General features: G+C 73.0%; 110 protein-coding genes, 1 tRNA gene and 1 other RNA gene (1 of these 112 cut by a window edge). 43 read left to right on the plus strand and 69 right to left on the minus strand.

All coding sequences use genetic code 11. The features are described 5' to 3' along the window. Positions 1–65 precede the first annotated feature (65 nt). The 5 genes from Aru02nite_RS10345 to Aru02nite_RS10365 form a co-directional block, all read right to left on the minus strand. Positions 66–806, minus strand: coding sequence for a type 1 glutamine amidotransferase (locus tag Aru02nite_RS10345; protein ID WP_239076591.1), 741 nt, complete (start codon positions 804–806; stop codon positions 66–68). 102 nt (positions 807–908) lie between these two features. Next, positions 909–1,610: a helix-turn-helix transcriptional regulator gene (locus tag Aru02nite_RS10350; protein WP_203657115.1), complete on the minus strand. Its 702-nt coding sequence runs from the start codon at positions 1,608–1,610 to the stop codon at positions 909–911. A gap of 136 nt (positions 1,611–1,746) precedes the next feature. Further along, a complete protein-coding gene (locus Aru02nite_RS10355) occupies positions 1,747–2,064 on the minus strand; it encodes a hypothetical protein (RefSeq protein WP_203657116.1) in 318 nt (105 codons plus the stop codon). A gap of 126 nt (positions 2,065–2,190) precedes the next feature. Continuing rightward, a complete protein-coding gene (locus tag Aru02nite_RS10360) occupies positions 2,191–2,673 on the minus strand; it encodes an ATP/GTP-binding protein (RefSeq protein WP_239076592.1) in 483 nt (160 codons plus the stop codon). Positions 2,674–2,761: 88 nt separating this feature from the next. Next, on the minus strand, positions 2,762–4,438 hold the full coding sequence (locus tag Aru02nite_RS10365) for an LLM class flavin-dependent oxidoreductase (RefSeq protein ID WP_203657117.1): 1,677 nt from the start codon (positions 4,436–4,438) through the stop codon (positions 2,762–2,764). A 117-nt stretch (positions 4,439–4,555) separates the two neighbouring features. Here Aru02nite_RS10365 and Aru02nite_RS10370 point away from each other — a divergent pair, with 117 nt between their 5' ends. Next, entirely contained in the window at positions 4,556–5,095 is a 540-nt protein-coding gene (locus tag Aru02nite_RS10370) for a MarR family winged helix-turn-helix transcriptional regulator (protein WP_203657119.1), read from the plus strand. A gap of 465 nt (positions 5,096–5,560) precedes the next feature. Here Aru02nite_RS10370 and Aru02nite_RS10375 read toward each other — a convergent pair whose 3' ends face one another. Continuing rightward, positions 5,561–6,604, minus strand: coding sequence for an Hsp70 family protein (locus Aru02nite_RS10375; RefSeq protein WP_203657121.1), 1,044 nt, complete (start codon positions 6,602–6,604; stop codon positions 5,561–5,563). Positions 6,605–6,968: 364 nt separating this feature from the next. Here Aru02nite_RS10375 and Aru02nite_RS10380 point away from each other — a divergent pair, with 364 nt between their 5' ends. Further along, entirely contained in the window at positions 6,969–7,235 is a 267-nt protein-coding gene (locus Aru02nite_RS10380) for a hypothetical protein (protein ID WP_203657123.1), read from the plus strand. A gap of 226 nt (positions 7,236–7,461) precedes the next feature. On the opposite strand, the gene Aru02nite_RS10385 is transcribed toward Aru02nite_RS10380, so the two are convergent. The 4 genes from Aru02nite_RS10385 to Aru02nite_RS10400 all read right to left on the minus strand — a co-directional run bounded on the left by Aru02nite_RS10385 (position 7,462) and on the right by Aru02nite_RS10400 (position 12,137). After that, positions 7,462–8,478, minus strand: coding sequence for a S8 family serine peptidase (locus Aru02nite_RS10385; protein WP_203657125.1), 1,017 nt, complete (start codon positions 8,476–8,478; stop codon positions 7,462–7,464). Positions 8,479–8,676: 198 nt separating this feature from the next. Further along, complete coding sequence (locus Aru02nite_RS10390) at positions 8,677–10,032, minus strand: hypothetical protein (protein ID WP_203657127.1); 1,356 nt, start codon at positions 10,030–10,032, stop codon at positions 8,677–8,679. Between the two features lie 2 nt (positions 10,033–10,034). Further along, the gene (locus tag Aru02nite_RS10395) at positions 10,035–10,520 is read right to left on the minus strand and encodes a hypothetical protein (protein ID WP_203657129.1); all 486 of its coding nucleotides are present in this window, start codon (positions 10,518–10,520) and stop codon (positions 10,035–10,037) included. A 264-nt stretch (positions 10,521–10,784) separates the two neighbouring features. After that, positions 10,785–12,137 (minus strand): glutamine synthetase family protein, encoded by a 1,353-nt coding sequence (locus tag Aru02nite_RS10400; protein WP_203657131.1) that lies wholly within the window; start codon positions 12,135–12,137, stop codon positions 10,785–10,787. A gap of 97 nt (positions 12,138–12,234) precedes the next feature. Here Aru02nite_RS10400 and Aru02nite_RS10405 point away from each other — a divergent pair, with 97 nt between their 5' ends. Both Aru02nite_RS10405 and Aru02nite_RS10410 read left to right on the plus strand, forming a co-directional pair. Continuing rightward, a complete protein-coding gene (locus tag Aru02nite_RS10405) occupies positions 12,235–13,005 on the plus strand; it encodes an NAD-dependent epimerase/dehydratase family protein (protein ID WP_203657133.1) in 771 nt (256 codons plus the stop codon). Between the two features lie 88 nt (positions 13,006–13,093). Further along, entirely contained in the window at positions 13,094–14,845 is a 1,752-nt protein-coding gene (locus Aru02nite_RS10410) for an NAD+ synthase (RefSeq protein WP_203657135.1), read from the plus strand. Here Aru02nite_RS10410 and Aru02nite_RS10415 read toward each other — a convergent pair. After that, the gene (locus tag Aru02nite_RS10415) at positions 14,842–15,363 is read right to left on the minus strand and encodes a Uma2 family endonuclease (protein WP_203657137.1); all 522 of its coding nucleotides are present in this window, start codon (positions 15,361–15,363) and stop codon (positions 14,842–14,844) included. The genes Aru02nite_RS10410 and Aru02nite_RS10415 overlap by 4 nt on opposite strands. Before the next feature lie 196 nt (positions 15,364–15,559). On the opposite strand from Aru02nite_RS10415, the gene panB reads away from it, so the two are divergent. After that, a complete protein-coding gene (gene panB, locus Aru02nite_RS10420; protein WP_203657139.1) occupies positions 15,560–16,417 on the plus strand; it encodes a 3-methyl-2-oxobutanoate hydroxymethyltransferase in 858 nt (285 codons plus the stop codon). 52 nt (positions 16,418–16,469) lie between these two features. Here the strand turns inward: panB and Aru02nite_RS10425 are convergent, their stop codons facing one another. Beyond that, complete coding sequence (locus Aru02nite_RS10425) at positions 16,470–16,934, minus strand: MarR family winged helix-turn-helix transcriptional regulator (RefSeq protein WP_203657140.1); 465 nt, start codon at positions 16,932–16,934, stop codon at positions 16,470–16,472. A 62-nt stretch (positions 16,935–16,996) separates the two neighbouring features. Here Aru02nite_RS10425 and Aru02nite_RS10430 point away from each other — a divergent pair, with 62 nt between their 5' ends. Next, the gene (locus Aru02nite_RS10430; RefSeq protein WP_203657141.1) at positions 16,997–17,419 is read left to right on the plus strand and encodes a winged helix DNA-binding protein; all 423 of its coding nucleotides are present in this window, start codon (positions 16,997–16,999) and stop codon (positions 17,417–17,419) included. 23 nt (positions 17,420–17,442) lie between these two features. Here the strand turns inward: Aru02nite_RS10430 and Aru02nite_RS10435 are convergent, their stop codons facing one another. The 6 genes from Aru02nite_RS10435 to Aru02nite_RS10460 all read right to left on the minus strand — a co-directional run bounded on the left by Aru02nite_RS10435 (position 17,443) and on the right by Aru02nite_RS10460 (position 23,273). Beyond that, positions 17,443–18,147: a helical backbone metal receptor gene (locus tag Aru02nite_RS10435; RefSeq protein WP_203657545.1), complete on the minus strand. Its 705-nt coding sequence runs from the start codon at positions 18,145–18,147 to the stop codon at positions 17,443–17,445. A gap of 3 nt (positions 18,148–18,150) precedes the next feature. Further along, complete coding sequence (gene npdG, locus Aru02nite_RS10440; protein ID WP_203657142.1) at positions 18,151–18,855, minus strand: NADPH-dependent F420 reductase; 705 nt, start codon at positions 18,853–18,855, stop codon at positions 18,151–18,153. Between the two features lie 94 nt (positions 18,856–18,949). Beyond that, the gene (locus tag Aru02nite_RS10445) at positions 18,950–20,350 is read right to left on the minus strand and encodes an RNB domain-containing ribonuclease (RefSeq protein ID WP_239076593.1); all 1,401 of its coding nucleotides are present in this window, start codon (positions 20,348–20,350) and stop codon (positions 18,950–18,952) included. 49 nt (positions 20,351–20,399) lie between these two features. Further along, positions 20,400–21,929, minus strand: coding sequence for a histone H1-like repetitive region-containing protein (locus Aru02nite_RS10450; RefSeq protein ID WP_203657143.1), 1,530 nt, complete (start codon positions 21,927–21,929; stop codon positions 20,400–20,402). Between the two features lie 193 nt (positions 21,930–22,122). Beyond that, a complete protein-coding gene (locus Aru02nite_RS10455) occupies positions 22,123–22,326 on the minus strand; it encodes a hypothetical protein (RefSeq protein ID WP_203657144.1) in 204 nt (67 codons plus the stop codon). 149 nt (positions 22,327–22,475) lie between these two features. Beyond that, entirely contained in the window at positions 22,476–23,273 is a 798-nt protein-coding gene (locus tag Aru02nite_RS10460) for an IclR family transcriptional regulator (RefSeq protein WP_203657149.1), read from the minus strand. A 204-nt stretch (positions 23,274–23,477) separates the two neighbouring features. Here Aru02nite_RS10460 and aceB point away from each other — a divergent pair, with 204 nt between their 5' ends. Continuing rightward, positions 23,478–25,073 (plus strand): malate synthase A, encoded by a 1,596-nt coding sequence (gene aceB / locus Aru02nite_RS10465; RefSeq protein ID WP_203657547.1) that lies wholly within the window; start codon positions 23,478–23,480, stop codon positions 25,071–25,073. An 82-nt stretch (positions 25,074–25,155) separates the two neighbouring features. Here the strand turns inward: aceB and Aru02nite_RS10470 are convergent, their stop codons facing one another. Next, positions 25,156–25,470, minus strand: coding sequence for a hypothetical protein (locus Aru02nite_RS10470; protein ID WP_203657151.1), 315 nt, complete (start codon positions 25,468–25,470; stop codon positions 25,156–25,158). 144 nt (positions 25,471–25,614) lie between these two features. On the opposite strand from Aru02nite_RS10470, the gene Aru02nite_RS10475 reads away from it, so the two are divergent. Beyond that, a complete protein-coding gene (locus tag Aru02nite_RS10475; RefSeq protein WP_203657153.1) occupies positions 25,615–26,013 on the plus strand; it encodes an NUDIX hydrolase in 399 nt (132 codons plus the stop codon). Positions 26,014–26,055: 42 nt separating this feature from the next. Here the strand turns inward: Aru02nite_RS10475 and Aru02nite_RS10480 are convergent, their stop codons facing one another. Beyond that, positions 26,056–26,739, minus strand: a complete 684-nt coding sequence (locus tag Aru02nite_RS10480) for a hypothetical protein (RefSeq protein WP_203657155.1) — start codon at positions 26,737–26,739, stop codon at positions 26,056–26,058. Between the two features lie 266 nt (positions 26,740–27,005). Here Aru02nite_RS10480 and Aru02nite_RS10485 point away from each other — a divergent pair, with 266 nt between their 5' ends. Next, entirely contained in the window at positions 27,006–27,542 is a 537-nt protein-coding gene (locus Aru02nite_RS10485; protein ID WP_203657157.1) for a hypothetical protein, read from the plus strand. 183 nt (positions 27,543–27,725) lie between these two features. Next, positions 27,726–28,247, plus strand: a complete 522-nt coding sequence (locus Aru02nite_RS10490; RefSeq protein ID WP_203657159.1) for a hypothetical protein — start codon at positions 27,726–27,728, stop codon at positions 28,245–28,247. 254 nt (positions 28,248–28,501) lie between these two features. Here Aru02nite_RS10490 and rnpB read toward each other — a convergent pair. From rnpB to Aru02nite_RS37440, 3 genes are all read right to left on the minus strand, one after another. Further along, positions 28,502–28,910: RNase P RNA component class A (rnpB, locus tag Aru02nite_RS10495), an RNA gene on the minus strand. Positions 28,911–29,027: 117 nt separating this feature from the next. Then, positions 29,028–30,650: a monocarboxylate uptake permease MctP gene (mctP, locus tag Aru02nite_RS10500; RefSeq protein ID WP_203657160.1), complete on the minus strand. Its 1,623-nt coding sequence runs from the start codon at positions 30,648–30,650 to the stop codon at positions 29,028–29,030. Positions 30,651–30,653: 3 nt separating this feature from the next. Further along, a complete protein-coding gene (locus tag Aru02nite_RS37440) occupies positions 30,654–30,914 on the minus strand; it encodes a DUF3311 domain-containing protein (protein ID WP_203657161.1) in 261 nt (86 codons plus the stop codon). Positions 30,915–31,134: 220 nt separating this feature from the next. On the opposite strand from Aru02nite_RS37440, the gene Aru02nite_RS10510 reads away from it, so the two are divergent. Then, positions 31,135–32,373, plus strand: coding sequence for an SLC13 family permease (locus Aru02nite_RS10510; protein WP_203657162.1), 1,239 nt, complete (start codon positions 31,135–31,137; stop codon positions 32,371–32,373). Between the two features lie 24 nt (positions 32,374–32,397). Continuing rightward, positions 32,398–33,210 carry a metallophosphoesterase gene (locus Aru02nite_RS10515; protein WP_203657163.1) on the plus strand — a complete coding sequence of 271 codons (813 nt, stop codon included), beginning with the start codon at positions 32,398–32,400 and terminating at the stop codon, positions 33,208–33,210. Between the two features lie 36 nt (positions 33,211–33,246). Here Aru02nite_RS10515 and Aru02nite_RS10520 read toward each other — a convergent pair whose 3' ends face one another. Further along, positions 33,247–33,444 (minus strand): DUF397 domain-containing protein, encoded by a 198-nt coding sequence (locus Aru02nite_RS10520; RefSeq protein ID WP_203657164.1) that lies wholly within the window; start codon positions 33,442–33,444, stop codon positions 33,247–33,249. Positions 33,445–33,446: 2 nt separating this feature from the next. Beyond that, the gene (locus Aru02nite_RS10525; RefSeq protein WP_203657165.1) at positions 33,447–34,301 is read right to left on the minus strand and encodes a helix-turn-helix domain-containing protein; all 855 of its coding nucleotides are present in this window, start codon (positions 34,299–34,301) and stop codon (positions 33,447–33,449) included. A gap of 437 nt (positions 34,302–34,738) precedes the next feature. On the opposite strand from Aru02nite_RS10525, the gene Aru02nite_RS10530 reads away from it, so the two are divergent. Both Aru02nite_RS10530 and Aru02nite_RS10535 read left to right on the plus strand, forming a co-directional pair. Beyond that, positions 34,739–34,927, plus strand: a complete 189-nt coding sequence (locus Aru02nite_RS10530; protein WP_203657167.1) for a hypothetical protein — start codon at positions 34,739–34,741, stop codon at positions 34,925–34,927. Beyond that, complete coding sequence (locus tag Aru02nite_RS10535; RefSeq protein WP_203657169.1) at positions 34,915–35,190, plus strand: hypothetical protein; 276 nt, start codon at positions 34,915–34,917, stop codon at positions 35,188–35,190. The genes Aru02nite_RS10530 and Aru02nite_RS10535 overlap by 13 nt, the downstream gene beginning before the upstream one ends. 14 nt (positions 35,191–35,204) lie before the next feature. Here Aru02nite_RS10535 and Aru02nite_RS36570 read toward each other — a convergent pair whose 3' ends face one another. Then, complete coding sequence (locus tag Aru02nite_RS36570; RefSeq protein ID WP_239076594.1) at positions 35,205–35,411, minus strand: TM2 domain-containing protein; 207 nt, start codon at positions 35,409–35,411, stop codon at positions 35,205–35,207. A gap of 78 nt (positions 35,412–35,489) precedes the next feature. Here Aru02nite_RS36570 and Aru02nite_RS36575 point away from each other — a divergent pair, with 78 nt between their 5' ends. Further along, positions 35,490–36,053, plus strand: coding sequence for a hypothetical protein (locus tag Aru02nite_RS36575; RefSeq protein WP_239076595.1), 564 nt, complete (start codon positions 35,490–35,492; stop codon positions 36,051–36,053). Positions 36,054–37,443: 1,390 nt separating this feature from the next. Here Aru02nite_RS36575 and Aru02nite_RS10545 read toward each other — a convergent pair. The 12 genes from Aru02nite_RS10545 to ileS all read right to left on the minus strand — a co-directional run bounded on the left by Aru02nite_RS10545 (position 37,444) and on the right by ileS (position 52,469). Then, positions 37,444–38,580, minus strand: coding sequence for a bifunctional RNase H/acid phosphatase (locus Aru02nite_RS10545; protein ID WP_203657171.1), 1,137 nt, complete (start codon positions 38,578–38,580; stop codon positions 37,444–37,446). Continuing rightward, positions 38,577–39,314, minus strand: coding sequence for a zinc ribbon domain-containing protein (locus tag Aru02nite_RS10550; protein ID WP_203657172.1), 738 nt, complete (start codon positions 39,312–39,314; stop codon positions 38,577–38,579). The genes Aru02nite_RS10545 and Aru02nite_RS10550 overlap by 4 nt, the downstream gene beginning before the upstream one ends. Further along, the gene (locus Aru02nite_RS10555; protein WP_203657176.1) at positions 39,311–40,156 is read right to left on the minus strand and encodes a Nif3-like dinuclear metal center hexameric protein; all 846 of its coding nucleotides are present in this window, start codon (positions 40,154–40,156) and stop codon (positions 39,311–39,313) included. The genes Aru02nite_RS10550 and Aru02nite_RS10555 overlap by 4 nt, the downstream gene beginning before the upstream one ends. A gap of 92 nt (positions 40,157–40,248) precedes the next feature. Beyond that, on the minus strand, positions 40,249–40,803 hold the full coding sequence (locus Aru02nite_RS10560; RefSeq protein WP_239076596.1) for a flavoprotein: 555 nt from the start codon (positions 40,801–40,803) through the stop codon (positions 40,249–40,251). Next, positions 40,800–42,050, minus strand: coding sequence for a helix-turn-helix domain-containing protein (locus Aru02nite_RS10565; RefSeq protein ID WP_203657177.1), 1,251 nt, complete (start codon positions 42,048–42,050; stop codon positions 40,800–40,802). Before Aru02nite_RS10565 ends, Aru02nite_RS10560 begins: the two co-directional genes overlap by 4 nt. Before the next feature lie 302 nt (positions 42,051–42,352). Further along, positions 42,353–43,198, minus strand: a complete 846-nt coding sequence (locus Aru02nite_RS10570; protein WP_239076597.1) for a metallophosphoesterase — start codon at positions 43,196–43,198, stop codon at positions 42,353–42,355. Between the two features lie 124 nt (positions 43,199–43,322). Next, the gene (locus Aru02nite_RS10575) at positions 43,323–43,931 is read right to left on the minus strand and encodes an endonuclease V (protein ID WP_203657549.1); all 609 of its coding nucleotides are present in this window, start codon (positions 43,929–43,931) and stop codon (positions 43,323–43,325) included. A gap of 75 nt (positions 43,932–44,006) precedes the next feature. Continuing rightward, complete coding sequence (locus Aru02nite_RS10580; protein ID WP_239076598.1) at positions 44,007–45,026, minus strand: ABC transporter permease; 1,020 nt, start codon at positions 45,024–45,026, stop codon at positions 44,007–44,009. After that, positions 45,023–46,816, minus strand: a complete 1,794-nt coding sequence (locus tag Aru02nite_RS10585) for a sugar ABC transporter ATP-binding protein (RefSeq protein ID WP_239076599.1) — start codon at positions 46,814–46,816, stop codon at positions 45,023–45,025. Before Aru02nite_RS10585 ends, Aru02nite_RS10580 begins: the two co-directional genes overlap by 4 nt. A gap of 56 nt (positions 46,817–46,872) precedes the next feature. Beyond that, positions 46,873–47,931, minus strand: coding sequence for a sugar ABC transporter substrate-binding protein (locus Aru02nite_RS10590; RefSeq protein ID WP_239076625.1), 1,059 nt, complete (start codon positions 47,929–47,931; stop codon positions 46,873–46,875). Between the two features lie 245 nt (positions 47,932–48,176). Further along, complete coding sequence (locus tag Aru02nite_RS10595) at positions 48,177–49,184, minus strand: LacI family DNA-binding transcriptional regulator (RefSeq protein ID WP_203657188.1); 1,008 nt, start codon at positions 49,182–49,184, stop codon at positions 48,177–48,179. Positions 49,185–49,304: 120 nt separating this feature from the next. Beyond that, a complete protein-coding gene (ileS, locus tag Aru02nite_RS10600; protein WP_203657190.1) occupies positions 49,305–52,469 on the minus strand; it encodes an isoleucine--tRNA ligase in 3,165 nt (1,054 codons plus the stop codon). A 406-nt stretch (positions 52,470–52,875) separates the two neighbouring features. Here ileS and Aru02nite_RS10605 point away from each other — a divergent pair, with 406 nt between their 5' ends. The 3 genes from Aru02nite_RS10605 (at position 52,876) to Aru02nite_RS10615 (ending at position 56,270) form a co-directional block, all read left to right on the plus strand. Beyond that, entirely contained in the window at positions 52,876–53,985 is a 1,110-nt protein-coding gene (locus Aru02nite_RS10605) for a sulfite oxidase (RefSeq protein ID WP_239076600.1), read from the plus strand. Further along, complete coding sequence (locus Aru02nite_RS10610) at positions 53,982–55,346, plus strand: FAD-binding oxidoreductase (RefSeq protein ID WP_203657191.1); 1,365 nt, start codon at positions 53,982–53,984, stop codon at positions 55,344–55,346. Before Aru02nite_RS10605 ends, Aru02nite_RS10610 begins: the two co-directional genes overlap by 4 nt. A 102-nt stretch (positions 55,347–55,448) precedes the next feature. Continuing rightward, on the plus strand, positions 55,449–56,270 hold the full coding sequence (locus Aru02nite_RS10615; protein WP_203657195.1) for a trypsin-like serine peptidase: 822 nt from the start codon (positions 55,449–55,451) through the stop codon (positions 56,268–56,270). A gap of 18 nt (positions 56,271–56,288) precedes the next feature. On the opposite strand, the gene Aru02nite_RS10620 is transcribed toward Aru02nite_RS10615, so the two are convergent. The 6 genes from Aru02nite_RS10620 to Aru02nite_RS10645 form a co-directional block, all read right to left on the minus strand. Then, a complete protein-coding gene (locus Aru02nite_RS10620; protein ID WP_203657196.1) occupies positions 56,289–59,054 on the minus strand; it encodes a hypothetical protein in 2,766 nt (921 codons plus the stop codon). Positions 59,055–59,058: 4 nt separating this feature from the next. After that, positions 59,059–60,255 carry a glycoside hydrolase family 16 protein gene (locus tag Aru02nite_RS10625; RefSeq protein ID WP_203657202.1) on the minus strand — a complete coding sequence of 399 codons (1,197 nt, stop codon included), beginning with the start codon at positions 60,253–60,255 and terminating at the stop codon, positions 59,059–59,061. A 150-nt stretch (positions 60,256–60,405) separates the two neighbouring features. Further along, the gene (locus Aru02nite_RS10630) at positions 60,406–61,707 is read right to left on the minus strand and encodes an extracellular solute-binding protein (RefSeq protein WP_203657204.1); all 1,302 of its coding nucleotides are present in this window, start codon (positions 61,705–61,707) and stop codon (positions 60,406–60,408) included. 17 nt (positions 61,708–61,724) lie between these two features. Continuing rightward, on the minus strand, positions 61,725–62,618 hold the full coding sequence (locus Aru02nite_RS10635) for a carbohydrate ABC transporter permease (RefSeq protein WP_203657206.1): 894 nt from the start codon (positions 62,616–62,618) through the stop codon (positions 61,725–61,727). Then, positions 62,615–63,520, minus strand: a complete 906-nt coding sequence (locus Aru02nite_RS10640; RefSeq protein ID WP_203657208.1) for a carbohydrate ABC transporter permease — start codon at positions 63,518–63,520, stop codon at positions 62,615–62,617. Before Aru02nite_RS10640 ends, Aru02nite_RS10635 begins: the two co-directional genes overlap by 4 nt. After that, the gene (locus Aru02nite_RS10645) at positions 63,517–64,284 is read right to left on the minus strand and encodes an IclR family transcriptional regulator (RefSeq protein ID WP_239076601.1); all 768 of its coding nucleotides are present in this window, start codon (positions 64,282–64,284) and stop codon (positions 63,517–63,519) included. Before Aru02nite_RS10645 ends, Aru02nite_RS10640 begins: the two co-directional genes overlap by 4 nt. Positions 64,285–64,400: 116 nt before the next feature. Between Aru02nite_RS10645 and Aru02nite_RS10650 the strand changes: the two genes are divergently transcribed. The 5 genes from Aru02nite_RS10650 (at position 64,401) to Aru02nite_RS10670 (ending at position 69,035) form a co-directional block, all read left to right on the plus strand. Beyond that, the gene (locus tag Aru02nite_RS10650) at positions 64,401–65,558 is read left to right on the plus strand and encodes a mandelate racemase/muconate lactonizing enzyme family protein (protein ID WP_203657212.1); all 1,158 of its coding nucleotides are present in this window, start codon (positions 64,401–64,403) and stop codon (positions 65,556–65,558) included. Next, the gene (locus Aru02nite_RS10655; protein WP_203657214.1) at positions 65,555–66,472 is read left to right on the plus strand and encodes a dihydrodipicolinate synthase family protein; all 918 of its coding nucleotides are present in this window, start codon (positions 65,555–65,557) and stop codon (positions 66,470–66,472) included. Before Aru02nite_RS10650 ends, Aru02nite_RS10655 begins: the two co-directional genes overlap by 4 nt. Beyond that, positions 66,469–67,197, plus strand: coding sequence for an SDR family NAD(P)-dependent oxidoreductase (locus Aru02nite_RS10660; protein WP_203657217.1), 729 nt, complete (start codon positions 66,469–66,471; stop codon positions 67,195–67,197). The genes Aru02nite_RS10655 and Aru02nite_RS10660 overlap by 4 nt, the downstream gene beginning before the upstream one ends. Positions 67,198–67,329: 132 nt before the next feature. After that, positions 67,330–68,178 carry an SMP-30/gluconolactonase/LRE family protein gene (locus Aru02nite_RS10665; RefSeq protein WP_203657219.1) on the plus strand — a complete coding sequence of 283 codons (849 nt, stop codon included), beginning with the start codon at positions 67,330–67,332 and terminating at the stop codon, positions 68,176–68,178. Between the two features lie 347 nt (positions 68,179–68,525). Continuing rightward, positions 68,526–69,035: a GNAT family N-acetyltransferase gene (locus tag Aru02nite_RS10670; RefSeq protein WP_203657221.1), complete on the plus strand. Its 510-nt coding sequence runs from the start codon at positions 68,526–68,528 to the stop codon at positions 69,033–69,035. Between the two features lie 9 nt (positions 69,036–69,044). Here the strand turns inward: Aru02nite_RS10670 and Aru02nite_RS10675 are convergent, their stop codons facing one another. From Aru02nite_RS10675 to Aru02nite_RS10705, 7 genes are all read right to left on the minus strand, one after another. Further along, positions 69,045–69,977 (minus strand): endonuclease/exonuclease/phosphatase family protein, encoded by a 933-nt coding sequence (locus tag Aru02nite_RS10675; RefSeq protein ID WP_203657224.1) that lies wholly within the window; start codon positions 69,975–69,977, stop codon positions 69,045–69,047. A gap of 40 nt (positions 69,978–70,017) precedes the next feature. After that, complete coding sequence (locus tag Aru02nite_RS10680) at positions 70,018–70,263, minus strand: hypothetical protein (RefSeq protein WP_203657227.1); 246 nt, start codon at positions 70,261–70,263, stop codon at positions 70,018–70,020. 80 nt (positions 70,264–70,343) lie between these two features. Then, positions 70,344–70,415, minus strand: a tRNA-Val gene (locus tag Aru02nite_RS10685). Between the two features lie 38 nt (positions 70,416–70,453). Then, positions 70,454–70,915 (minus strand): peroxiredoxin, encoded by a 462-nt coding sequence (locus Aru02nite_RS10690; RefSeq protein ID WP_203657229.1) that lies wholly within the window; start codon positions 70,913–70,915, stop codon positions 70,454–70,456. A gap of 118 nt (positions 70,916–71,033) precedes the next feature. After that, positions 71,034–71,468, minus strand: a complete 435-nt coding sequence (locus Aru02nite_RS10695) for a DUF3052 domain-containing protein (RefSeq protein WP_203657231.1) — start codon at positions 71,466–71,468, stop codon at positions 71,034–71,036. Positions 71,469–71,678: 210 nt separating this feature from the next. Next, entirely contained in the window at positions 71,679–72,353 is a 675-nt protein-coding gene (locus Aru02nite_RS10700; RefSeq protein ID WP_203657233.1) for a hypothetical protein, read from the minus strand. Between the two features lie 50 nt (positions 72,354–72,403). Continuing rightward, the gene (locus Aru02nite_RS10705) at positions 72,404–72,814 is read right to left on the minus strand and encodes a secondary thiamine-phosphate synthase enzyme YjbQ (RefSeq protein WP_203657234.1); all 411 of its coding nucleotides are present in this window, start codon (positions 72,812–72,814) and stop codon (positions 72,404–72,406) included. A gap of 105 nt (positions 72,815–72,919) precedes the next feature. On the opposite strand from Aru02nite_RS10705, the gene aceE reads away from it, so the two are divergent. Beyond that, positions 72,920–75,649 carry a pyruvate dehydrogenase (acetyl-transferring), homodimeric type gene (gene aceE / locus Aru02nite_RS10710; protein ID WP_203657239.1) on the plus strand — a complete coding sequence of 910 codons (2,730 nt, stop codon included), beginning with the start codon at positions 72,920–72,922 and terminating at the stop codon, positions 75,647–75,649. Positions 75,650–75,751: 102 nt separating this feature from the next. Here the strand turns inward: aceE and Aru02nite_RS10715 are convergent, their stop codons facing one another. The 3 genes from Aru02nite_RS10715 to Aru02nite_RS10725 form a co-directional block, all read right to left on the minus strand. Further along, entirely contained in the window at positions 75,752–76,537 is a 786-nt protein-coding gene (locus Aru02nite_RS10715; protein ID WP_203657552.1) for a class I SAM-dependent methyltransferase, read from the minus strand. A 179-nt stretch (positions 76,538–76,716) separates the two neighbouring features. Continuing rightward, complete coding sequence (locus Aru02nite_RS10720; RefSeq protein ID WP_203657242.1) at positions 76,717–78,606, minus strand: sialidase family protein; 1,890 nt, start codon at positions 78,604–78,606, stop codon at positions 76,717–76,719. Positions 78,607–78,810: 204 nt separating this feature from the next. Beyond that, complete coding sequence (locus tag Aru02nite_RS10725) at positions 78,811–79,290, minus strand: DoxX family protein (protein ID WP_203657246.1); 480 nt, start codon at positions 79,288–79,290, stop codon at positions 78,811–78,813. 100 nt (positions 79,291–79,390) lie between these two features. Here Aru02nite_RS10725 and Aru02nite_RS10730 point away from each other — a divergent pair, with 100 nt between their 5' ends. Continuing rightward, positions 79,391–80,044, plus strand: coding sequence for a response regulator transcription factor (locus Aru02nite_RS10730; protein ID WP_239076602.1), 654 nt, complete (start codon positions 79,391–79,393; stop codon positions 80,042–80,044). Next, on the plus strand, positions 80,041–81,312 hold the full coding sequence (locus Aru02nite_RS10735; RefSeq protein WP_203657249.1) for a sensor histidine kinase: 1,272 nt from the start codon (positions 80,041–80,043) through the stop codon (positions 81,310–81,312). The genes Aru02nite_RS10730 and Aru02nite_RS10735 overlap by 4 nt, the downstream gene beginning before the upstream one ends. Here the strand turns inward: Aru02nite_RS10735 and Aru02nite_RS10740 are convergent. The 7 genes from Aru02nite_RS10740 to Aru02nite_RS10770 form a co-directional block, all read right to left on the minus strand. Then, positions 81,309–82,187, minus strand: coding sequence for an NAD-dependent epimerase/dehydratase family protein (locus Aru02nite_RS10740; RefSeq protein WP_203657553.1), 879 nt, complete (start codon positions 82,185–82,187; stop codon positions 81,309–81,311). The genes Aru02nite_RS10735 and Aru02nite_RS10740 overlap by 4 nt on opposite strands. A 149-nt stretch (positions 82,188–82,336) precedes the next feature. After that, positions 82,337–83,086 carry an SDR family NAD(P)-dependent oxidoreductase gene (locus Aru02nite_RS10745; protein WP_203657250.1) on the minus strand — a complete coding sequence of 250 codons (750 nt, stop codon included), beginning with the start codon at positions 83,084–83,086 and terminating at the stop codon, positions 82,337–82,339. Between the two features lie 5 nt (positions 83,087–83,091). Next, positions 83,092–85,098 (minus strand): aldehyde ferredoxin oxidoreductase C-terminal domain-containing protein, encoded by a 2,007-nt coding sequence (locus tag Aru02nite_RS10750; RefSeq protein ID WP_203657251.1) that lies wholly within the window; start codon positions 85,096–85,098, stop codon positions 83,092–83,094. After that, positions 85,089–86,384: an L-fuconate dehydratase gene (locus tag Aru02nite_RS10755; RefSeq protein ID WP_203657252.1), complete on the minus strand. Its 1,296-nt coding sequence runs from the start codon at positions 86,382–86,384 to the stop codon at positions 85,089–85,091. The genes Aru02nite_RS10750 and Aru02nite_RS10755 overlap by 10 nt, the downstream gene beginning before the upstream one ends. 10 nt (positions 86,385–86,394) lie before the next feature. Beyond that, positions 86,395–87,237, minus strand: a complete 843-nt coding sequence (locus tag Aru02nite_RS10760; RefSeq protein ID WP_308446263.1) for a fumarylacetoacetate hydrolase family protein — start codon at positions 87,235–87,237, stop codon at positions 86,395–86,397. Positions 87,238–87,242: 5 nt separating this feature from the next. Beyond that, positions 87,243–88,100 (minus strand): amidohydrolase family protein, encoded by an 858-nt coding sequence (locus tag Aru02nite_RS10765; RefSeq protein WP_239076603.1) that lies wholly within the window; start codon positions 88,098–88,100, stop codon positions 87,243–87,245. 26 nt (positions 88,101–88,126) lie between these two features. After that, positions 88,127–89,116: an aldo/keto reductase gene (locus tag Aru02nite_RS10770; RefSeq protein WP_203657258.1), complete on the minus strand. Its 990-nt coding sequence runs from the start codon at positions 89,114–89,116 to the stop codon at positions 88,127–88,129. 186 nt (positions 89,117–89,302) lie between these two features. Here Aru02nite_RS10770 and Aru02nite_RS10775 point away from each other — a divergent pair, with 186 nt between their 5' ends. From Aru02nite_RS10775 to Aru02nite_RS10790, 4 genes are read left to right on the plus strand one after another with little or no spacing between them, the layout of a single operon-like run. Next, entirely contained in the window at positions 89,303–90,043 is a 741-nt protein-coding gene (locus Aru02nite_RS10775) for a GntR family transcriptional regulator (RefSeq protein ID WP_203657260.1), read from the plus strand. Positions 90,044–90,047: 4 nt separating this feature from the next. Beyond that, positions 90,048–90,830 carry a (Fe-S)-binding protein gene (locus Aru02nite_RS10780; RefSeq protein WP_203657262.1) on the plus strand — a complete coding sequence of 261 codons (783 nt, stop codon included), beginning with the start codon at positions 90,048–90,050 and terminating at the stop codon, positions 90,828–90,830. Positions 90,831–90,846: 16 nt separating this feature from the next. Further along, on the plus strand, positions 90,847–92,346 hold the full coding sequence (locus Aru02nite_RS10785; protein WP_203657264.1) for a LutB/LldF family L-lactate oxidation iron-sulfur protein: 1,500 nt from the start codon (positions 90,847–90,849) through the stop codon (positions 92,344–92,346). Then, on the plus strand, positions 92,343–92,987 hold the full coding sequence (locus Aru02nite_RS10790; RefSeq protein WP_203657273.1) for a LutC/YkgG family protein: 645 nt from the start codon (positions 92,343–92,345) through the stop codon (positions 92,985–92,987). The genes Aru02nite_RS10785 and Aru02nite_RS10790 overlap by 4 nt, the downstream gene beginning before the upstream one ends. A gap of 2 nt (positions 92,988–92,989) precedes the next feature. Here the strand turns inward: Aru02nite_RS10790 and Aru02nite_RS10795 are convergent, their stop codons facing one another. Then, positions 92,990–93,364, minus strand: a complete 375-nt coding sequence (locus Aru02nite_RS10795) for a MerR family transcriptional regulator (protein ID WP_203657275.1) — start codon at positions 93,362–93,364, stop codon at positions 92,990–92,992. A 161-nt stretch (positions 93,365–93,525) separates the two neighbouring features. On the opposite strand from Aru02nite_RS10795, the gene Aru02nite_RS10800 reads away from it, so the two are divergent. Next, positions 93,526–94,044, plus strand: coding sequence for an RNA polymerase sigma factor (locus Aru02nite_RS10800; RefSeq protein ID WP_239076604.1), 519 nt, complete (start codon positions 93,526–93,528; stop codon positions 94,042–94,044). Continuing rightward, a complete protein-coding gene (locus Aru02nite_RS10805; protein ID WP_203657280.1) occupies positions 94,037–94,888 on the plus strand; it encodes a hypothetical protein in 852 nt (283 codons plus the stop codon). The genes Aru02nite_RS10800 and Aru02nite_RS10805 overlap by 8 nt, the downstream gene beginning before the upstream one ends. 159 nt (positions 94,889–95,047) lie before the next feature. On the opposite strand, the gene Aru02nite_RS10810 is transcribed toward Aru02nite_RS10805, so the two are convergent. Then, complete coding sequence (locus Aru02nite_RS10810) at positions 95,048–95,656, minus strand: alpha/beta hydrolase (RefSeq protein WP_203657281.1); 609 nt, start codon at positions 95,654–95,656, stop codon at positions 95,048–95,050. A 125-nt stretch (positions 95,657–95,781) separates the two neighbouring features. Here Aru02nite_RS10810 and Aru02nite_RS10815 point away from each other — a divergent pair, with 125 nt between their 5' ends. The 7 genes from Aru02nite_RS10815 (at position 95,782) to Aru02nite_RS10845 (ending at position 103,490) form a co-directional block, all read left to right on the plus strand. After that, positions 95,782–97,089 carry a PucR family transcriptional regulator gene (locus Aru02nite_RS10815; protein WP_239076605.1) on the plus strand — a complete coding sequence of 436 codons (1,308 nt, stop codon included), beginning with the start codon at positions 95,782–95,784 and terminating at the stop codon, positions 97,087–97,089. Between the two features lie 122 nt (positions 97,090–97,211). After that, on the plus strand, positions 97,212–98,162 hold the full coding sequence (locus Aru02nite_RS10820) for an ACP S-malonyltransferase (protein WP_203657282.1): 951 nt from the start codon (positions 97,212–97,214) through the stop codon (positions 98,160–98,162). 73 nt (positions 98,163–98,235) lie between these two features. Then, positions 98,236–99,183 carry a beta-ketoacyl-ACP synthase III gene (locus tag Aru02nite_RS10825; RefSeq protein WP_203657283.1) on the plus strand — a complete coding sequence of 316 codons (948 nt, stop codon included), beginning with the start codon at positions 98,236–98,238 and terminating at the stop codon, positions 99,181–99,183. Between the two features lie 90 nt (positions 99,184–99,273). Further along, entirely contained in the window at positions 99,274–99,519 is a 246-nt protein-coding gene (locus Aru02nite_RS10830; RefSeq protein ID WP_203657284.1) for an acyl carrier protein, read from the plus strand. Positions 99,520–99,547: 28 nt separating this feature from the next. Then, the gene (gene fabF / locus Aru02nite_RS10835) at positions 99,548–100,780 is read left to right on the plus strand and encodes a beta-ketoacyl-ACP synthase II (protein WP_203657292.1); all 1,233 of its coding nucleotides are present in this window, start codon (positions 99,548–99,550) and stop codon (positions 100,778–100,780) included. Between the two features lie 224 nt (positions 100,781–101,004). Beyond that, positions 101,005–101,451: a hypothetical protein gene (locus Aru02nite_RS10840; RefSeq protein WP_203657294.1), complete on the plus strand. Its 447-nt coding sequence runs from the start codon at positions 101,005–101,007 to the stop codon at positions 101,449–101,451. Next, positions 101,448–103,490, plus strand: coding sequence for an NACHT domain-containing protein (locus tag Aru02nite_RS10845; protein ID WP_203657296.1), 2,043 nt, complete (start codon positions 101,448–101,450; stop codon positions 103,488–103,490). The genes Aru02nite_RS10840 and Aru02nite_RS10845 overlap by 4 nt, the downstream gene beginning before the upstream one ends. Positions 103,491–103,524: 34 nt before the next feature. Here Aru02nite_RS10845 and Aru02nite_RS10850 read toward each other — a convergent pair whose 3' ends face one another. Together Aru02nite_RS10850 and Aru02nite_RS10855 are read right to left on the minus strand one after the other, a co-directional pair. Further along, positions 103,525–105,237, minus strand: a complete 1,713-nt coding sequence (locus Aru02nite_RS10850; protein ID WP_203657298.1) for a glycoside hydrolase family 3 protein — start codon at positions 105,235–105,237, stop codon at positions 103,525–103,527. 89 nt (positions 105,238–105,326) lie between these two features. Then, positions 105,327–105,818: a DUF3145 domain-containing protein gene (locus tag Aru02nite_RS10855; RefSeq protein ID WP_203657299.1), complete on the minus strand. Its 492-nt coding sequence runs from the start codon at positions 105,816–105,818 to the stop codon at positions 105,327–105,329. Positions 105,819–106,263: 445 nt separating this feature from the next. On the opposite strand from Aru02nite_RS10855, the gene Aru02nite_RS10860 reads away from it, so the two are divergent. Next, positions 106,264–106,587, plus strand: a complete 324-nt coding sequence (locus tag Aru02nite_RS10860) for a hypothetical protein (RefSeq protein WP_203657300.1) — start codon at positions 106,264–106,266, stop codon at positions 106,585–106,587. Between the two features lie 142 nt (positions 106,588–106,729). Here Aru02nite_RS10860 and Aru02nite_RS10865 read toward each other — a convergent pair whose 3' ends face one another. After that, complete coding sequence (locus tag Aru02nite_RS10865) at positions 106,730–107,368, minus strand: carbonic anhydrase (protein WP_203657301.1); 639 nt, start codon at positions 107,366–107,368, stop codon at positions 106,730–106,732. Positions 107,369–107,502: 134 nt separating this feature from the next. Here Aru02nite_RS10865 and Aru02nite_RS10870 point away from each other — a divergent pair, with 134 nt between their 5' ends. Together Aru02nite_RS10870 and Aru02nite_RS10875 are read left to right on the plus strand one after the other, a co-directional pair. Then, positions 107,503–108,057, plus strand: coding sequence for an HIT family protein (locus Aru02nite_RS10870; protein ID WP_203657302.1), 555 nt, complete (start codon positions 107,503–107,505; stop codon positions 108,055–108,057). Between the two features lie 115 nt (positions 108,058–108,172). Next, a complete protein-coding gene (locus Aru02nite_RS10875; protein ID WP_203657303.1) occupies positions 108,173–110,329 on the plus strand; it encodes a HelD family protein in 2,157 nt (718 codons plus the stop codon). Positions 110,330–110,396: 67 nt separating this feature from the next. Here Aru02nite_RS10875 and Aru02nite_RS10880 read toward each other — a convergent pair whose 3' ends face one another. The 3 genes from Aru02nite_RS10880 to Aru02nite_RS10890 all read right to left on the minus strand — a co-directional run bounded on the left by Aru02nite_RS10880 (position 110,397) and on the right by Aru02nite_RS10890 (position 112,870). Continuing rightward, complete coding sequence (locus Aru02nite_RS10880) at positions 110,397–110,918, minus strand: hypothetical protein (protein ID WP_203657304.1); 522 nt, start codon at positions 110,916–110,918, stop codon at positions 110,397–110,399. Between the two features lie 116 nt (positions 110,919–111,034). Beyond that, on the minus strand, positions 111,035–111,676 hold the full coding sequence (locus Aru02nite_RS10885) for a response regulator (RefSeq protein ID WP_203657305.1): 642 nt from the start codon (positions 111,674–111,676) through the stop codon (positions 111,035–111,037). Further along, complete coding sequence (locus Aru02nite_RS10890; protein WP_203657307.1) at positions 111,677–112,870, minus strand: sensor histidine kinase; 1,194 nt, start codon at positions 112,868–112,870, stop codon at positions 111,677–111,679. Between the two features lie 120 nt (positions 112,871–112,990). Here Aru02nite_RS10890 and Aru02nite_RS10895 point away from each other — a divergent pair, with 120 nt between their 5' ends. Next, positions 112,991–113,077, plus strand: partial view of a hypothetical protein gene (locus Aru02nite_RS10895; RefSeq protein ID WP_203657555.1) — the start only. 456 nt of this gene lie beyond the right edge of the window; 87 of the gene's 543 nt are visible here — the first part of the coding sequence; its start codon is at positions 112,991–112,993; its stop codon lies beyond the right edge, outside the window.

A 113,077-nucleotide genomic window follows, 5' to 3' on the forward strand; every position in this document is an offset into this window, starting at 1 on the left:
CCTCCGGTCCTCGCTCATGCCAGCCCTCCGTCTTCGTCTCGGCGTGCCCGTCCGGTCCACGGCGGTCACGAGCCGAGGAGGGGTAACTCGGTGCGCGCCGACGTACGGCCGGACACGAGGTCGGCGAAGCGGTGCGCGAACGGCCGCCAGGTCTCGGCGACGTCGGGCAGCGCCGCGGCGCACCGGGCGGTCAGGTCGGCGGGGTCGGCGCCGGTCGCGGCGACGTCGGCGGATCCGGCGATCCAGCCGGCCAGCATGTCGGCGTCGCACTCGATGTGGAACTGCACCGCCCAGGCGCGGTCGCCGTACCGGAAGGCCTGGTTGGGGTAGCTCGGCGAGGCGGCGAGCAGCACCGCGCCCTCGGGCAGTTCGACGATCTCGTCGTGGTGGAACTGGATCACGTCGGGCATCAGCGGTACGTCGGCGAACAGTACGTCGTTGTTCGCCGCGTCGCGCTTGGCGACGAGCCGCGGCCCCAGCTCCGGCCCGGCCTCGGCGCGCGCCACGTACCCGCCGAGCGCGTTGGCCATGATCTGCGCGCCGAGGCAGATCGCCAGGGTCGGCACCTTCTGCCGTACGGCGGTGCGGAACAGGTTCTCCTCCGCCGCGTACCAGGAGGTGTCGGGGAGGCCGCCGCCCAGCACCACGAGCCCCGCGTACCCGGAGAGGTCGCCGGCGGGCAGCTCCTCCCCGGCGTGCGGCCGGATGACGGAAAGTTCCAGCCCGGCCTCGGTCAGCCACTCACCGAGGACGCGGACGTCGTCGGTCGGATCGTTCTCCACCACGAGCGTGCGTACAGTCGTCACGCTCACGAGGCTATCGATCCCCACCCGCGGCCGGTCCGCGGACCGCGGGTGGAAACCGACACACTCGGCCGTGCACACGGCCGCTCGTTCGACGGAAACGGCTCAGACGGCGGAGAGTCGGCGCACCACTTGCTCCGGAATGTCCAGCGCCGGCAGATCGCGGCGGGCGGGCACGTGCTCGGTGCCCAGCCGCGCGTGCCGGATCCGGTCGATCCGGAACGCGCGGACGTCGTGCCGCAGCCGGCACCACGCCAGCAGCAGCCAGTGCTCGCGGGCGCCGACGAAGCCGATCGGCTCGACGGTGCGGTGGCTGAGCCGGCCGCGGCGGTCCGCGTAGTCGAGGTCGAGGACGCGCTCGGCGGTGAGCGCCTCCTGCAACACCACCGGTACGGCCGGGAACTGGCCGGCGGTCTCGACCTCGATGCCGGCGTGCGCGGCGACCGCCTCGGCGGCGGCACCGGTCACCCCCGGGTACCGCGCGCGCAGCTTGTCCAGTACACCGTCGGCGGCCTGCTGGAACGGGGTGCCCGCCAGCCGGGACAGGGCGACCGCGAGCGCGACGGCCTCCTCCGGCGTGACCGACATCGGGGGCAGGTCGCGGGCGGTCGCGTCCACCGCGAACCCACCCTCCGGTCCAGGTACGGCATAGACCGGGACACCGCTGGCGGCGAGCGCTGCCGTGTCGCGCTCGATGGTGCGCACGCTCACCGCGAAACGCTCGGCGAGCTGGCGCGTGGTGCGCGGCGACGGTGCCGCGGCACGAAGTTCGTCGACGAGTGCATGGAGTCGTTCGGTCCGGTTCATACCCAGACAGTACGACCGGGGTATGACACTTTCGCCGTCCGCGGACCCGCCCGTCCGGTCCCGTACCGGACGGGCCGAACGCGACCGCTTCGCGCACCGGATCCCCGGCACCACACGGGAATCCGGCCTCCGGCTGTTACTCCGGGCGCAGCGCGACGGCGAAGCTGACGTTGCCGTTCTGGTCGACCTCGGCGTCCAGCGCCTTGTCGTCCAGGTACGCCGCGGCGCCGGACTCCAGGAACAGCCGCGCGCCGTCCGCGTCGAGCACCTGGTCGCCCGACTCGGGCGCCTGGGTGACGGCCAACGTCAGCGCGTGCGCGTCGTCGGGTACCGCCTCGGCGGTGTCGTCCGGCACGGTGTCAGCGGCGATCCGCAGGCCGGCGCCGGTCGGGTCGCCGGTCTGCTCGGTCAGGGTGCGGATGACGGCCACCGCGTTCTCGGTCAGGGCGAGCACTCGACTCTCCTCACGTGGGTTCGGCCAATCCACCCACCCTGACTCCACCTGCCGGTATCGGCAACCGGAAGCGTCCGAAACCAGCCCCGCGGCCGAGCCGGAAACCGTTGCGGCGCAAGCGATACCTCAGGCGGCGGCCGAGTTTCGCCGGGCCACCGCGTACCGTACGACGGCGTGCAGGACCTCGCGGGCGGGCCGCGACCGGTCGGATTCGGTCAACAGCACCGGAACCTCCGGGCCCACCGACAGCGCCTCGCGCACCTCACCCAGCTCGTACCGGTCGGCGTTGGCGACGGCGACGAGGTGCGGCAGGCCGCGCGCCGCCGCGTAGTCCAGGGCGGCGAAGCTGTCCCGCAGCCGCCCCGCGTCGGCGAGCACGAGCGCGGCGACCGCGCCCCGGGACAGCGCGTCCCACATGAACCAGTACCGGTGCTGCGCGGGCATTCCGTACAGGTGCACGGAGACGCGGTCGGTCACCGCGCACCGCCCGTACGGCAGGACCGCGGCGCCGCCCTCCCCGTCGGACACCAGCCCGACGAACGACGACCCCACCGCGCGCCCGCCCAACACCACGACCTTCAACGGGTACGCACACCGACCAGCGTCCACCAGGCCCCCCGACCTCGGTTCGTCACACACCCTGCGTACAACGGACGAGCGGGCGGTTCGGTGATGTGCGGGGTCACCCGGTGGGCGGTCACACCGGCAGCCGCAGCCGGGCGAGCGGCTCGACGAGCTCCCGCTCCTCGTACGACAGGTGCGACAGCAACGCGTCGGCGAGCAGGTCGGCCGCGGCGGACAGCGCGTCGATCCGGGCCGGGTCGTGCAGGGTGGCGACGAGCGCGGCGTCGATCCGGTCCAGCAGGCCGGCAATCGCGTGGTGCTCCGACTCCAACCGGTCGAGTACCGGCGCCAGCCGCGGATCGCGCCGCCGCAGGTGCGGGAACAGCGACTCGTCCTCGATCGTGTGGTGCACCGCCAGGACCCGGCAGTAGCTCTCGCAGTACGCCCCGAGCGTCCAGTTGTTCTGCCGCATGGTCAGCGTGTTCAGGTGCGAGCGGGCCGCACCCGCCGACAGCGAACCGTCCGCCACCTGCCGCACCATGCCGAGCAGCTCCGTCAGCTCGCCGCGCAGGTGGTCGTGGATGTCGATCAGGTGCCGGGCGTGCGTCCGGCCGTCCGGCGCGTACCGCACGGTCGGATCCGGCGCCGGCCCGGTCGGCCGCTCCGCCTCGTCCCACAGCGTCTCGGTCGAGCGCCGCGGCACGTCGTCCGCCGTCGGCACCACCCCCGGCACCACGCCGGCCACCTCGCGCACCCCGGAATCCCTTGGTACGCCTGGCTCAGCGGCCCGGTCGGTGGCCCTGCCGGGTGACGTGGCACCGCCGGATGGCATGGCGCTGCCGGATTGCGTGGCGTTGTCGCGTGGCGTGGCACCGTCGGGTGGCGTTGCGGTGCCGGGTGGCGTTGCGGTGCCGGGCTGGGCGGGTGGTGCGGCGCGTTCGGCGGCGACCAGGGCGCGGACGGCGGGCGCCACCTCCTCGGCGTACCGGCGGAGGTCGGTGTCGTTGCCGACGGCGAGGACGAAGCCGCTGACGCCCTCGGACAGGGCCAGCTCGGCGAGCTGCTCGGCCCACACCGCGGGCGGCCCGGCGAACCAGCCGCCGTCGCCGTCGAACGAGCCGGACACGTTGTACAGCCGGCGGATCGCGCCCGGGTCACGGCCGGCGTCGGCGGCGGCCTTGTCGATGACCGCGTTCATCGCGGCCAGCTCCTCGGGCGCGGCGTACCCGTACGACGGGAGCCAGCCGTCGGCGAGCCGCCCCGTCAGCTCCAACATCCGCCTCTTGTACGCCCCGAGCCAGATGCCGATGTCGTGCGCCGGCGTCGGACCGGGTCGCGCGCCGGCCAGCCGGTAGTGCTCGCCGTCTACCGTACGCGCCGGGCCCGGCGTCCACAGCGCGCGAACCACGGCGATCGCTTCGGCAAGCGCCGCAACGGATTCCGCTGCCGTACGCCGCGGTCCGCCCAGGGCCGCCACACCGTCCGGGAACGCGCCGGCGCCGAGCCCCAGCTCGACCCGTCCGCCGGTCAGTACGTCCAGGCTCGCGGCGGCGCGGGCCAGCACGGCGGGCGGCCGCAGCGGCAGGTTCGCCACGTTCGGAAAGACCCGGACCCGCTCGGTACGCGCCGCCACCACCGACAGCAGCGTCCACACGTCCAGGAACGCCGGCTGGTACGGATGGTCCTGCGCGCTCACCAGGTCCAGCCCGAGCCGGTCGGCCAGCCGCGCCAGCTCCACCACCGCGTCGGCGGACTCCGCCGCCGGCGGCACGAAGACCCCGAACTCCAGCTCGTGACCGTAGTCGGGCACCAGCCACCTCCCGCGCCGCGTCGACGCCCGCGTACCTCGGCGGGCCCGGTACAGTATGCCGCGCAGATGTTCTGTCCGACAGAAGGTATGTCGTACCGCACACGCTAGGATGGCGGCATGGTGGCGTCACGTACCGGAAGCGGGGTCGAGGAGGACCTCGGCTGGGCCCTCGGCGTCGTCTTCCGCAGCTACGTCCGGGCCTCCGCGGCGGTCACCGACGGGATCCCCGGCGGGCACCGCGGATACCAGCTGCTCACCGCCGCGTGCGGCACACCACCCGCCACCCAGACCGCCATCGCCAGCCGGCTCGGCATCGACCGCACCGTCATGACGTACCTGCTCGACGACATGGAACACGCCGGCCTCGTCCGCCGCCGGCCCGACCCCGCCGACCGGCGTACCCGGCTCGTCGTCGCCACCCCGTCCGGCCGGCGCCGCCTCGCCCGCCTCGACGACGCCTTCCACACCCTCGAAACGCGCATCCTCGCCGGCCTGCCCGCCGCCGACCGTACCGCGCTGAAGTCGCTGCTGCGCCGGCTCGCCACCGCCCTCGACGCCGCCGACCCCGTCGCCGACACCTGCACCGCCGTCGCCGACATCGCCGCCGCCACCGCGGCCCCCGTCACCCGCCGCACCTCCCCCCGCCCCACCCGCTGACCCGCCGGTACCGTGAGCCGACGCTCCTGCGCGACGCGCACGCCGCCAAGCCGTCGAGCCAGGTGGGCGCCGTGCATCCACGAACCGGGCTGGCGTCCATGCCCTCGCCACTCTTTGCCCCGAACCCGCAGACACCTCACCGCGACCAGCGCACGGCCGGGAAACGCGACGGTTGAGCCAGGTCAACGACACCATGCCCCGTACGCATCCACGAACCGAGGCCCGTACCCATGGCTTCGCCGGCGTTCCCCAGAGGGTGCAGACACATCACCCGCGATCAGCGCACGGCCGAGAACCGCGACGGTTGAGCCAGGTCGGCGCCACGACGCCCCCCGGCGCATCCAGGAACCGAGGCTGGGGTCCATGCCTTCGCCGGCCCTTGCCCCGAGCACCCGTACGCATCAAGCGAACGTGCGCAGAGCCAGCGGTGCGTACCGGGCAGGAAACTCGGGCTGGGCCGGCCGGTCAGGCCGGTAGCGGGAGGGGGTGGGCGGTGAGGGCGCCGTGCGCGACGACGACCTCGGGCTGGTCGGTGACCGTGGCGGCCACGCCCAGTTCGCGGAGGATCCGGTCGGCGACCAGCGGCAGCCGGCTCGACCCACCGACCAGTACGATGCCGGCCAGGTCGGGCGGCGCCACCCGGGCCGCGGCGAGTACCCCGTGGAGGGTGCGCATGGCGCGGTCGAGCAGGGGCCGGCAGAGGTCGTTCAGCTCGTCGCGGGTGAGGTGGACGCCGGGCTCGTACCCGGGGACGGGGAGCGGCGCGAGGCTCGTGCGGGACAGCATCTCCTTGGCCGCGCGGGCGTCGTCCCACAGCAGGCGCCGCGCCCGGAACTCCTCCGCCGTGCCGGGTGCGGTGAGGCGCGCCCACGCCGCCGGCGCCCGCTCGGCCACCGTACGGCCGACGTGCCGGACGACGGCCTCGTCGATGTCGAGCCCGCCCAGGTCCTCGACCCCGTCGTACGCCACGACCTGGTAGCCGCCGTCGGCCGCCCGTACCGCCGCCACGTCCAGCGTGCCCGCGCCGAAGTCGAACACCACCAGCGTGCGCCCCGCCGCGACACCCTCCAACGCCGCGAACCGGTACGCCGCCGCCACCGGCTCACTTACCACCCCCGCCACCGGCAGCCCGGCCCGCCGCGCCGCCGCCACCAGCAGGCCCTGCCGCCGCCGACCCCACGCCGCCGGGTACGTCAGTACCGTCTCCGGCACCCGCCCCACCACCCGCCGCGCCTCGTCCGCGACCCGGCCCAGCACCGCCGCCACCACCTCGACCACCGGGTACTCCCGGCCGCCGAGCAGCACGCTCGTGTCGTCGATGCGGCGCTTCGGGTTCGGCTCGAAGCCGGCCGGGTCCAGCCGCGCCAGGTGCGCCGCGTCCCGCCCGGCCACCAGCGCACCCGAACGGTCCGCGTACACCGCCGACGACAGCAGCGGCATCCCGTCGAACAGCAGCACCCGCTCCCCGTCCGACAGCGCCGCCACCGTGTTGTACGTCCCGAAGTCCACCGCCAACCGCGCCGCTCCGGCCGCCGGTACGGGTGCGGCCGGGGCCGGGCCCGCCGGTGCTGGGGCGGCCGGCGTCGTCGCTGCCGGGGCAGGCCCACCCGGGAACACCGACGCCGATCCTGACGCTCCGGGGGCCGTCGCTGCCGGGGCAGGCCCAGCCGGGAACGCTGACGCGGGTCCTAGTGCTTCGGGGGCCGTCGGTGCCGGGGCAGGCTCCGGCGGGAACACTGACGCGGGTCCTGGTGCCCCGGGAGTCGTCGGTGCCGGGGCAGGCCCAGCCGGGAACGCCGGTGCGGGCGCGGGTCCTGGTGCCGCCGACGCTGGCTCCACCGGGTCGGGTCCGGGCGGGAACGCCGATGCCGTGGTGGGTTGCGACGACGTGGGTGCCGGGGCGAGCGGCCCCGCGTGGTACCCGGGCGGTGCCGGCCAGTCGGACGGTGGCGGGACGGCCGGTCCGGTCGGCCGCCGGTACGCCTCGTCCGGTAGCTGGGGCGCCGCGTCGCGCATCGGCACCGGGGCACCGGTGCCGGAGCTGGTCGCCGCACGCCGTTCCCGCCGCGACCGCTCGATGCGCCAGGTCACGACGATCGCGGCGAGCGCGAGCACCACCAGCGCCGCGGCCGCGACGTAACTCGCCACCGTCGCCCGCAGGTCGGCACCCGTCGCGGTCGGCGTCGTCGTGGCCACCAGCAGACCCGCGACCACCAGCAACACGACCGCCACGAACCGGACGACACGCACGCTGCACACAGCCCTTCGCTACACGCTTCGACGGGTCCGGCGGCGTCTCGGCTCCGCCGGCCCGCACATCGTGCCATCCCCCGTCATCCGGACAATCAGTCCGCGAACGCGGCGGGTCAGGCGCGGGGAGGTGGGGCGCCGAGGGACGGGCGGTCGACGGTACGCGAGCGGGCCGCGGCACCGCGGCGGCGTACGACGGCGATCAGCACACCCGCCAGCACCGCCACGACGAGTACGGCGGCGCCGGCCAGGACCCACGGCACCGGTGACCCGGTCGTACCCGCCGCCGCGGCTGGACTGTCCGATGTGGACGGTGACGGCTCCGCCGCCGGCAGCAACGGATTACGGTCCACCTTCGGTACGTCCGCGGTCAGCGCCCGCACCGGGTCCACGATCCCGAAGCCGTACTTCTCGTTGCGCCCAGCACCGTCCGGGTTCCGCGCCGTACGGATCAGCCGGTTGATGACGTTCGCCGCGCTCATCCCCGGGTACCTGCTCCGCACCAGCGCCGCCACCCCCGACACGATCGCCGCCGCATCACTCGTCCCGTCGGCGGTGACGTAGTCGCCCTGCTGATGTGCCTGCCGGCTCGTCACCGAGACGATGTTCGTCGCGGGCGCGGCCAGCACCGTCTCCGGGCCATGCGCCGAGCCGGACCAGAACCGCATCGACTCGGTCACCCCGGAGACGGCGACGACGCCAGGAACATTCGCCGGCACGCTGACCGTCGAGTTGCCGGAACTCGTGTTGCCAGCGGCAGCAACGACGACAACGTCATGGTCGAACGCATACTTCAGCGCGGCCGAATCCGACGCGAGCGCCTTGCCGGATCCGCCCTGCGAGATGTTGATGACGCCCGCGCCGTGGTCCACGGCGTACCTGATCGCACGGTCCTGATCGCTGATGCTCTTGACGTCCACTCTGATCGGCATGATGCCGACACGGGGCGCGACACCCAACGGACGACCGTCACCACCGGAAGAACCGATGTCGCTCGCCATTCCCGTGCCGTGGCCGTCCCGGTCGATGCCGCGGTCGGCGTCACCGATCAGCAGACTGGTGCCGCCACGGACGCGGCCGCCGAAGACGGGATTGCCCGAGTCGACGCCGGAGTCGATGACAGCGACCGTCACTCCCCGACCGGTTGCGATCCGCTGAGCAGCCGGTATGTGCAGCGCATCCACCCACCACTGCTGGTCCCGCGGCGTCTCAGCAACTGCCACTCCGGGCAGAAGAACGGGTGCCGCAAGGAGAAACGCCAGGATCACGCCTGCGCGGGCCAGAACCGGCCGCGTGCGTAGCCGAGCCGATCGCACTCTCATCAACCCCCGCTACTCGATCAACCCGGTGTGACTCGGCCGTTCCTTCGGCTGCCAGATACCGTCGTCGTCCTCGATCAGCCACGTCTGCCGCTCGTCGCGCTCCTGTGTCTTGCCGGCGCCCGGCTGCACCATCCCAGCGGCGCCGTTCGCGCCCCGGCCCATGGCCGACGCGGCCCGCTGGCCTGGTAGCTGATCTCGGATGTCGCTGCGCGGCCCGACCGGCTCGGCCGCGCTCGGTCTGGCGCCCACGCCCGCCGCGGTGCCTGCTCCGACACCGACCGCGCCGGCCCCGGCTCCGTAGCCGCCGATGCCGGCACCGCCCGCCGTCCCCGCTCCTGCAACCGGACCAGCGGACGCCGCGCCCGAGCCCGTCCCGTACCCGGCGCCGGTGCCGACGACTCCATCGGACACCGACGGGACCGAACCTTGCCCGCCGCCGGCCAGGGACGAGCCGACGCCACCGGCCGCGGAGACCGGCATCCGACCGGAGCCGAAATGCAACTGGTACCGACCGGGTGGCGACGATCCAGCAGCGCCCAGCGACATACCGCCGCCGAGCCCGGCCGCTCCGCCGGCCATTCCGTTCGCGCTGACGTCACTGCCTCCGGCCTGGTGAGCGTGGCGGTCGTCCGGGTGCTCCCCATCCCGGCTCCGCACCGGACCGGTCGGGGTGGGCATGTGGTGGGCTTCGCGGTCCCAGTCCGTACGGAGGGTGTCGAAGGCGGCGTGCGCGACCTCCTTGTTCATGCCGTACCAGGTGCGGGCGACGTCGCGGAAGTACTTCTTCGCGGCGGCGTCGCGGCTGGCCTGTTCGGACAGCGGGCCGTGCCGGGAGCCCATGTCCACGGACCACTCGTCGGTACTGGCGCCGCGGCCGGATCCGCGGGTGCCGAGGGTGGCGTCGGCTTCGGCGGCGGCGTACCGCTGCCAGAGGTAGTCGACGGCGAGCGCCTCGAAGTCGGTGTACCGCCCGCGGTCGTCGCCGTAGTCGTCGTAGAGCCGGCCGCCGGTGCCGTCGTCGTCGCGGCCGGCGGGCAGCTGGCCGCCGAACGTCGGCACGGGAATGGCGCGTACGGCGTCGGAGAGGGCGGTGGCCTGGGTGTCGAGCCGGTCGAGGACCGCCGAGTATTCCTGGTTGAGCTGGTCGATGCGGTCGACGATCTGCTTGGCCTTGCGGGCGAACTCGGTGGCCGCGGGCCCCTTCCACTGCGTGGTCATGTTGGTCTGGAGCTCGGTGGCGCGGTCGCGGACCACGTCGAGTTCGCCGAAGAGGGTGTGCCAGGGGCGTTTCATGGCCTGGATGTCGTCGACGCGGCCGGGCAGGGTGACCTGCCGTACGGCGGCCTCCCAGGTGCCGTCGCCCATCGTCACGCCTTCCCGGCCGGGTCGGCGCCGAGGCCGAGCGCGGCGTCGAGGGTACGGCGGTCGGCGGCGCTCAGCCGGTGGTGCGGGTCGTACGTGCCGAAGGAGCGGTGCGCGGCGTCCTCGGTCTCCAGATAGTTCTGTTGGCTCAACCGCAACGCTTTCGCGATCTGGTCGAAGTCGGCGGCGAGCGCCCGGAGGTCGTCGGCCATCCGCGCCCGCAGCTCGCCGTGCCGCTCGACGAGCCGGTCCGCCTCGGCGAACCGACCGAACGGCGTGTGCGTGTGGCCGGCTCCCGCCTTCATCGCCGCCACCTCCAGCGAACTCGTGAAGTTGCGCCTGACGCGGCCGCGGAGATCGGTGGCGATCAGCGCGGCGAAGTCGGCGGCCCGGGTGAAGATCGCGTCGTCGCCCACCTCGTACCGGTCGCCGCTGGCCCGCGGCTCCACCCGCAGGTGGTGCCTCAGCTCGTCCGGCTGCCGCTCCGACATCAGGTCCCCTCCCCCGCGCACCCCACGCAATCCGAGACCGTATCGGATCCCCACCAACGCCGCCGCCACCCCCGAACCGCTCGGCGCACCCCACAACCAACCATCACGGTACGTCCCGGGCGAGCAGGCTCGGCCCAGCCCACAGCACCGCGGAGCCCACCCACCGGAGCGCCGGGCGGAGGCACGGCCGAGCGCGGAGGGGTGGTGCGGCACGCGGGCGACCGGTACCGGGGAAAGGCGGGAGCGCCGACGCCGGTACGGGGGCTAGAGGACGTTCAGGTAGCGCCGCCGCTCGTACGGGGTGACGCGGCTGGCGTACGCGTCCCACTCGGAGCGCTTGTTCTTGCAGAAGAAGTCGAACACGCCCTCGCCGAGGGTTTCGGCGACGAACTCGGAGCGGGCGAGGACGTCGAGCGCCTCGGACAGGTCGTGCGGCAGCGGCTCGTACCCCATGGCGCGCCGCTCGGCGTCGGTGAGCGCCCAGATGTCGTCCTCGGCGCCGGGCGGCAGCTCGTACCCTTCCTCGATGCCCTTCATGCCGGCCGCGAGGAGCACCGCGTACGCGAGGTAGGGGTTGCAGGCGGTGTCGATGGAGCGGACCTCGACGCGGGCGGAGTTGGGCTTGCCGTACGCGGGGACGCGGACGAGCGCGGACCGGTTGAGGTGGCCCCACGAGACGAACGCCGGCACCTCGTTGGTGGTGTCCGGCAGCGGCGCCGGGAACAGCCGCTTGTACGAGTTGACCCACTGGTTCGTGATCGCCGTGTACTCCCGCGCGTGGTGCAGCAGCCCGGCGATGAACGAGCGCGCGACCTTGGACAGCTTCATCGGGTCGGTCGGGTCGTGGAACGCGTTGCGTTCGCCCTCGAACAGCGACAGGTGGGTGTGCATGCCGCTGCCGGGCTGTTCGGTGAACGGCTTCGGCATGAACGTGGCGCGCACCCCCTGCGACACCGCCACCTCCTTCACCACGTGCCGGAACGTCATGATGTTGTCGGCGGTGGTCAGCGCGTCGGCGTACCGCAGGTCGATCTCCTGCTGGCCGGGAGCCACCTCGTGGTGGCTGAACTCGACGGAGATGCCGATGCGTTCCAGGGCGAGGACGGCCTGCCGGCGGAAGTCGCGGGCCGCGGCGTGCGTGGTGTTGTCGAAGTAGCCGCCGGAGTCGACGGGGGTCGGCTCGGAGCCGTCCTCCGGCATGTCGGTGACCAGGAAGAACTCGATCTCCGGGTGGGTGTAGAAGGTGAAGCCCTTCTCCGCCGCCTTCGCCAGGGTGCGGCGCAGCACGTGCCGCGGGTCGGCCCAGGACGGCGCCCCGTCGGGCATCGCGATGTCGCAGAACATCCGGGCGCTCTCGCCGTTCGCCCCGCCCTCGAACGGGAACACCTGGAACGTCGCCGGGTCCGGTATGGCGATCATGTCCGACTCGTGTACCCGGGCGAAGCCCTCGATCGCCGAGCCGTCGAAGCCGATGCCCTCCTCGAAGGCGGCCTCCAGCTCGGCCGGCGCCACCGACACGCTCTTCAACGTGCCCAGCACGTCGGTGAACCAGAGCCGGAGGAACCGGATGTCGCGCTCCTCCAGGGTACGTAGCACGAACTCCTGCTGACGGTCCATGCCCGCAGTCTGCCTCTTCCCCGCGCCGGGCGGGTAACCGGCACGCCAACTCCGCCGTGTGCCAGGCTGTCGGCACCCGTACGGAGGAGGAACGCGGATGCGGTTGCTGGTCATCGGTGGTGCCGGCTACGTCGGCCGGCTGGTTCTGCCCGGTCTCGCCGCCCGGCACCAGGTCCGGGTGCTCGACCTGCGTCGACCCGACACCGACTGCGAGTACGTGGCGGGCTCGGCGACCGATCCGGACGTCCTGGCGGAGGCGTGCGCCGGGATGGCGGCGGTCGTGCACATGGCGATGGCGCCGACCAACGCGCGCGGCGAGACCGACCTGGGCACGGCCTTCGACGTGCACGTGAAGTCGCCGTACCTGACGGTCCGGGCGGCCCGGGACGCCGGCCACCTGGTGTTCGTGTCGAGCCTGTCGGTGCACCGCGACCTACGCGTACGGACGCTGGCGGCGGACGAGCCGGCCGACGCGACCGACCCGTACGGGCTGACGAAACGGCTGGGCGAGCAGGCCGCGACGGCCGCCGCCGGCGAGACGGGGAAGGCGCTGACCATCCTGCGGCTCGCCTGGCCGACCCCGGACGCGTCCTGGCCGGCGTGGCAGGTGGGCCTCGACGACGGCCCCGGCCCGGGCCGCACGTACGCGACGGCGGAGCCGGACGACCCGCGCCCGCCGGTACGGATGCGGGACGGTCGGCCGCTCGCCGCGCTCGCCGCGTCCGACCTGACCGCGGCGCTGCTGGCCGCGCTCGACCGCCCGGACGGCGTCCGTACGCTGCCGCTCACCGGCGACACCACCGACACCGTGATCGACATGGCGCCCACCCGGGCCGCGCTCGGCTGGTCCCCCACCCGCCGGCTCTGAACCCCACCCGCCGGTACGTGAGGGAACTCGCCGCTTCGGTCGGCGGGGGACGCTCGGCCGCGCCGGGCGGGTGCGCGAGGATGGGGACATGCCGACGTTGCGCATCGCCCTCGCCCAGGTGGATCCCACGGTCGGCGACCTCGCCGGCAACGCCGAGCTGGTCCGCCGGACCGCCCGCCGTGCCGCCGACGAGGGCGCCCAGCTGGTCGCGTTCCCGGAGATGATGCTGACCGGGTACCCGGTGGAGGATCTGGTCTTCCGGGCCTCGTTCGTGGCGGCCAGCCGGTCCGCGGTGGAGCGGCTCGCCGCCGACCTCGCCGCCGACGACCTCGCCGACCTCCCGGTACTCGTGGGCTACCTGGACGCCGACGGCCCGCCGCGGATGAGCGCCGAGGCCGAACCGGACCGCGGCCCCCGCAACGCGCTCGCCGTCCTGCACGGCGGCACCGTCGCCGCCCGGTACTTCAAGCACCACCTGCCGAACTACGGCGTCTTCGACGAGGACCGGTACTTCGTCTCCGGCGACACGCTCACCCTCGTCCGGGTCGGCGGGGTCGACGTGGCGCTGACCGTCTGCGAGGACCTGTGGCAGGCGGGCGGGCCGTTCGCCGCGGCCCGCGGTGCGGGCGCCGGGCTCGTCGTCAACGTCAACGGCTCGCCGTACGAGCTGGCGAAGGACGACCTCCGGCTGGAACTGTGCAGGCGGCGCGCGGCCGAGGCGGGCGCCACGCTGGCGTACGTGAACATGGTCGGCGCGCAGGACGAGCTGGTGTACGACGGGGACTCGCTGGTCGTCACCGCCGACGGGGAGCTGCTGGCGCGGGCGCCGCAGTTCGCCGAGGACCTGGTGGTACTGGATCTCGACCTGCCGGCCGCGTCGGACGGGCCGGCGCCCGCGGAGGCGGCCGGGATGCGGATCGACCGGGTGACGCTCGGGGCGACGCCCGCGGCGCCGACCGGGCCGCGGCGTACCGGGGAGTTGACGGAGCGGATCGCCGACGAGGCCGAGGTGTGGGCGGCGCTCGTCACCGGGCTGCGCGACTACGTCCGGAAGAACGGGTTCCGGTCGGTCGTGCTCGGCCTGTCCGGCGGCATCGACTCGTCCGTCGTCGCCGCGGTCGCCTGCGACGCGCTCGGGCCGGAGCGCGTGTTCGGCGTCTCCATGCCCAGCGAGTACTCGTCGGAGCACTCCCGGTCGGACGCCGCCGACCTCGCCGACCGTACCGGGCTGCACTACCGCACCGAGCCGATCGCGCCGATGGTCGACTCGTACCTGGCGCAGCTGACGCTGTCCGGGATGGCCGTGGAGAACCTGCAGGCGCGGGTGCGCGGCGTGCTGCTGATGGCGCTGTCCAACCAGGAGGGCCACCTGGTCCTCACCACCGGCAACAAGAGCGAGCTGGCCGTCGGCTACTCCACGCTCTACGGCGACTCGGTCGGCGGCTTCAACCCGCTCAAGGACGTACCGAAGACGTGGGTGTTCCGGCTGGCGCGGTGGCGCAACGCGGACGCCGAGAAGCGCGGCACCACCCCGCCCATCCCGGAGAACTCCATCACCAAGCCGCCCAGCGCGGAGCTGCGGCCCGGCCAGCTCGACACCGACTCGCTCCCGCCGTACGACGAGCTGGACACCATCCTCGCCGGGTACGTGGACGGCGACGCCGGACGCGCCGACCTGGTCGCCGCCGGGCACGACCCGGCCGTGGTGGACCGGGTGATCCGGCTCGTCGACCTCGCCGAGTACAAGCGGCGGCAGTCGGCGCCCGGCCCGAAGATCAGCCCGAAGGCGTTCGGCCGGGACCGGCGGCTGCCCATCACCAACCGCTTCCGCGACAGCTAACCGTCCAGCTCGTCCAGCGGGACCACCCCGGCCGGCACGTACACCCGGCGGTCGGGGTCGAGGCGGAACTGCGCCACGTGCACGGTTCCGCTCCCGTCGCGGTCCGCCCGCCAGAACTCGGCGATCCCCAGCCTCGCGTACAGCGCGGGCTTGTCGATGTAGTCGTCGTCCCGGCTGCTCGGCGACACGACCTCGACGGCCAGCTCGATCTCGCCTGGCTGGAAGTACGCGCTGTCCTCGTCCGGCTCGTCGACGAACGCGGCCACGTCGAGGACGCGGGTCTCACCCGGCGCGATCGCCAAACCGACCTCGATCCGGCCGATACGGCCTTGTCGGATCAACAGGTTCGCGATCCGACGCTGCGCCTCGGTGTGCCAAACCCGAGCCGGGCTCATCACGACGATCCGTCCCCCATGCAGCTCGAACCGTGCGTGCTCGGGCAGCAGGTGCTCCGCCATCTCGACCGTGAAGCCATCGAACGGCGGCACGTGACTCGGCAGCGCTCCCACCAGGCTCACCTCCCCGTCACCGCTGTCCCCGCCCACTCTACCTACGCGACGGTATGTGACATTCCGCATCGGGTACTGCCGTCGCGGCGCATTCTGGTGTGAGGATCGGCCTGGAGGAGCACGCCAGCGTCGGCGAGCATCGTCGGCGTACCGGCGTCTCCCCGCCCGGGGACCCGAACGGGCCCCGAGGGAAGGGAGCACACAGATGTCCGACAAGTACGCCGACGGGACGGCCGAGGCCAGCCTGTACGGCGGGCCGAGCATCAAGCGGGTCCGCATCGCCCACCTCCGCGAGGCCAAGGAGCGCGGCGAACGCTGGCCGATGCTGACCAGCTACGACCAGTACTCGGCGGCGGTCTTCGACGAGATCGGCATTCCGGTGCTGCTCGTCGGCGACTCCGCCGCCAACAACGTGTACGGCTACGACACCACCCTGCGGGTCGACCTCGACGAGATGCTGCCGCTGGTGAAGGCCGTCACCCGGGCCACGTCGCGGGCGCTGGTGGTGGCCGATCTGCCGTTCGGCACGTACGAGGCGGGCCCCGCGCAGGCCCTGGAGTCCTCGGTACGGCTGATGAAGGAGGGCGGCGCGCAGGCCGTCAAACTGGAGGGCGGCCAACGGATGCGGCCGCAGATCGAGGCGCTCACCCACGCCGGCATCCCGGTCATGGCGCACATCGGGTTCACTCCGCAGTCCGAGCACATGCTCGGCGGGTACCGGGTGCAGGGACGCGGCGAGGCGGCCGACTCGCTCGTCGCGGACGCCCGCGCGGTGTGCGAGGCCGGCGCGTTCGCGGTGGTGCTGGAGATGGTGCCGGGTCAGGTCGCCAAGCGGATTACGCACGAGCTGGCGATCCCGACCGTCGGCATCGGCGCCGGCCCGGACTGCGACGCGCAGGTCCTGGTATGGCAGGACATGGCGGGCCTGCGCCCGGGGCGTACGCCGCGCTTCGTGAAGCGGTACGCGGACCTCAACACCGTCCTCGGCAAGGCCGCGCGCGCCTTCGCCGACGAGGTCACGTCCGGCGCGTTCCCCGCCGCCGAGCACACCTTCCAGCAGTAGTACGCCCGTCCCGCGGCCCGCCGGTGTTCTGTACCGGCGGGCCGCGGGACGGTCACGGATCCCTTGTCAGGGCGGCGAAGTCGGTGACGAAGCGGGTGAGGAGCCGGCCGAGGGCGGCGCGGTCGGCGGCGGACCAGCCGGCGGTCGCCTCGGCCACCACGTCGCGGCGGAACGCGCGGACCCGGTCGAGGAGGCGGCGGCCGGCGGCGGCGAGGGTCAGCGGCGAACGCCGGCCGTCGGCGGGGTCGGCGCCGCGGCGGAGCAGCCCGGCGTCGAGGGCCTGCGCGGCGAGCCGGCTGGCGCGCGGCTGGTCGACGCCGAGCGCCGCGGCGGCCTCGGTGACGGTCAGCGGGCCGGCGCCGTCGACGGCGTCGAGCAGGTCCACGACCGCGTCCGGTACGTCGGAGCGGCCGGCACGCCGGCGGGACAGCCGGGCCAGGCTGCGACGCGCCTGACTGCGGCGGATCGCGACCAGGGCGCGCTCGATCTCGGTGACGCTCGTCGACTTGTCGACCATCGGGTACCTGATCCATAGTGGGAGGCAATTACATGTCATCCTACATGAACATGGAGCGGGTCATGGACACTCCGGAGCGCCCGATCGGGTACTGGCTGCGGCACCTCGACACCCTGATCGAACGCCGGTTCGCCGCCACCCTCGGCGATATCGGCCTCGTCCGGCGCGACTGGCAGGTGCTCAACACCGTCGCCCGGCAGCCGCGCGACCGGGCCGGGGTCGCCGCCGCGCTCGCGCCGTTCTGGACCGACGACGAGCGCGACGCCGACGGCGTACTCAGCGACCTCGCCGCGCGCGGCTGGCTCGACCTCGGCGACCCGGTCACCCTGACCGCCACCGGCCGCACCGCGTACGACGGGGTGGCGGAACGGATCGGGCGCGACCGGGAGACGCTGACCGCGGGCCTCGCGCCCGGGGAGTACGCGGAGGTGGTGCGGGTGCTGGCGGTCATGGCGGGCAACGCCGAGCGGTCCCTCGCCTGCTGACTTCCCTTGTCCCGCAAGGGAAGTCAGGTACGCAGCGCGGCGCCCAGCACGGCGGGCGCCGCCGCGAGCGACGGGCCGTACCAGGTGAGGTGCCGGCCGGAGACCAGCGCGCACGGCAGGCCGGGGAACGACTCGGGCCCGTCGTCGGCGGTGAACCGGTACGGCTCGTCGGGCAGGACGACGAGGTCGGGCGCGGTGGCCAGCGCGGTCGGCACGTCGACCCGCGGGTACCGGTCGTCGCCGGCCAGCGGCGGCACGACGACGCCGAGGCGGCGCAGCACGTCCGCGGCGAACGTGTCGGAGCCCAGCCACACCCACGGCCGCCGCCACACCGGTACGACGGCGCGCCGGTCCGGCCCCGCCGGTGGCGCCGACCAGGCGCGGGCCGCGTCATCCAGCCACCCCGGCCGCGCGATCCCGAGTACGCCGAACATCTCGTCCAATGTGGACAGAGCCGTGTCGACGGTACGTGGAAAGCTGACCCAGACGTCGATCCCGGCCGCGCGCAGCGCCTCGACGTCCTCGCGGCGGTTCTCCTCCTGGTTGGCCAGCACCAGATCCGGCTCCAGCGCCAACACGTCCGCCACCCGCGGGTACTTGCTGCCGCCGATCCGCGCGACCGCCAGCCCGGCCGGTTCGGTGCACCAGTCCGTCGCGCCGACCAGCAGCTCGGGCGCCGTGACCGCCACCGACTCGGTCAGCGACGGCACAAGCGACACCACCCGCAGCATCTACACGTCCGTGATCCGGATGCCGGCGTGCGCCTTGTACCGCTTGTTGATCGCGATCAGGTTCGCGGTCAGCGCCTCGATCTGACCGGCGTTGCGCAACCGCCCCGCGTACACCCCGCGCATGCCGGTGATGCGGGCGGCGAGCGCCTGCACCGCGTCCGTCGCGGCGCGGTCGTCCCCGAGTACCAGCACGTCGGTCTCGATCTCGGCGACCCCGGGATCGGTCAGCAGCACCGCGCTGACGTGGTGGAACGCGGCCGTCACCCGGGTGTCCGGCAGCAGCGCGGCCGCCTGCTCCGCCGCACTCCCCTCCGGTACGGCGAGGGCGTGCGGGCCGCGCTGGTCGAACCCCAGCGGGTTGACGCAGTCGACCAGGATCCGCCCGGCCAGCTCGGCGCGCAGCGTGCTCAGCGTCTCCGCATGCCCCTCGTACGGCAGCGCGGCGATCACGACGTCCGTGGCGGCGGCGAGCGCGTTGTCCCCGCCCGTCACCGTGCCGGGCACCGGCCCGCCGTCGGCGCCGGGCAGCGCGGCCAGCTCGGCCGCGGCGGCCGCGCCCCGCTCCGGGCTGCGCGAACCGAGCACGACGGACTGGCCGGCCCGCGCCAACCGGTACGCCAGGCCGCGGCCCTGCGGCCCGGTGCCACCGAGGACACCGACGGTCAGGGTGGACACGTCCGGCAGGATGCTGGAGTCGTACGGCATGGGCCCATTCAACCGCACCGGCCGCGCCGTGGCAGCGCATCACCCCGCGACCACTGTCACACCGCCGCTCCCTGCGCGTACGCGGCGGCGCGGCTCAGCGGCGGAAGAGTACGCGGCGGGTGGCGGGGTCGGCCTCGACCAGGCGTACCCGGATGCGCTGGCCGACGGGCAGGTCGGTGCCCTCGCAGCGGGCGCGGACCGGCGGGTCGTCGACCGCGACCGTGCCCTCGTCGACCACGGCCACCTCGAACGTCTCGCCGACCCGCCCGGCGAGCAGGACCGCCTCGGTCAGGTCGACCACGGCACGTTCGGCCGCGGCCGCGCGCTGATCGCCCGCGGACATCACCGGGGGCAGCCGGGCGAGCCCCTGCCGCGCCCAGTCCGGCACCTCCCGGCCCGCCGACAGCGCCAGGCACACCTCCAGCGCGTACCGGTCGACGAGGCGCCGCAGCGGCGCCGTGACGTGCGCGTACGAGGAGCCGACGCCGGCGTGGCCGGTCCGTTTCGGCGCCGTACCGTCGAAGGGGGTGTACCCGGCGCCGCGCAGCAGGCTCGCCGCCAGGTCCAGGAACGCGGCGCCGCGCGGGGTGCCCGCGTCGACGCCGGCGAGTACCTCGGCGGGGGTGGCGTCGGGCGGCCAGTCGATGCCGAGCGCGTGCGCGCCGGCGCGGACCCGGGAGACGTCCGCCGGCTGCGCCGCCGGCAGCGTACGCAGCACGCCGACGCCGCCGGCCAGCATGATCTCCGCCGCGCACATCCCCGTCAACAGCGACACCTGCGCGTTGTACTCCTCGATCGGCGCCGCGGAGCGCAGCACCAGGCGCCAGCCCGTACCGTCCGGCTCGACCTCGGCCTCCGGCGCGTTCAGCTCGATGGCGCCGCGGCCGATCGCCGCCGCCCGGCGCAGCCGCCCCACCTCGGGCAGCAGCGCGATCTCCGCGGGCAGCCCGCCGTCCGCCACCGCCCGCGCCATCGCCGGGTAGTCGAGCTGCGCGCGCGAGCGCACCACCACCCGCTCCAGGCGTACGTCGGTGGGTTCGGCGGCGTCGTCCAGGTCGATCGTCCACAGCAGCGCCGGACGGTCCACGCCGGGCAGCAGGCTCGCCGCACCCTCGCTGAGTACCGCGGGATGCAGCGGCACCCGGGCGTCCGGGAAGTAGATCGTCTGCGACCGGCGCCACGCCTCGCCGTCCAGCGCGCCGCCCGGCGCGACGAACGAGGCCACGTCCGCGATCGCGTAGTGCAGCCGGTACCCGCCGCGCCGCCGGACCAGCCCCATCGCCTGGTCCAGGTCCCGCGAGCCGACCGGATCGAGCGTCACCAGCGGTACGTCCGTGCGGTCCCGCGCGGGCGGCCGGCCCGCGGTCGCCGCCTCCTCGGCGGCGCGCCGCACCTCGGGCGGGAACTCGTCGGGCAGTTCCAGCTCGCGGCGCAGCGCGCCGAAGTCGATCCGCGGCGCGTGGATCCTGGCTCTCTGTACCCCTCGGGTCACCACCCGAGTAGTCTCCACCCGCCGCGGCGACCCTGCCAGGATCCGTGCCCCGTCACCGGGTTCGCGACGCCCCGGTACGACGCGCCGTCGCCCGCTTCGTGGCGGTCTTGCGCGGTGTGGCGGACTTCTTCGCCACCGTACGGCCCGTGCGCCGCGCGGTGGTCCGCGTACTCCGCCGCGCCACCGTCCGCCTCGCCGCCGGCCGCGCCGCCGCCCGCTTCACCGCCGGCCGCCGCGACGCCGTCGTCCGCGCCGCCCCCGCAGCCTTCCGTACGCCAGCCTTCCGCGCCGGCGTACGCGCCGCGGTCGTCCTGGCCCCGGTCGTCCTGGCCCCGGTCGCCGCCTTCCGCGCCGGCGCGCGCTTGGCGGTACCGGTCCGGCCGGCCGGTGCCCGTTTCGTGGCGCGGGCCGCGGATTTCCGTACGGTCGCGGTCTTCTTCGCCGCGGACTTCCGCGCGGTCGCCGTCTTCCGCGCCGCGGTCGTCTTCCGCGCGGCCGTCGTCTTCCGCGCCGCGGTCGACTTGCGGGCCGGCGCCCGCTTCGCGGTCGTCTTGCGTGCGGCCGTCTTGCGGGCCGGCGCCCGCTTCGCCGGCGCCCGCTTGGCCGCCGTGTTCCGCGCCGGCGCCGTCTTCCGCGTGGCCGTCTTCCGCGCGGAGGCCGTCTTGCGGGCCGCGGTGGTGCGTTTGGCCGCCGTCCCGCGTGCCGCGGTCTTCTTGGCGGCCGTCTTCCTGGCCGCGGTCTTACGCGCGGCCGTCGTCTTACGTGCGGCCGTCGTCTTGCGCGCGGTCGTCTTCTTGGCGGCGGTCTTGCGCGCGGTCGTCTTGCGCGGCCGCGCCGCCGCGGTCGTACGCGACGTGGCCGTCTTACGGGCCGGCGCCTTCTTCGCCGCCGTGCGCGTGGCCGGCGCCTTCTTCGCGGTGGTGCGCTTCGCCGCAGTGGTGCGCTTCGCCGCGGTCTTCTTCGCCGCGGTGGTGCGCTTCGCCGCGGTCTTCTTCGCGGTGGCCTTGCGCGCCCCGGTCGCCTTCGTGGCGGCGGTCTTCCGCGCCGTCGTCTTGCGCGCGGTCGTCTTGCGTGCCGGCGCCTTCTTCGCCGCCGTACTCTTCCGCGCCGTCGTCTTGCGCGCGGCGGTACTGCGGACCGCGGTCGCCTTCTTGGCCGGTGCCCGCTTCGCGGTGGTCTTGCGCGCCGGTGCCGTCTTCCGCGCGGTGGTCGTCTTACGAGCCGCCGTCGTCTTGCGGGCTGCCGTCGTCTTGCGCGCCGGCGCCTTCTTCGCGGTCGTCTTCCGCGCCGTGGTGGCCTTCCGCGCGGTCGTCGTCTTGCGGGCCGCGGTCGTCTTGCGGGCCGCGGTGGCGCGGGTGGCCGTCTTGCGGGCCGGCGCCTTCTTCGCGGTGGTCTTCCGCGCCGGCGCGGTCTTCCGTGCCGCCGTCGCGCGCTTCGCGGGCGCGCGCTTCGCCGTCGTCGTACGCGAGGTCGTGGTCTTCTTCGCCGTCTTGCGCGCGGGTGTCGCCTTTCGCGCGGCGGTCTTGCGTGCGGGCGCGGCCTTACGGGTCGCGGAACCGGTGGTCTTCGTCGCTGTCGCCATGTTTCCCGTCTCCCCCTTGTCGGGCCCCGGGCAGTGTCCGGCGAATCCGTTTCGCCGGTGCCCGTGGTCCGTGACGAGTTGCCTTTACGGCTACTGGTGACCGTCTGAAGTTGTGGTTATGTCGTCGGGCGCCGACGCGTCGCGTCGTTCATGGTTACCGGTGTCCGCGGCGCGTCCGTGATGCCATCGGCGGCTACTCCGCCGATCCCCTCCAGCGGGCATCTTCGGCGTCCCACTCGTCGTTTCGTTGCTGGACCTGCTCCAGAGCGTCGGTGGCTGCTTCCCGTGTCGGGTACGGCCCGAGCAGGAAACGCACCGGGCACTTCGAGTCGTCCGACTCGACCCGCTGATGCCGCAGGCACCAGTAGTAGCGCGGCGGTTCACCACTGTCACTCATGTGTCCACTGTGCACCCTGCACCCGCATCGCGCTACTGCTTCGGGATATTCGTTCTTCCCACGGTCCACTGTGGCCGATAGGCGTCCCGGGGCTGGCGCGTGCATTTCCTTGCGCCGAAAGGGAATTCGCCCGCGTCGATGCCGAACGGTCATTCCCGGTTCGCGGACAACGCCGCGCCCATGCGGGACGCGACGCGTGTCAACTGCGGTACGAACCGTTCGATCGCGGTGTCGGTGATGCGGCCCGACGGACCGGAAACGGAGACCGCCATCGCGCGCGGTGCGGCCGGAATCGCGACGGCGAGGCACCGTACGCCGGTTTCCTGCTCCTCGTCGTCCACCGCGTACCCGCGCAGCCGTACCTGTGCGAGGTGGGTGAGCATCGCGGCCGGATCGGTGAGCGTCGCCGCCGTACGCGCGGGCATTCCGGTGCGGGACAACAGATCCCGTACGTCGGCGTCGGGCAGGTTGGCGAGCAGCGCCTTGCCGACCGCGGTCGCGTGCGGCGGTACCCGGCGGCCCGGTTCGGTGAACATGCGCATCTGGTGCCGGCCGGCCGCCTGCGTCACGTACACCATCTCGTCGCCGTCGAGCAGTGCGAGGTTCGTCGTCTCACCGGTGGCGTCGCGCAGTTCCGCGAGGTACGGCTCGGCCCAGCCGCCGAGGAGTGTCGCGGCGCGTTCGCCGAGGAACACGAGCCGCGGACCGAGCGTGTACCGCCGGGACGGTTCCTGCCGCACGTACCCGTAGCGCACGAGGCTGCGGATGAGCCGGTGCGCGGTGGGTGCGGCGAGTCCGGTGGCGGCGGCGAGGTCGGACAACGTACGCGGGGTGTCGGCGTCGCCGAGCGCGTCGAGCAGCCGCAGCGTGCGGTCGACCGACTGCACGCCGCCGCGCTCGGTCTCCGCACCGGACCGTGTGCGGTCGGCCGCCGGTTCCGCGCTCATCCGGGCCACCTCGCTTCGCTCGTCGCCGTTCCCGTTGCCGTGACTCCCGTTTCGCGGGTTCCCGTTGCACGGGTTCCCGTTGTCGTGGGCCGGGTTGGGCCCGTTCCGGTTGTCCGTGGCCACCGCCCCGGGTATGTTGCGGGAAGTATTCCACATCAGGGAAGCACATTCCACATCACGAAATTGGAGCGGGCCATGACGACGATGGCGACGCCCGACGGGGTCGAGGTCACCGGACCGATCGGCGATCGGTACGACGAGGTGCTCACCGCGGAGGCGCTGGGCCTGCTGGCCGACCTGCACCGCCGCTTCGACGCGCGCCGGCGCGAACTGCTCGCCGCCCGCGCCGACCAGCAACGCCGGCTGCACGCGGGCGAACTGCTCGACTTCGCCGCCGACACCGCCGACGTGCGTACCGGGGAGTGGACCGTCGCGCCGCCCGCGCCCGGCCTCGTCGACCGGCGGGTCGAGATCACCGGCCCCACCGACCGCAAGATGACCGTCAACGCGCTCAACTCGGGCGCGAAGGTGTGGCTCGCCGACTTCGAGGACGCGAACACGCCGCTGTGGCCGAACATGGTCGAGGGCCAGCTCAACCTGCGCGACGCGCTCGACCGCACCATCGACTTCACCAGCCCCGAGGGCAAGCGGTACGAGCTGGGTGACGACCTGGCGACCATCGTGGTCCGGCCGCGCGGCTGGCACCTGCCCGAGAAGCACGTCCTGGTCGACGGCGAGCGCGTCTCCGGCAGCCTCTTCGACTTCACCCTGTACCTGGTGGGCTGCGCGCGGCGGCAGCTCGACCACGGCCGCGGCCCGTACTACTACCTGCCGAAGATGGAGAGCCACCTGGAGGCGCGGCTCTGGAACGACGTGTTCTCGCACGCCGAGGACGCGCTCGGGTTCCCCCGCGGCACGGTGCGCGCCACGGTGCTCATCGAGACGATCCCGGCCGCGTTCCGCATGGAGGAGATCCTGTACGAGCTGCGCGAGCACTCCGCGGGCCTCAACGCCGGCCGCTGGGACTACCTGTTCAGCATCATCAAGAAGTTCCGCAGCCGCGGCGCCGACTTCCTGCTCCCGGACCGGAACGCGGTGACGATGACCGCGCCGTTCATGCGGGCGTACACGGAGCTGCTGGTGCGGACGTGCCACAAGCGCGGGGCGCACGCGATCGGCGGGATGGCCGCGTTCATCCCGAGCCGCCGCGACCCAGAGGTGAACGCGACCGCCCTGGCCAAGGTGCGCGCCGACAAGGAACGCGAGGCCGGCGACGGGTTCGACGGCTCGTGGGTCGCCCACCCCGACCTGGTACCGGTGTGCCGCGAGGTGTTCGACGGCGTGCTCGGCGACCGGCCCAACCAGCTCGCCCGTACCCGGGACGAGGTGACGGTCACCGGCGCCCAGCTGCTCGACGTCGCCGCCACGCCCGGCGCGAAGACGCTCGACGGGCTGCGCAACGCGGTCAGCGTCGCCCTCCGGTACCTGGCGGCGTGGCTCGGCGGGTCCGGCGCCGTCGCCATCTTCAACCTGATGGAGGACGCCGCCACCGCGGAGATCTCGCGGTCGCAGATCTGGCAGTGGCTGCACAACGACGTCACGCTGGACGGCGGCGAGAAGGTCACCCGCGAGCTGGTCGAGCGGGTCGTCGAGGAGGCGCTGGCCGAGATCCGCGCCGAGGCCGGCCCCCGCTACGACGAGCCCGGGTACGCCGCGGCCCGCGACCTGTTCGTCGAGGTGGCGCTCGCCGACGACTTCGTCGACTTCCTCACCCTCCCCGCGTACGAGCGGATGCCCTGAGGCGCAACGCTTCCGCGCGCGGGACGCCCGTCGGCGCAAAGGGGTCGGGCGGACCGCACCGGTCGGCGCCGGTACGAACCGGTCACGGGTTCCAGCCGGGCGTGTCCGCCACGGGATCGGTCGGCGGCGCGGCGTTCGGCGGCGGACCGGCGGCGGGCGGCGGTGCCGGCTGGCCCGGCGGGAGCGGCCAACCGCCGGCCGGCCGCGGCGACTCCCGGTACAGCACGGCGTGCACCTCCCGCAGGTGCTCGACGCTCAGCATGGTGACGAGCCGCCACCCGAACCGCTGCAGGTACTCGGCCGCCATCAGCGCCCACGCCACGTGCGGATCCCGGTCCCCCACGACCGACAGGTAGTTGTGCGGGTAGCCGTCGAGCAGGGCGGTACGGTCCAGCACGCCGGACGCCAGTACGGCGCGGTTGAGCCCGATCCACTGCGGGGCCTGACGCCGGGCACGGTAGGCGACAACCGCCAGAACACCACCCCCGCCGGTACGACGGGGCCGGCTCGGTACGGTGACGCGGGCGCAAGGGAGGACACGGTGAAGGTCATCGACAAGGTCGCGTGGATCCGGGTGGAGGACGGGCGGATCCTGAGCACCCGGTCGCACGGCAAGGACGTCTACTACCTGCCCGGCGGGAAGCGCGAGCCGGGTGAGAGCGACGTCGAGACGCTGTGCCGCGAGATCACCGAGGAGCTGGCGGTGACCGTCGCGCCGGAGACCGCCGCGCACGCCGGGACGTACGAGGCGCAGGCGCACGGCCACGCGGACGGCGTCACCGTACGGATGACGTGCTACACGGCGGAGTACACCGGGAAGTTGCGGGCGAGCAGCGAGATCGCCGAGGTCGTCTGGCTGACGTACGCGGACAGGAGCCGGGTGTCGCCGGTGGACCAGATCATCTTCGACGAGCTGCACGCCGCCGGCCGGCTCGGTTGACCGCCGAGGGCGCGCCACCCGGGCGGGTGGCGCGCCGACGGATCACCGGCGGAACAACCGCGTGATGCGGGTACGCAGCAGGATGCCGACCGCGATGAGCGTGGCGGCCGCACCGGCGAGGATGCCGAGCGGGGCGCCGGTCACCGGCAGTTCGCTGCCGGCCTGGCTGGGCGACGGCGTGGGCACACCGCCACCCGCACCACCGGTCGGGCTGCTGCTCGGCGCCGTGCTGTCGCTGGGCGCCGTACTAGGCGAGCCGCTCGGGCCCGAACTCGGCCCCGTACTGGGCGACGTGCTCGGGCTGGGCGACGCGGAACTCTCCGCGCAGTCCACCCAGAACACCTTCTGCTTCGCCTTGCCGTGCTCACCGGCGAAGGTCCAGAACAGCTTGTAGTGGCCGTCCGGCAACCGCATGTCCTTGGTACGCCCGGAACCGTCGGGCAGCGTGATCGTGCCGCTGCCGACCTCCGTACGTCCCGTCGGCGGGTGCTGGTCGATCTCCCACGTCACCGACTGCCCGGCGTCGAACCCGAACGCGTCCAGGTAGAACACGCAGACGTGCGGCTCGTTCCGCCGGTCGTCGACCGGAGTACCGACCGCGTGGATCTTCACCGTGCCGTTGTCACCGGGCGGGGCGGCCAGGGCCGCCGCCGGTGCGCCGACGGCGATCGTCGCCGCCGAAAGTGCGAGTACCGCGCGCGGTACCCACCGGATCGTGCTTCTCATCAGCCCTCTCGCGGGGGGTGGGCGAGCGCTCCCCAGGTGACGCTCGCACGAGGCGGGTGGTGTCCGGTCACCCGGGTGGGCACCGATCGGCGCACCGGCGCCATCCTCGCGGCCCGCGCGGTACGGCGTCAATCGGCCACCCGGCCGACCCCTGCGCAGAATCCGTTGCGGCGTCTCGGGTGCGCGCGCCGGCTACGCTGCCGGGCCAGTACCTGCCGACCGGCGTACGCGGGGCGGCCGGTCGTACGTCGGGACCGGGAGGACAGTTGGAGACCGTCGGCCAGGTGGCGGAGCGGGCCGTGGAACTGGGCATCGTCGCGCCCGGGGCGTTGACCGCGCTCGACGCCGACGACCTGCGCGAACCCCTGTCGTACTACGACGACGACCCCGCCGCGGCGCTCGTCGACCTGCTGGCGGAGCTGGGCGTCGCCGTCCGCGTCGACGCCAAGTCGGGCGGCGACCTGCTCGACGGCTACCGGAGCCTCTTCGACTCGTTCGCCGCGTGCACGGGCGGCGCCGTCACCATCACCGACATCGAGCTGTACGAGGGCAACGCCGGCGAACGCATCCGGATGCTCGTCGACGGCGACGTACTCGACTGGCACGTCGAACACGGCGACAGCCGCCGCTACCTCGACACGCTCATGGTCTTCGAGATCGCCGACTCGCTCACGCCCCGCGCCGACACCGATCCCCGGGTGTTCACCTGCGTACTGGACGCCGACGGCGACTCCGGCCACGTCTTCGCCGACCCGACCGCGTTCGCCGTACTCGCCGCCGAACTCGGCGTCACCCTCGACTGACCACCCCACCGCCCACCCGGGATCACCTCAGGCCGGTCTCCCCCGCTCGGTACCACGGGCTACCGACGCGCCCGCCCGCGTTGGCGTGCGGCGTCCTCTCCTTGCTGCCAAAGCCATCGAGGGCGAGGAACAGCGCCGCGCCGGGCGGTTGACGACCGGGGCCACGTGGACAAAGGTTGCAGCGTGCCAGACCTCGACGAGTTGGCAGCAGCCCGCCTCCGGTTCCCGACCGGCGAACGAGTACGGGGACGCATCGTCGCCAAACCGTGGGGAGACGGGATCACGGGCCTCTTCGTGGACCTGGGCGCTCGCCCGACGGGGTTCGTCGACGTGCTGAACCTGCCGGAGGAACCGCGGCCGTGGCCGGAGATCGGCCAGGAAGGACTGTTCGAGGTGCTACAGCACCGCCCTGGACAGGTCCGCCTCTACCCTCTGGACGCCAGCATGCGCACACGGCGGAACACCCGCTTCCGGCTGTCGGGGCCAGACTGGGCAGCTGTCAGCGCCAGGTACCCGGTCGGCTCGACCGTGACGGCGACCGTCACTCACGTCTTCCCCAGCAACCGTGAGTACGTGGTGGAGTTCGACAGCCATCACGCGGTACTGGAGTACGAGGATCCAGCTCCGACCGTAGGCACCGTCGGCCGGTACCACGTGGTCCGTCTCCTCGAATGGACACAGCGCATCCAGGCCGTGAAGGCTTAGCTTTCCGCGCTGACAAGCGCCGCCGAACGAGGTCGCCAGTTCGCAGTCACGGTCTACGGCTGGCACACCGACGGGTCGACACCAGTGACGCCCCGGCGGGTGTTCCACCGGGGACTGTTCGATGGGGCGAGGCTGGGCCGTCGCGGGGCCGTCTGGGCGGTGGTTGGGCCGTCAAACGACGCCCGTCAGTGCCCGCTCAGACCAGCGATGCTCAATGTTCATGGCGGTCAGGGGCTTGACCACGCAATGGGCGGCGGACGAGTCGGCCGGTACGCCGGGTTCTGTGGCCGGGGCGCCTTGCGGCACTGCCCCGGCCGGCGGCCATCCATCTACGCCCGCCGTCGCCGACGGGCTCTAGCGGTCTACCCGCAGGCATCGGGCGGGCCGCCCTCGAACGCCTGCGCGGACGGTCCGGAGACCGTCCTTCTCGACCTTGCTCCGGGTGGGGTTTACCGAGCCGCCCCGGTCACCCGGGGCGCTGGTGGTCTCTTACACCACCGTTTCACCCTTACCCGGCCGCCGGAGCGGTCGGGCGGTCTGTTTTCTGTGGCACTGTCCCGCGGGTCACCCCGGGTTGCCGTTAGCAACCACCCTGCCCTGTGGAGCCCGGACGTTCCTCGGCGCCGGGGTTTCCCCCGGCGACGCGACCGCCTGGCCGGCTCGTCCGCCGTGCCCCCATCGTACGTCGGGGGCCGGGTCGGAAGATCACCGGTGGCCCCGTGCCGGGGCAGTACGGCGCGAGGGGCCGGGCCGGCCCACAGCCGGCCCGGCCCGTACCGGTCAGCCTTCGACGAGGTGCGGGGTGGCGGTGACCCGGGGGTCGTTCTCGTCGGCGGTGTAGTCGTCCTTGGCCGTGGCGTCCGTACCGTCGGGTGCCTTCAGCGCCTTGAACAGCAGGGTGAAGAGGACCGCGACGACGAGGTTGACGACGACGGCGACGAACCCGGTGTAGATCGTCCACGTGGTGTCGAAGCCGAGCTTGGACAGCGCGAACGCGGAGCCGCCGAAGTGCAGGTGCTGCGTCTTCGGGTTGGGGATGGTGTAGAGCATCCACATGCCGGCGGCCATGCCGGCGATCCAGCCGGCGACGAGCGCCCACCGGTGGAACCAGCGGGTGAGCAGGCCGAGGGCGACCGACGGCAGGGTCTGGAGGATGATCACGCCGCCGATGAGCTGGAGGTCGATGGAGAACTGCGGGTTCAGGAAGATGATGAACAGCAGCGCACCGAACTTCACGACGAGCGAGACGATCTTCGAGGTCCACGCCTCCTGCCGCGGGGTGGCGTCCCGCTTCAGGTACTCCTTGAAGATGTTGCGGGTGAACAGGTTGGCGGCGGCGATGGACATGATGGCGGCCGGTACGAGGGCGCCGATGCCGATGGCGGCGAACGCGATGCCGGCGAACCAGCTCGGGAACTCCTGGTCGAACAGCCGCGGCACGATGGTGTTGCCGTCGGTGCCGATGGGGGTGGTGCCGGCGGCGATGGCCATGAAGCCGAGCAGCGCGATGAGCCCGAGCAGGAACGAGTACGCGGGCAGGGCGGACATGTTGCGCTTGACCACGTTGCGGCCCTTGGAGGCGAGTACGCCGGTGACGCTGTGCGGGTAGAGGAACAGGGCGAGCGCGGAGCCGAACGCGAGCGTGGCGTAGTTGAGCTGGTTGGCGGGGCCGAGGATGGTGGAGCCGACGGGCGGCTTCCCGGCCTTGGCGGCGGCCGCGTTGAGCTTGTCGAAGTGCGCGGTTGCGCTGTCGAAGATGTGGCCGAACCCGCCGAGCTTGTACGGGATGTAGATGACGGTGACGAGGATGACGGCGTAGATCAGCAGGTCCTTGACGAACGCGATGAGCGCGGGCGCCCGCAGGCCGGACTGGTAGGTGTACGCGGCGAGGATCAGGAAGGCGATGATCAGCGGCCAGTGCGAGCCGAGGCCCATGGTCTTGAGGACGGCCTGGATGCCGACGAGCTGGAGCGCGATGTACGGCATGGTCGCGACGATGCCGGTGATCGCGACGAGCAGCGCGAGGGTCGGTGAGCCGAACCGGGCGCGGACGAAGTCGGCGGGGGTGACGAACCCGTGCCGGTGCGACACCGACCAGAGCCGGATCAGGACCAGGAACACCAACGGATACACCACGACCGTGTACGGCACGGCGTAGAAGCCGAGGGCGCCGGAGGCGAACACGAGCGCGGGCACGGCGACGAACGTGTACGCGGTGTAGAGGTCGCCGCCGACGAGGAACCAGGTGATCCAGGTGCCGAAGCTGCGGCCGCCGAGGCCCCACTCGTCGAGGTGCAGCATGTCGGTGGGCCGGCGCCAGCGGGCGGCGACGAAGCCGATCGCGGACACCGCGAGGAACAGCACGATGAAGATCGTCAGTTCGACGGTCTGGCTGGTCGTCATGGCTCAGCGCCTCCTCTTCGCGACCTGGTAGACGAGGGTGGTCGCGCCGACGCCGAGCACGATGAACAGCATCTGGAGCCAGTAGAACAGCGGTATGCCGATGAATGTCGGCTTGGCGTAGTTGTAGAGCGGGGTGAGCAGCGGGACGACGACGGGGATGACGAGCAGCCAGTTCCAGGGGCTGCGGTCGGTGCGGCGGGGCCGCCCTCCCTCGGTGTCGTTCCCGGCGGCGTCGTGCGCGCCGCCCGGGTCTGGTCCGGTCACGGGGACCGCCTCCTCTTCCGGGGTGCCGGCGCGGCGGTCGGGGTGTCCGTCGCGGCGGGTGGGGCGCACCGCCCGACGACTCGCGACCCCGGCGTACCGAACCGGTTCACATGACCACCATCACACGTGGGCAGGCCGAATAGTAGGCCCAAGATCCCGGCAGTGCGAGGCGTGCCACGGGACGGGGCTGGAACCGGTCGACCTCGCGTAGCCTGCCGGCATGCGGACGGTGGTCGCGGTGGCCGTACTGCTGGCCGTGCTGGCGTTCGCGATCGCCAGGCCGCGCCGGCTGCCCGAGGCCGTCGCCGCGGTGCCGGCCGCGGCGCTGGTCGTACTGATCGGGCTCGTCCCGTTGCGGGACGCCTGGCACGAGATCGCCTTCCTCGCGCCGACCGTCGGGTTCCTCGCGGCGGTGCTGGTGCTGGCCCGGCTGTGCGCCGACGAGGGCGTCTTCGCGTACGCGGGGGCGCTGGCGGGTGCGGCGGGCCGGGGCTCGCCGCGCCGGCTGCTGGCGGTGGTGTTCGGGGTGGCCGCGGTGGTCACGGCGGTCCTCAGCCTGGACGCCACGGTCGTACTCCTGACGCCGGTGGTGTTCCACACGGCGGCGCTGGCGAAGGTACGGGCGCGGCCGTACGCGTACGCGTGCACGCATCTGGCGAACTCGGCATCGCTGCTGCTGCCGGTGTCGAACCTGACGAACCTGCTGGCGTTCTCGGCGACGGGGCTGTCGTTCGGGGCGTTCGCGGGGCTGATGGCGTTGCCGTGGCTGGTGGTGGTGGCCGTGGAGTACGTGGTGTTCCGGCGGTTCTTCGCCGCGGACCTGGCGACCCCTGCGGTGCCGTACGAGGCGGAGGTGCCGCGGCCGCCGGTGTTCGCGCTGACGGTGCTGGCGGCGACGCTGGTCGGGTTCGGGGTGGCGGAGCCGTTCGGGATCGCGCCGGGCTGGGTGGCGGCGGCGGGTGCGGCGGTCCTCGCGGTACGCCGCACCCGGCGCCCGGGGCTGGCCCGGGAGCTGGCGCGGGCGGCGCATCCGTCGTTCCTGGTGTTCGTGTTCGCGCTGGGCGTGGTGGTGCTTGCGGTGCGCGACAACGGGCTGTCGACGCTGGTGAACGCGGTCCTGCCGGACGGTACGGGGCTGGCCGCGCTGCTCGCCGTCGCCGTCCTCGCCGCCGTACTGGCGAACCTGCTCAACAACCTGCCGGCCACGCTCGCCCTGGTACCGGCGGTGGCGGACCGGCCGGGTCTGGTGCTGGCGGTGCTGCTCGGCGTCAACATCGGCCCGAACCTCACGTACGCGGGGTCGTTGGCGACGCTGCTGTGGCGGCGGGTGGTGCACGCGCACGACATCCGGCCGCGGGGCGGCGAGTTCCTGCGGCTGGGCCTGCTGACCGTCCCCGCCTGCCTGGTACTCGGCGCGGTCGCGTTGTGGTGCGGCCTGCTCGTCGCCGGCCTCGCCTGAGCCGAGCCGCGTACCCTGCCGGCCATGACGAGGATCGCGGTCGTCGGCGACGTCGGCGGGCACCGGGACGAGCTGGCGTCGGCGCTGCGCGCACTCGGCGCCGCCGACGGCGACGACGGTCCCGTACTCCCGCCGGACCTGGTGGTGGTGCAGGTCGGCGACCTGATCGACCGCGGCCCGGACAGCGCGGGCGTGCTCCGCCTGGTCGACGGCGTACTGACCCGGCAGCCCGCGCAGTGGGTGCAGCTCGTCGGCAACCACGAGCAGCGGTACGTGCACCGGGCGGTGTTCCGCTGGCCGGAGACGCTCGACCCGGACTCGGCGGCGACGCTGGTCCGCTGGTGGCGTACCGGGACGATGCGGGCGGCGGTGGCGTTCACCGACGCGTCCGGGCTCGGCTGGCTGGCCTGCCACGGCGGGCTGACCGCGGAGTACCGGCGGGACGTGTTGGGGCGGCCGGGCACGGCGCGGGAGGCGGCCGAGGCGATCGACGCGCTGCGTTTCGACGAACGCCTCTGGCGGCCCGGCGCCAAGCTCACCGGCAGTCCCGACCGCTGGGCCGGACCCGTGTGGGCCGACGCCGCCAGCGAACTGCACCCCTCCTGGCTGGACCGGTACGCCGAGCGCGGTGCGCCGCCGCCGTTCGCGCAGGTGTACGGGCACAGCCAGGCCGCCCGCTGGGACGCCGACGTGCCCGGCCTGGCCATCGACCGGCACGCCCGGCACCAGACCCGTACGGTGGCGGGGATCCCGCTCGTCGGCGTGGATCCGCGGCACGGCCGGCACGCCGCGCCCGAGTGGTCCCCGCTGGTGTTCGCGGACGCGACCCTGGCGTGAGCCGGACCCCGCACTGTCCACTGTGGACCGTGCGGGTCAGCCGTCCAGCCGGCCGGCCTTCACCAGCTCCGTGAACGCCGCGAACGCCGCCGCACCCACCACCAGCGTCCCGCCGTCCCGATCCTTGCTGTCCCGCACCCCGACGACCGTCGCCCCGCCCGCAACCTCGACACAGGCAGCGCCACTTCCACTACTACGACTGCTCTTTCGCCACGTCGTGTGGGTCGGTCTCACGCTCACAACTCCTTAGCCGCTCTCGCCAGGAAGTCCCGGGATTCGCGGGCGCTCAACGCTCGCTCCTCCAGGTCGCGCATGGCGAAGTTGTACGCGGTGACCTCCCGCGGCTTGTCAAGGTACAAGCCGCCAGTCTTCGGTTCAAGGTAGACAATGGGTGACTCCCGGTTCTCCGGGAACTCCAAGATGATGAAGTTCGTGTCCAGCGAAGCGTGTGCGCCGGCGGCGAAGGGCAGGACCCGCACGTCGACGTTGGGCAGATCGGTCGCCTCGATCAGCGCGTGGATCTGCTTCTCCATCACCCTTGTTCCGCCGATGGGGCGGCGAATCGCGGGCTCGTCGAGGATGACGCTCAGCCGCGGCGCGGGCGGGTCCTCCCGCGTGAGGATGGCCTGTCGCTTCATCCGGAACGAAACGCGTTCCTCGATCGTCTCGCGGCTCGCGGTCGACGCGACCCGCGATATCGCCCAGCAGTAGTCCTTCGTCTGCAAGAGGCCGCAGACGAGGTTCGCGGAGTATTCGCGGATCGACCCGGCGACCCTTTCCAGGTCCACGTAGAGATGTTTGAAGGTCGGCGCACCTTCCAGTGTTGAGTGCCACCAACCTTTTGCGCGCGACTCGGCGGCGAGCGCGATCAGAAGTTCCGTGGTTTCGGCATCGGCGCGGTAGAGGCTCGCCATGGCGATCATGTCGCTCTTCGTGGCGGAGACCTTTCCTTTCTCGATGCGCCAGATCTTGTGGCGGGACCAGCCGAGTTCGTCGGCGGCGATCTCCGCGGTGTAGCCGGCGGCGCGGCGCAGCGCCCTGGCCTGCCGGCCGAGCTGACGGCGCGGAACGGTGGAACCGGTGTCGGGCATCGTTGCACTCCCGGTGGGCGATGTTGCACGGCGTCCGCACCGTGTCGCACGGTGCGTCATCCGCCTCTGGAATCAACACAAAACCTGCCTATGTGCTGCGGAAACACTGCCGGGGCAGATTGCCGCAGTAGTCGGGGCAATGATCTCATCGAGGGCGTCGGAGGTGACGGTACCGAGTCAGCGCGAGTCGGAGCGTCACCACCGACCGGTACGGGCCTCCGAGCCGTCGCCCGTACCGGCGCGGACCCGTCCGCGCCACACAGCGGTACCGGACGATCGCGGGCGGACTCCGCCTGCGGGCAGGTGGCCCCCCGCCTGCGAAGGATCCGGCACCGGCCGGCGACCCCGCCGTACCCGGGGCCGCCGCCTCCCCGCGGCGTCAGGGGCCAGACACGTGACGCCGCGGGGAGCTTCCCCCGCCACGCGAGGAGGACGCGATGCGACGTGCGCTGCGCGCGCTGTCGGCCTGGTTGAGCCGGATCCGCGACGACGACCGGCCACCGACCGACCCGTTCGACGCGGCGGTCGAACTCGCCCGGCGGCAGCGGCTGGCACACGAGGCGATCCGGCGCCGGCTGCGGCGTACCGACACAGGCGACCTGGAGGTCGTGGAATGGTGGCGCTGAGCCGATCCGGCCCACCCGACCGGCGGGCGCTCGTCGGCGCGGTCGTGCGGATCGGTCCACCGTGCGGCGAGCTGCCGTGCGGGCCCGAGTACACGGTGTGGTTCGGGTTCCGGGTGGTCGCGGCGCGGGGACTGCTGAACCGGCCCGGCTGGCTGCGGCTGCGCGGCTGGCGGCTCCCCGCCGACGACCTGCGCGAGGTCACCCTCGTCGTACGCGCCGCCGCGCTGCGCGCCCGCTCCCCCGGCTGGCCGCTGCCGCCGTGATGTCCACAATGGACTCAGAGGCCGACGCGCCGCTCCGCGTTCACCCGGCGGGTCTGCGACGGCAACGTGAACAGGTCGACGAGCCACCCGATGCCCAGCACGCCGCCCGTCAACAGGTACAGCAGGCCGCGCCCGACCTTCCCCAGGTAGAACTGATGGATCCCCAACAACCCGAAGAAGAACCACAACACGTACGCCAGGCCCAGCGACTTGTCCCGCACCCGTACCCCCTCGCTCCACAGTGGACGCCCATGGTACGTGAGACCGTCCCGTGTCCTCCCCCCTCGATACTCCCACCCGTGACCACCACCATGTCGCCGCTCCGCCGCATCCGCGACGCCCGCCGCATCACCCTCCACACCCGCCTCGACCGCCACGCCGCGATCCGTACCATCGCCCGCGGCGTCACCGGCCGACGCCCCACGTACCCCGCCGAGGCGTTCACCCTCGGCGGCGAACTTCCGCCCGGCATACCGCCCACACCGGTCACCATCGTCGGCACCGTACGAACCGACCGCCTCGAACTCACCGTCAACCGCCCCGACCGACGCAGCGTGTGGCGCTGCGTCCTCACCGCCCGGATCACCTCCGAGCCCGGCGGCGCCGAACTCACCGGACGGTTCCACTGGCACCCCGCCAGCATCCTCGCCACCGTCGCCATGCTCGCCATACCCGGATTCGCGACACTCGTCGTCGCCAGCCGCATCGCGCACGGCACCCTCACGTACCGGCCGCCCATGCTCATCCTGCCCGGCATGCTCCTCGCCGCACTCGGCATGATCGCCGTCGGCGTGCGCTGGATGCGCGACGACGAACAGTACCTCCGCACCTGGCTCGCAACCCGCCTCCGACCGCGCCGCTAGTCGGGCGGGGTACTTCCGGTCTTGTTGCATCTGCCTGGCTCCACGTAGGCGAGGCGTGGGCGCGGCGCACTTCTGTACACAATGGACGGTGGGCGGGCATGGCCTCCCGGGCGCTGAGTCATGCGCGGGTTCGAGCGCGTACTTCGTGCCGGCTTTGTGCGCCGGCCCCGGCATTCGCGGGTGTCTGTTCGTCTCCGCGTTCCCGGGGTTGTGGCTTCCGGGGTTCGGGGTTGCGGTCTGCTTCCGGGATCCGGGTGGTTGCAATCAGGTTCCGCGTTCCGGGGAGGTTGCGGTCCAAGTTCCGGTGGTGTGGTTGGCTTCCGAGTCCCGGGGAGGTTGCGGGCCTCCTGGCTCGGGGTTGCGGTTCTACTTCCGGGATCCGGAGTTGCGGTCTGCTTCCCGAGTTCCGGGGGTGCGGCCCGAGTTCCGGGGGTGCGGCCCGAGTTCCGGGGGTGCGGCCCGAGTTCCGGGGGTGCGGTTCGCCTCCGAGGCCGGAGACTGCGGCTGGCTTCCGAGTTCGGGGATGGCTGTCGCTTGGGAGTTCGGGGATGCGTTCCACGCAGTGAGGACGTTGGGGCTCAGCTCGGCGCTCCGGATGCCAATCGCTTTCGAGTGCGGCGGCTGTGGTCCACGCCTGAGCCGGGCGTGCTGCGCCTGGAAAGCGCCGCGCCTCCAGGGGAACAGCGCAAATCCGTTGCGGCAAAGGCGGTGGTAACTCACGCGGGGTAAGGCAGTCCTCGTGCCCCGTGACGGGCGGGCTCCATGACACGCGGGCTCCGCGACGTGCGGGTGGGCAGGCTCCGTGATACGCGGCTGAACAGCCTCCGTGACGCGCGCGAAAGGCGACTCTGGTGACACGCGCGAAAGGCAGTATCTGCGACGCGCTCAAGGCAGCCCCCGCCCACCCTGGGGGGCGAACCCCGACACGATCCTACCGTCGCGCACCCCCGCCCGCCTCTCCCTGTGGACAGCCCGGTACTCCTGTGGACAGCGCCACCACCCAGGCGTACCAACGTGGTAGGCGGTCCAGATCCGGGGCGCTACCCGCCCTGGCGCGGCACCGGCCGGGATCCGGCGCTGCACGCCCGCCCCGCTACGCGGCTCAGCCGGTAGAACCCAGTGCGTCCGGTGCTCAGAGCAAAGGCACGCCAACGCACGCCCCACCCGTCCAACGCGCCGACCGCTGATCCCAAGCCCGACCCCGATCCCGGCCCGGCGCACGCCATCCGCCGCACTGCCACCACCCACACGCAAGCAACCCCGTGACGGCCAACATCCCGCCACCGCACACGACGCCCGGCCACACGCTCACACCCGGGCCACCGACGCGAACGGCAACAAGCGCCACCAGCAACCAGCACGCCCCACCTACGACATCACCAGCGGCGCCTCAGAGATGCGTGGTTTCGTTCACGGTACGCACCGCGGCGGTGCCGTCCGGCCAGGTGTCCACGATGGACAGTCCGGCGGGGCTGGTCTGGATGCTGTCCAGGAACCGCTTTCCCGCGCCCAGTACGTCGCGCAGCGCGAGCTTCACCATGGTGCCGTGGCCGACGACGATGACGGTGCCGCCGGCGTACCGGGTGCGGGCGGCGTCGAGGACCGGCGTGAACCGGGCGGCGGCGTCGTCGATGCTCTCGCCGCCGGGCGGCGCGACCGCGGTGGAGGCGAGCCAGCCGGCCAGTTCGTCCGGCCATTCCTGCTGGATCTCGGCGAACGTCCGGCCGTCCCACGCGCCGAAGGAGCATTCGGCGAGGTCCGGTTCCACGACCACGGTCGTACCGGAGCGGGAGGCGACGACGGCGGCGGTGTCGCGGGCGCGGGTCAGCGGCGAAGTGAGGACGGCGGCGCCGGGTGCGAGGACGGCGAGCCGGTCGGCAAGCGCGACGGCCTGCATCCGGCCGATGTCGCTGAGTTCGGGATCGCAGTCGCGGCCGCAGAACACGCCCTGCCGGGTCTGCTCGGTCGCCGCGTGCCGCACCAGGATCATCCTGGTACGCAACGGATCCGGCGCCGCGGTCCCGGCGGGCGGCGTCGACGCCACCGCGACCTCGGGCGTACCGGGACTGTCGAGGGCGACCGTCTCGACGGTGTCGAGGCTGACCGGCACCCCGCGTACGCCGGCGTCCATGGCCGCGTTCGCCAGCGCGTCCGCGTGCTTGTTGCGCGCCCGCGGGATCCACGTGAAGGTCACCTCGGCGAAGCCGGCGACCAGCCTGGTGGCCTCCTCGTACCGGGGGCGCAGGCCGGGGTGCTTGACCTTCCACCGGCCGGCCATCTGCTCCACGACCAGCTTCGAGTCCATCCGGACGTCCACCCGCCGGGCGCCCAGTTCGGCCGCCGCGCGCAGCCCGGCCACGAGCCCCGCGTACTCGGCGACGTTGTTGGTGGTGACGCCCAGGAACTCGGCGCGCTCGGCGAGTACCGTGCCGGTGGCGGGATCGCGCACCAGCGCGCCGAATCCGGCCGGGCCCGGGTTGCCCCGCGACCCGCCGTCCGCTTCGACGACGACGCGCTCGACGGTCACAGCCCCGACTCGTTCGTCCGGACGAGGATGACGCCGCACTCCTCGTGCCGGATCACCTCGTTCGGCGGGGCGGACCGCACCGCGGACAGCTCCGAACCGGACAGTTCGAGGCGGCAGCCCTCGCAGCGCCGGCCCCGCAGCAGTGCCGCGCCGATGCCGGTGTTGGCGCGGATCCGCTCGTACAGGGCGAGCAGATCCGCCGGCAGTACCGACGCCAGCGGGTCACGCTCGCTGCGGCGGCGCTCCTCCTCCGTCGAGATCTCCAGTACTGCGGCGTCCCGGCGCTGTTCGACGCCCTCGCGCTCGCCGCGTACCTGGGACTGCCGGCTGGTCGCGGCGGCCAACGTACGCTCGGCGCCCTCGCGTTCCTCCATCAGTTCCAGCTCGCCGTCCTCCAGCTCGCTCTGCCGGCGGCCCAACGAGGTCAGCTCGTGCTGCAGCGACTCCAGCTCCTTCGCCCCGCCCGAGCCGGACTCCAGCCGCTGCCGGTCCCGCGCGGCGCGCTGGCGTACCTGGTCGATGTCGCGTTCCAGGCGGGCGATGTCGCGGTCCAGGTCCTGCACCGCGGTCTCCGCGCGGACCTGCTCGTCGGTCGCGTCGCGCAGCTCGGCGTCGAGCCGCTCCAGTTCGGCCAGCTCCGGCAGGTGCCCCCGGCGGTGCGCGAGCTGGGTCAGTGCGGTGTCGGTCGCCTGCAGGTCCAGCAGTCGGCGTTGCGCAGCCGGGTCGGCCTTCACGGGCGGTACTCCTCGTCGTCGCGCGGCATCCCGGGGCGGGCGTGGACAGTCCACGGATCCGTCACCCGGGACGAGATTATGCCTTCCACCGGCAGCTCCGCCGTCAGCCGTGCGGACACCTGCCCCAGCCACGGCCACTCCGTCGCCCAGTGCGCCGCGTCCAGCAGCGCCGGACCACCCTCCGCCAGGTACTCGCTGGCCGGGTGGTGCCGCAGGTCCGCCGTCACGTACGCGTCGGCACCGGCGGCCCGCGCGTCGGCCAGGAACTCGTCACCCGACCCGCCGCACACCGCCACCGTACGCAGCAGGCGGTCCGGGTCGCCGGCCCCGCGTACGCCCCAGGCGGTGGCGGGCAGGGCATCCGCGACGGTCCGGGCGAACCGGGCCAGCGGCACCGGAACGGGCAGCGAACCGACCCGCCCGATCCCCCGGCCGCCGCCCTCCGCCGCGCCGGACGCGGCCCGCAGCGGCCGCAGTCCGGTCAACCCCAACGTCTCCGCCAGCGCGTCGGACACCCCGGGGGCGGCCACGTCGGCGTTCGTGTGCGCCACGTACAGGGCGACGCCGGCGCGGATCAGCCCGTGCACCACCCGCCCCTTGTACGTCGTGGTCGCCACGCTCGACACCCCGCGCAGCAGCAGCGGGTGGTGCGCGACGACCAGCTCGGCGCCCGCGTCGACCGCCTGCTCGACCGTCTCCGGCAGGCAGTCCACCGTGAACAGCACGCGCCGCACCGGCGCCGTCGGCTCGCCCACGACCAGGCCCACCCGGTCCCACGGCTCGGCCCATTCCTCCGGGTACCACCGGCACAGCGCCCCGGCCACGTCCGCCACTGTCACCATCCCGGGCAGGCTACCCGCTGCGCCGCGCCCGCCCGGTGCGTACCCGGGGCGGGGCAGCTCGGCGGCACGTGCGGAGCACGACGCGCGGGTGGTCAGTTCCGTTGCGGGACAACGGGAACCGCGTCCAGCGCGAGCCGCCACGGCAGGTCCGCGGTGGCCGCGCCGCCGGGCGCGGGCAGCGGGCACACGTCGTCACCGAACAGCACCCGTACGCCCCAGGACCGCAGCCGCGCCACGTTCGCCACGAACGCCGGGTGCGCCGCATGGAAACGGTTCGAGTACGGCACGGCCACGATCGGCACGCCCCGGCCGTACGCCTCAGTCAGGATGCCGAGCGGCAGCGTGTCGCTGATCCCCGCCACCCACTTGTTGACGGTGTTGCAGGTGGCCGGAGCGACCACGATCGCGTCCGCGTCCGGCAGCAGGTCCGGCGTCCCCGGCAGCTTGTACTCGCTGCGCACCGGAAACCCGGTACGCGCCGCCAACCCCGGTACGTCCACGAACCGGGTCGCGGTCGGCGACGCCACCACGCACACCCGCCACCCGTCCCGCTGCGCCGCCTCGACGAGGGTGCCGACGTTGCGGGCCACCGGCGAGCCGCACACGATCGCGTACAGCACCGGCCCGCCGGTGCCGGCCAGGGTCACACCGCCACGCCGAGGTGGTCGGCCAGTTCGGCCAGCGGGCCGGTCGGCGAACCGTGCCGGCGCCGCAGTACGCCGGTCATGACCTCGTGCGCGTGCGGCCGGCAGCGGATCTCCGACGGGGCCAGCCGGTCCGCCTCGACCAGCAGCTCCGACGCCGTGTCCAGGTCACCCGTCTGCGTGTACGCCCGGCACACGTCGACCAGGTGGTGCGCGCGCCGCTCGGGCAGCAGCGCCGCGAACGCCTCCGGGTCCAGGCCCTCGTGCGTACCGATCGCGGTGCCGTGCTCGCCCAGCTCGACCGCGGCGCACGCCCGGTGCAGCGCGACGTTCGTCGGGCCGAAGACCGTCCAGTAGTGGTTGGCGTCGCGGCCCAGCCGCTCCGCCGCCTCGTCCGCGGCACGCAGCAGGTCCCGGCTCGTCGCCAGGTCACCGCCGCGCGCGGCCGCCATCGCCCCCTGCAACAGCAGCTGCCCGTACACGCTGAGCCGGGCCGGCGTCGCCTCCTTGTCGCTCGACGGCGCGAGCCGGTGCGCGACCTGCACGTTCAGGTCCAGCGCGGGCCGGGTACGACCGAGCGCGAGCATCGCGTTCGCCACCCGGGTCGTCGCCACCCCGGCGAGCAGCGGGTCACCCGCCCGGTGCGACACGCCGATCGCCCGGTCCGCGGCGAGCCACCCCAGCTCGTGCTCGCCCAGCTTGCGCATCACCGACGCCGCGATCTGGTACGTCTGCGCCAGCAGGTGCGCCGCGTTCACCCGGGCGCCGGTGTCCGTCACCGTCACCATGCCCTCGTCGTACGCCGCGTCGGCGCTCTGCGCGTCCCGCAGCAGCTTCGGCAACGACCGGGCCACCATCCCGTACTTGGCGTGCTGGAAGGACGCCCAGGCGTGCCACACCGCCTTGCGCAGCTCGTCCAGCTCCACCTCGTCGACGTGCGGCGGCTCGAAGAACGCGACGACCTGGTCGTAGTTCTCCAGGGCGGCGCGGATCTCCTCCACCTCGACCTGGTCGACGCAGTTCACGCTGTCCGGCTGGCGGTGCATCTCGCCGCACAGCAGCTGCACGTCGATGCGCAGCACGTCCGCGATCTCGTACAGGACGGAGAACTTGTCCAGTCGCCGGACGCCGCGCTCGACCTTGTCGACCCAGCTCTTGGACTTGCCGATCTGATCGGCGAACAACTGCTGCGACATCTTCCGCCGCGCCCGCCAGTAGGCGACCCGGCGCCCGATTGGCAGCTCGTCCATCCTGACCCCCTGTGCGTCGCTACCGGCTCAGCGGGTCACGTGCGGCGGTCCGTTCGCGGTGTCGCCGACCGTGCCCCTCTGGTACCGACCTCACGTGCCCGAGTCGCTCTGCGATCGCGGTGCGCAAACAACTCGTAGTGGTCATTTCCCCTAAGTTGTACCACTGCGGTTGACCACTTCATATGGCGCAACGACCGGAAAGTGGGGCAGTAACGAGAAAGATTCGGGAGCTGTCACCCGCGGCGGTGATTGACCGACCGCCCCGGGTGACCAACGCGCAGGTCAGCCGGTACGAAGCCCGGTCAGCCCGGGTACGGCAGCCGGGTGACCAGGCACGGCCCGCCGGCGAACAGCCCACCGTCGACGGAGAGTGCGCGACCCCCCGCGTACGAGAGCGGCTCGGTGACCTCCGCCGGATCCACCGCGAGCTGCTCCGGGATCGGACTGTGCCCGTGCACGAGCCGGCTGCCGCCCAGGATGTCGAGCAGCCGCCCGACCCGCTCCTCGCCGCCCTCGCCGCGGAAGTCGTGCCGCCGGGTCAGCTGCCGGAAGCAGTCCCACCAGCGGGTCGCGTCGTCGCCGTCCAGCTCCGCGCGCAGCGCCCGGTTCACCGACCCCACCGTGTCCCCGTACTCCAGGTACGCGAGGGTGTCGGAGTGCGCGAGCAGGTGGTTGTCGGCGAGCGCCAGCGCCGGCCGCGACCGCAGCCAGTCGGCCTGCTCGTCGGTGAGCGCCGCCAGGTCGGAGTCCCGCCCGCCGTTGAGCTGCCAGGTCGTCAGGAAGCTGCGCGCGCCGGCCGGCATGTCGATCAGCTCGTCGCCGAACTTGCGGCTGCCCAGCAGCAGGATCTCGTGGTTGCCGAGCAGCGTGTCGACCATGCCGCCCACCTCGCGGGCCTCCACGCCGAGCCGGCGCACCAGCTCGACCACGCCGACACCGTCCGGGCCGCGGTCGGTCAGGTCGCCCAGGAACCACAACCGGGTACGCCCGGCCGCCCAGTGCCCGTCGTCGTCGACCAGCGCCGCCTCCGTCAGCGCCGCCACCAGCGGCCCGGCCTGCCCGTGTACGTCACCCACCACGTACAGCGGAGGGACGTCCTGCTCGGTGGTCGCGTCGGAGTCGGCACGCGCGGAAGTGGAGATCGACACGCCGCACATGCTAGATGCACCGCCTCGGCCGCCGTCATCATCCGACGGGTTCGGCCCGGGTTGGCCCCCGGACCGGGCGGCGTTGCACCCGAAATGCCCGATTGCGCCGCGGCCGGGCCCGCGCTCAGACGCCGGCGAGTACGTCCCGGGACAGCCGGTCGGCGCGCCGCGTCGTCTCCGGCAACCGGTACGCCGGGGTCAGCCGCAACGCCAGCGCGCACGCCGCGTCCAGGCCCAGCCGGTGCCCGACCGACACGTACACCGGGCGTACGCCGTCGCGGGTGCGCAGCACCCGGCCCACCACCTCGCCGCCGTCGGTCAGCGGCGCCCAGTCACCCCGCCGCCGCCCGGGCTCCTCGTACCGGCCGACGAAGGGGGTCTTGGCGATCCCGATCGTCGGCAGCCCGGTGAGTACGCCGAGGTGGCAGGCCAGGCCGAAGCGGCGCGGGTGCGCGAGCCCGTACCCGTCGCAGAGCAGGACGTCGGGCGTGGTGCGCAGGTCGGCCAGTGCGCCGAGCAGCGCCGGCAGCTCCCGGAACGCGAACAGCCCCGGCACGTACCCGAACGCGGCGCGCCCAACGCGCGTCGCCCGGTCCACCGGTGCCAGCGTGTCGGCGTCCAGGACGACCACCGCGGCGGCCAGCCGGTCGTCCGGACCGTACGACACGTCCAGGCCGGCGACCGTACGCAGCGGCGCGGGCAGCTCGCCCTCCCGTACCACCAGCGGGCGCAGCCGGTCCTGTACCGCCTCGGCCTCGGCGACCGTCGACGGCCACGTACCGGGGTCCGGGATGTCCACGCGGGCAGGCTACTCGGTGCTGCGCTCGCCCCCGACCACCCGGGACAGCGCCAGCGCGACGAGGATGACCGCGCCGTCCACCGCGTCGATCCAGTAGCTCTGCACCTGGGCCAGCGCGAGGATGTTCTGCACCAGACCGAGCAGTACGACACCGGTCGCGGCGCCGAGCATGTTGCCGCGCCCGCCGTTCAGGCTGACGCCGCCGATGACCGCGGCGGCGAACACCGTGAAGATCAGGTTCGTACCCTGGTTGGCGGTGACCGCGACGACCCGGCCCGCCTCCATCAGGCCGCCGAGCGCGGCGAGCGCGCCGCCCACCACGAACACGCCGATCCGGATCCGGTCCACCTTGATGCCGGCGGCCCGCGCCGCCTCCCGGTTGCCGCCGATCGCGTACAGGGCGCGGCCGGTGCGGGTGTACCGCAGGTACAGGCCGGCGGCGACGAAGACGGCGGCGGCGACCCACACCGACACCGGCAGGTCCGCGAAGTAGAACGCGCCGAGCGCGATGAACGCCTTCGGCAGGTGGTAGATCGTGTGCCCCGAGACGATCCCCGTCTGTACGCCCGCCAGCAGGATGTACATGGCCAGCGTCAGGATGAAGCCGTTGATCTTCGCCTTGACGATCAGGGTGCCGTTGAACGCGCCGATCAGGCCGCCCACCACGATCCCGGCGGCGAGCCCGAGCAGCGGGTTCAGCTCCACCCCCAGCCCGAACTGCGCGACCGGCGCGACCAGCCACGCGGCCACCATCGCCGACAGCCCGTAGTTCGACTGGAGCGACAGGTCCATGCTGCCGGTGACCAGGATCAGCGTCTCCGCCACCACGACCACGCCGAGCGCGGACACCTGCTGACCGACGTTCGTGAAGTTGGCCAGCGTCAGGAACGAGTCGCTGACGAACGCGCCGACCACGCACAGCACCACGATCACCGGGATCAGCGCGAACTGCTGCACCAGGCTCACCGCCGCGCCCCGCCGGCGGGTCCACCCCGCGGCGACGACCGGTTCCAGGCTCGTGTTCGTCACTGCGCCGCCCCTCCCTCATCGGTACCGCCGCGCGCGGCGCTGTCGCCCGTTGTGCCGCCCGCGGCACTGTCGCCCGTTGTGCCGCCCGCGGCACTGGCGCCCGTTGTGCCGCCCGCGGCACTGGCGCCGGTGGTGCCGCCCATCCCGCCGCCGCTCGCGGTACTGCCGCTCGTGGTGTCGCCGGCTGCGGTGTCGCCGCCCGTGATGCCGGTACCCGGCGGGTCGTCGTCTCGGGCGCCGAGGCCCTCGGACGCGGCGATGAGCGCCTCCCGGTCCCAGGGCGGCTCGACGAACTCGGCGAACGTACGGCCGCGGACGAGGACGACGATGCGGTTGGCGATGGCCAGGTCGGCGAGGTCGTCGGAGACGAGCAGGACGCCGGCGCCGGCCCCGCGTACCTCGTCGAGTGCGCCGAGCAGCGCGCGTTTGGAGGCGACGTCGACGCCCTGGGTGGGTGCGACGGCGACGACGACGCGCGGGTCGCGGGCGAGCGCCCGGCCGACGACGACCTTCTGCTGGTTGCCGCCGGACAGTTCGACGACGGGCTGTGCGGTACCGGCGGACACCACGCCGAGGCGTTCGGCGAGCCGGCGTGCCGCGGCCAGGTGCCGGCGCGGCGACAGCACCCCGTACCGGGTGAGGCGGTCGGTGATCGTCATGGTGATGTTGTCGCCGACCCCGAGCATCGGCACGTACCCGCGGGCGTGCCGGTCCTCGGGCACGTACCCGATGCCGTGTCGCAGCGCCACGTCCGGCCGCCCCGCCGGCAGCGGTACGCCCGCGACCAGTACCGCGCCGGCGGTGGGCCGGACGAGCCCGGCGACCGCGTCCGCGAGCGTCGTCGTACCGGAGCCGGCGAGGCCGAGGACGCCGACGCACTCGCCGGGGCGTACGACGAGGGAGACGTCGGTGAGGCTGCCGCGGGCGTCGGCGGCGGTCAGGTGCCGGACGGCGAGCACCGGGGCGGCGTCCGGGTCCGGGGTGGGTGCCGCGTCGATGGTGGTGGTGCCGGCGAGCGGGTCCTCCGGGCCGACCATCGCGGTCACCAGCTCGTCCTGCCCGATGCCGCCGACCGCCCCGGTACGGACGTGCCGGCCGTCGCGCAGCACCGTCACCCGGTCGCAGATCTCGTACACCTCCTCCAGGTGGTGGGAGATGTAGAGGATGCCGACGCCCTGCGCGAGCAGCGGGCGCAGCCGGCCGAACAGCCGCCGTACGCCGGCGCGTTCCAGGGCGGCGGTCGGTTCGTCGAGGATCAGGCAGCGGGTGCCGGTGGACAGCGCGCGGGCGATCTCCACGATCTGCCGCTGCTCCACCGAGATCGCCCCGGCCGGCGCGGTCACGTCGACGTCGACGCCCCACTCCCGCAGCACCTCCGCCGCCCCGGTACGCATCGCCGACCAGTGCAGCGGTCCCGGCAGCACCCGGCCGAGCCCGGTACGGCGCGGCTGCCGGTCGAGGTACATGTTCTCGGCGACCGTCAGCGTCGGTACCAGCATCGAGTGCTGGTGGACGGTGGCCACCCGGCGGCGCCACGCGGCCGGGTCGCCGACCGGGGGCGCCGGTTCGCCGCCGAGGCGTACGACGCCGGTGTCGGGGCGGCGCAGGCCGGACAGGATCGACACGACGGTCGACTTGCCGGCGCCGTTGCGCCCGACCAGGCCCAGGCACTCGCCGGGCTGGATCGCGAGGCTCACGTCGGTCAGCGCGCGGGTGTGCCCGAAGCTCTGCGACAGCCCCACACCCTCGATCACGTACGGCGGCGCCGGCCGCCCCGGGTCACCACTCACCGCGCCTCCCGCTCAGGACAGGTCGTGGATCCGTTGCGCGGCAACGGATCCCGGTGTCAGCTGCCGGCCTGGTTGCCCCACAGGTGCGGGTCGTCGACGTTGTCCTTCGTGACCAGCGGCGCCTTGATCGGGTCCTCCAGGTTCTTCGCCACCGTCACCAGCGGGCCGGCGCCGGACGCCGCCTGCTGCCCCTTCGCGTACGTCTTCCCGCTCAGCGCGTCCCGCGCGTACTTCACCGCGAACTGCGCGTACAGGTTGGCGGGTTGGGAGATCGTGGCGTCGAGCGTGCCGTCCTTGACGTCCTTCATCTCGAACGGGACACCGTCGTTGCTGACCAGGATGACGTGCTTCGCCGACCCGACCGTGGTGAACTTCCCGGCGCTGCGCTCCGCCTGGATGATGCCCGACACCGGGCCTGACCACTGCGTGTAGATCCCGACCAGATCCTTGTACGTGGACATCGCGGTGGACGCGGCCGTCGTCGCCGTCGGCGTGTCCCACTTCGTCGGGTACTTGACCACCTTCAGCTTCGGGTACTTCCGCTTCATGCACCCCTCGAACGCGGTCGACCGGTCGCGGCCGTTCAGCGACGACAGGTCACCCTGGAGTTCGGCGACGGTACCGGACTTCGCGTGGCCGCCGATGTAGTCGCACGCCTCCCGGCCGTACAGCTCGTTGTCGGCGCGCACGATCATGTACACGTCGCCCGCGCTCGGCGCCACGTCCACCGAGACGACCGGGATCCCCTTGCTCTTGGCGTAGTCCAGCGCCGGCGCGATCGCCGCCGAGTCGACCGGGTTCACCACCAGCGCCTGCGCGCCCTGCGCGATCAACGTACGGATGTCGCTGATCTGCTTGCCCGAGTCGTTGTTCGCCACCAGCGGCCCGATCAGCTTCGCGTGGTACTTCCCCGCGAACTGCTTCTCGTAGGAGATGTACGACGTCCAGAAGTCCGTGTTGTTGAAGGTGAGCGAGACACCCAGCTTGAACGTCTCGCCCGCACCCAGCTTCGCGGCCTTGCCGCCGGCCGAGCCGCCCGGCCCGGACTCCGAGCACGCCGCCGCCCCGGCCACGAGTACCACCGCCACGACCGCCCCGGCGATCCGCCGCGCCATGCTCACGCGAATCAACCCCTTCGACCCGATCGGTGTCGAAGCAGGACCCTAACCACGCATTCATCCGATGACAAGACCCGATCGGTCCGCTCCGCCCCGGCCTGTCCCCCGATCCGACCACCGCAGATCCGATGTCACCCGGTACTCCCCGGCCAACGTCGCGGGCGCGGCGGCGCGGCCCGGATCCGCGGGCGCGGCGGAAACGTCGGCGGTCCGGTCCGGTTGCGTAGTAAGGAGATCCGGGGTCAGCGTTCGCCGGAGCCGCGGGGTACGAGCTTGGTCGGCAGCACCACCGTACGGGCCGGCGTGTGGTCGCCGGCGAGCCGCGCCACGACCATCTCGGCGGCGATCCGGCCCATCTCCTCGGGTTCGTTGCCGACGACGGTGATGCCGAGGACGTCGGCGAGGTCGAAGTCGTCGAAGCCGACGAGTGCCGGCGGGTCGGCCCGGTCGGCGAGCGCCCGCAGCGCGCCAGCCGTGTTGACGTTGTTGGTGGTGAACAGCGCCGTCGGCGGCGGGTCCACCGCCAGCAGCTCCGCCGTACTCCGGGTCGCGGTGGCGGCGTCGTGCGAGTCGGCCCGGACGTACCGCTGCCAGAAGGTGATGCCCGCGTCGCTCATGGCGTCGGCGAAGCCGGCCATCCGTTCGCGGTGGGTGGACAGCCGGGACAGGTCGCCGACGAGGCCGATGCGCCGGTGCCCGCCGGCCAGCAGGTGCGCGACGGCGGCGCGGGCGCCGGCCCGGTTGTCGACCAGTACGGTGTCGGCGTCCAGGTTCACGGGCGGTCGGTCGAGGAACACCACCGGGGTACGGCCGCGCTCCGCCGCCAGGTATCCGTGGTCGGCGGCGCTCGGTACCAGCAGCAGCGCGCGGACCCGGCGTTCCAGCAGTTCCTCGACCAGGGAGCGTTCCTGCTCGGCGTCCTCGTCCGTACTCGCGGTCACCAGTTGCAGCCCACCGGCGCGCAGTACGCGTTCCGCGCCGCGGGCGATGCGCGAGTAGAACGGGTTGGCCAGGTCGGAGATGATCAGGCCGACCGAGGTGGAGGTGGCGCCGGACCGCAGCTCGCGGGCGATGCGGTTGAGCCGGAAGCCGAGCCGGTCCGCGGCCTGGCGTACCCGGGCGGCGGTGGCCTCGGTGACGTGCGGGTGGCCGTTGAGCACCCGGGACGCGGTCTTGAGGCTCACCCCGGCCTCGGCCGCGACCTGGCGCAGCGTCGGCCGCCCGGCTGCCACGTCCCGTGCACCGTCCATCGTCCACCCTTCGCCCGGCGCGTCCTCGTACGAGCAAGCAGCGTAACGGCCGGTGCGTTTCGGGCGGATCACCCGCCGGCGCCGCACCGGTACCCGGCCGGGTACCGGTGCGGCGGCGGGTCAGGCGCGGCGGAGGGCGAAGCGGAGGCCGAGACCCTCGTCCGTGACGGTGTCGCCGGCCGGCTCGCCGCGGGCGAAGTCGACGGCGAGCACCTCGTCGGCGACCAGCGCCGCGTGCTCGGACAGCGCCGCCGCGGTGTCGGGATCCGTTGCCTCCCAACGCAACGCGATCCGGTCGGCGACGTCCAGGCCGGCCGACTTGCGGGCCTCCTGGATCAGCCGGATGGCCTCGCGGGCGAGCCCGGCGCGGCGCAGTTCGGGGGTGATGGCGAGGTCGAGCGCGACGGTGGCGCCGCCCTCGGACGCGACGGCCCAGCCCTCCCGCGGCGTCTCGGTGACGATCACCTCGTCCGCGGACAGCGACACGGTCTCGCCGTCCACCTCGACCGTGGCCTCCCCGGTACGCAGCGCCGCGGACAGCGCCGCCGCGTCCGCCGCGGCGATGGCCTTCGCGACCGGCTGCGTACCCTTGCCGAACCGCTTGCCGAGGGCCCGGAAGTTCGCCTTGGCGGTGGTGTCCACGAGCGAGCCGCCGACCTCGGCGAGCGCGCCCAGCTCGGTGACGTTCAGCTCGGCGCAGACCTCGGCGCGCAGTTCGGCGGGCAGGTCCGCGAAGCCGGCCGCGGCGACGAGCGCGCGGGACAGCGGCTGCCGGGTCTTGACCTTCGAGTCGGCGCGGGCCGAGCGGCCCAGCTCGACGAGCCGGCGGGCCAGGTCCATCTGGGCGGACAGCGCCGGGTCGATCAGCGACTCGTCGGCGACCGGCCAGGACGCCAGGTGCACCGACTCCGGCGCGCCCGGGGTGACCGGCCGGACGAGGTCCTGCCAGACCCGTTCGGTGATGAACGGAACGATCGGCGCCAGCAGCCGCGTCACCGTCTCGATCGCCTCGTGCAGGGTGGCGAGCGCGGCGGCGTCACCGCGCCAGGCGCGCCGCCGCGAGCGCCGCACGTACCAGTTGGAGAGGTCGTCGACGAAGGCGGACAGCAGCCGGCCGGCGCGCTGGGTGTCGAACGCCTCCAGCGCCGCGTCGACCTCGCGTACCAGGACGTTCAGTTCGGACAGCAGCCAGCGGTCGAGCGCGGACCGCTGCGCCGGGGCGGGGTCGCCGGCCGACGCACTCTCCGCCGCGGAGGCCGTAGAGGTCGCGGCGGAGGGGGACCAGTCGGCGAGCCGCGCGTACAGGGACTGGAAGGAGACGGTGTTCCAGTACGTCATCAGCGTCTTGCGGACGACCTCCTGGATGGTGCCGTGCCCGACGCGCCGCGCCGCCCACGGCGACCCGCCGGCCGCCATGAACCAGCGGACCGCGTCGGCGCCGTGCCGCTCCATCAGGTCGATCGGGTCGAGGATGTTGCCCAGGTGCTTCGACATCTTCCGGCCGTCCTCGGCCAGGATGTGCCCGAGACACACCACGTTCTCGTACGAGGAGCGGTCGAAGACGAGCGTGCCGACCGCCATCAGGGTGTAGAACCAGCCGCGGGTCTGGTCGATCGCCTCGCAGATGAACTGCGCCGGGTACGTGCGCTCGAACACCTCCGCGTTGCGGTGCGGGTAGCCCCACTGCGCGAACGGCATCGAGCCCGAGTCGTACCAGGCGTCGATGACCTCGGGTACGCGCCGGGCCTCGCCGCCGCACTGCGGGCAGGCGAGCGTCACCTCGTCGATGTACGGCCGGTGCGGGTCGAGGCCGGACAGGTCGCGGCCGGCCAGCTCCGCCAGTTCGGTCAGCGAGCCGACACAGGTCAGGTGCGCCTCGTCGGCGGTACAGCGCCAGATCGGCAGCGGCGTGCCCCAGTACCGGTTGCGGGACAGCGCCCAGTCGACGTTGTTGTTCAGCCAGTCGCCGTACCGGCCGTGCTTGACGGTCTCCGGGTGCCAGGTGGTGCGCTCGTTCTCGCGCAGCAGCGCGTCCTTGACCGCGGTGGTCCGGATGTACCAGGACGGCTGCGCGTAGTACAGCAGGGCGGTGTGGCAGCGCCAGCAGTGCGGGTACGAGTGCTCGTACGGCAGGTGCCGGAACAGCAGGCCGCGCGTTTCGAGGTCGGCGACGAGCGCGTCGTCGGCGGTCTTGAAGAACACGCCGCCGACCAGCGGCAGGTCCGCGTCGAACGTGCCGTCCGGGCGCACCGGGTTCACCACCGGCAGCCCGTACGCCCGGCAGGTGGCGAGGTCGTCCTCACCGAACGCCGGCGACTGGTGCACCAGGCCGGTGCCGTCCTCGGTCGTCACGTACTCCGCGTTCACGACGAAGTGCGCGTCCGGGATGTCCACCAGAGCGAACGGCCGGGAGTACGTCCAGCGCTCCATCTCGGCGCCGGTGAACCGCTCGCCGGTGAGCGTCCAGCCCTCCCCCAGCACCGCCGACACCAGCGGCTCGGCGACCACCAGCCGCTCGCTGCCGTCCGTGGCCACCACGTACTCGACGGTCGGGTGGGCGGCGACCGCGGTGTTCGACACCAACGTCCACGGCGTCGTCGTCCACACCAGCAGGCTCGCGGTGCCGGCCAGCGGGCCGGACGTGAGCGGGAACCGCACGTACACCGACGGGTCGACGACCGTCTCGTACCCCTGGGCAAGCTCGTGGTCGGACAGCCCGGTGCCGCACCGCGGGCACCACGGCGCCACCCGGAACGACTGCGTCAGCAGGCCCCTGTCGAAGATCTGCTTCAGCGACCACCACACCGACTCGATGTACTCCGGGTCCATCGTCCGGTACGGATCGGACATGTCCGTCCAGTAGCCCATCCGGTCGGTGAGGGTCTGGAACGCGTCCACGTGCCGCAGTACCGACTCGCGGCAGCGCGCGTTGAACTCGGCGACCCCGTACGCCTCGATGTCGGGCTTGCCGCGGAACCCCAGCTCCTTCTCCACGGCCAGCTCCACCGGCAGGCCGTGGCAGTCCCAGCCGGCCTTGCGCCCGACGTGGAACCCCTTCATGGTCTTGAACCGCGGGAACACGTCCTTGAAGACGCGGGCCTCGATGTGGTGCGCGCCGGGCATGCCGTTCGCGGTCGGCGGGCCCTCGTAGAAGACCCATTCGGGGCGGCCGGCGGTCTGCTCCAGCGAGCGGGCGAAGATCTTGTCGGCCCGCCAGCGGTCGAGCACCTCGTGCTCCAGGGCGGGCAGGTCGACCTGCGCGGGTACCGCGTTGTACGACGTCATCGGGTGTCCTCCGGCGGAGTGTGCGTTCCGTCGGAGGGACGAGAGCTCGCGCCCCCGCGGTACCACCCTCCTTGGCCGCCGGCTGGCGACCCTCTCGTTGTGGTGCGTGCCGGGTCTACTCACCGGTGACCGGTTTTCTTCCGACGGCTCCGGGGTGATCTCGCGACGCGCGCATCCGCCGGGCTCCCACCGCCCCCGGCTCGCTGGGCGACCGCCGACGCCGCTACCTGTCCCCATCACGGCCGCGACAAGTCTAGCCACGTCGCGAACGCGGCGGCGAACCGGACGACCCCGAAGTACTGCCGGCCGGCGGTGCCCGGCCGGACGGGCCGATCGGGTGGACGTTCGGGCGCAACGGTGCCCGCGTACGGTCCGCGACCGGGCGGGACGGCGCACCCTGGCGCTGGTGGACACGGGACTCGGCGCACCGGCGCGGGTGGCCCGGCCCGGCGAACCGATCGGCCCGGACGAGCTGCGCCTGGCCACACGGAACCACGGGATGCCCCTGGAGGCCCTCCGGTACGACGTGACCCCGCCGGGGCTGCACTACGTGCTGGTCCACTACGACATCCCGTACGTGGAGCCGGGCGGGTGGCGGCTGACCGTCGACGGCGCCGTACGCCGGCCCGTCGCGCTGACCGCCGCCGAACTCCGCGCCCGCCCGCGCCGTACGCTGCGGGTGACGCTGGAGTGCGCGGGCAACGGCCGGGCCCGGCTCGAACCGCGGCCGGTCAGCCAGCCGTGGCTGGACGAGGCGGTCGGCACCGCCGACTGGACCGGTACGCCGCTGGCGGCGCTGCTGCGCGACGTGGGCCTGCCGGACGGCGCGCACACGGTGGTGTTCACCGGCGCCGACCACGGCACCGAGCGCGGCGTCGAGCAGGACTACCAGCGGGCCCTGCCGCTGGTCGAGGCGATGCGCCCGGAAGTGCTGCTGGCCGACACCATGAACGGCGCGCCGCTGCCGCCGCAGCACGGCTTCCCGCTGCGCCTCGTCGTCCCCGGCTGGTACGGGATGGCGCACGTGAAGTGGCTCCGCGAGATCACCGTACTGACGGGCGAGTTCGACGGGTTCCAGAACGCGGTGGCGTACCGGCTGAAAGATCGGGCGGAGGACGCGGGCGAGCCGGTGACGCGGATCCGGCCGCGGGCGCTGCTGGCGCCACCCGGGTACCCGGACTTCATGTCCCGGATCCGGGTCGTGGCACCGGGTTCGCACCTGCTGTCCGGGCGCGCCTGGTCCGGTACGGGTCCGGTGGTGCGGGTGCTGTTCTCCGCCGGCGGCGACTGGACCGACGCGGAACTCGGTCCGGTGGCGGGGCACTGGGCGTGGCGGGAGTTCCGGGTGCCGTGGTGGGCGGAGCCGGGCAGCTACCAGCTGAGCGTCCGGGCGATCGACGCGACGGGTCGGGCCCAACCGGTCGAGCCGCCGTGGAACGTGCAGGGCATGGCGAACAACATGGCCCAGCGGGTACCGGTCGTGGTGCCGCCGGGCGGAGGGCACGGTGCACCATGAGCACGCTGGACGACCTGCGCGAGCAGGTCCGCGGAACGGTACTGACCTCGCAGGACGACGGGTACGAGCAGGCCAGGCGGGTCTACAACGGGATGATCGACCGGCACCCCCAGGTGGTGGTGCGCTGCGTCGACGACGCCGACGTCCTCGCCACCCTGGCGTACGCCCGGGACACCGGGCTGGACCTCGCCGTCCGCGGCGGGAGCCACAGCGTCCCCGGCTTCGGTACGAACGACGGCGGCGTGGTCTGCGACCTGTCGCCGATGACCGGCGTCCAGGTCGACCCGGACAACCGGATCGCGCGGGCGCAGGGCGGCAACACGTGGGGCAGCTTCAACCACGCCACCTACCCGTACGGGCTGGCGACCACCGGCGGGATCATCGGCAGCACCGGTATCGGCGGGCTGACGCTCGGCGGCGGGATCGGCTACCTCGCCCGCGGCTGCGGCCTGACGATCGACAACCTGCTGGCCGCGACGGTGGTCACCGCGGACGGCCGGATCGTCCGCGCCAGCGCCGACTCCGAACCCGACCTGTACTGGGCGCTGCGCGGCGGCGGCGGCAACTTCGGCGTCGTCACGTCGTTCGAGTACCGGATGCACCCGGTGAAGGACGTGCTGGCCGGGATCTTCTTCTTCCCGCTGGACCGGGTACCGGACGTGTTCGCCACGTACGACGCGTACATCGCGGACGCGCCGGAGCAGCTGGGCGCGTTCCCGGCGTTCCAGATCGCGCCGCCGCTGCCGTTCATCCCGGAGAGCGAGCACGGCAAGCCGTTCGCGGCGATCGTGTCGTGCTGGTCCGGCCCGATCGACCAGGGCGAGAAGGTACTCGCACCGCTGCGGGACGCCGCGCCGCTGGTCGCCGAGATGGTCGCGCCGATGCCGTACCCGGTGCTCAACACGCTGTTCGACGAGCTGCTGCCGGCCGGGCTCCAGCACTACTGGAAGACGGTGTTCTCGCCACCGCTGACGCCCGAGGTGATCGCGGTGCACGCCGAGCACGGCCCGAAGGTACCGGCGCTGCAGTCGACGATGCACGTGTACCCGATCAACGGCGCGTGCCACCGGGTGGCGGCGGACGCGACGGCGTTCGGGCACCGGGACGCCAGGTACGCGACGGTGGTGGCGGGGATGTGGCCGGACCCGGCGGCGAACGACGCGAACATCCAGTGGGTCCGGGACTACTACGCGGCGCTGCGCCCGCTGTCCGACCCGGGCGGGTACACGAACTTCATGGCGGGCGACGACCAGGACGCGCTGCGCGACGCGTTCGGCGCGAACTACCAGCGGCTGGTCGACACCAAGAAAAAGTACGATCCGGACAACTTCTTCCACGACAACCAGAACATCGCGCCGTAGTACCGGCACTGGTGCCCGCTTCGGCTGGGCGGGGGCTGTGAATGCGGCCGGCGTTCGAGGGAAAGGTGTGAACCGCCGGCCGCGGTCGCTAGGGTTCGGTGCGTGCGGGTCAGGGTCGTGGTGCTGGGAGCGGTACTCGTCGCGTTGCTGGGCGGTTGCGGGGTGGCGGCGTCCGGGCCGTCGACCCGGTCGTCCCCGCAGGTCACCTACTGGGACCGGAAGCGCATGGAGCAGGCGTCCCCGTTCGGTACGCCGGGGGTCGGGCACACGGCGCCGCCGACCGTGGGCAACGCGCGGGTCGGCGCGCTGTTCTCGGGCAGCGGCAGCGGCAACCACTTCTGCACCGCGAGCGTGGTCGACAGCCCGAAGAAGTCGGTACTGATCACCGCCGCGCACTGCGTGTACGGCGACGGTCAGGCCCGCAGCGACCTCGCGTTCGTCCCCGCGTACCGGGACGGCGACGCGCCGTACGGGACGTGGCCGGTGCGGCACGTGATCGTCGACCCGCACTGGGCCAGCAACAACGACCCGGACTACGACGTGGCGTTCGTGGACCTGGGCACGGTCAAGGGCAAGCGGATCGCCGACGTGCTCGGCGCGAACCGGCTCGGCTGGAACGAGTCGTACACCAAGCGGGTCAAGATCACCGGGTACCCGTCGGCGAAGGAGTCGCCGATCTCCTGCGTCAACACCACGAGGAAGTACTCGACGACGCAGTTGACGATCGACTGCACGGACTTCACCGGCGGGACGAGCGGCAGCCCGTGGCTGACCGACCTGGACCCGATCACCCGCACCGGCACCGTGATCGGCGTGATCGGCGGGTACGAGGCGGGCGGCAGCACCGCCGACACCTCGTACTCCGTCTACTTCGACAAGGACGTCAAGAAGCTGTACGACCAGGCGGTCGGCGAGGAGGGCTGAGGCCCGTCGCCGAGCGGATCAGAGCGGGACGGTCGGGCCGTACGCGACGGTGCCGTCGTCGGCGCGGGTGACCGTGCCGATCTCGACGGTCCCGGTCACCCCGGAGAGGTCCAGCTGCTGGCGGAACGAGTACCCGGTGGTCGGGTCGGTGGCGTGCCAGTCTCCCCCAGCGGGACGCCAGCGCAGCCACGACGTCGTCGCCGCCCGGTACGACCAGGTGACGGTCGGCCGGGCCGCGTCGCCGGTGACCGTACGGGTGCGCAGGGCCGGGCCGTCCGGGTCGGTGCGCAGCGCCACGTCGACCGAGAGTACGGCGATGCCGTTGCCGCCCAGGGTGACCGACACCGCGGCACCGTCGCGTACGGCGTCGCCGGTGTGCACGGTGGTGGCGCCCCACTCGGCGCGGCTGCCCGGTGCCAGGGCACGCGGGTCGAGCGTCGCGGTGGTGGTCACCGTGCGCGGCGATCCGTTCAGCAGTACCAGATGCAGCGTGCCGCCGTCGGGTGAGCGGGCGGCCAGCCAGTCCACGTCGCTGTCGGCGACGGACACCAGCCCGTGCGGCCGGCACAGCCGCGCGTCCCGCCCGTACAGGCGGCCGGTGGCGAAGCCGGTCGGCTTGCTGGCGCCCACCTTCGCGGTCATGAACCCGCGCGGGAACGCGATCGCGCCGCCGGACCGCAGTTCCGCCTCCGCCACGAGGTAGTCCACCAGCCAGCCGAGGTGCCACCACCCGTGCCAGGGGTACGTGTGAGCGCCGCCGCTGCCGGCGAACCAGTAGTACGAGGGGATGCCGCTGGCGGGGTCGACGAACGCGTCCCGGCCGCGCGCCGCGGCACGGGCCAGGTCGAGGAAGACCCGTTCGCCGGTGAGGCGGTGGAACCGGACGAACGCGCCGGTGTGGCAGGCGAGCAGGATCGGGCCGCGGTCGTTGGCGGTGCCGCGGTAGCCGGCGTGCTCGTAGTTCAGGCCGGCCTGGCTGACCTGCCACTGCTCGACCGGCCGCCCCTCGAACGTACGGGGACCGTCGGTGGCCGCCGGGTGCGTCACCACGTGCGTGACGTACGTGCGGGCGACCTCGACGGCGGCCGTCCGGTACGCGGCGACGCCGGTCTCCTCGGCCAGGTCCAGCAGCGCCTGCGCGCCGAACACCAGGTGGAAGTCCGGGATCAGCCGCGCGTCGTCGCACACCCCCAGGTACTGTCCACTGTGGACAGCGTGGGCCAGGTACCAGTCCGCGCCGCGGCGCGCCGCCGCCAGGTACCGCCGGTCCCCGAGCACCCGGTACGCCACGAACAGGCCGTACCAGGTGGCGCGCAGGTCGGTCAGTTCCGGGTACATCAGGGTGGTCGGGTCGTCGCGCAGGTAGCCGACGTCGAAGCCGCCGTCGGCGCGCTGCCAGGCGAGCAGCCGGTCCGCGGCCAGCCGTACCCGGTCGCGGAGTTCGTCGTCGTCCGGGTCGAACAGCAGGATGTTGCCCATGTCGGCGAGCGCGTAGAACGTGGTGAACATCGGCGACACGTAGTTCGCGGACTGGCCGGAGCGGAAGTTCTCGCTGATCCAGTCGCCCTGCCCGTGGTACTGCCCGAAGTACTCGCCGAGCGCCGCGCCCTGGAACGGTCCGCCGTCGCTCTGCTGCTGCGCCAGTTTGAAGTTCCGCGCGTACGGCAGGCGCTCGTGCTCGATCACCGGGTCGCCCGACAGCCGCGCCAGCATCCACATCGCGCCCACGTCGGACAGCTTCGCGCTCTCCGCGCCGAGCGTGCGCCCCCGGTACTCCCAGGTGTGCCACTGCGAGTCCGGGCCGGCGAGGAAGTCCTGCGAGGTGTCGACCCGCCAGGACAGCGACCGGGTGTTGCGCGCCAGGTCGAGGTACCGGCCGACCGGGTAGACGTCGTCCACCGCGTACCGCAGGGCGGCGAACCAGTCGGGCGCGGTCAGCACGTACCGGAAGGCGAAGCGGATCCGCTCGCCCGCGGCCAGCCTCGACCCGTCCTGCCCGAGCACCGGATGGTACGCCGTCGGGCAGTACGCGCCGCCCGCGTCGGTGCTCGACAACCCCAGCAGCCAGCGGGTCTGCGCGGACGTACCGGCCGGCCACGGGTCGCGGCCGGTGCCGGGTTCGGCGATCACCGCCACGGTCGGCCCGGACCGTACGGACAGCAGCGACATCGGTGTGGTGGCGCTGCGTTCCCTTGCCACCAAAGGCATCGCGGGGATGCCCAGCCCGTACCGCTCGGCGAGGGTCGGGTCGTGCTGCGGCGCCGTGCCCGTCCAGTACCCGGGGATGACGCCGCGGGTGAGGTCGCCGGCGTCGAGGCGGGCGAGGGTCGGGGTGGCCACCGAGTACCAGCCGTCGGCGGTGGCGGTGAACTCGACCGACACCGCGACGTCCGCGCCGCGCAGGGTCCAGTCCGCGACGAGCGTGCCGCGGCCGGTCGGGACCGTGCAGCGGACCCCGGTCGCGGTGCGCCGCACCGACTCCGGCAGCGCGCGCAGCGCCGTCCCGGCCGTACCGTGCACGACCGCGTCCTGGGTGGGTGCCGCCTCCGCGACGAGCACCGCGTACTCCCCGGACGGGTTCGGCAGGTCCAGCCAGGCGCCCCCGACCCGGGCCCGGATCCGTTGCAGCGCACCGGAACCGGCCCACTCCAGGTGTACCGAGTCGTTGGCCAGGGCGACGCCGGCGGCCGGCGCCGCACCCGACGTACCGGCGAGCAGCGCCGGCGCGGTCAGGCCCGCCGCGCCCGCGCCGGCCAGCTTCAGGAGGTCCCGTCTCTCCACCATGTCCTCACCCCACCCGTACGAACTTGACGGCGTCGGCGCGCGCGTTGCCGTTGCCCCGGGTCAGCGTCACCGACCCGGCGGTGCCGGCGGGGAAGTCCCAGGTGCCGAGCGAGACCCAGCCGGTCGGGCCGGTCGCGTAGTCCAGGTGCGTGGTGCTGGTGACCCCGCCGTGCACGACGTCGAGCCGGGAATCGGTGTCGCTGCCCGGATACCCGATGCGGTGCACGTACACCTGGTAGGTGCCGGCGGCGCGCAGCGTCGGCCGCCACGTCGCGGTCGCGCCGGGCGACGCCGACCACCGGCTCGTCGTACCGACGGTGTAGCCGGGGAGGGTGCTGTCGGCCCAGGTGCCGGTCTCGCTGTAGCCGTAGTTCGCGGGGGTGTCGTTGTCGACGTAGTAGTCGCGCTGGTAGTAGCGGACGTAGTCGAACTGCGCGGTGGCCGGCAGCTTGGTCTCGTCGACCGTCTCGTACCCGATGGAGGTGAGCCAGATGTTGACGTAGTCGTGCGTGTCGGCGCTCGGCGGGTACGTCGCGGTGTTGGTGAGCGTGCCGTCGACGTAGAAGTCGACGCGGTCCTCGCGCCAGTCGAAGCCGTACGTGTGCCAGCCGGCGGAGGTGTCGAACCCGGGCTGCGTGGTCCTGCGGCCGATGCTGGTCGACGCGCCGCCCGGCTGCCAGGCGATCACGCCCTGGCTGACGTCCGCCGGGTGACTGGAGTTGATCTCGAACTGGTCGATCTCGGTACGCCGCGCCGGCGTGTACGTGTCGCTGCCGTCGCCGGACATCGCCCAGAACGACGTGTGCCAGCCGGCGCCGGCCGGCGTCTTCGCCCGCGTTTCGTAGTAGCCGTAACGGAAGGAGCGCCGGCTGACGACGCCGCCCGCGGTGTACGCGTAGCCGTCGTAGGCTTCCTTCTTCAGCGCGACGGACAGCACGCCGCCGCCCTCGGACACGTTGCGCGCCAGCTGCGCGCTCTTCGCCTTCTCGTCGGTACGGAAGTTCCACACCGTACTGTCCACTGTGGACCCATTGAACTCGTCGTCGAACACCAGCGCGTACCCGGACCCGGCCGGGGTCGTGACCGTACCGTCGGCCGGTGCGGCGGACGGGTGTGGTGCGGCGGTGCCGGGGAGGGCGACCGCCGCGGCGAGCAGGGCCGCGAAACCGGCCACCGCGAACGTTCGTGCGTACCTGGACATGGGACGAACCTCCTGGGGAGAAGTCTTGCCACGTCACCGGATCGCGGGGCGGCGGCCGTCGGCGCCCCGCCCGTGCCCGGGTACCGGCGGCACGTCCACCGGCCCCGCGTGCCCAGGTACCGGCGGCGCTCGCCACCGGTACCCGTGGGTTCAGCTCGTCACGAGCTTCTGCATCGCCGTGCGGGCGTCGGCCATCGCCTGCTTCGGCGACGACTTCCCCGTGAGTACGGCCTGGACCTGGGTGGCGAGCGCCTGCTCGATCTGCGCGTACTGCGGGAAGGCCCAGAACGGGTCGGTCCGGGCAGTGGTCGTCACCCGCTTGGTGAACTCGGTGACGAACCGGTCGGCGGTCAGCGCCGGGTCGGCCAGCGCCTTCGTGGTGGTCGGCGGGTTGCCGGTCTTGGCGAAGTACCCGGTGGTGGTCCTCAGGTCGCTCGTCACGTACTTCGCGAACTTCGCCGCGGCGCCGGATCCCTTGCCCTGCAACACGACCAGCACGCCACCCCAGGCGAACGCCACCGGCTTGTCCCCCGCCGACCGCACCGGCCGCGCGAACGGGGTCAGCACCTTCTCGATCGACTTGTCCTTGGCCGCGGTGACCACGGCACCCCGGCCCACCGGCGCGTCCTCGTACACGCCGACCTTGCCCTGGCCGAACAGCGCGCGGGCGTCGAACCGGTCCAGCGCCGGCGCGATCAGCTTCTTGTCGTACAGCTTCTTGTACCAGGTGACGGCCTCGACGCTGCCGTCGTCGCCGACGGTCACCTTGCCGTTCTCCACGACCGGGCTGCCGAACGTCCACATCCACGGGATGATGTCCTTGAGCTGGTCGACCTTCGTCATCGCCGCGTACGGCACGATCCCGTTGCCCAGCGCCTTCAACGACTCCAGCATCGCCTCGAAGTCGTCCACCGTGGTCGGCAGCGCCTTCACGCCGGCCTTGTCGAGCAGCCGCTGGTTGCCGACCATGCCGATCGCGCCGGACGTCCACGGCAGCCCGTACTGGGTGCCCTTCACCCGGCCCAGCGCCAGGCTCGCGTCGGTGTACCCGGCGCCCGCCGCCACCTTCCCGAGGTCGGTGAGCTTGCCGGTCGCCGCGAGCGTCGCCAGCCACGCGCCGTCGCACTGCGCGACACCGCTCGCGTTGCCCCCGCGTACCTGGAGGAGCAGCTGGTTCAGGTAGTCGTTGTACGGGTACGACACGGTCTTGACGTGCGCGCCGGACGACTTCTCGTACCCGGCGACGATCGCGGCCACCGCGTCCTTCGTGGCCGCCTCGTTCAACGACCACCCGTTGAACGTGAAGTCCTTGACGCCGTCGTCGCTGACGCCCTTCGCGGCGCCGGTACCGCCGGCGGAGGGTGCGCAGGCAGCGGCACCGGTCAGGGCCAGCGCGCCCGCGCCGACCAGGCCGAGCATGCCGCGCCGGGACAGGGAGTTGGTCTGGGACATGGCTCTTCTCTTTCGGTTCAGCCCTTCACCGCGCCGCTGGCCAGCCCCGCGACGAGGTGGCGCTGCAGCACGATGAAGGCGACGACGACGGGAAGCGAGGAGACGAGCGAGGCGGCCATCAGGTCCGGCCACGCGGTCTGGAACTCGCCGACGTACGTGTTGACGAGGCCGGGCGGCAGCGTCTGCCGGTCGGGACCGGCGAGCGTGAGCGCGAAGATGAAGTCGTTCCAGCCCCGGATGAACGCGAACAGTCCGGCCGCGATCAGTCCGGGCGTGGCGATCGGCATCATGATCCGGTGGATGACGACGCGGTGCGCCGCGCCGTCCACCCGCGCCGCCTCGATCAGCTCGTCCGGGATGGTGTCGAAGAAGCCCTTCAACATCCAGATACACAGGGGCAGGGTGAACGTGGTGAACGACAGGACGAGCGCGCCGTAGCTGTTGAGCAGCCCGGTCGCGCTGAACACCAGGTAGATCGTGATGAGCAGCAGCGCCTGCGGGAACATCTGCGAGGCGAGCACCAGGTACATCAGGGAACGCCGGCCGCGGTACCGGAACTTCGAGAACGAGTACGCGCAGTAGGCCGAGACGACGACGCTGAGGACGGCGGTGACCAGCGAGACGACCACGCTGTTCACCAGGTACCGCACCAGTTTCGGGGTGTGCAGGAGGCTGTCGAAGTGCGCCAGGGTGAGGTGCGCCGGCACCAGCCGCGGCGGGAACGCGAACACGTCGCCGGTCGGGCTGAACGCGGTCACGACCAACCAGTACACGGGGAGCAGGCCGAAGCAGCCGATCACCACGACCGCGGCCACCGCGCCGATCCGCCCGCCCCGGCCGCGCCGCCGGGCCGCGCGCCGCGCGATCCCGGCCGCCGCCGTACGTTCCGGTGCCGCCGTCGCCGTGGTCATGCCGACCGCCTCTCCGAGAGCCACACGTACCCGACGACGAAGACGCTGAGGATGAGCATCCACAGGGCGCCGATCGCGCCCGCGCCGCCGAGGTCGAAGCCCTTGAACGCGGTGTCGTACACGGAGACCGCGAAGGTGGTGGTGGCGCCGGCCGGGCCGCCGCCGGTCATCACGTAGATGGTGTCGAAGTGCTGGAAGTTCCAGATCATCTCCAGCAGCAGCACCATGCCGATCATCGGCCGCAGGTGCGGCAGCGTGACCGAACGGAACCGGCGCAGCGCGCCCGCACCATCGAGCGCGGCCACCTCGTGCAGGTCCCGCGGTACGGTCTGCAGGCCGGCGAGCAGCATCACCATCATCCACGGGAAGCTGTTCCAGGTCTTCGCGACGATCACCGCGAGCATCGCCGTACCGGGCTGGCCGAGCCACGCGACCGGTTCGCCGATCAGGTGCAGCCGCATCAGCAGCCCGTTCAGTACGCCGTAGTTGGCGTTGAAGATCCACAGCCACAGGAACGACACCACGACGCTGGGCAGTACCCAGGGGAACAGGAACAGGCCGCGCAGCACGGCCCGGCCGCGGATCCCCACGTTCAACGCCAGCGCCAGCCCGAACCCCAGCACGAACGACAGCGCCGTGGTGGCCACCGTGAACACCATCGTGTGCCCGAGCGCCGGCAGGAAGTCGCCGGACAGCTCGTCGCCGAAGTTCGACAGACCGACGAAACTGCGGCCCGGCAGTACCAGGCTCTGCTTGAACAGGCTGCTGACCAGCCCGGCGATCAGCGGGTAGCAGACCACCGCGGCCAGCAGTACCAGCGCCGGCACGGTCAGCAGGATCCCGACGACACCGTCGGGCAGGCTCCGCGGCCGCACCCCGCGGGACGCGTCCGGCGCGGTCATGTCCCCTCCGGGTGGCGGTGCGGCCCCGCGTACCCGAGGGCGACGCTGATCTGGTCGGCGGCCTCGATGACGGCGCGGGACAGTTCGGCTTCGCGGGCGGGCAGGTCGATCGCGGACAGCGGGCCGGAGACGCTGAGCGCCGCGACCACCGCGCCCGCCTGGTCCCGTACGGGCGCGGCGACGCACGCCCGGCTCAGCGCCAGTTCCTCGATCTCCGTCGCGTACCCGTCGTGCGCCAACGCGTCGAGCTGCTTGTCGAGCTGCTCGTGGTCGGTGACCGTGCGCGGCGTGTACCCGAGGAGCGAGGCGGCGGGCAGCAGCTCGCGCCGCGCCGCACCGTCCAGCTCGGACAGCAGGCACTTGCCGAGACCGGTGGCGTGCAAGGGATTCCGCTGCCCCGCGAGTACGAACGAGCGCGGCGCGAGCCGGCCCTCGAAGTTCAGGAGGTAGAAGAGGGTGTCGCCGCGGCGGACCGCGACGTTGGCGCCGAGGCCGAGGCGGGCGGCCAGCTCCTGCGCCACCTGCCGGGCGGCCCGGTGCACCCGGTCCTGGTTGAGCGCGACGCCCGCGAACGTGATCAGCTCCGGCCCCAGCCGGTACAGCCCGCTGACCGGGTCGCGTTCGACGGCGCCGGCCGCCTCCAGCGTGGTGAGCAGCCGGGACGTGGTGGACAGGCCCAGGCCGGCGGCCTTCGCCACGTCGGAGACGCGCTGCTCCGGCTGCCCCGCCGTGAACGCCCGGAGCACGGTGAACGCGCGCTCCACCGACTGATTGCTTCCAACTTCGGCCACTGACCGGACCCCTCTTGTAACTGGCTTGCAATATGTGGAAACCTAATGCCCATGTTGAAGACAGTCAACCGCTCAGCGGTGGTCGGCGCATGACGATCACCGCGGTCCGCGCCTACCCGCTCCGGCTCGCCGGCCCCGAGTCGTACCTCGGGGCGCCGCCGGCCGGCGCCGGTGACGGCTACTTCGTCCGCCCGCCCTGGCGCAGCCTGTACTCGCCGGCCTTCGAGACGGTGCTGGTGCGCGTCGACACCGCCGACGGGTACACGGGGTGGGGTGAGGCGCTCGCCCCGGTCGGCCCGGAGATCGTCGCCGCGGTCGTCGACCGGCTGCTCGCGCCGGCGCTGGTCGGCGCGGACGAGACCCAGATCCGTCCACTGTGGACGATGCTGTCCGGGCTGATGCGCGAGCGCGGGCACCTGGTCGGGCACCAGGCCGATGCGCTCGCCGCCGTCGACATCGCGCTGTGGGACCTGCGCGGCCGGACGACCGGGCGCCCGGTCGCCGAACTGCTCGGCGGCGCGTACCGGACGCACGTGCCGACGTACGTGTCGGGGCTGCCGCGGCCGACCGACGCCGAGCGGGTCGAGCTGGCACGCGAGTGGGTGGCGAAGGGCGTACGGCACGTCAAGCTGGCGCTCGGGCACGGCGTCGACGCCGACCTCGCCACGTACGACGCGGTCGCCGCGGTGCACCCGGACCTGCGGGTCGCGATCGACGCGCACTGGGCGTACGACCTGGCCGACGCGTTGCGGCTGGGCCGGGCGCTGGACGAGCGGCGCGCCTGGTTCCTGGAGGCGCCGCTGGTACCGGAGGACGTCACCGCGCACACCGAGCTGGCCGCCGCGCTCGTCACGCCCGTCGCGATCGGCGAGTCCCTCCGCAACCGGTACGAGTTCCGCGAGTGGCTGGCGCGCCGCGCGCTGGACCTGTGCCAACCGGACGTGGCCCGTACCGGGTTGACGGAGGCGATGTCGGTGGTGGAGCTGGCCGCCGCGCACCACGTACCGGTGGCGCCGCACCACTCGGTCGGGCTCGGGGTCGCGCTCGCCGCCGGGATCCACCTGGCCGCGGCCGTCGAGTCGTTGCCCGCCTTCGAGTACCAGCCGGGCACGCTGCCGGTCGCCAACCGGATCCTGACCGCGCCGATCTCGGGCGGCCCGGACGGCTTCGACGTACCGGCCGGGCCGGGGCTCGGGATCACCGTCGACGTGGACGCGGTCGAGGCCGCCGGAAAGGACCAGCGATGAGGAGCGGGGACACCCGGGGGCTGATCCCGGTGCTGGCCACGCCGTTCGCGGCGAACGGCGACCTGGACGCCGACGGGTTGCGCCGGCTGGTCGAGTTCCAGCAGTGGTGCGGGGTGGACGGGGTGGCCGTGTTCGGCTTCGCGAGCGAGGGGTTCACGCTCACCGCCGGCGAGCGGGACACCATCCTGCGCGTCACCGACAAGGAACTCGCGCCGGACGCGCCGCTGGTCGCCGGCGTCAACGCGACCGCCACCCGGCCGGCCGTGGAGCAGGCGCTGGCGTGCGCGGACGCCGGCGCGAGCGCGCTGATGGTGATCCCGCCGTACCAGGTGAAGCCGAGCGCGGCGCAGATCGTCGACTTCTACGGCAGCGTGGCCGCGGAGAGCGGGCTGCCGGTGATGGTGCAGGACGCGCCCGGCTCGACCGGCGTCACCATGCCCGTCGACCTGATCACCGAGCTGTCCACATTGGACGGTGTGACCGCGGTCAAGATCGAACCGCAGCCGACGGTGCCGAAGATCGGCGCGGTCGTCGACGCCACCGACCCCGACTTCCTCGTACTCGGTGGCCAGAACGCGCTGTTCGCCCTCGACGAGTACGAGCGGGGCGCGGTCGGCACGATGCCGGCGTGCGAGTTCGCGGACGCGCTGGCCGCGGTGCTGCGCGACGCCGACCGGGCCGGGTTCGACCGGCTGCTGCCGCTCATCCGGTTCGGCCTCCAGCCCGGCCTCGCCTGGTCCGTTCACAAGCACGTCCTGGTACGCCGCGGGGTGCTCGACTCCCCCGCCGTACGCTCGCCCGCGCGCGACGCCGACCCCGGCACGCTCGCCGCCCTGGACCGGATCCTCGCCGACCTTCGGCTCCCGGCCTGGACGCCCGGGCAGGCCGCGCCCGACCGGACGCTGCCGCAATGACCGCGCGCGGCGTACTCGTGGTCGGCGCCACCTCGCCGATCGGCGTGGCCATCGCGGCGGAGTTCGCCGCGACCGGGCACCGGGTCGCGGGCGTGGCGCTCGACCGACCACCCACCCCGCCGCACGAGGTGGGCGTGGTGGCCGACTGCGCCACCGCGGACGGCGCCGGTACCGCGGTCGAGGCGGCGCGGTCCGCGTTCGGCCGGCTCGACGTGGTGGTGCTCGCCGCGGCCGTCATGCCGGTCGCCCCCGTCACCGCCACCACCGACGAGCAGTGGCGGGCCGGCGTCGACGCCACGCTCGGAAGCGCGTTCGCGGTCAGCCGCGCCGCGCTGCCGTACCTGGGGCGCGGCTCCGCGATCGTCGCCGTCACCTCCGTCAACGCCACGCTCGCCGCCCCCGGCCTCCCCGCGTACGCGGCGGCCAAGGCGGGCGTGGAGGGACTCGTCCGGCAGCTCGCGCTGGAGTACGGGCCGGTCGGGGTGCGGGTCAACGCCGTCGCGCCCGGCATGATCGGCAACGCCGACCTGCCGCACGTCACCGACGGCTACCCGCTCGGCCGCGTCGGTACGCCGGCGGACGTCGCCTCGGCCGTCGCGTACCTGGCGTCCGACGCGGCGGGCTTCGTCACCGGTGCCGTACTGCCGGTCGACGGCGGGTTGTCGATCGCCTCGCCCGCCGCGTACCTGCGACCCGACCTGCGCGCCCGCTTCCTCGCCGACTGACCGCGCCGACCCGCTTTCCTTGGTACGACAAGGAAGTACGATACGCACCGGCGGCCCGCGGCGCCGCATCCGGACGGCGGCGACACGAGCGAACGACAACGGCGGCGTGGCGTACCGGAAGGGGAAAGTCGGATGGTGGAGCAGGTGGACGCGCCGGCGGCCGAGCACGGCGAGGGGCCGTGCTGGGACGCGACCGCCGGGGTGCTGCGCTGGGTGGACATGCTCCGCGGCGACCTCCTCGCCGTCGCGCCCGGCGGCGGCCCCGTGACCCGGCACCACGTCGGTACGGTCGCCGCCGCGCTGCGCCCCCGTACCGGTGGCGGGCTCGTCGTCGCCACCGAACGCGGCTTCGCGCTCCTCGACGACCCCGACGGCCCGGTGCGCCAGCTGCCCGAGGTCTGGACCGACCCGGCCGTCCGGATGAACGACGGCGGCTGCGACCCGCACGGCCGCTTCTACTGCGGCTCCATGGCGTACGACGCGACACCCGGCGCCGCCGCCCTGTACCGCCTCGACCCCGACGGCACCGTGCACACCGTCCTCACCGGCGTCACCGTCTCCAACGGCCTCGCGTTCACCCCCGACGGCACCACCGCGTACTACGCCGACACCGAGACCGGCCGCGTCGACGCCTTCTCCGTACTCGACGGCGAACTCCTCGACCGGCGCCCCGTCGTCGTCGTACCGGCCGCGGACGGTGCGCCGGACGGCCTCACCCTCGACGCCGACGGGCACCTGTGGGTCGCGCTGTGGGGCGGCGGCGCCGTCCGCCGCTACTCCCCCGACGGCGAGCTCGAACAGCACCTGCCGGTACCGGTCCGGCACGTCACCGCCTGCACGTTCGGCGGCCCCGGCCTCGACACCCTGTACGTCACCACGTCCACGGTGGACGCCACGCCCGACGAGTACGGCCGCGCCGGCGCGCTCTTCGCGCACCACCCGACCGTCGGCGGCCTGCCGCCCCTCCCGTACGCCGGCTGACCCGAGGCTTCTACTCCCCGCCATCCGCCTCAACAGAGCCGATCCGGGGATCGTCCGACGGCGCGGGCGAGCACACCGGAGACCTGCCGGTACCCGCGCCGTCAGCGCGGGGTGGACCTCTCCGCGCGTCCCGGATCGGCACAACAGAGCCGATCCGGGCTCACCGGATGCCCCACCCACCGTGTCGCCACCCCGACGGTACGCATGGTCGACAGCCTCGCCGCGCCCGGTCACGCCCCGGCCACACCCCGATCCCGGAACGGCACACCACCCGCCGGAAACCCTGTCGTACCAACACACCCCGGAACGGTGTGGCGGCGCGGCGGCCGGCGTGCTGGGATGCGGGCATGGAGATCCGGGAGGCGCGCGCCGCCGACGTCGTACGGCTCGGCGCGATCCAGCTCGCCGCGGGCGCGGCGTTCCGTACGGTCGGGCTCGCGTGGGCGGCGGACAACCCGGTGCCCACCGACGACGTGTACGCGGAGTACGTGCGGGAAGGCCGCGCCTGGGTGGCGGACGACCCCGGCCCGGTGGCGTTCGTACTCGTCGACGTGGTCGACGGGTGCGCGCACGTCGAGCAGGTCAGCGTGCACCCGGACCACGCCGGGCAGGGCATCGGCCGGCGGCTGATCGACCGGGTCGACCGGTGGGCGGCGGACCGCGGCCTGCCCGCCCTCACCCTGTGTACGTTCCGCGCCGTGCCGTGGAACGCCCCGTACTACGCGCGCCTCGGGTTCCGCGAGATCACCGCACCGCCCGGCCCCGAACTCGCCTGGCTGCTGCGCGCCGAACGGAGGTTCGGCATCGACCCCGCCACCCGCGTACCGATGCGCCGCCCCGTCACCGCGACCCGGTGACGCGGCGGATCAGGGAACGGTGAGGGCGGCGACGACGGCGCGGTGGTCGGTGCCCGGCACCTGACGCACCGCGTACGAGTGGATGGCGATGCGGCGGTCGGCGAGCACGTGGTCCAGCGTGGTCACCGGGAACCGGTCGGCCGGCCAGGTGAAGCGCAGCCCCGAGCCGGTCACGTCCGCCGCGTCGCGGTAGCCGGTGCCGAGCAGGTGGCGCAGCGGCGGGTGGTCCAGCGTCGCGTTGAAGTCGCCGAGCAGCACCCGCGGCGTGCCGCGCGTGGTCGCGACCGGTTCGGCGGCGATCCCGCGCGCCCAGCAGCCCTGGTGCTCCCGCGTGTACGGCGAGCACGGGTGCACCGAACGCACCGCGAGCGTCCGGCCACCGGGCAGGTCGACGGTCGCGGACGCCTGCGTGAACCCGCCCTCGCCCGTCGGGGTCGCCGCGTCCCGCAACGGGAAACGCGACCACAGAGCCGAACCCGCCGCGTACGGCTCCGGATCGGCCACGTGGTGCCGCAGCAGCCGCCCCAGCCCCGCCCGGGTCAACCGCTCCGCCGCCGGCCCCGTGTACTCCTGCACCGCCAGCACGTCGATCCGCTCGTCACGTACCAGCCGGACCACGGCGGCCGGGTCCGCGCCGCCGACCCGCAGGTTCACCGTCATCACCCGTACGGTGCGGCCGGTGCGCTCCTCGCCCGCACCCCACACCCGCGGCACCACCACCGCCGCCAGCGCCACCACCGCGACCGCGGCGACCAGCCCGCCCCACGTCGCCCGCGCCAGCAACGCCAGCACCGCGACCAGCGCGCCGAACAGCACCGCCCACGGCGTCAGCGCCAGCACCACCAGCCCCGGCCACGGCGGCAGCACCCCCGTCACCCGTACGGCCGCCCAGGCCAGCACGACGAGCACCAGCACCCACAGCACACCCCGTACGACACGCATCCGCGCCACCGTACCGGGCGGCGTCGACCCGCGCCGGACCTCAGCGCTTCGCCTCCTGCCGCGCCACCCACCCGAGTACCTGCCGGCGCCAGTCCCAGCGCTCGCCCGGGTCCGTGCCCTGCTGGTACCCGGCGACGGCGGCGACCGCGGCCGACTCCGACGTGAGCAGGCAGTCCTCCTCGTCACGGCGGCAGGGCACGTGCCGACCGTGCCGCAGGCACACCGTCGCCGGCACGTACCCCATGTCCGCCGACGCGTCGAGGTACTCCTGGAACGCGTCACCCATCGCCACTCCTCGCCGCCCGGACCGCGCAGAACGGACAAAGCCCCGACCCTCGCAACCGAGGATCGGGGCTCCGTGTGTCGTGGGCGCGGCAGGGATCGAACCTGCGACCCTCCGCTTGTAAGGCGGATGCTCTCCCGCTGAGCTACGCGCCCGGACTGGCGACGAGGCTACCCGGTCGCCAGCGGCCGGGTCAGGCCAGGTCGGCCAACGCCTTGCGCCAGACCGTCTGGTCGCGTGCCTCGCCGGGCATGTTCATCTCGGCGAAGCGGACCACGCCCGCCTTGTCGATCAGGAACGTGCCGCGGTTGGCGATGCCCGCCGCGTCGTTGAACACCCCGTACGCCTGGGCCACGGCGCCGTGCGGCCAGAAGTCGGCGAGGATAGGGAAGTCGTACCCCTCGCGCTCGGCCCACACCTTGTGCGCGTACGGCGAGTCGACGCTGACGGCCAGCACCTGGGCGTCGTCCGACTGGTACTGCGTGAGGTTCTCCTGGACCTCGCACAGCTCGCCCTGGCAGACCCCGGTGAACGTGAGCGGGTAGAAGACGACCAGCACGTTCTTCGTACCCTGGAAGTCGGCGAGCCGTACTTCCTGGTTGTTCTGGTCCTTGAGGGTGAAATCGGGCGCCTGCGCACCTACCTCGATCGGCATGGACTCCGACTCCTTACGTCAGATACTCGACAGCGCGGATCACGGCAAGCATGTCACCGCCCACCGGTACCGGCGCACGGGGCACCCGCCCGCGGCCGGCGACGGCGCGCGGACGGGCTCACTTCTTGCCGCGGCCCGCCTTCGGCGTGACCAGGCGTGCGCCGGACCAGTCCCGGGCGGCGTTGATGCTGCTGGTCTGCTGGAAGCCGACGGTGAGCACGGCCTCTGAGATCTCGCTGGGCTCGGTGTGGCCGTCGCGGCCGGGCTTCGGAGTCAGCAGCCAGATGGTCCCCGTGTCCGCCAGCGGACTCCGCGCGTCCATCAGGGTCTCGACCAGGTCGCCGTCCTCCTCCCGCCACCACAGCAGGACGATGTCGACCACCTCGTCGGTGTCCTCGTCGACGATCTCGCCGCAGCGGTCGATGACCGCGTCGCGGAGCTCCTCGTCGACGTCCTCGTCATAACCGATCTCCATCACGATGGAGCTCGGTTCGATCCCCAGCCGATCCACCATGCTCGTCACGCCGTCGGCCTGACCAGCCGTCGCGCTCACAGTCGAGTGCCTCCTCGTCGTCGCCCCCGCGGCACCCGGTCGGGCGCCGCAGCGGATGTTCCCACACGCCACCACCGCTGGTGGCGCACCGACCAAGTTACGTTCCCCGGGCCCGTCAGGTCCGGCGAATCCCCGGCACCGATCCGGATGGAACGCGCCGGCTGGCGGGAGAGTAACCCGTACCACGCGGTGAGCGGGAGACCCACCCCCTCAGGTACGCGGGTACCCACCGGGCTGTTGCGGGTAACCAGGAGGCGGGTATCCCCCTTGTGGTGGCTGACCCTGCGGCGGGTACGCGGGCGGCCCGTACTGCGGCGCGCCGTACTGCGGCGGCCCCGGCTGCGGGCGTCCCTGCGGGGGTCCCTGGTACGGCTGGCCGTACTGCTGGGGGTACGCGGGCGGCGGCGGCCCGTACTGCGTGGGCGGCCGGTAGCCGGGCGGCGGGCCGGCGTACGCGGGGGCGGCGCGCATCTCGCGGGACCGCCGGCGGGCGCTGCGCACGGCGAACGCGGCGCCGATGGTGAGCAGCACGCCGATACCGGACACGATGAACGGCCACAGCGCGCCGACCGCGTTGTCCTCGACGACGCTGTCGCCGAGGGCCCGCAGCTGCACGTCGTGCCCCTCGTCGGAGAAGTCGGTGCCGGGGATGTCGCCCTCGTGCTTCGACCCGTCCTTGGTGGTCCAGGTGCCGGAGCAGTCCGTCTCGTTGTGGCTGCCGTGCCGCGAGTAGACGCGATGGGTCTCGCAGTGGTCCACGTGGGCGCTGACCGTCTCGCCCCCGAAGTACGTGCGCGCCTGGTAGACGCCGATGCCACCGAAGATGACCGTGACCAGCAGCGCGATGATCAGCCAGCCGACGGTACGGACGGGATTCATGAACACGCCGCCCACCGTAGGGCACCCGGGCACGTACCCGACGGCGGGCGGTGGCCTCAGCCGTGCAGCAGGCTGAACCGTACGGTCCGGGTGTGGTTGTCGACGTTCGTGTCGACCAGGCAGATCGACTGCCAGGTGCCGAGCGCGATGCGCCCGTCCACGACCGGGAGCGTCGCGTACGGCGGGATGAGTGCGGGCAGGACGTGGTCGCGGCCGTGGCCGGGGCTGCCGTGCCGGTGCCGCCAGCGGTCGTCGGCGGGCAGCAGGTCGGCGAGCGCGGCGAGCAGGTCCTCGTCGCTGCCGGCCCCGGTCTCCAGGATCGCCACCCCGGCCGTCGCGTGCGGTACGAACACGTGGAGCAGGCCGGACACCCGGCCGCTGGCGGTGACGAAACTGCGGGCCCGGTCGGTGATGTCCCGGACTGTGGGAACCGAGCCGGTACGAATCGTGATCTCCTGCGAGTACATGTGTCGATCGTCGCCCACCTGCCGGACCCGCGTGACGCTCACCGGAGATCGGGGGCAGGATGGTGGTCGAGAAACCACTCCACAAGAGACGACGAGGGACGGCCCGTGGCCACGGAACGTAAGCGCCCGGTCATCAGCGACGGGCTCCCGAGCCAGATTCCGGACATCGACCCGGACGAGACCAACGAATGGGTCGAGTCGCTGGACGCGGTCGTGGACAACCGCGGCCGGCAGCGCGCGCGCTATGTCATGCTGCGCATGTTGGAACGGGCCCGGGAGCGTCAGGTCGGGGTGCCCGCTCTGACGAGTACCGACTACATCAACACCATTCCGCCGGAGCAGGAGCCGTGGTTCCCCGGCGACGAGTACATCGAGCGACGCATCCGGGCGTACATCCGGTGGAACGCCGCGATCCAGGTGCACCGGGCGCAGCGCCCCGGCGTCGAGGTCGGCGGCCACATCTCCACGTACGCCAGCGCCGCCTCGCTGTACGAGGTGGGCTTCAACCACTTCTTCCGCGGCAAGAACCACCCCGGCGGCGGCGACCAGGTCTACTTCCAGGGCCACGCCTCCCCCGGCATGTACGCGCGGGCGTTCCTGGAGGGGCGGCTGACCGAGCAGCAGCTCGACGGCTTCCGGCAGGAGTTCTCGCATCCCGGCGGTGGACTGCCGAGCTACCCGCACCCGCGGCTGCTGCCCGACTTCTGGGAGTTCCCGACCGTCTCGATGGGCCTCGGCCCGCTCGGCGCGATCTACCAGGCCCGGTTCAACCGCTACCTGCACAACCGCGGGCTCAAGGACACCAGCCAGCAGCACGTCTGGGCGTACCTGGGCGACGGTGAGATGGACGAGCCGGAGACGCTCGGCGCGATCACCCTCGCCGCCCGCGAGGAGCTGGACAACCTGACCTTCGTGGTCAACTGCAACCTGCAGCGGCTCGACGGCCCGGTGCGCGGCAACGGCAAGATCATCCAGGAACTGGAGGGTCTGTTCCGCGGCGCCGGCTGGAACGTCATCAAGGTGATCTGGGGCCGCGAGTGGGATCCGCTGCTCGCCGCCGACGCCGACGGCGCGCTCGTCAACCTGATGAACGTGACGCCCGACGGCGACTACCAGACCTACAAGGCCGAGTCCGGGGCGTACGTCCGGGAGCACTTCTTCGGGCGCGACCCGCGTACCCGTCGGATGGTGGAGAACTACACCGACGACGAGATCTGGAACCTCAAGCGCGGCGGCCACGACTACCGCAAGCTGTACGCGGCGTACAAGGCGGCGACGGAGCACACCGGGCAGCCGACGGTCATCCTGGCCAAGACCATCAAGGGCTGGACGCTGGGCAGCCACTTCGAGGCCCGGAACGCCACGCACCAGATGAAGAAGCTCAAGGCCGACGACCTGAAGATGTTCCGGGACCGGCTGTACCTGGACATCCCCGACTCGGCGCTCGACCCGGTGCTCCCGCCGTACTTCCACCCCGGCGAGAAGTCCGACGAGTGGCAGTACATGATGGAGCGCCGCAAGCAGCTCGGCGGGTTCCTGCCCGAGCGGCGGCACACGGTCATCCCGATGCCGCAACCGAAACCCGAGCGGTACGACATGTTCGCCGCCGGCTCCGGCAAGCAGAAGGTCGCCACCACGATGGCGATCGTCCGGCTGTTCAAGGAGCTGATGAAGGACAAGGACTTCGGCAAGCACGTCGTGCCGGTCATCCCGGACGAGGCGCGGACGTTCGGGATGGACTCGCTGTTCCCGACGGCGAAGATCTACTCGCCGCACGGCCAGACGTACACGCCGGTCGACCGGGAGCTGTTCCTGGCGTACAAGGAGGCGACGAACGGGCAGATCCTGCACGAGGGGATCAACGAGTCCGGCTCGGTCGCGTCCTTCACCGCCGTCGGCACCTCGTACGCCACGCACGGCGTGCCGATGATCCCGATCTACATCTTCTACTCGATGTTCGGGTTCCAGCGCACCGGTGACGGGTTCTGGGCGGCGTCCGACCAGATGGCGCGCGGCTTCGTGCTCGGCGCCACCGCAGGCCGCACCACGCTGAACGGTGAGGGCCTCCAGCACCAGGACGGGCACTCGCCGCTGCTGGCGTACACGAACCCGGCGGTCGTCGGCTACGACCCGGCGTACGCGTACGAGATCGCGCACCTGGTGAAGGACGGCCTGCGCCGGATGTACGGGGACGACCCCGAGAACATCTACTACTACTTCACCATCTACAACGAGCCGATCATCCAGCCCCCGCAGCCCGCGGGCCTGGACGTCGACGGCCTGCTCCGCGGCATCTACCGGTACTCGCAGGGTGCCGGCGACGGGCCGAAGGTGCAGCTGATGGCGTCCGGTGTGGCGATGCCGTGGGCGGTCAAGGCGCAGCAGCTGCTCGCCGACGACTGGGGCGTGTCGGCCGACGTGTGGTCGGTGACGTCGTGGACGGAGCTGCGCCGCGACGCCGACCGGGTCGAGGAGCACAACCTCATGCACCCGGAGGCCGAGGCGCAGGTGCCGTACGTGACGACCGCGCTGACCGGTGCGCCCGGTCCGGCCGTCGCGGTCAGCGACTACATGCGGGCGGTGCCGGACCTGATCGCCCGCTGGGTGCCGACCGACTACACCTCGCTGGGTACCGACGGCTTCGGCCACTCGGACACCCGCGGCGCGCTGCGCCGGCACTACCACGTCGACGCGGAGACGGTCGTCGTGGCGGCGCTGCGGCAGCTCGCCCGACGTGGCGAGGTGCCGGCGGACGTCCCGGCGCAGGCGTTCAAGAAGTACCAGGTGGACGATGTGAACGCGGCACCGCAGGCGGAGGCCGGCGGCGACAGCTAGGCACTCTCCACAGTAGACAGTGAACGGCCCCGGCACCGTGCCGGGGCCGTTCGCCGTTTCCCGTCGCCGCTTCGTCCACTGTGGAGGGACGGGCGCGGATCGTCAGGCGCGGCAGACGATCTCGCCGTGTACGAGGGAGATCCAGCCGTCCTCGTCGGCGGCCCAGGCGCGCCACGCCGCCGAGATGCGTTCCAGGTCGGCGCGGGTGGCGTGGCCGCCGTCGACGGCCTGCCGGGCGATGGCGGAGTCGAGGATGCGGTCCGCCCACATGCCGCCCCACCAGGCCCGGTCCGCCGGCGTGGCGAAGCACCACGTACTCGACGTGGCGGTGACGTCGGTGAACCCGGCCTGCCGGGCCCAGGACAGCAGCCGGCGCCCGGCGTCCGGTTCGCCGCCGTTGGCGCGGGCCAGGATCCGGTACAGCGCCAGCCATTCGGTCAGTTCCGGCACCTCCGGGTACCAGACGAAGCCGGCGTAGTCGCTGTCGCGGGCGGCGACGACCCCGCCGGGCGCGCACACCCGGCGCATCTCGCGCAGCGCGCGCACCGGGTCGGCGACGTGCTGGAGTACCTGGTGGGCGTGGACGACGTCGAACGCGCCGTCCGGTACGTCGAGGGCGTGCACGTCGCCGACCGCGAACGAGACGTTGTCGACGCCGCGGGCCGCGATCTCCTGCCGCGCCGGGGCGAGCGCGTCCTCGGACGTCTCGACCGCGGTCACCGCGCGTACCCGGGTGGCGAGGTCGGCGGTGATGGTGCCGGGACCGCAGCCCACGTCGAGGAGCGACTGCCCGGGGTCGAGGTGCGGCAGCAGGTGGGCCGCCGAGTTCTCCGCGGTACGCCAGCGGTGCGACCGCAGCACCGACTCGTGGTGGCCGTGCGTGTACACGGTCTGCTTGCTGGACAAGGGATCACGCTCCTTCCGGTACGGTTCGACCGTAGCAGCTGTTCCCAAGATCTAGGAGAGTCGTCCTGCTCAGTGAGACTCGCGAGAAGTGTGAGTCCACAGTGGACGGACAGGGCGGCGGCCCGGCACCTGGGGATGCCGGGCCGCCTTCGGGGAGGTGGTCAGTGCAGGGTGGTGAAGGGCAGGTCGAGCACCAGACCGTCGCGTACCGGGGCGTCGGCGCGGACCGCGGCGAGGTCGGCGGCGCCGAGCGCCCGGTGGTACAGGCGGACCTCGTCGAGGGTGCCGGCGAACCGGAACCCGTTGTCCAGCCGCTGACCTAGCTGCAGCTGGAACGACACGGTCTGGCTCACCGAGCCGGCGACGTCCGGGCCGGACGCGACGAGCTGGCCGTCCACGTACATCCGCAACGTGCCGGCGGTACGTTCCAGCGCGACGTGGTGCCACTGCTGGTCGTCGTACGCGGAGGTGCTGGCGATCGAGGCGCTGCCGGCGGACGTGGTCATCATCGCGATGAGCCGGTGGTTGCCCGGTTCGCCGCGCAGCCAGAGCTGCGGCGCGGTGCCGCCCATCCCGCCCAGCCAGAACAGCGCCTGGTTGCCCGAACTCGACCCGTACCGGAACCAGGTGGTGAAGGTCAGGTCACCGGCGCCCGGCGGCTGCGCCGGGGAGTACGGCACGCGCACGTAGTTGTCGGTGCCGTTGAGCGCGATGCCGGTGCCGTACCGGCCGGGGACGAGGCCGCCGGGGGTGCCGAGCAGGTGCGCGTCGGCGTGGTTGCCCGAGGTGTCCGGCGTACTCGGCCCCGCCGGGTTGTGGAACCCCAGGTACTCGGTGTTGAAGCGGGCGAAGCGGATCTCGTCGCGGGCGTCGACCGTGCCGCCCTCGTACAGCAGGCCGATGCTGTCGTCGGCGATCTGCACCAGGTCGGAGTAGCCGGCCCAGTCGCTGGTGACGAGCCGGCCCTGGTCGGCGTTCTCCCACGTGCGGCCCTCGTCGTACGAGGAGCGGACCATCATCCAGCGCCGCCGGTCGGTGTCGGCCGGGGACGAGAACAGCATCCGGTGCGAGCCGGCGAGCCGGAGTACGGCGCCCTCGACCATCGGCGTCACCAGGTCCGGGATCGTGGTGAACCGCGTCGAGAACGTCGCACCGCCGTCGCTGCTGACCGCGTAGTCCCGGTTGCCGATGTCGGTGCCGCCCTGCTCGCGGCCCGCCACGTAGATCGACCCGTCGGTACGTTCCGCCACGCTCAGCTCGGACGGCTTCTGCGTGGCGTTCCCACCCGCCGGGAACCGGTACGTGTCGGTCGCGCCGATGTGCCACGTGTCGCCGTCGTCGTCGGAGTACACGAGGGCGGCGTGGTTGGCGATCGGGTGCCCCTGCCCGTCGCTCGTCTCGGCGTTGACGCCGAACACGAGCCGACCGGCGTGCGCCCCGTACGCCAGCTGGATGCCGTGGTTGGGGCCGGACGCGTACCAGGAGTCCCAGTCGGGGCGCTGCACCTGGTCGCTGATGTCGCGCGGCGCGGACCACGTGCGCCCGTCGTCGTCGGAGTACTGGAGGTGCGGGGTGCGCGGGCACGGTACGGCGCACCCGGCGCTGTCGCTGCGGCCCGCGTTGTACGTGGTGACGAGCAGGATCCGGCCGGTCCGGCTGTCCACGATCGGCACCGGGTTGCCATGCGTGTCACCGTTTCCCGGGTTGACGACCTGCTCGGGCCCCCACGTACGGCCGCCGTCGGTGGAGCGCCTGACGACGAGGTCGATGTCGCCGGCGTCGCCGCAGTTGTCGAGCCGGTGCTCGGCGAACGCCAGCAGCGTGCCGTGCGTACTGCGGACGATCGCGGGGATGCGGTAGCAGCCGTGCGCGAGATCGGTCGGCGCCCGGAACAGTACCTGCTGGTCGAACTCCGGCGCGGTGGTGGCGGGCGTCCGCGCACCGGTGGCGCCGGGCTGCGCGGCGACCGGTGCGGAGGTGACGGCGAGCGCGCCGGCCGCCACCACCGCGATCAGACCGGCCAGGACCGACCGGCGCTGCGGATGTCTCATGATGCGCGGTCCCTTCCGACGGGGGGCACTGGGCGGTCCGATGAACGCCCCGCGCCATCCCGACGACATGGGATGTCCTCGAACCGGAAGGACCGTAGGCCCACGCCGGCATCGCTGTCAACAGCCCCGGTGTACGCCAACCCGGCGACCGCGCCCGCTGAGCTGGCCGTTCGTCACGATGCGTCGAGATGGGATGTCATCGGCTCACCCCGTGACCGGCGCCGGAGTACGTCGGCGGAACCGGGAGACGAGCGAGTCGAGGGCGAGCGGACCGCCCGCGAACCCGACGTACAGGCTGGCGACGCCGAGCGCGAGGACCAGCTCGAAGCCGCCCTGCCCGGCGAACACCCCGTGCGTCACGTGTACGAACACGAACGCCCCGGCCATGTCCAGGAACAGCAGCACGCCGACGACCGGCAGCGCCAGGCCGACGATCAGCGCGATGCCGCCGGCCAGTTCGATCAGCCCGGCGTACCAGGCGGAGAGGGTGGGGGCGGGGACGCCCATCGCGGTGAAACCCTTGGCGGTGGCCGGAATCCCGTCGGTGACCAGCTTCTGCCAGCCGTGCGCGACGAACACCACGCCGAGGCCGACCCGGGCGACCAACGCCACCACGGCTCGGGCGTGCCGGGTCACGGTCGATCCGGTCGGTCCGCCGGCGGTCCCACTCCGGTCGCTGTTCATGCTGCTCCGTTCTCTCGTCGATGAGACATCACCACTTTCCGGACGGAATCTCAGAATCCATTCAGAACCGGGGCGCCCCCGGCCGGTTACGGTCGTACGCGTGACGCGACTGCTGCTGGTGGAGGACGACCCGGAACTCGGGCCGATGCTGTCCGACCTGCTCGGCGACGAGGGGTACGAGGTGGCCCTGGCGCCGGACGGCCAGCGCGGGCTGCACCTCGGCCTGACCGCCACGTACGACGGGATGATCATCGACCGGGGGCTGCCCGCGATCGACGGACTCGACCTGCTCGTACGGTTGCGGCGGCAGGGCGTGCAGTCCGCCGTGCTGTTCCTCACCGCGTACGGGACGGTCGCGGACCGGGTGGCCGGGCTGGACGCCGGCGCCGAGGACTACCTGGTGAAACCGTTCGAGCTGGCCGAACTGCTGGCCCGGGTGCGCGCCCTGGTCCGCCGGCACCACGACACCGCCGAACGCCTTCCGCTCGGCGCCGGGCTGCTCGACACCGGGCGCCGGGTCGCGGTACTCGGCGACCGGGAGGTGGCGCTGTCCGGGCGGGAGTTCGAGCTGCTGCACGTGCTCGCCGCCCGGCCGCGCATGGTGTTCGGCCGGGAGGAACTGCGCCGCCGCGTCTTCGAGGACGCGCCCGCCGAGTCCATCGTCGACACGTACGTCTACTACCTGCGCCGCAAGCTCGGCCGCGACGCGGTCCGCACCGTACGCGGGATCGGGTACCAGGCGGGCGCGCTGTGAGGCGGCGGCCGGTCGCGGACGGCCCCGAGGAACGGCTGATCCGCCGCGGCCGCTGGGTACTCACCGGCCAGATCGCGGCGATCATCACCGTCGTCGTCCTGCTCGTCGGCGCGATCGCCTGGGGCCTGATGGTCCGCGGCCAGTACGTGGACGGCCGGCGCGAACTCGCCGGATCGCTGTCCACCGCGTCGGTCACGCACCCCTGGCCGTGCGTGTGGATGTTCGAACGCCGCGGCACCACGACCCTGCGTACGCCGGCGGCACCGGACGCGCTGCCCGTCACCACCGACCTGACCGCCGTCTCCCGCCAGCACCCCGTACTCGTGGCCCGGCACCGGGTCGGCGGCATCGACTACCTGGTGCGTACCGAGTGGCATCCGGGGCGGGTCGCGCAGGCCACGCTCGACCTGCGGTACCAGGCGACCGAACGGGACCGGCTCTACCTGGCGCTCGCGCTGGCCGAGGTGGCCGGGCTGCTCGGCGCGCTCGCCGGCGGCCGGCTGCTGTCGGGGCGGGCGATCCGGCCGCTCGCCGAGGCGCTGCGCCGGCAGCGGTCGTTCGTCGCCGACGCCAGCCACGAGCTGCGCACCCCGCTCACCCAGATCCACACCCGCGCCCAGCTCCTCGAACGGCGCCTGCACTCCGGCGCCGACCCGGCCGTACTCGCCGAGGACACGGCCCGCGTCGTCGCCGGCACCCGCCAGTTCGGCGAGGTACTCGACGATCTGCTGCTGGCCGCGCAGCTCGGCCCGGACGGTGCCCATCCGGTACCGGTGGACCTGGCCGGGCTGGTGCGCGAGGTGGCCGCGGCCGAGTCGGCGCGCACCGACCGGCGCGGCCTGACGTTGACCGTCGACGTACCGGAGAGCTGCCCGGTCACGGGTGTCGCCGCGTCGCTGCGCCGGGTCGTGAACGCCCTGGTGGACAACGCGATCGGGCACACCCCGGCGGGCGGCACCGTCACCCTCACCCTCGCGTACGACTCCGGCGAGGTCGTGCTGCGCGTCGCGGACGACGGCGTCGGGCTGGACCCCGGCGAGGCGGAACGGATCTTCGCCCGGTTCGCCCGCGGCGAGCACGGGGCCGGGCGCCGCTTCGGGCTGGGGCTCGCGCTGGTCCGGGAGGTGGTCACCAGCCACGGCGGCACGATCGCCGCGGCGGGCACGCCGGGCCGCGGCGCGACCTTCACCGTACGGCTGCCGGCGGCGCCCGTCGTGGCCGGCGCGGGCCGGAGGTCCCCCGCGCTGGCCCAGCACCGCGACGGTTAGCGCAGGTCGCGCTTGACCTGCTCGATGTAGTCGGGCAGGTCGATGGTCGGCCGCCAGCCGAGGGCGCGCGCCTTGTCGGTGTCGGCCTGCCCCCGGGTACGCTCCCCGCGCCGCGCCGGCACCAGCACGTACGGCGCGCCGAACATCTCGGCGACCTCGACGAGGCTGCGCTCCTTGCCGTACCCGAGGAGGTAGCCGTCGCCGGAACCGGAACGGTGGCAGGTGAGGATGCCGGCGACGATGTCGTCGATGTGCGTGAAGTCGCGGGTCTGGGTGCCCGGCTCCACGACGGTCAGCGGCTCACCCTTGGCGTACTGCGTCTCGAAGATGCCGATGACCGTGGCGTACGGCCCGTCGGTGATCTGCCCCGGCCCGTACACGTTGTAGAAGTACGTGATGACGTGGTCCAGGCCGTACCACGTCGAGAAGTTGCGGATGTACTCGACGTTCTTCGCCTTGGTCCACGCGTACGGGTTCAGGTGCTCGTCCTGGCCGCCGTTGCCGAACTTGGAGCTGGAGCCCGCGTACACGAGCTTCGCCCCGTGCTCGTGGGCGAGGCTCACGACCTCCTTCGTCCCGTGCAGGTTGTACTCCCACACCCGGTCCGGCTCGTCGAACGACTGCGGGATCCGCGAGTACTCACCGAGGTGGAAGACGGCGTCGAGGTCGCCGAAACCGTGGTTGGCCCACAGCTTGCGGATGTTGACCGTGCTGTCGTGCAGGTAGGTCACCCGCTCGTCGGCGACGTGGTTCGCCTCGGTGCCGGTGAAGTAGTTGTCCACCGAGATGATCCGGATGTCCCCGTACTCCCCGAGGAGACCCCGGACGAGCCGGCTTCCGACGAATCCGGCGCCGCCGGTCACCAACACCTGCATCGTCACTGCTCTCCCTGCTGCCCTGGTCGCCGAAGACGCTAGCACGCCGCGGACATCACTCTTCGACGTCGTACCCCTACCGGACGGGTGGTGTGGTCCGGCGTCGACCCGGTACCACACCACCGTACGGACCGCGGGTCAGCGGCGGGTCAGGCGCGGGGCAGCCGGAGCCCAAACATGCCGCCGTCGACGGGCAGCGCGGTCGCCGTGGTCGAACCCGACGCCGGGGACGCCAGGTACAGCACCGCCCGCGCCACCTCGTCCGCGGCGACGAGCCGGCCGATCGGCTGCCGCGCCTCCAACCGTGCGCGCTCCCCCGCCGGATCCTCGGTACGCGCCAGCAACCGGCCCACCCACGGGGTGTCCACCGTGCCCGGCTCGATGCAGTTGACCCGGATGCCCTCACCGACGAAGTCCGCGGCCATCGCCAGCGTCATCGCGTGCACCGCGCCCTTGGTCGCGGAGTACAGGACGCGCTGCGGGAGGCCGGCGGTCGCGGCGATCGACGACGTGTTGACGACCGCCGCGTGCGAGCTGCGCCGCAGGTACGGCAGGGCGGCCTTGGTGGTGCGCGCGATGCCGACCACGTTCACGTCGAGGTTGCGGTGCCACTCGGCGTCGTCGTTGTCCGCGACCGTGCCCACCGAGCTGATGCCGGCGTTGTTGACCACGATGTCGATCCCGCCGAACCGCTCCGCCACCGCGGCCATCGCCCGGTCCAGCGACGCCTGGTCGGTCACGTCGGCGGGCACCGGGAGTACCGCGTCGGTGCCGTCGCCCGGGTCGATGTCGAGCACGCCGACCCGCGCACCCGCCCCCACGAACGCCTCCGCGCACGCCCGGCCGATGCCCGAGCCGCCGCCGGTCACGACCGCGACCAGACCGTCCAGTTCCGCCATGTCTGCTACTCCTCGTTCGTCGTGGTGAGTCCGAGCCGCCCGGCGAGTACGCCGAGCGCCGCGGTGAACGCGTCCCGGTCCAGCACCGCACCGGCGTACCGGCCGGTCGCGACCGGCTCGGTGTGCATCCGGTCCGGCAACGCCGCCGCGGTACCGATGCCGAGCGACACGTTGATCCCGTGCTGGGCGCGCAGTCGCGCCGCACCCAGCGCCAGCAGTTCGTCGGTGCCGACCGTACGGCCGGTCACGGCGCGGACCAGTTCGCCGATCCGCGCGACCGTCAACGGCCGGGTCGGCGTGCTCGCGTACGGGCAGACCACCAGCGCGTCCAGCGCCGACCACAGGCACATCAACGTCGCGGTCCGCTCGGCCCGCGCGGTGTCCAGCCGCCGCGCCGGCTCCGGTACGGACAGCCCCAGCCGCCGCAACTCCGGGTAGCTGTGCGGGGCGCCCTCGTCCGGGTCGAAGTCCAGGTCGTGCTCGACCGCGTCGTAGCGCGGGCCGGTCGGCGCCATCGCGTACGCCAGCGCCAGCCCCGGCTGGATCCGCGGCTCGAACGGCGGCAACTCCACCCCGCGTACGGTCATCGCCAGGTGCGGCGCGCCCAACCGTACGGCCAGGCGGGCGGCGCCGTCGCGCAGCGCCTCGGCCAGCTCGCCCGTACCGGTGGCGATCTCCGCCAGGTACGGCACCGGATCCGCGCCGAACCCCCGAACGCGCCACTCCGGCGGGGTCAGGCCGGCCTCGGCCGCCTCGTACAGGCAGGCGAGGGTGCCGCCGGCGGACACCGGGTCGAGGCCGAGATCCTGACAGCGCGCGTTCGCGGCGAGAACCGTGTCGGCGTCGTCGATCCCGAGGTTCGGGCCGAGCGCCGCCACCGCCTCCTGATGCAACCCCGCCGCTCCCGCGCCGGAATGCGTTGCGGCGCCGTCGGTCCCAGCCGCCGCAATGTCCACAGTAGACGACACGTCGGCGGTGGCGACAGGCGTTGCGGTGCCACGCATCCCGGGCTGGCCGGTGTCCGGGGCGGAATCCGTTGCGGGGGCGTGCATCCCGGACCCGGTGGAACGTGCGGCCGGTTCGCGGTCGACCTCCGCGGCGGTGGCGTGAATGCCGGGCTGGTCGACATCCGCGGCGGGATGCGGTGCGGCGACTCGGATTCCGGGGTCGGCGGGGGTGAAGATCTTGATGCAGTCGGTGGGGCAGCCGGGGCAGGCGCCGACGTCGGTCAGCCGGCGGGAGAAGCGGTTCGGGGCGAGCCCGGGGCCGGGCAGCGAGCGGGTGTCGCCGTAGTTGCGGACCGCGCCGTACCCGGGATCGGTGACCGCGCCGGCCCACACGCCGAACCCGGGCGGGTCGTGCTGCCAGGCGGTCAGCGGGTTGTCGACCTGCGCCACGGCGTACCCGGTGGCGAGGGCGGCGAGCGCGGCCGGGTCGGCGACGGGCGGGGCGGCGGCGCCGACGCACACGATCGCCTTGACGTTGCGGGCGCCGAGGATCGCGCCGAAACCCAGGCGCGGCAAGGGAAAGTGGCGCGCGGTGACGACCGAGGCGTACCGGGCGCGACGCTCGCCGGCGGGCCCGATCACCGCGATCCCCGCAACGCCACCGTACTCGGCGGCCAGCGCGTCGGTGGCCGCCCCGGTGCCGAGGCCCCACAGGTGCCGGGCGTCGTGCACGGTCGCCACGCCGTCCCGAACCAGCACGTACGACGGGTGCTCGGCGCGGCCGGTGAGGGTGAGCACGGGTGCGCCGGCCGCGACCAGCGCCGGGCCGAACGGGCCCTCGGCGCGCGTCTCCGCGACGCAGCCGGACAGCGGGGACAGCCCGACCGCGGCGACCCGGGCCGTACCCGGTGCGCCGGAGCCGGTCAGCGGCCCCGCCGTGAACACCACCGGTACGGCCGGGTCGTCCGGGTCGCGGTGCCCGGCGTCGACGGCGCCGCGCAGTACGCGCAGCGCCGTCAGCGGACCGGGTTCCGCACCGCGACCGGTGTCGACCGTCAGCGCCACGCCGGCCCGTCCGGGTAGCGGTACGTCGCGATCGATGCGGGCAGCAGCTCCGCCGAGTACCCGGGTGCGGTGGGCGCCACGTACGAGCCGCGCTCGATGCGGGCCGGGTCGACGAAGTGCTCGTGCAGGTGGTCGACGTACTCGATGACCCGGCCGGACAGCGACCCGGACACCGCGACGTAGTCGAACATCGACAGGTGGCACACCAGCTCGCACAGGCCGACGCCGCCCGCGTGCGGGCACACCGGTACGCCGAACTTGGCCGCCAGCAACAGGATCGCCACGTTCTCGGTGACGCCGCCGACCCGGGCAGCGTCGATCTGCACGATGTCCACGGCCTGCGCCTGGAGCAGCTGCTTGAAGACCACCCGGTTCTGCACGTGCTCGCCGGTGGCGACCTTGACCGGCGCGACGCCCCGCCGGATCGCCGCGTGCCCGAGGATGTCGTCCGGGCTGGTCGGCTCCTCGATCCAGTACGGCTTGTACGGTGCGAGCGCCGCCATCCACTCGATCGCGTCCGGTACGTCCCAGCGCTGGTTGGCGTCGACGGCGATCGGCACGTCCGGCCCGACCGCCTCCCGCGCCACCTTGAACCGGCGTACGTCGTCGGCCAGGTCCGCGCCGACCTTCAGCTTGATCTGCGTGAAGCCGTCGGCGACCGCCTGCTTCGCCAGCCGCACCACCTTCTCGTCGTCGTACCCGAGCCAGCCGGGCGACGTCGTGTACGCCGGGTACCCGCCGGCGAGCAGCCGCTCGATCCGCTCCGGGCGACCGGACACCTTGTCCCGCAACATGTCCAGCGCCTCGGCCGGGGTGAGCGCGTCGGTCAGGTACCGCCAGTCGACGAGGTCGACGATCTGCTCCGGGCTCATGTCCGACAGCAGCCGCCACACCGGCTTGCCGGCGAGCTTCCCGGCGAGATCCCAGGCGGCGTTGACGATCGCCGCGGCGGCGAGGTGCATGACGCCCTTCTCCGGGCCCAGCCACCGGAACTGCGAGTCGTGCGTCAACCGCCGGCCGAACTCGCCGAGGTCGGCGACCAGACCGTCCACATCGGACCCGACGACCAGCGGTGCGAGCGCGCGGATCGCCGCGCACACCACGTCGTTGCCGCGCCCGATGGTGAACGTGAACCCGTGCCCGTCCGGTACGGCCGGGTCGTCGGTGCGCAGCACCACGTACGCGGCGGAGTAGTCGGGGTCGGGGTTCATCGCGTCCGAGCCGTCCAGCTCGCGCGAGGTGGGGAACCGGATGTCCTCGGTGTCCACCGCGATGATCGTCGCCATGAGGGGTTCCTTACGCGTTCTTGAGGGACTGGCGCTGGTCGCCGAGACCGTCGATGGACAGCTCCATCACGTCACCGGCCACCAGGTACGGGAAGCGGCCGGACAGCGCGACGCCCTGCGGCGTACCGGTGTTGATGACGTCGCCCGGCTCCAGCACCAGGTACTGGGAGAGGTGGTGCACCAGGTACGCCACGGAGAAGATCATGTCGGCGGTGCTGGAGTCCTGGCGCGGCTCGCCGTTGACGGTCGAGCGCAGGCCGAGCTGCTGCGGGTCGCCGACCTCGTCCGCGGTCACCAGCCACGGCCCCAGCGGGTTGAACGTGGCGCAGCTCTTGCCCTTCGACCACTGCCCGCCGGACTCGCCGATCTGGAACGTCCGCTCCGACACGTCGTTCGAGACCGCGTAGCCCGCCACGTACTCCAGGGCCGACTCCGGCGAGTCCACATAGGACGCCCGCTTGCCGATGACGACCGCCAGCTCCACCTCCCAGTCGGTCTGCACGCTGCGCCGCGGGATCAGCACGTCGTCGTACGGACCGACCACGGTGTTGCTGCCCTTGTAGAACAGGATCGGCACGGTCGGCGGCTCGGCACCGGACTCGGCGGCGTGCGCCGCGTAGTTCTGCCCGATGCACAGCACGGCACCGGGCCGGGCGACGGGCGCACCGATCCGCTGCCCGGCAATGTCCACTTCGGACAGTTCGCCGGCGGCGTACGCGGCGCGCACCCGCTCGACGCCGCCGCCGGCGAGGAACGCGCCGTCGATGTCGGCGGTGACCGGCGTCAGGTCGAGGTACGTGCCCTCGTCCGTGCGCAGTACCGGTCGCTCCGAGCCCTCCGGGCCCACCCGCATCAGCTTCACGTGCTTCCAACCTCCAGTCGGTACGTACGGATCGCGGTACCGCCGAACACGTCCGCGCGTTCGGCGTCGGTCAACGGGGGCAGGGCCTCGCGCAACGCGGCGAGTACCCGGCCGTAGCTGGCGACGGTGGTGCACACCGGCCAGTCCGACCCGAACATCAGCCGGTCCGGCCCGAACAGCTCGACCGCGGTGGCCACGAACGGCCGCAGGTCGTCGACCGTCCACGTACTCCAGTCGGCCTCGGTGACGAGACCGGACAGCTTCGCCGTGACGTTCCGGCACGCCGCCAGCGGCGCCACCGCCGTACGCCACTCGGCGAGGCCACGGCTCCCGGCCGCGATCCGCGGCTTGCCCAGGTGGTCCAGCACGAACCGCACGTCCGGCGCGGCCGCGGCGGCCAGCGCGGCGGCCGGCACCTGGTCCACCCGTACCACCAGGTCGAAGGCGAGACCGGCGGCGCCGACCGTGGCCAGGCCCTTCGCGGCGACCGGCTCGGCAAGGAAGCCCGGCGCCGGCCGGCCCTGCACCTGGTCCCGGATGCCGACCAGCTTCCGCGCCCCCGGCAGCCGCCGGTACGCCGAGATCGTGTCGGCCAGCCGCGGATCGGTGAGGTCCGCCCAGGCGACCACGCCGGCGATCTGCGGCGTACTGTCCGCGATCGCCAGGTGCTCGGCCACCTCGTCGGCGTGGCACCGGCCGCCCTCGACCAGTACGGTCCGGTGCACCCCGTGCGCGGCCAGCTCGACCCGCAGCTCGTCCGCCGTGAACACCCGCCGGATCGGCGCCAGCTCCGGCGCCTCCAGCCACTCGTACCCCCGGGCGGGATCCCACAGGTGGTGATGCGCGTCGACCACCAGATGATCGGATGTCTTACGCGGCATCACGGGGTCGGCACCTCTTCCGCGAGCAGTTTCTCCGACTTCAGCTCGGACCATAGCTGCTCAGGGATCGGATGGGTGAACATGGCCACGTTCTCCTCGATCTCGGCCACACTCCGCGCACCGATCACCACCGACGCCACCGCCGGATGCCCCAACGGGAACTGGATCGCCGCCGCCTTCAGCGGTACGCCGTGGCGCTGACACACCGCGCGCACCGCCAGCGCCCGGTCCACCAGCTCCGCCGGCGCCGGCGCGTAGTCGAACATCGCGCCCGGCCGCGGATCCGCCAGCAAGCCCGAGTTGTACACACCGCCCGCGACCACCGAGATCCGCCGCTCCGCCGCCACCGGCAACAGATCCGCCAGCCCCGACGTGTCCAGCAGCGTGTACCGCCCCGCCAGCAGGAAACAGTCGAAGTCCGCCTCCCGCGCGAACCGCGTCAACATCGCCGACTGGTTCATCCCCGCGCTCACCGCGCCGATCACGCCCTGCGACCGCAACTCCGCCAACGCCCGGTACGACCCGGCCAGCGCCTCCGCGAAGTGCTCGTCCGGGTCGTGGATGTGCGCCACGTCGATCCGGTCCACCCCGAGCCGGCTCAGGCTGTCGTCGATGCTGCGCAGCGTCGCGTCGTACGAGTAGTCGAAGACCGGCTCCAGCCCGGACTCCTCCACGTACACGTCCTGGCCCGCCGACTCGCCCGCACTGCCCGCCGGTACGAGCATGCGGCCCACCTTCGTCGCCAGGACGTAGTCGGCACGGGGGCGGCCCGCGAGGCCGGCGCCCAGGCGGCGTTCCGCCAGACCGTAGCCGTACAGGGGGGCCGTGTCGTACAGGCGGAGGCCCAGGTCCCAGGCGCGGCGGACCGTCGCCTCCGCCGCCTCGTCACCCACCCGGTCGAACAGGCCGCCCAGCGGTGCGGTGCCGAGGCCGAGCCGCGTCACCGACAGCTCGGTACGACCGAGCCGGGCCGTACTCGTGGGGTCCATGGCCACTCCTCGCTCCTCGGGTGCGGCCCAGATCCTATAGGATCCTGGAGCGAGCGCCGATTGTGCACTTGTTCAACAAGTCAACAATTGGACAATGACACTGTTGAACAATGAGACAATTGAACAATCCGCGAAAGCGGACCCCAGCCGACACACCGCCCAAATCACCCAACCCCGGTGGAGACGATGCCCGACCGACCCACGCCCCGGTCCAGCCTGGCCGACGACGTGTACGAGTCGGTCAAGGCCCAGGTGATGGATCTGGCGATCGCCCCGGGCGAGCGGGTCAACATCGACGCCCTGGCGCGCGAGCTGACCGTCTCCCCCACTCCGGTACGGGAGGCGTTGGCGCGCCTGGAGTCCGACGGTCTGGTACGCAAGCGGCCGATGTCGGGGTACAGCACGACGCCGTTGTTGACGGCGGCGGAGTTCGCGCACCTGTTCGAGATGCGTCTGCTGTTGGAGGTTCCGGCGGCGCGGCTGGCGGCGGCGCGCGCGCCGGCGGCGGCGTTCCCGGGGTTGCGGGCGGCGGCGGTTCCACCGGACGAGGCGGGTGACGAGCCGCCGGCGTGGACGGATCCGGGTGGCGCGCGGCCGAGCTACCGGCGGTACGCGGCGTTCACGGCGCACGACGCGCGGTTCCACGAGCTGGTGGCGGACCTGTCGGGGAACCCGATGCTGGCGGAGGCGATCCGCCGGCTGCACGCCCATCTGCACCTGCACCGGTTGTACCTGCCGGGTCGGCCGGTGGCGGACACGGGCGCGGAGCACCACCGGGTGGCGGAGGCGGTCGCGGCGGGTGATCCGGATGCGGCGGCGGCGGCGATGACCGACCACCTGACGGCCGCGCGTACCCGCCATATCGTCGTGTTCACCGGCGGGAGCGGGCAGGATGTTGTCACCGGCCGAAACTCGACGGAGGAGTGAGGCGTTGCGGATCGGACTGTTCGTCACGTGCGTGAACGACCTGATGTACCCGGGGACCGGGCAGGCGGTCGTGACGATCCTGGAGCGTCTCGGCCACACGGTGGAGTTCCCGGCCGCGCAGACGTGCTGCGGTCAGATGCACGCGAACTCGGGGTACCGCGCGGAGGCGTTGCCGCTGGTGCGGCGCTTCGTCGACGTCTTCGAGGGGTACGAGGCGGTCGTGGCGCCGTCGGGTTCGTGCGTGGCGATGGTGCGCGACTCGTACCCGAGGTTGGCGGAGGGGGACGCGGCGCTGTCGGCGCGGGTCGCCGAGCTGGCCCCGCGGGTGTACGAGCTGTCCGAGCTGCTGGTGGACGTGCTCGGGGTGACGGAGCTGGGCGCGGTGTTCCCGCACCGGGTCACGTACCACACGACGTGTCACGGGTTGCGGATGCTGCGGCTCGGCGACCGGCCGGAACGGTTGCTGCGCAACGTGTCCGGCATCGATCTGGTGGAGTTGCCGGCGGCGGACGAGTGTTGCGGCTTCGGCGGCACGTTCGCGGTGAAGAACCCGGACGTGTCGACGGCGATGCTGGCCGACAAGGTGCGGCACGTGCTGGACACCGACGCCGAGGTACTGGCCGCGGCGGACAACTCGTGCCTCGCGCACATCTCCGGCGGCCTGGGCCGGCTCCGTACGGGGGTGCGGTCGGTGCACTACGCGGAGATCCTCGCGGCCACCGACGGCACGCTGCCGCCGCGTACGGAGCCGGCGCCGGCGGCACCGACCGCGACGCCCACCGACTGACGACCGCGGAGGCGACATGACCGAACGCAGGATGCTTCCGTTGCTACCGCACGGATCCGGCCACCTGGCGCCGCCGCAGGCGTTCCCGCGGCGGGCGAAGGTCGCGGTGGGCGACACGCAGTTGCGCGCGAACATCCGCCGCGCCACGCACACCATCCGGGACAAGCGCGCGCACGTGGTCGACGAGGTCGACGACTGGGAGGAGCTGCGCGAGGCCGGCCGGGCGCTGAAGGAACGCGTCGCGCGGCACCTGCCCGAGCTGCTGGAACGGTTCGAGCAGGCGGCGACCGCGGCGGGCGCGACGGTGCACTGGGCGCGGGACGCCGCGGAGGCGAACCGGATCGTCACGGAGCTGGTCCGGGCCACCGGCAGCGACGAGGTGGTCAAGGTCAAGTCGATGGTCACCCAGGAGATCGAGCTCAACGACGCGCTCGAACGCGCCGGCATCACCGCGTACGAAACGGATCTGGCGGAGCTGATCGTCCAGCTGGACCGCGGCGAGCAGTCGCACATCCTGGTACCGGCGATCCACTACAACCGTACGGAGATCCGGGAGATCTTCCGCCGCGAGATGCCGGACACGGACGACGCGCTCACCAGCGACCCGGCCGTACTCGCGGAGGCGGCGCGCCGGCACCTGCGCCGCAAGTTCCTGTCGACGAAGGTCGCGGTGTCGGGGGCGAACTTCGCCGTCGCCGACACCGGCACCCTGGTCGTACTGGAGTCCGAGGGCAACGGGCGGATGTGCCTGACGTTGCCGGAGACGCTGATCAGCGTGGTCGGCATCGAGAAGATCGTGCCGACGTTCGCCGACCTGGAGGTGTTCCTGCAGCTGCTGCCGCGGTCGTCGACGGCGGAGCGGATGAACCCCTACACCTCCACCTGGACCGGCGTACGCGAGGGCGACGGTCCGCAGGACGTGCACATCGTGCTGCTCGACAACGGACGTTCGGCGACGCTCGCGGACACCGTCGGCCGGCAGGCCCTCGCCTGCATCCGCTGCTCCGCCTGTCTCAACGTCTGCCCCGTGTACGAGCGCACCGGCGGTATCGCGTACGGCTCGGTGTATCCGGGGCCGATCGGCGCGATCATCTCGCCGCAGCTCACCGGCGTCGAGCGCAACAAGTCCCTGCCGTACGCGTCGTCGTTGTGCGGCGCCTGCTACGACGTGTGCCCCGTCAAGATCAACATCCCGGAGGTACTCGTCCACCTGCGGCAGACCGGCGTGGACGGCGCCCGCGAACGCCCGTCCGCCGAACGCACCGCCATGCGTACGCTCGCCTGGGTCATGTCCGACCAGCGCCGGTACGAGAACGCGTTGCGCGCCGCGCGTACCGCGACCGGGCCGATCGCCGGACTGCTCGCCGGGAAGCGCACACCTCCGGGCGGTCCCGCCGGTACTCTCGGCCACCTGCCGTGGCCGCTGTCCGCGTGGACGGTGTCCCGGGACGCGCCGCTGCCGGCCCGCCAGTCGTTCCGCGACTGGTGGCGCAAGACCCACGGGGAGGCGCGATGAGCACCGCGCGCGAGGAGATCATGACGCGGCTGGCGATCGCGCTGCGGGACGTACCGGCCGACGAGACCGCCGACCAGGTACCGGTGGCCCGCGACTACCGGCACGCCGGCGAGAGCGACCCGGCCCGGCTGCTCGACCTGCTCGACGAGCGGGTCTCCGACTACCGCGCCGCCGTGCACCGCTGCACGCTGGACGACCTGGGCGCCACCGTCACCCGGCTGCTCACCGAGCGCGGCAGCGGCACCCTGCTCGTCCCGCACGACGTACCCGAGGACTGGCACGCCGGGTACACCGGCACCGTCTACCGCGACTCCGCGAACTTCCCGTACCCGCTGGCCACGCTCGACGAGACCGACTCCGTACTCACCGGCTGCGCGGTGGCGATCGCCGAGACCGGCACCCTGGTCCTCGACTCCGGGCTGACGCAGGGCCGGCGCGCGATCACCCTCGTACCGGACCACCACATCTGCGTGGTGGAGTCCGAGCAGGTGGCGGCGACCGTACCGGAGGCGTTGGCCCGGCTGGACGGCACCCGGCCGCTGACGTTCATCTCGGGCCCGTCGGCGACCTCGGACATCGAGTTCAACCGGGTCGAGGGCGTGCACGGCCCCCGCCACCTCGACGTGATCCTGCTCCCCTGACGTCAGTCGTCGCCGGCCAGCACCGACCGGTACCAGTCGATCTTGTGGCGGATGTGGCGCTGGCGTTCCTGGAGCAGGTCGATGTGGGCGGCGAGCTGGGCGTCGTGGTCGGCGAGCAGGTCGATGCGGTCCGGGATCGTGGTGTCCCCGCCGCGTACCAGGTCGGCGAACGCGCGCATGGCGGCCACCGGCATCCCGGTGTCGCGCAGGCACCGGACGAGGTCGAGCAGTTCGACGTCGGCCGCGGCGTACCGCCGGTGTCCGCTGGACGAGCGCCGCACCGGGTTGAGGACGCCGATGCGCTCGTAGTACCGGAGGGTGTCGTGGCTGAACGAGAAACGCTCGACGACCTGGGCTGGTGTGAGGTAGTCGGTCATGAGTCCAGCACGGTAGCGCGCAACCGGCCCGCGTGGCACGGCGTGTTGTGGGCGCCGCGACCCCCAGCCCGGAGCGCACACCGAGGATGAATGCCCCGCAGATCGCCGTACGTCCGACCTCGCCGTCAGGCGCGGTTCCGGGCGCCCGTAGGCTGCGACTGGTGAGTGCCACGGACGACGCGGCGGCGAAGGCGCCGAGTTTCGACGAGTTCTACGCGGCCAACGTGCGCGGCATCACGGTCCAGATCTACGCGTACTTCGGAAACGTCTCGGACGCGCAGGACGTGGTGCAGGAGGCGTTCTGCCGGGCGTACCCGAAGTGGGAGACGCTCCGCGGGTACGACGACCCGGTGGCCTGGGTACGCCGCGTCGCGTGGAACCTGGCGACCAGCAAGTGGCGCCGGATGCGGACCGCGATGCGGTTCGCGCGCAAGCAGCGCGAGGAGCACATCCCCGGGCCCAGCCCCGACCACGTGGCCCTGACCACGGCGCTCGCCACCCTCCCCGAGCGGCAGCGCCGGGCCGTCGTGCTGCATTATCTGGCCGATCTGAGCGTCGCGGAGATCGCGAAGCGGGAAGGTGTCGCGCCGGGCACGGTGAAGTCCTGGCTGCACCGGGCCCGTGCGGCGCTGGCGGACCGGCTGAGCGACCGTTCCGGTGAGGAGGTGGACGATGCCTGAGCACGAACCGGACGACCGCGAGCTGCGCGCCGCGTTCGAGAGTTTCCGGTCCGACGCGCTCGACTCGGTGGCGCCGCCGAGCGCCGATGCGGTCCGGGCCGCGGCGCGGCACCGGCACCGTACCCACATCGCGGTGGGCAGTGCCGCCGCCGCGGTGGCGCTGGTCGCGATGATCGGCGGCGGGGTGCTGCTCACCCAGCACGGGCAGGACCGACCGCCGGTCACCGCCGCGGCGTCGTCCGCGGGCACCCGGGTCACGACCGGCCCGTCCGCGTCACCGCCCACCGGCGACCGATCCGGCGGTACGCCGAGCCCCACGCCCAGCGACAGCGGCAACCAGGCCGGCAACCCGAACGGCCCGGACCGCGTCGTACTGGCGATGTCCGCCGACCCGGTCCCACTCACCCCCGACTCCTCCGGCCGGTACTCCGGGCCCGTGCGCCTCACCGTCCGCAACTCCGGTACGGAGCCGATCGCGCGGGCCACGATCCGCCTGACCGTGCCCGGCGACCTGGGGTTCCGCGCGGAGGACGTGTCGTGCAGCGGCGGCGCCTGCGAGCTGCGGACGCTGGAGGACCTGGCACCCGGCGCGGAACGCAGCGTCTCCGGCACCCTGACGTACGCGGGGGTCTCGGCGGACAGCACCGAGGCACCGAGCGCACCGCCGCCGGGCACGGTCGAAGTGACGGTCACCGACGAGGGCGGTACGCAGGTGGCGTCGGCGTCGCAACAGTTCACGGTGGATCTGCAGGGCGGCACGGGACCGACTCCCGGGGACGGCGACCAGCCCAGCGGGTCGCCGTCGCCGTCGTCCCCGAGCCCCGCCCCCACCGACGGCGGCTGACCCGGGCCGGTCGTGCCGGCCCGGGCGTCGGGGACCTTCGCCGCGTCGTTTGCTCTGCCGCGAACAGGTCCCCGAACGGCGTCGCCGGTCCCGTCATCAGCGCACGAGAAAGCCGGCCGGGACACTCCTCCCGGCCGGCGGCCTTGTGACGATGGGCGGTCAGGACCAGGCGACGGTGTCGAGGAACGTCTCGACGGCGGTGAGCGCGACGGCGTGCGCGGCGAGCGTCGCGGCCAGCGGCCCCGGTACGAAGAGGCCGTGGTCGGCGCCGGGGATCTCCACCACGTGCGGGGTCAGCTCGCGGGCGAGCGCGCCGTCCCAGGTCTCGTCGTCCGACCCGCCGACCAGCAGGAACGGTGCGGTGCAGCGGCGCAGTGCCGCGACCGTCCCGGGCGTACTCAGCAGCGGGGTGAACCAGACCGCGGGCAGGCTCCGGTCGGCGGCGACGGGCGCGGCGCGGCTGCCGAGCGACTTGCCGACGAGGACGGTCCGCGCGCCGGGCGCGAGTTTCTCGACGCGGCTGAGCGCGTCGGCGACCTGCCCGCACGCCCAGGCTTCCGCCTCGGTACCGGACAGCCAGGCACGGAACTCGGCCTGCTCCTTCTCCGGTGGCGTCCACCGGATGGGCTCGACGTACGCGGCGCGCAGGTCGGCGGCTTCGCTGGTGAAGTGCAACAGGGGGAAGTCGGTGGTGTACCCGTTGCCCGGGATGAGGATGGCGGCCCGGTCCGGGGTACCCGGGTCGGCCGAGTCGGACGTTTCGCTCATGCCGAGAACCTAGTCGTACAACAGGCGGTGCGCGACCCCCGGCACGACCCGCGTCACTGTCCGCGACCTCACCGCGGGACGGCCGTGCCGGGCGACGGGTTCGGGGGCATGGCAGGCTGCACGGTGTGAGCACTGCACCGGACCAGTCCCGGCCGCTGGCGGCGACGCTGCGGCGGGTCGAGCGCGCCGCGGGGGCGCTGGCCACGGAGAGCGTGGCCCGGATGGACGCGACCCTGCCGTGGTTCTCCGAACTGCCGGCGGACCGCCGGTCCTGGGTGATGCTCGTGTGCCAGTCGGGCGTGAACTCGTTCGTCCGGTGGACGCGGGATCCGGCGAAGCCGCCGGAGTTCGGCGACGAGGTGTTCGCCGCCGCGCCGCGCGAGCTGGCCCGGTCGATCAGCCTCCAGCACACGGTCGCGCTGATCAAGGTGACGATCGACGTGGTCGAGGAGCGCGTACCGGAGCTGGCGGCACCGGGCGAGGAGTCGACGCTGCGGGAGGCGCTGCTGCGGTTCTCCCGCGAGGTCGCGTTCGCCTCCGCCCGGGTGTACGCGCGGGCCGCCGAGTCGCGCGGCGCGTGGGACGCCCGGCTCCAGGCGATGCTGGTGGACGCGCTGCTGCGCGGCGAGGTCGGGGACGCGATGGCCAGCCGGGCCGCCGCGCTGGGCTGGTCGGACGCCACCCCGGTCGCGGTCGCCGTCGGCAACTCGCCCGAGACCGACGCCACCACCGTACTGCACGGGCTGCACCGTACGGCGCGGCGGATCGGGGTCGAGGTGCTCGGTGGGGTGCACGGCAACCGGCTCGTCGCCGTACTCGGTGGTGCGGCGGATCCGGTCGCGGCGACCGGGAAGCTGCTGGAGGACTTCGGGCCGGGGCCGGTGGTGGTCGGCCCGCCCGTACCGTCGCTGGACGAGGCGACGGAGTCGGCGCGGGCGGCGCTCGCCGGGTACCGGGCGGCGCACACCTGGCCGGACGCGCCGCGGCCGGTGTCGGCGGCCGACCTGCTGCCGGAGCGTGCGCTGGCCGGCGACCCGGAGGCCCGCCGCGTACTGCGCACCGACGTGTACGGGGTGCTCCAGCGCACCGGGGAGCTGGTCGACACACTGGACGCGTTCTTCGCGACCGGTGGCGTACTGGAGTCGACGGCCCGGACGCTCTACGTACACCCGAACACGGTGCGGTACCGGTTGCGCCGGATCGCCGATCTGACCGGGTTCACGGCGACACAGCCGCGGGACTCGTTCGCGCTGCGGGTGGCGCTGGTGGTGGGCCGGCTGGACCAGGCGGCGCCGCGGCCGCCGCTGCCCGCACCGCCGCTGGGTGAGACGGCCGTGGAGATACCGGACGAGCCACCCGGAGTCGTTGCAGGGCATACGCATCGTGCCGAAGGTGCGCGTGGGGCGACCGAACTCACACCGCCCGCGCACTGACCGAAGTCCCCGAAACAGCCGGTTTGAACGCTCGTTTTGTCGACTCCCTACAACGTCCGTCGTCGGGTTTGGTTGATCAGAACTCCTCGCCAGACCGGGTCGATCCGTCACAGTCTTAAGCCGTGCTGGCCATACTCGCCCCCGGACAGGGGTCTCAGAAGCCCGGGTTCCTGACCCCGTGGCTCGATGTCGACGGTGCCGAGTCCCGGCTCCGCTGGTGGTCGACCGCCGCCGGCGTCGATCTCGTACACCTGGGGACCGAGGCGGACGCCGACGAGATCAAGGACACCGCGCGTACCCAGCCGCTGCTGGTGGCCGCCGGGCTGCTCGCCGCCGGGCACCTGCCGCTGGCCGACGTGGACGTCGTCGCCGGGCACAGCATCGGCGAGCTGACCGCCGCGGCCGTCGCCGGGTCGCTGTCCACCGAGTCCGCGATGATGCTGGCCGGCGTACGCGGGCGGGAGATGGCGGCGGCGTGCGCGCTGGAACCCACCGGCATGAGCGCCGTACTCGGTGGCGACCCGGACGAGGTGGTCGCCGCGATCGACGCCGCCGGCCTCACCCCGGCCAACCGCAACGGTGCCGGCCAGATCGTCGCCGCCGGTGCGCTGCCGGCGCTGGAGAAGTTCGCGGCGGAGCCGCCGGCCGGTGCCCGGGTACGGGCGCTCGCGGTGGCCGGCGCGTTCCACACCCCGTACATGGCGCCGGCGGAGCGGGCGCTGGAGGCACTGGCCGGCGGCATCACCCCCACCGATCCGGTACGCACGCTGCTGTCCAACGCCGACGGTGGCGCCGTGCGTACCGGGGCGGAACTGGTGGGGCGGCTGGTGCGGCAGGTGACCACCTCGGTGCGGTGGGACCTGTGCATGGCCACGCTCGCCGACCTCGGCGTCACCGGCGTCCTCGAACTTCCGCCGGCCGGCGTACTCGCCGGTCTGGTGAAGCGGGAGCTGAAGGGCGACCGGAAGCCGGAGATCGTCACCCTGAACACCCCGGACGACCTGCCGGCCGCCCGCGACCTGATCGCCCGGCACGGCGCGTCGCGCGCCGCCGGGACCGGAGACCACGGATGAGCGCGCCCGCGCGGAGCCGCCCGACGACGGCCCGGACCGCAGACCACGACGAGCGCCGAGCGACGGAGCGAGCATGACCGCAGGCAGCAAGATCCTGGCGATGGGCCACTACCAGCCCGCCAAGGTACTCACCAACGAGGACCTGACCCGGATCGTGGACACCACCGACGAGTGGATCACCACCCGGGTCGGTATCAAGGAACGCCGCGTCGCCGAGCACGAGACGGTCGCCGACATGGCCACCGCCGCCGCCGGCAAGGCGCTCGCGAACGCCGGGCTGTCCGCCGCCGACATCGACCAGGTCGTCGTCGCGACCTGCTCGTCGGTCGACCGCTGCCCGAACGTGGCGACCCGCGTCGCGCACAACCTCGGCATCAGCGCGCCCGCGGCGTACGACCTGAACACGGGCTGCTCGGGCTTCGAGTACGCGCTGGCGACGGCGGACCACGCGATCCGGGCCGGCGCGTCGACCCGGGCGCTGGTGATCGGCGCGGAGAAGCTGACCGACGTCACCGACTACACCGACCGGACCTCGTGCATCCTGTTCGGCGACGGCGCGGGTGCGGCCGTCGTGGCGGGCGTGGACGCGGACGAGGAGCCGGGCATCGGGCCGGTGCTGTGGGGCAGCCGCCCCGAGATGGGCCCGGTACTCACGATCGAGGGCTGGCGCCCGTACATCGTGCAGGACGGTCAGGCGGTCTTCCGCTGGGCGACCACGGAGCTGCCGGCGTTCGCGAAGGAGACCTGCGAGAAGGCCGGCGTACGGCCGGAGGAGCTGGGCGCGTTCGTCGCGCACCAGGCGAACCTGCGGATCATCGAGCCGCTGGCGCGCAAGCTGGGCGCCACGAACGCGGTGATCGCCCGGGACATCGTCGAGTCCGGCAACACCTCGGCGGCGTCCGTACCGCTGGCGTTGTCGAAGCTGCTGGAGCGCGGCGAGGTCGCGTCCGGTTCGCCGGTGCTGCTGTTCGGCTTCGGCGGCGGCCTGACGTACGCCGGGCAGGTCGTGCGCTGCCCCTGACCCATGTCGTACCAGGTCGGTACGGCACCATGAACGGCCGTGCCACGGCAGGATCGCCGGGGCACGAACGAAACGAGAGAGGGAACACCGATGGCAAACCGCGACGAGATTCGCTCCGGGCTGGCCGACATCCTCGAAGAGGTGGCCGGCGTGGACAAGGCGGACGTCGCCGACGAGAAGTCGTTCACCGATGAGCTGGACGTCGACTCGTTGTCGATGGTCGAGGTCGTGGTGGCGGCCGAGGAGAAGTTCGGCGTGAAGATCCCGGACGACGAGGTGCCGAACCTGAAGACCGTCGGCGACGCCGTCAGCTACATCGAGAAGAACGCTGCCTGAGCCGGATCTGCGGGAGGCGAACGACGAGATGACGAGCCACACCAGACCGGATGTGGTGGTCACCGGGCTCGGCGCGACGACCCCGCTCGGCGGGGACGTCGCGTCCACCTGGGACGGACTGGTCAACGGCCGGTCCGGCATCCGGAAGCTGGACACCGACTGGGCCGAGATGCTTCCGGTACGCATCGCCGGTTTGATGGTCGACGACCCGGCCAACCACATCGACCGGGTCAAGACCCGGCGGATGGACCGCTCCGAGCAGGCGGCCGTGGTGGCCGCCCGGCAGGCCTGGGCGGACGCCGGCATTCCGGACGACATCGACAAGGAGCGGGTGGCGGTCAGCGTCGGCACCGGCATCGGCGGGGCGAAGACCCTCGTCGACCAGCACGACCGGCTGATGACCAAGGGTGCGCGGCTGGTCAGCCCGCACACCGTGCCGATGCTCATGCCGAACGGCGCCGCGGCGTACGTGGGGCTGGAGTTCGGGGTGCACGGTGGCGTGCACTCGCCGGCGAGCGCCTGCGCGACGAGTTCGGAGGCGATCGCCTGGGGGCTGGACATCATCCGGTCCGGCCGGGCGGACGTGGTCGTCGCCGGCGGTACCGAGTCGGTGGTGTTCCCGCTGCCGATCGCCGGGTTCGCGTCGATGCGCGCGATGTCCACCCGCAACGACGAGCCGGAGCGGGCGAGCCGGCCGTTCGACAAGGGGCGGGACGGGTTCGTGCTCGGTGAGGGCGCCGGCATCGTCGTCCTGGAACGTGCCGACCACGCCGCGGCCCGCGGTGCCCACGTGTACGCACGGCTCGCCGGCGCGGCGCTCACCTCCGACGGGTACGACATCGTCGCGCCCGACCCGGAGGGTACGCAGCAGGCGCGGGCGATGACGCTGGCGATCCGGGACGCGGGGCTGGACCCGGCGGACGTCGCCCACGTCAACGCGCACGCCACCTCGACCCCGGTCGGGGACATGGGCGAGATCGCGGCGATCCGCAAGGCGGTCGGCGACCGTCCGGTGGTCACGTCGACGAAGTCGATGACCGGTCACCTGCTGGGCGCGGCCGGCGCGGTCGAGTCGATCGCGACGATCCTCGCGGTGTACCACGGGGTCGTGCCGCCGACCATCAACCTGGACGACCCCGACGACGAGCTGACCCTCGACGTCGCGGCGAACGTCGCCCGGACGATGGCGGTCCCCGCCGCGCTGAACAACTCGTTCGGCTTCGGTGGGCACAACGCCGCGCTGGCCTTCGTACGCGGCTGAGCGGAGTGCGCGGCGTCGCGCCCGGTGGCGGCCGGGCACCGCGGCGCCGCGTCCGGTCCCCGCGTCGGCCGGCAGGAACACGGGACACGGCCCCGTCCGATCGAGGACGGGGCCGTGTCGCGTACCCGGGTGGGACGCCGGCCCCGTACGGCACTGGACGATGACGAACCGGGCGGGGCACGATGGCACGGCTCGTCCGTACCTCGTACCGAACGGAGCCGCCCATGGATCCCGGCACGCTCGCCGACACCGCCGTGTCGTTCCTCCACGCGTACCTGCAGCGGATCGGTGGCCTGGTCGCGGACCGTGCGGCGCAGACGATCGCGGACGGCGTGCTGCCGCTGGCGTCCCGCCTGCACCGGGTACTGCGAAGGGCGCTGCGGGGCACGGACCACGAGGCGGCGCTCGACGCGACCGAGGACTCCCCGGAGGCGCCGCCGGCCGCGGACCTCGTCACCGCGGTACGTGAGGTCGTCGAGGCGGACCCGGCCACCGCCGCGGAACTCGCCGACATCCTCCGCGAGGCCGGCTGGCTGGACGCCCCGGCGGCGGGGATCGGCCACGTCGAGGGCGCGGCGGCGGTCGGCGGCAACGTGACGATCCGCGGGAGGTACGCGGCGGGCCGCGACGTCGTCGTCCGCGCCGACCCCGAGGAGACGCGCGACCGGTGACCGACCCCGACGACCCGCCACCTGCCGGTACCGGGCCGGAGCGGGTGACGGTGCACGGTGCCGCGGCGGTCGGCGGCGGCGACGTGCACGTCTCCGGGACGTACGCGGCGGGCCGGGACATCGTCATCGACCGTCGCTCCATCTACCAGACGTACGCGGACAACCGGCGGTACCTGTCGCTGTTCGGGCTGTGGCACCGCGGCGGCGGCCCGCAGGTACGCGCGCGGGTGCGGCGGATGCTCGCCGACGTGATGCGGCAGCACTGGATCCGCCGCGACGACGGGTACCTGCCGGTGCGGTTCACCGAGCGGCCGGAGGCGGTGGTGACGCCGCGCGACGCGGTACTCGTCACCACCGACCCGCCCCGGCGTACGTTCCCGGCCGGCGCCACGCTGTCCGACGTCCGCGACGAGATCGGCGGCAACCTGCTCGTACTCGGCGCGCCCGGCGCGGGCAAGACGTACCAGGTGCTGCGGTTGGCGGGTGACCTGCTCGCCGCCGCCGAGCGCGACGACAGCCTGCGGATGCCGGTGTACCTGCACCTCGGTTCGTGGACGAGGTCGTCCGGGTCGCTGCTGGCGTGGGCGGCGGCCGAGCTGGGCCGGGTGTTCAAGGTGCCGGCCAAGTTCGACCTGAAGCAGATCATCGAGGCCGAGGTCGTCCTGCTGCTCGACGGCCTCGACGAGGTCGACCGGGCCCACCGGAACGGCTGCGCGCGGGCGATCGACGAGTTCCGCGACCGGCACGGCGATGTCCCGCTCGTCGTCTGCACCCGACCCACCGAGTACGAGGCGACCGGTGTGCGGCTCGCCCTGGACGGCGCGGTGCTGATCGAACCACCGACGCCGGCCGAGACCGAGTCGTACCTGGAGGGGCTGGGGTCGAAGGCGGCGGGGCTGCGGCGGATGCTCGCCGCGGACCCCGGGTTGCGGCGGCTGCTCGGCTCACCGCTGTTCGTCACCTTCATGGTCCAGGCGTACGGCTCGGACGACGGGGCGGCGCGCCCGCCGACCGGCGCCGACGGCGTGTTCGCCGACTACGTCGCCGCCATGTACCGCCGGCCGGTGCCGCGCTCGCTGCCACGGTTCGCGCCGGAGCAGGTGACGCGCTGGCTGTCCTGGCTGGCGCGGTCGCTGCGCCGGCGGCGCACTCCGGTGTTCCACCTCGACCGGCTCTCCCCCGACTGGCTGCCGGACCGCGCCGACCGGGACCGGGCGCTGCGCTGGGAACGCGTGGTGATCGCCGTGCTCGCGTTCGGCGGCGGCTGGCTGAAGGCCGCGCTGATGTTTCCCGTCGGCCACGCCAAACCCCTGACGGTCGCGTTCTGGCTGGTGGTGTGGCCGCCACTGTTCGCCTGGATACTGGGCAGCCGCGCCGCCACCCTCGAACGGTTCACCGCCGGCATCACCCCCGGTACGCTCGGCCGCGGCCTGCTCGCCTGGGCACGCAACCCGCTCACCGTGCTCGCCGCCGTCGGCCTGGTCGCCGGCTGGCGGATCGGCCCGGTACAGGTCCCGGCGTTCACCGCGCTGTTCGGCCAGCCGGTGCACGTACGGGCGCTCTGCGCCATGCTCCTCACGCTGCTGCTACCGGTGATGGTGTTCGTGCACGCCCGCTGGTTCGACTTCACGGTCGTCCAGCCGCGGTCCCCGGGCGAGGAGATCCGCGCGGTACCGCGGCGCAGCCTGCTGGTCGGGCTGGCCGTCGCCGCCGTCGTCCTCGTCCACCAGATCGCGCTCGGCTGGCTGGAGGCCCCGCAGTACGGCACCGCGTACATGCTGCTGCACCCGCTGGAGATGGTGCCGCTGGCCGTGCTCGGCGCCGCCTGGTTCTCCGGCGGCCGCACGTACGTCCGATACCGCGTCACCGCCCGCATCCTGCACCGCCGCGGACTCGGCCCGGCACGGTACGGCGACTTCCTCGACCACGCGACGCGCCGGCTGCTCCTGGTACGCGACGGCGGCGGGTACCGCTTCCCGCACGACCGCCTCCGCCGCTACTTCGCCACCCTGCCACCGGAATCCCAACCCCGCAGCTGATCCGTCGGGCGTGGGTGCCGGCACCCGCGAGCGGTCAGCCGCAGGCGCTGCGGGGCAGGCCCTGGATCGGGACGGGCGAGCGACCCGGCGCGGTGGCCTTGCCCGCCAGTACGGCGGCGAGCGCGGTCATCGACTCCTTCGTCGCGCCGAACGTGGCGAGCACCGTCTTCGACCGCACCTCGCTCAGCAGGTACGGCTCGTCCATGCCGACGGTGACGTCCGCGTTCGGTGACAGGTCCCTGGTGGTGTCGCCGTACCCGGTCAGCGCCACCTGCGTGCCGCCGCTCGTGGAGACCGTGATTCCGTTGGCGCGCAAGGCATCCGTGAGCCAGGACCGCTTCTGGTCGGTACCGCCGGTGAGCCGTACGGTGCCCGACACGAGCGGCCCCGTGCACTGTCCGCGCAGGGTGGTGACCGCGGCGGCGGCGATGTCGCCGGCGACCTTCTCGTGCGCCGCGGACCGCAGCGTCGACAGCGCCGGCTGGGTGTGGCCCGCGAGGCGGGCGCGCAGCGTCACGACCCGGGTGGCCGCCTCGACCAGCCGGCTACGCGGCAGCTCACCGGACTTGAGCCCGGCCAGCAGGCCCTTCTGCGCGGCGGGCAGGTTCGGCGGTTCGAGCAGCAGGTCGTTGCCGGCGAGCAGGGCGTGCACCGCCGCCTCGCCCCCGTCGTACCGGTCGGTGACGGGCTGCATGTTCAGCGCGTCGGACACGACCACGCCGTTGAACTTCATCTTCGTCCGCAGTACGTCGTGCAGCAGCTTGTGCGACAGCGTCGCCGGCATCCCCGGGTCGACCGCCTGTACGTCCAGGTGACCGGCCATGATCGCCCAGGTGTCCGCGCCGATCGCGGCCGAGAACGGCGGCAGGTCCTGCGAGTCCAGCGTGCCGCGCGTCTGCGTCAGTACCGGCATCGCGTGGTGGCTGTCGGTCGTGGTGTGCCCGTGCCCGGGGAAGTGCTTCGGCGTGGCCGCGACCCCCGCGGTCTGGAGCCCCTTGACGGCGGCGGCGGTCTGCACCGCCACCTGCTGCGGGTCCGAGCCGAACGACCGCGAACCGATGACCAGGTTCCCCGGCCCACCGAGTACGTCGGCGTCGGGCGCGAAGTCCATGTTGACGCCGACCGCGGACAGCTCGCCCCCGGCCATCTCCCAGGCCCGTTCGGTGAGCTTCGGGTCGTGCGCGGCGCCGACCCCGAGGCCGGTCGGCAGCGGGCTCACCCCGTCCGCGAGCCGCACCACCGTCCCGAACTCCTGGTCGGTACTGATCAGCATCGGCAACCCGTCCGCCGTACCGGCCCGCTGCAACCCGGTCGTCAGCTCGCGTACCTGCTTCGGCGTGGCGATGTTGCTCGTCGGGTTGGTCTCCGCGGTCGGGTCGTTCCCGTCACCCTCGTTGACCAGCATCAACCCGCCCAGCTTGTACTTCCGGACGATCTGTGCGGGTGTGTCGGCGCCGGCGATGTTCCGGTTGTGCCTGGCGGCCTCGGCCGAGACCCTGTCCGCCTGGTACCCGTACGCCACCGGCATCAGCACCTGGCCGATCAGTTCGGTGTCGGACATCGACCGGACGATCTCGGCGGCCCGCTTCGCCGGGTCGACCGGTGCGTGCGTCGGCGGCGCGCTGGACGACCGGTGGGTCGGCTCGTGGGCCGCGCTCGGCGACTTGCCGCACGCCGCGGCGGCGAGCAGACAGCCGAGCGCCACCAGGGCGGTCAGGACACGGGGGGTTCGCGTGTGGGGGGACACGCGTGCAAGGAGACCAGCCGACCGGCCGCCGCGTCCAATCGGGGTAGCGGCCGCCACTCGGCGAGCGACCGGTACCTCACGGTTCGTACTCACCCGACCTGGGTGAGCCACGTCACCGGTGCGCCGTCGCCCGCATGCCGGTACGGCTCCAGCTCCGCGTCCCAGGACGCACCCAGCAACCGCTCCAGCCCGTGCGCCAGCGCCTCCGGTCCGGCGGCCGTCGCCATCAGCGACCGCAACCGGTCCTCGGGTACGACGATGTCGCCGTTCGCGCTCACCGAGGCACGGAAGATGCCACGGCCGGGCGCGTACATGATGCGCTCGCCGTCGACCCCGGGGCTGGGCTCCTCGGTCACCTCGAAGCGCAGCATCGTCCACTGCCGGAGCGCAGCAGCAATTTCCGACCCGGTACCCGCTCGTCCCGTCCACGAGCATTCGGCCCGCACGGTGGTCGGATCGGCGGGCTGCTGGGTCCACTCCAGTCGAACCGGCGTGCCCAGCACACGCGCGATGGCCCACTCGACGTGCGGGCACACGGCAGGCGGGCTCGAATGGACGTACACGACGCCTCTAGTCGGCACGATCGACCTCCCGGTTGACGAGGTGCGCCTTCCCCCGCGTCCTCGCTCAGCCAAGTGGTCGGAAACATGATGACTTGTGGTGCTGCCGTTACGCCAGCGATCTCGGGATTTTGGTGGAACGGTTGTCTGACCGCGGGTGGAAATGCTAACGGAGTCGGGTTCACCAGGGCGGGCGCATCGTAACCGGAGTGGTCAAGATGACCCGGCGACCACCCATCCCGACCGAGCCGGTGCACCGTGTCATCGGATACCCTCGACGGTGAGGGCAGGGTCGACGACCGGCCACTGTCCCGACGAACAATCAGGTTCGGTGTCGACCGGCTGACGGTCGACATCCCTCGTGCGGGCCGTCCGCGGCGCGCGCGATCCGGTCGTTCCACCCGACAAGCGATCGCCCGGCGTTCTGCGCCTGTACGGCGGTCAAGGAGTGCAAGGAGTACCACGCGTGGCCCAGTCAAAGACCGCACGCGCCTCGGTTCGCGCCGGCCAGGCGTCCGGTGGCGCCCTCAGCGTGCTCGGCGAGTACAAGTACCTCATCCCGCTGAACGGTGGGAAGAACGTCTACGTGCGCAACCTGCTGACCGGCAAGACCTCGCGGGTGCGTACCGACTCGGACAAGTTCGTCGAGGAGATCAAGTCGCTGGCCGACGGCGGTCACGGCGTCAAGATCAAGGCCGAGCTGGACGTGCTGCAGACGTCCTTCCCCGACCACGGTTGGGACGTCACGACCAAGCGTCTGGTGGACGCGGGCGTGTTCGGCGAGAGCTGAATCCCGGCCCGTCACCCGAAGCCCCGGTGCCCTCGGCGCCGGGGCTTCGTCGTGTCCGGACAACGACGGGTGGCCGGGCGACGACGGGTGGCCGAGCGACGGGTCAGACCCACCGACAGCGTCACCGTCATCATCATCCCGGTCAGGCGATGAGGCGGACGCGGCCATGCGTACGGTCGTGGCGGGCGCCGACCAGCCACAGCGTGCCCGCGTCCAGGCCCTCGCGTACGGCGGGGAGGGCGCCGACGCGGGCGACGGTACCGGCGACGTGGTGGCGCATCACCCGGTCGTAGCGGTCGGTGCCGCGCTCGTGCCGGTGGTGCCCGCCGTCCACCGCCCGGTCGGCCGCGGCCACCGCCGGCCGCACCTCGTCCACCAGGTACGCCAGGTCGCCGGTCGGCGCGTCGGTGTCCACGGCGTACCGGACGGCGGCGCAGTGTTCGTGGCCGAGCACCATGACGAGCGCGACGCCGAGGGTCGCCACGGCCAGTTCGACGGACGCGGTGGCGCCGCGGTCGAGTACGTGGCCGGCGGAGCGGACCACGCACAGGTCCCCGTACCCGGCGTCGAAGAGCGACTCGGCCGCGAGCCCGCCGTCCAGACACGTCACCACCAGCGCGAACGGTTCCGGGGCGGGCAGGGTGCGGCGCCCGCCGGGACGGCCCCCGTCGGTACGGCCGGCGAGGAAGCGGCGGTTGCCGGCGATCAGCTTGCGCAGCGCCGCGGGCGGTGTGACGGCGCGGTCGGCGGCGACCTCGTCCGTCGGGGGGTGTGGTGGCACGAGTACCAGAGTGCCGACGCGGTCACGCGGCGACCAGTCGACGGCGACGGAAGCGGCACTGATCACCGTCCCGTCCACCAATCGTGGGCGATCGGGCGGTGAATCCGGTGCGGCTGGTGGCTAGGGTGACCTTCGTGGATACACCCCTCCCCGATTTCGTCAACTGGCCCACGTTCCCGTTCAGCGGCGAGCTGCGGGTGCGGCCGTTGGACGCCCCTTCCCTGCCGGAGCCGCCCCGGGACGGCGAGGACATCGCCGGCTGCCGGGCCTGCCAGGCACCCGACGACGCGTACATCTGGGTGGACGACCGGTGGCGCGTCCGGGCCACCGAACAGCCGCCCGGCCTGCCGCTCGTCCTGCTGCTCGAACCGCGGATGCACCTCGACCTGGGCGACCTGCCCAACCTGGAGGCCGCGGAGCTCGGCCTGCTCACCGTACGGATCGAGCGGGCGATGCGCTCGGTCGACGGCGTGGCGCGCGTCCACGTGAACCGGTGGGGTGACGGAGCGGCGCACCTGCACCTGTGGTTCCTGGCCCGGCCGGCGGGCGCGCTGCAGCTGCGCGGATCGTTCCTGTCGATGTGGGACGACATCCTGCCGCCGGTGAGCACCCGGACCTGGCGCGACAACCTGTCGTTCGTGGCGGCCTACCTCGCCGACCAGGGTGGGCGGTCCATGCTGGAGTCCTGACCCTGCCCGCCATTCTATCCGGACCGGGTCGGGCGAAAATCGACCCGGTGCAGGGTTTTCCGGTGGGGGCGGGTCTCTAACCTCGCTGCGGGGAACTTCGGGGCGAGGGGGACGCATGGCGGACGGTGCGGCGACGGCGGCGGCGGAGGTCGCGGCCGAGCAGCGGCACGTCGACCGGGTGTACGCGCGGCTCGACGTGCTGCGCGAGGAGACCGCCGAGTCGACCCGCAACGGCTTCGCGCTGGCCCGGGTCGGCAACTTCGGCGCGCTCGTCGAGCGGGACGCGATGGTGTACCAGATGTCGCGGCGGCTGCGCGCGCTGGACGCGGAGTACGACGGGCTGGTGTTCGGAAGGCTGGACCTGGTGGCGCGCGGCGACGCGGACACCACGCTGCACATCGGCCGGCTGGGGCTGCGGGACGAGCAGTACCGGCCGCTGGTGGTGGACTGGCGGGCGCCGGCGGCCGGCGCGTTCTACCGTGCCACGCCGACCGACCCGATGGGTGTGATCCGGCGCCGGGTGATCCGGTGCGTGGGGCAGCGGGTCGCCGACGTACAGGACGATCTGCTCGACCCGGGTGCGGCGCCGGACGGCATGGCAGTGGTCGGCGAGGGCGCGCTGCTGGCGAGCATGGCGCGCGCCACCGGCCACCGGATGCGGGACATCGTCGCCACCATCGCCCGCGAGCAGGACGAGGCGGTACGCGCGCCCGCCTCCGGCGCGGTGCTGCTCACCGGCGGCCCCGGTACGGGGAAGACGGCGGTGGCGCTGCACCGCGCCGCGTACCTGCTGTACTCGGACCGCAACCGGTACGAGTCGGGTGGGGTGCTGATCGTCGGCCCGGCGCCGGTGTTCATGCGGTACATCGAGCGGGTGCTGCCGTCGCTGGGCGAGGACACGGTGACGTTGCGGGCGCTCGGCGAGGTGCTGGACGACACGTCCACCGACCGGCGCGACTCCCCCGCCGTCGCCGCGGTGAAGGGTTCGCTGCGGATGCGGCAGGTGCTGCGCCGCGCGGTCCGCGACGTCCCGCCGGGCGCGCCCGACCGCCTGCGCCTCGTGTACGCGGGGCTGGTGTTGACGCTCGACGCGAAGGCGCTGGCCGGGGTGCGGCGGGCGGCGCAGCGCCGGGGCACGCCGCACAACCAGGCCCGGCGGTACGCCCGCGCCGAGCTGATCGAGGCGCTGTGGCAGCAGGCCGTCCGGCGGGCCGCGAACGAGTACGCGCTGGACCGGGAGCGGTTCGCCGACGAGGTGGGCGACCGGAGCGAGTTCCACCGGTTCGTGGCGGCGTGGTGGCCGGTGCTGGCGCCGTTCGAGGTGCTGTCGTGGCTGGGCGACGAGTCCCGGCTGCGGCGCTACGCCGGGCGGGTGCTCACCCCCGAGGAGGTACGCCTGGTCGCGGCGTCGATCGCGCCGCCCACCGCGCCTGACACGCTGTTCGACGTACCGGCGGGGGACGGGCCGACGGTGGCGGACGTGGCGCTGGCCGACGAGCTGCGGGTACTGCTCGGGCCGCCGCCGAAGCCGCCGAAGCCGGAGCCCGACGAGTACCAGATCGCCGAGCTGTCCACGTACGCGGAGCGCACGATGCCGGCGCGGGAGCGACCCGAGCGGCCCACCGACTACGACGAGTACGCGCACGTGGTGGTGGACGAGGCGCAGGACCTGTCGCCGATGCAGTGGCGGATGGTGGGCCGGCGCGGGCGGTACGCGGGCTGGACGATCGTCGGCGACCCCGCGCAGAGCGCCTGGCCCGATCCGGACGAGGCGACCGCGGCGCGGGACGAGGCGCTGCGCGGCCGGCGTACCCGGTCGTTCGAGCTGACCACGAACTACCGGAACTCGGCGGAGATCTTCGCGCTCGCCGCCCAGGTGGTTCGCGCCGCCGAACCCGACCTGCCGCTGCCCACCGCGGTCCGGCACACCGACACGCCGCCCGCCGTCCACGCGGTCGCCGCCGCCGACCTGCCCGATACCTGCCGGACGGCGCTCGCCGAGCTGCTCGCCGCGGTACCAGGGACGGTCGGGGTGGTCGCGCCGGACGACCTGCTCGACGCCGTCCGCGGCTGGCTGCCTGCCGACGAGCGCGTCGACCTGCTCGGCCCGCTGTCCGCCAAGGGCATGGAGTACGACGGGGTGCTGGTGGTGGAGCCGGGGCGGATCCAGGCGACCGCGGCGGGCGGCGCCCGCACCCTGTACGTGGTGCTCACCCGCGCCACCCAGCGGCTCACCGTCGTGGGTACCGATCCGGCCTGGCCGGGCGCCTGACACGTCGACGCCCGCCGGTCTGCGTGACCGGCGGGCGTCGGGTGGTGCCTGAGGTGGTGCCGATGGCTCAGGACGCGTACGGGTTGGCGCTGTCGTTGGTGTAGTGCACCGTGTCGACGTTGCCGTCGTTGTCGGTGTCGGTGGCGACCACGTCCACCTGACCGTCCTCGTTCTTGTCCACGGCCACCGCGTCGACGCGGCCGTCGTTGTTGGTGTCCGCCGCGTACGTGTCGATGGTGCCGTCGTGGTTCGTGTCCGCCGCGTACGCGTCCGGGGAACCGTCGTTGTTCGTGTCGGCGCTGTAGAAGTCGGCGTGCCCGTCGCCGTTGGTGTCCATCGCACCGTGGTCGGGGTTGCCGTCGCCGTTGGTGTCCCAGTCGACCTGGTCGATCTTGCCGTCGTGGTTCGAGTCGTACGCCCACGTGTCGGTGTGACCGTCGCCGTTGCTGTCCGTGTCGACCTGGTCCGCGACGCCGTCGTGGTTCGAGTCGTAGACGTCGGCGGAGGTGCCATCCGTGTACTCGACGTGGACGTCGTTGCCGGTGGTGTCGTCGGTGCCGGTCGTGTCGCCGGTGTCGATGTCGCTCATCGCGGGGATCCCCCAGGTAGTCGTCCGTTGCGGCCCTCTCCGGCGCCGCCGTTGGGCGTAACCCTAGGTCACGCGCTCCACCACGGTGATCACCCATTCGTGCCAGCGCCCCGGGGTCACCGCACGAGGCCGAGTTCCCGGGCCAGAACGGCCGCCTGCGTACGGTTCCGCAGGTCCAGTTTGGCCAGTACCCGGCTGACGTGGGTCTTGGTGGTCGGTTCCGCCATGCCGAGGTGCGCGGCGATCTCGGCGTTGGACTCGCCGCGACCGAGGCACGCCAGTACCTCCCGTTCCCGCGGGGTGAGCTGGGCGAGGGCGGGCGGCTCGGCAGGGGCCGGGCGCTGCGCGGCGAACGCGGCGATCAGCCGGCGCGTCACGGCCGGCGCGACCAACCCGTCCCCCGCCGCCACCAGCCGTACGGCGTCGACCAGGCGCTCCGCGTCGGTGTTCTTCAGCAGGAACCCCGCGGCACCGGCGCGCAGCGCACCGAACACGTACTCGTCGAGGTCGAACGTGGTGAGCACGAGGACGTCGGTGACCTGCTCGGCGCTCAGCGTGCGGGTGGCGGCGATGCCGTCGACGCCGGGCATCCGGATGTCCATCAGCGTCACGTCGGGGCGCAGCTCGCGGGCCAGGCGTACGGCGGCGGCGCCGTCCGCGGCCTCGCCCACCACGGTCAGGTCGGGTTCGGCGGACAGGATCATCACCAGGCCGGCGCGTACGGCGGGCTGGTCCTCGGCGACGAAGACGCGGATCACTCAGCTCTCCTTCCGGGGGGTGAGGGGCAGGCACGCGCGGACCACCCAGTGCCCGTCCTCCGGGCCGGCGGTGAGCGTGCCGCCCAGCAACGTCGCCCGCTCCCGCATACCGACCAGGCCGGCCCCGGCCCCCGGTACCGCGTCGATGGCGTCCCGGAGCGGGGTGCTGACCAACACCGACAACGCCTCCGCGGTACGCGTCAGGCGCACCTCGGCGGGTCCGGGGCGGGCGTGCTTCAGCGCGTTCGTCAGCGACTCCTGCACGATCCGGTACCCGGCCAGCTCGACCGACGCGGGCAGCGGCCCGCCCACCTCGTACGGGTGGAGGTCGACGCGCAGGCCGTCCCGCCGCGCCGCGTCCACCAGCGCCGGTACGCCGGCCATGCCGGGGCTCGCCACCGGTTCCTCCGCCGCGTCGGTGTCCCGCAACAGGCCGATCATCGCGCGCATCTCGGCCAGGCCCTGCACGCTGTTCTCCCGGATCACGCCCATCGTCTCAGCCATGAGTTCCGGCGAGTCGGTCGCCACCCGCAGCGCGGCGGTGGACTGGATCGCGATCGCGGACAGGTGGTTGGCGACCAGGTCGTGCAGCTCGCGCGCCATCCGGGCACGTTCCGCGGCGACCGCGGCACGGTGGTCCAGCTCGGCCAGCCGCGCCACCTGGCGGGCATGCTCGCGGTGCTCGGCGGCGCGGTCCCGGTGGTGCCGCACCACCTCGCCCGTCGACGCCGGGACCACCGTGGTCAACGCCGCCAGCCCACCGAGTACGACGGAGCCCTGGATGACCAGCCGCCACGACTGGTCCTGGAGCACGATCAGCATCGCCACCACGGTCGCCACCGTCAGCAGGACGCTGCCGCGCAGCAGCCACGTCGCGACGCGGCGCGGCCCGTACAGGCAGGCGGCGTAGAGCAGGTCGGTGAACACCAGCCAGGTGCCGATCGACCCGCCGAGCAGCGCGTCCGCGGTCACCGCGGCCACCCCGACGCACAGCGCCAGCAGCGGCGCCGTACCCCGCAGCAGGTCCGCCCCCACCGCCACCGCCAGCGGCACCAGCAACAGCGCCGGATGCCCGATCCGCGAGTCGTACAGGCCGACGGCGAACAGCAGGACGCCCGCCGCACACAACCCCGCGGCGCAGAGCACGTCCCGGCGCGGCGGCCTGCGCCGCGGCCACCACGCGGCCGACGTCATGCGCACATCACAACATCCACCGACCGCGCGCGGGCGGCCGGTTCGTACATCGAACGGATCATGCCGGTCTCGTCGGTGGCGACGACGCGCCCGCCGCGCCCGGACGGCAGGCTGGAGGACGTGCTCGTCACCGTGATCATCGCCTGCGAGATCGGCTTCTGGGTACTCGTCGGAGCCGGCCTCGCCGTCCGCTACCTGCTCCGCCGA

Source organism: Actinocatenispora rupis, assembly GCF_016861975.1.
Lineage (GTDB): Bacteria > Actinomycetota > Actinomycetes > Mycobacteriales > Micromonosporaceae > Actinocatenispora > Actinocatenispora rupis.

Coding starts and splice junctions, on each gene's coding strand:
- Aru02nite_RS10480 (WP_203657155.1), bottom strand. CDS start 26,739: ATGAGAAGCACGATCCGGTGGGTACCGCGCGCGGTACTCGCACTTTCG.
- ileS (WP_203657190.1), bottom strand. CDS start 52,469: ATGACGTCGTACAACGCGGTACCCGCGCAGGTCGACCTGCCCGCCCTG.
- Aru02nite_RS10795 (WP_203657275.1), bottom strand. CDS start 93,364: ATGACCGACTACCTCACACCAGCCCAGGTCGTCGAGCGTTTCTCGTTC.
- Aru02nite_RS10880 (WP_203657304.1), bottom strand. CDS start 110,918: ATGAGCGACATCGACACCGGCGACACGACCGGCACCGACGACACCACC.
- Aru02nite_RS10630 (WP_203657204.1), bottom strand. CDS start 61,707: ATGTCCCAGACCAACTCCCTGTCCCGGCGCGGCATGCTCGGCCTGGTC.
- Aru02nite_RS10660 (WP_203657217.1), top strand. CDS start 66,469: ATGACCGCGCGCGGCGTACTCGTGGTCGGCGCCACCTCGCCGATCGGC.
- Aru02nite_RS10350 (WP_203657115.1), bottom strand. CDS start 1,610: ATGAACCGGACCGAACGACTCCATGCACTCGTCGACGAACTTCGTGCC.
- Aru02nite_RS10670 (WP_203657221.1), top strand. CDS start 68,526: ATGGAGATCCGGGAGGCGCGCGCCGCCGACGTCGTACGGCTCGGCGCG.
- Aru02nite_RS10410 (WP_203657135.1), top strand. CDS start 13,094: ATGCCGACGTTGCGCATCGCCCTCGCCCAGGTGGATCCCACGGTCGGC.
- Aru02nite_RS10390 (WP_203657127.1), bottom strand. CDS start 10,032: ATGGGCGACGGCACCTGGGAGGCCGCCGTACGGCAGGTCACCCTGCCC.
- Aru02nite_RS10535 (WP_203657169.1), top strand. CDS start 34,915: ATGGTGGCGCTGAGCCGATCCGGCCCACCCGACCGGCGGGCGCTCGTC.
- Aru02nite_RS10740 (WP_203657553.1), bottom strand. CDS start 82,187: ATGCAGGTGTTGGTGACCGGCGGCGCCGGATTCGTCGGAAGCCGGCTC.
- Aru02nite_RS10875 (WP_203657303.1), top strand. CDS start 108,173: ATGGCGGACGGTGCGGCGACGGCGGCGGCGGAGGTCGCGGCCGAGCAG.
- Aru02nite_RS10515 (WP_203657163.1), top strand. CDS start 32,398: ATGACGAGGATCGCGGTCGTCGGCGACGTCGGCGGGCACCGGGACGAG.
- Aru02nite_RS10770 (WP_203657258.1), bottom strand. CDS start 89,116: ATGGACCCCACGAGTACGGCCCGGCTCGGTCGTACCGAGCTGTCGGTG.
- Aru02nite_RS10755 (WP_203657252.1), bottom strand. CDS start 86,384: ATGGCGACGATCATCGCGGTGGACACCGAGGACATCCGGTTCCCCACC.
- Aru02nite_RS10400 (WP_203657131.1), bottom strand. CDS start 12,137: ATGGACCGTCAGCAGGAGTTCGTGCTACGTACCCTGGAGGAGCGCGAC.
- Aru02nite_RS10760 (WP_308446263.1), bottom strand. CDS start 87,237: ATGCGGGTGGGCCCGGAGGGCTCGGAGCGACCGGTACTGCGCACGGAC.
- aceB (WP_203657547.1), top strand. CDS start 23,478: ATGGCGACGCCCGACGGGGTCGAGGTCACCGGACCGATCGGCGATCGG.
- Aru02nite_RS10655 (WP_203657214.1), top strand. CDS start 65,555: ATGAGGAGCGGGGACACCCGGGGGCTGATCCCGGTGCTGGCCACGCCG.
- Aru02nite_RS10590 (WP_239076625.1), bottom strand. CDS start 47,931: ATGGCGCGGCGGATCGCCGGGGCGGTCGTGGCGGTGGTACTCGTGGCC.
- Aru02nite_RS10725 (WP_203657246.1), bottom strand. CDS start 79,290: ATGAACAGCGACCGGAGTGGGACCGCCGGCGGACCGACCGGATCGACC.
- Aru02nite_RS10790 (WP_203657273.1), top strand. CDS start 92,343: ATGAGCACCGCGCGCGAGGAGATCATGACGCGGCTGGCGATCGCGCTG.
- Aru02nite_RS10785 (WP_203657264.1), top strand. CDS start 90,847: ATGACCGAACGCAGGATGCTTCCGTTGCTACCGCACGGATCCGGCCAC.
- Aru02nite_RS10595 (WP_203657188.1), bottom strand. CDS start 49,184: ATGGACGGTGCACGGGACGTGGCAGCCGGGCGGCCGACGCTGCGCCAG.
- Aru02nite_RS10805 (WP_203657280.1), top strand. CDS start 94,037: ATGCCTGAGCACGAACCGGACGACCGCGAGCTGCGCGCCGCGTTCGAG.
- Aru02nite_RS10530 (WP_203657167.1), top strand. CDS start 34,739: ATGCGACGTGCGCTGCGCGCGCTGTCGGCCTGGTTGAGCCGGATCCGC.
- Aru02nite_RS10665 (WP_203657219.1), top strand. CDS start 67,330: ATGGTGGAGCAGGTGGACGCGCCGGCGGCCGAGCACGGCGAGGGGCCG.
- Aru02nite_RS10510 (WP_203657162.1), top strand. CDS start 31,135: ATGCGGACGGTGGTCGCGGTGGCCGTACTGCTGGCCGTGCTGGCGTTC.
- Aru02nite_RS10680 (WP_203657227.1), bottom strand. CDS start 70,263: ATGGGTGACGCGTTCCAGGAGTACCTCGACGCGTCGGCGGACATGGGG.
- Aru02nite_RS10890 (WP_203657307.1), bottom strand. CDS start 112,870: ATGACGTCGGCCGCGTGGTGGCCGCGGCGCAGGCCGCCGCGCCGGGAC.
- mctP (WP_203657160.1), bottom strand. CDS start 30,650: ATGACGACCAGCCAGACCGTCGAACTGACGATCTTCATCGTGCTGTTC.
- fabF (WP_203657292.1), top strand. CDS start 99,548: ATGACGAGCCACACCAGACCGGATGTGGTGGTCACCGGGCTCGGCGCG.
- Aru02nite_RS10810 (WP_203657281.1), bottom strand. CDS start 95,656: ATGAGCGAAACGTCCGACTCGGCCGACCCGGGTACCCCGGACCGGGCC.
- Aru02nite_RS10405 (WP_203657133.1), top strand. CDS start 12,235: ATGCGGTTGCTGGTCATCGGTGGTGCCGGCTACGTCGGCCGGCTGGTT.
- Aru02nite_RS10830 (WP_203657284.1), top strand. CDS start 99,274: ATGGCAAACCGCGACGAGATTCGCTCCGGGCTGGCCGACATCCTCGAA.
- Aru02nite_RS10705 (WP_203657234.1), bottom strand. CDS start 72,814: ATGTACTCGCAGGAGATCACGATTCGTACCGGCTCGGTTCCCACAGTC.
- Aru02nite_RS10625 (WP_203657202.1), bottom strand. CDS start 60,255: ATGTCCAGGTACGCACGAACGTTCGCGGTGGCCGGTTTCGCGGCCCTG.
- Aru02nite_RS10825 (WP_203657283.1), top strand. CDS start 98,236: ATGACCGCAGGCAGCAAGATCCTGGCGATGGGCCACTACCAGCCCGCC.
- Aru02nite_RS10640 (WP_203657208.1), bottom strand. CDS start 63,520: ATGACCGCGCCGGACGCGTCCCGCGGGGTGCGGCCGCGGAGCCTGCCC.
- Aru02nite_RS10395 (WP_203657129.1), bottom strand. CDS start 10,520: ATGTCGGAGCGGCAGCCGGACGAGCTGAGGCACCACCTGCGGGTGGAG.
- Aru02nite_RS10720 (WP_203657242.1), bottom strand. CDS start 78,606: ATGAGACATCCGCAGCGCCGGTCGGTCCTGGCCGGTCTGATCGCGGTG.
- Aru02nite_RS10425 (WP_203657140.1), bottom strand. CDS start 16,934: ATGGTCGACAAGTCGACGAGCGTCACCGAGATCGAGCGCGCCCTGGTC.
- Aru02nite_RS10430 (WP_203657141.1), top strand. CDS start 16,997: ATGGACACTCCGGAGCGCCCGATCGGGTACTGGCTGCGGCACCTCGAC.
- Aru02nite_RS10775 (WP_203657260.1), top strand. CDS start 89,303: ATGCCCGACCGACCCACGCCCCGGTCCAGCCTGGCCGACGACGTGTAC.
- Aru02nite_RS10370 (WP_203657119.1), top strand. CDS start 4,556: ATGGTGGCGTCACGTACCGGAAGCGGGGTCGAGGAGGACCTCGGCTGG.
- Aru02nite_RS10675 (WP_203657224.1), bottom strand. CDS start 69,977: ATGCGTGTCGTACGGGGTGTGCTGTGGGTGCTGGTGCTCGTCGTGCTG.
- Aru02nite_RS10620 (WP_203657196.1), bottom strand. CDS start 59,054: ATGGTGGAGAGACGGGACCTCCTGAAGCTGGCCGGCGCGGGCGCGGCG.
- Aru02nite_RS10840 (WP_203657294.1), top strand. CDS start 101,005: ATGGATCCCGGCACGCTCGCCGACACCGCCGTGTCGTTCCTCCACGCG.
- Aru02nite_RS10525 (WP_203657165.1), bottom strand. CDS start 34,301: ATGCCCGACACCGGTTCCACCGTTCCGCGCCGTCAGCTCGGCCGGCAG.
- Aru02nite_RS10690 (WP_203657229.1), bottom strand. CDS start 70,915: ATGCCGATCGAGGTAGGTGCGCAGGCGCCCGATTTCACCCTCAAGGAC.
- Aru02nite_RS10455 (WP_203657144.1), bottom strand. CDS start 22,326: ATGAGTGACAGTGGTGAACCGCCGCGCTACTACTGGTGCCTGCGGCAT.
- Aru02nite_RS10555 (WP_203657176.1), bottom strand. CDS start 40,156: ATGGTGACAGTGGCGGACGTGGCCGGGGCGCTGTGCCGGTGGTACCCG.
- Aru02nite_RS10635 (WP_203657206.1), bottom strand. CDS start 62,618: ATGACCACGGCGACGGCGGCACCGGAACGTACGGCGGCGGCCGGGATC.
- Aru02nite_RS10565 (WP_203657177.1), bottom strand. CDS start 42,050: ATGGACGAGCTGCCAATCGGGCGCCGGGTCGCCTACTGGCGGGCGCGG.
- npdG (WP_203657142.1), bottom strand. CDS start 18,855: ATGCCGTACGACTCCAGCATCCTGCCGGACGTGTCCACCCTGACCGTC.
- Aru02nite_RS10460 (WP_203657149.1), bottom strand. CDS start 23,273: ATGAGCGCGGAACCGGCGGCCGACCGCACACGGTCCGGTGCGGAGACC.
- Aru02nite_RS10650 (WP_203657212.1), top strand. CDS start 64,401: ATGACGATCACCGCGGTCCGCGCCTACCCGCTCCGGCTCGCCGGCCCC.
- Aru02nite_RS10610 (WP_203657191.1), top strand. CDS start 53,982: ATGAGCACGCTGGACGACCTGCGCGAGCAGGTCCGCGGAACGGTACTG.
- Aru02nite_RS10745 (WP_203657250.1), bottom strand. CDS start 83,086: ATGGCGGAACTGGACGGTCTGGTCGCGGTCGTGACCGGCGGCGGCTCG.
- Aru02nite_RS10450 (WP_203657143.1), bottom strand. CDS start 21,929: ATGGCGACAGCGACGAAGACCACCGGTTCCGCGACCCGTAAGGCCGCG.
- panB (WP_203657139.1), top strand. CDS start 15,560: ATGTCCGACAAGTACGCCGACGGGACGGCCGAGGCCAGCCTGTACGGC.